Below are 115343 nucleotides of genomic sequence, written 5' to 3' on the forward strand. Positions count from 1 at the left end.
CTTTAGTCTTGGTGAGTTTGGCCAAGCTGCTCTCGAAAGCGACTGACAGGGTATTGTCAGCCCCAAACTGGCAAGTGACGGTTTCGTAGTGAGCCGTTTCGATGAAGCGCCACGTCATTACGAAGGTGTTGGCATCCTGCCAGCCGCCGGTGCCCGCCACGCGTGTTTTGGTTTCGCCGGGCACGGGCGTCTCGACCAGTTTCAGCGGCATGGCCGAAAAGGTGGAGTCGCTGGTGGCCCAGCGGTTGATACCGCACAGCACCTGATGATCGCCCCGGTCGTCGTGAAGTTTGAAAATGACGCCATCCTTGCCAAACGTCAGCGAGGCCGATTGGGCCTTCAGGCTATTGTCGGCGAAGGCGTAGGTTTGCCCGCTGATGGTCGATGCCAGCGACGAACGGCCTTCCTGCACGGGCAGGAGTACCGCGAGTTGGCTCAGCGTCTGGGTCAATGGTTTGGCATCGGCCGAACCGGCGCCGTCCATAGCGGGTAGAATGTGATCCCAAACGGCATCGAGCACCGCCTGCATATCGCCGGTTTCGGAGGTGATGGCAATGACGGCGTCCTGCTTGGGCATCACAATGCAATACTGGCCGTAGGCGCCGTCGCCCCGGTAGGCATCGTGGCGGCAGCGCCAGAATTGGTAGCCGTAGCCCTGTAGCCAGTCGTTTTCCTCGGCTTTGCGCTTGCCCCCGGCCGACATTACTTCGTAGCGGGTAGCGTCGTTGATCCAGGCTTCGGGCAGGAGGCGCTTGCCATTCCAGACGCCCTTTTGCAGGTACAACTGGCCAAACTTGGCAATGTCTTCCGTCTTCACCCGCAGGCCCCAGCCCCCCACGTTGACGCCCTTCGGATCGACTTCCCAGTCGGCACCTTCGATGCCCAACGGGGCAAACAGTCGTGGTTTCAGGTACGTGAGCACGGGTTGGCCAGTCAGCTTCTGCACAATGGCCGAGAGCATGTAGGTCGCCCCGCTATTATAGACGAAATGCGTGCCCGGCTTATGCTCGACGGGGTGCGCCAGAAAGGCTTTGGGCCAGTTGGTGTTGCCGTCGGTGCGCATCTTGCCCGTTGGTTCGGTATCGTGGCCCGTCGACATGGTGAGCAGGTCTTTGACGCGCATGGCGGCCAGGTTCTCGCTCACCGTTGCGGGCAGATCGTCTTTAAAAAACGAAATCACCTTGTCGTCGACCGTCAGTTTACCTTCGGCAACGGCCATCCCGACCGCCGTCGACGTGAAACTTTTGCTAAGCGAATAGAGCGTGTGCTTGAGTTCGGGCGCGTAGGGGGCCCACCAGCCTTCGGACACCACTTTTCCATGCCGCAGCACCATGACACTGTGCAGGTTCAGGTTGGCCGATTCGACCGCCTTCACGAAGTCGAGCAGTTTGGCCGCGTTGACGCCATTGGCGCCGGGCAGACCACGGGGGAGCTTAAGCGCGCGCGCTGGCGAGAACAGGCTGTACAGCCCAGAAGAGGCGTTGGCCAGTCCGGAGGTGGCTGCACCAAGCGTAAGGGCGCCAACGCCCAGTTGCTGTAGAAAATGTCGGCGGTTGAGGTGCATCGGATTGAGAACGATTAGGGTTTGCTGGTCAAAGGGGACGTTCCCTTGTTTTTTACTAGTCTGGGAGTGATTACAACTTGCCGGGTGGGGCCTGCATGGCTTTCTTGAAATAGCGTCCCTGCCGGGTTGGGGTGTAGTTCCAGTCGCTGAAGAGCATGGGAGCCCATTGCGGATCGAACACCCAGACCACATAGGAGATACCATTGGTGGCGCAATATTGCGTAATCGCGTCGCCGTATGACTCATCGCTGATCACGGGTACGTGTGCGCCCCGGTCGTCGGCACCGCAAAACCCAATTTCGGTCAGGATGAGCGGGTATTTTTCGGCCACGAAGCCCCAGTCGGCGGTCCATTGGGGCTCCCAGGGTTTCGGGCGCTTCATGGGGTAGGGGTGGCTAACGTACCCAATGCCCTCGGCGTTGATCGGGTTTTGGGCTACCTCTTTCAGGTCATACGCCCAGTTGAAACCCGCCACGAGCGGTATGGCGGTGCTGCCATTGGCCCGGATGATGGTGATGGTTTCTTCCATCAACGTTTTCCACTCCGTCCAGCTACAGGTGCCCAGCTTCCCGCCCATAACGGTCGGTTCGTTGAACAGTTCGAAGAAGGCAACCGTCGTGTTGCCTTTGTAGTGATCCGACAGGGTGCGCCAGAACTCAAACGACTCTTTGCGCGTGGTTTCGTAGTTCGGACTCTGGTACATCTCGTTCTTCAGGTTACCGATGCTGTGCCAGTCGATGATGACGTACATGCCCAAGTCGCCCGCCCAGGCCACGCCCTTGTCGAGCAGGTCGAGGTACTGCTTGGCCCCCCGACTTCGCCAGGCCGCCGGGTGTACCGGAAAGCGAACCAGCGTGGCGCCCCAGCGTTTCATTTCCTCGAAATACGACTTATCCCAATGACCACTCCGCTCCAGCTTATCGGGGTCGCTGGCGTTGAGGCCCCGGAACACCATCGACCGGCCCTCGGCCGTGACAAACTGATTGCCCTGAACCCGTAACTGGCTCATCGGCGTGGATTGGGCCAACAATTGACCGGCTTGCCACAAGAGCAAAACAATAACTTGACTGACGACTGCTTTCATTGACGGAGAACGACGTTTACGCAGCGAAATGCCCCAACACGGGCTTTCGCCTACATTGGGGCATTTCGGAAACTTACGCGGTTGGGGTGCGCTGCTGATTCATTAGACCGCGTTGCCGATTTTCATCTTGACGGGATCCCAGCTCACGACTTTCTTCTGGAAATAGCTCATGTTGCCACACTGAGTGGGGCCACAGGCGCGCAGGCCAAACGTGGCGTCTTCGATGTTGGGCTTCTTGTCGCGCACCGAACTGAAGAAATTGACGAAGTGCTCATAGCGGTCGCCCTTGTAATCTTTCGGCACCTGGTATTTAAACTCCTTCGGCCCTTCCATTTCGGGCTTGCTGGGGTACATCTTGTTATACTCGGCCACGAACAGTTCTTTCTGATCTTTCGGGAAATTGTCGATCGACATGCCCGGTGCTTTCGGGAATTTGTTGCGGTGTATCGTCAGGCTATCCCAGCCGATCGACAGGTCACCTTCGGTGCCCACGAGCCGCACAAGGTAGTTGCCGCCGCCGCCATCCACGAAGTTGGAGCGCGTGGTGAGGTTGAACTCGGGGTGCTGATCGGTTTTGGGGTAGTCGTAGATACTCAATTGAATATCAGGTACATCGCGGCCATCTTTCCAGTAACGCGTGCCGCCGCTCGAATACACCCGATTGGGGCCGAGCGAGCCGGTGATGGTGTGCAGCGTAGTGAGCAGGTGGACATACAGATCGCCGGCGATGCCCGTGCCGTAGTCCTGATAATTGCGCCAGCGGAAGAACCGCAGCGGGTCCCAGGGGCGTTTGGGGGCGCTGCCCAGGTACGTATCCCAGTCGACGGTTTGGGGCGAGGCATCGGGCGGAATCGAATATTGCCAGGCGCCCATGGCACTATGGCGGTCGTAGATGGCCTCCACGAAGACCAACTCGCCGATGTCGCCCGCCTTCAGCAGTTCTTTGGCTTTGCTGATGATGATCGACGACGCAAACTGGCTACCCACCTGAAACACCTTACCCGTTTCGTTCGAGACTTTAATCAGCGTGTGGCCGTCGTCGACTTTCTGGACCATTGGTTTCTCGCAGTAGACATGCTTGCCCTTGCGCATGGCGTCGCTTGAAATTTTCTCGTGCCAATGGTCGGTCGTGGCGTTGATGACGGCGTCGATATCCGGGCGGTCGAGCAGGGTGCGGTAATCTTTGGTGACGGTGAGGCCGTCGCCCCACAGTTCTTTGGCCCGGCGCAGGCGACCGTCGTACAGATCGCAGGCCGCGACCATCTCGACCCCGTCGACCATCAGGGCCGTTTGCATATCGCCGATGCCCATGCCACCGGTGCCGATCAGCGCCATCCGCACTTTGCTGTTGGCGGCCGTGCTCGCGTGGCTCTTTACCAGGTTGAGGTATTGGGTGGTGGGGGCGGCCGCGGCGGTGCCCGACAGGGCGGCGGGTGCGGTCGCTGCCGCCGCGCCGAGGGTTTTCAGAAACGTCCGGCGGGAGTTGGCTGATTGGGAGTTGTCTTCGTTTTTCATGAGGTTTTCGCTGGCTTGACCCCACCCCCCGGCCCCTCCCCTGATTTTCAGGGGAGGGGAGATGCGCTACCGTAGCTTCGCTGCTCAGTGTAGCGCCTCCCCTCTTTTTGTGTAAAAGGGATGCGCTGCAATGGCCTGCCGCTCGGCGGAGCAATACCCCCCTCCCCTTAAAAAAGGGGAGGGGCTGGGGGAGAGGTCTTACTATACTAAGGCTTGTTATGCCTCATTTCTAACCCTACACACGAGCGGGGTTTGAAACCTTTCCACGGTTTTTCATTGGCTTCCTGCGGAACGTCGAGAAAAGAGGCGTAATCGAGTTGTTTCAGGTGCATGCCCAGAAAGGCCGTGACGAAGTGTTGATTGATGTTGTTGATGCGCCGTTCGTTCCAGGCGGGTTCGGCGTAGCGGTAATACTCGTCGAAATGCAGGCCAGGTTTCAGCGAGGCGGCGGGCGGCGGGTTGGGGGCCACGTTGTGCCGGGCATTCAGGTACGTGAGCAGGTAGCGGTCGGCGTTGACGGCCCCGTCGTAAATGGCTTTGATGCCTTTTTCGTAGCCTGAGACGTCGTCTTTACTACCCGCGACAAAAAAAGTGGGGGTCCTGAGGCCCGCCAGTCCGTCGGCATCCCAGACGCCGCGCTCCATGCCCCAGGGGGCAAACGCCACGACGGCCCGGATGCGCGGATCGATGGTTGCTTTGTAGTCGGGGGAGGCCATGGTGCGGCTATCAAGGGCCGTGCTGCCGCCCGATAGCTGAGTAAACAGTTTGGCCGCCTGCGCGCTGTAGCCCGCCCCGGCTACGTTGAGAGCCCCGTAGCCGCCCATTGAGTATCCAATCAGGCCCGTATTATTGGCGTCGAGCAGGCCCGACAGGAAGGACTTACTGCCTTTGGCACTCAGGCGGGCCATTTCGTTCAGCACAAACAGGTCGTCGAGGGAGCGGTTGAGCAGCGTGCTCGGAAACCCGCCCGCATCCCGAAACGTCGATTCGGCATGGTCGATGGCGACCACCACGTAGCCTTTGGAAGCGAGGTTTTCGGTCAGGTACGTCAGCAACAGCCGCGACCCCAGGTAGCCGTGCGACACGATCACGAGCGGGTAGGCCTTATCCCCCCGATCAACCTCGGCGTCGCGCAGGGCCCGGCCGTCGAACGTAAAGGGAATGAGCGGACGTTTTGGATCGTTGGAACTGCCCATCACCTGGTCATAAACAACGCGCTCGGTTTTTCTCGCCGGAATCCGGGCCGGGTACCAGATTTCGACAGGTAGCACGCGGTTGTAGCGCGGCGTTTGGCCGTCTTTGGTGTGTAATACGTCGAGTTGATCGGCGTGGGTGAGCGTCAGGGAGCGAACGCCCACGCTATGCGGCCCCCGGGCGGCGAGTTCGGGCGCGTCGGGCAGGAGATCGCCGACGACAAATGAATCGGCGCCCGTCTGTGACCAGCCGACAGTGGGGGTAAGGCAAGCGAGAAGAAACAGGTAAACAAGGAAACGAGTGCAGTGCATGCAGGCGGTTGGTTTAGGCGGTTGTTGACCACCCGCAAAATAGTGTAAATTCCGCCCCGACCTTATGCTCGTTTATAGACGCTCTGCACAAAACCGTTTGGGTACGTTGTCGTCCGCAGGTGTTGGAGCGCAATATCGGGGCCGGTATTCCCGAATAACGGAATGCCTTCGCCCAGCAGAACGGGGACGCGCGTGAGGGTCAGTTCATCGACCAGCCCCTCGCGCAAAAACTGCTGGATGGTCTGCCCGCCGTCGAGGTAGATGTGCCGATAGCCGCGCCCGGCCAGGTACGTTACCAGCTCCCGCGGCGAGAGCGACAGCAGTTCGACTTTGTCGACTAGGGCGTCGGGTACGTTGGTGAGTGTGTGGCTCAGCACGAATACGCGCTTTGGGTACGGCCATTCGGGGAAGGTCGCCACTTTCTCGTAGGTGCCACGCCCCATCACCAGCGCGTCGATGCTGTCGATAAACGACTGATAGCCAAAATCTTCGTCCGGGATCGTAAACGCCGGATCGGTCAGCCAGTCGATGGCGCCGTTGGGCCGGGCAATGAACCCATCGAGGCTGGTAGCGATGTAAACGGATAGTGTAAGCGCGGGCATGTATATAGTGGATGCTGTCAGTTTTTCTGTGCAAACTTGCTGGCTCTTACACGAATTTACAACGTTCGTCGTCGGCGAATCACGCGTTATGGGCCACCCGCGCAACTCTTTTGCACGCAGCGGCCTTTATCTGGTTTAGCCGTCTCATTCCCAATTTACACACATGGCCGAAGAAGCACCGTTGGGCAATCCGCAGGTATTAGTCGATTTACTGACGTACCAGATGCCGTTTGGCAAATACAAAGGGCAGCGGCTGCGGGAGTTACCGATGGCGTATCTGGAATGGTTTGCCCAGAAAGGCTTTCCGCCGGGCAAGCTGGGTACGTTGCTACAAACGCTCTACGAAATCCGGCTGAACGGACTCGATTACCTGCTGACCGAACTGGAACGGATTCGGCGGTAAGTCCATCCGTCGGGCTGGTTAGCCCTGTAGGGCGCGCCGCACCTTTTCGTAGAAGACCGGCACTTTCTGGCGGGGATCGCCTTTGCCGAGCGTCTCGATGGGCAGATAGCCCCGATAGCCCGATTCGCGCACAATACGGACGATACGGGTCAGGTCGGTTTCGACTTCCCGGCCATCGACAAACAGGTTTTCTTTCAGCTGCCACGTCACGGCGAACGGGGCTACCTGCGCAATCTGCGCGTAAGGGTCGCCAATCTTGAAGCTGCCGATGTCGAGGTTGACGGCCAGCCAGTCAGATTGCACCTGCTTCAAAATGTCGAGCAGTTGATCGGCGGTTTCGATGAAGTCGGCGTGGTTTTGCAGCACGAGCATCACCCCCTCCTGCGCCGCATAGCGGCAGCATTCGCCAATGGCATCGACGACCCAGCGGGCCACCTCGGGGCGGCTGTGGCCTTCAGGTACGTTCTTCCCCGAAAAAATGCGGAGTACGGGCGCCCCCAGCTTCGCCGCGAAGCCAATCCAGCGCCTGACGAGGTCGATTTCAGCCTTGCGGCGGGTGGGGTCGGGTAGCGTGAAATCGTTTCGCACGCCCGTGCCGCTGATGTCGAGTCCCAGCCGGAATGCCTTTCGTTTGATCAGGTACGTATAGCTGTCGTCGGGCAGGGCCGGGTAGCCGGGAAAATAATAGCCTGTTGGGTCGACCGCCGCAAAGCCCGTCTCGGCACAGAACGTCAGCACCTGTTCGAGCGTCATGGTTTTGTTGACCAGCGGTTCGTTAAACGAATACAGGTTGCAACTGAGCCGAACCGGGTCGGGTTTGGGTGCCGCTACCGGATGGATGCCCGCCGTCGTGACCAACGGGATGCTGGCCGAAACCGTTTTGAGAAACGAACGCCGGGAAGCAGGAAGCTGGCTCATGAGGGGCTGGCAGACAACGGAGGAGAAATTGTGGTACTGTGTCTTGCTTTATTTGAAAATAAGAATAAGCTCTTTGAGCATTTCGTATTCAGGCTTATCTAAAATATCGAGTTCATTGTTAGTAACTAATTTTATTCCATCTCTGCATTTTTTGATGCGATTTAACATAGGTATTATCATGCTATTTCCATGATTAATAAAATTATACAAGTCTTCTGCACAACTTGGGAGCTTGTATCCTTTTCTTTGCCCTGAACTATTACTAGCTATAATAATACCACCATCACGAAGTTTCGCCACAACGCTTGTTCTAAAGTATTGATCTTGCATTGGCTCGTTACGAAAATTATTAAGATGGTTAATTATTTCTCTTGCAGAGATGTACTTGTTGTAGCCAAAGGCTCTGAAGTAAAGTAGTAATAATTTGACACAGTTTACTTGATCTATTTCTTGTGTACTCAATTTTCCATTCTTTTTGTCTATGAAGATGTTGGCCAAATTTATAGAATAGTTAGCTATGACTGGATCATACGACGTGTCACTTTGATCAGGTAAATAGGCTAAAGGATTCGCTTCGTCAGGAAATGACCTTATTGAAATGAGATTATGCTTAAGAATTTCTAAGAAGGTTTTAGAGTTATCTGATAGTTTGGTCTCGTCGAAACATCTACCTAAGGTCCCTGATACAAAATCAGCTAATTGTATTAAGACATTGTCTGGACTGCCCGAAAAAAAGAAGTCAGAGCCGGAGAACAGATCAGGCATATGATATTCTATGACATATTTTTTAAATCCTCTCATAAAATCATTACTGCCATGTTCATCGACTGTAATTTTTAAATCTGGAAAAGTTTTATATAATTCGTTGTAAATTAGCCCATTCAAAAATTTGTAAAAAGATTTTTTGTATCCAAACCCCTGTCCAGTTAATTTTCTTTTGTCTACTGATATTGCGTATACCTTAAAATTACTTTTAACCATATCCGACAAGATAGTAATGCGCCTTTTGTCATTGTTAGCAACTTTGCTTGATTTTATTTCTCCAGTTTGAAAATATTTTTTACGAATAATTTCTATTTCTTCTTCTATTTTGCTTTTATCGCTCTCTTCAACAAGTATCGCAGATATAATGAAGTGAGTGCCTTGTGTTGAGAAATCAAAAGAGTTATTACCATATTCATCGATAAAAGCAAAGAAATTTCTCATATATGAAGTTTGAGGATTTGTGATGTGTCAAAATTTAAATCTTTTGTTCGACACATAATCATGTATTTATTAAGGGGGTAGTAAGACGATACCTGTAAGCCGCAAACGACCGAACCTACTTACGGACGCCGAGGAGGAGCCGGGTGCGGCGGAGGTGACGGGCCGCTTTGCGCCGCAGGCGTTCGTTATACAGCATCCAGCCGCCAATACCCCCGATGAGGCTGCCCAGCACGATGTCGATGAAGCGGGCGGCGATGAGCGTGGTGGGGTCGACGGTGAGCGAGCTGCCCGACTCGGCCAGAAAAATGGTGAGCACGGTCACGAAAATGACCGCCAGGCCGTAGTTTCGAACGATCAGGAATTCGACGATCAGTTGCAGCCCGATGATGCTCAGGCAGAGGATCAGCGCCGGGGGATGCAACAGCAGGATGAGCCACGTCAGGCCCAAGCCGATAAACGTCCCGACGATGCGCTGTACGCTGCGTTGCCAGATGTGGCGGGTGCTGACGCCCTGCATCACGGCGGCGCACGACATGGGCACCCAGTAGGGGTTAGGCAGCTTCAGCAGGTTGGCCGCGAGCAGCGATAGCCCGACCATGCTCCCAAACGTGACCGACTCCACCAGGTTGACATACTTGCTTTTGGGCATGGTGAGGGTTTCGCTCAGGCGCGGCTGATTCTTGAGGACGAGCAGGCTGTAGAGCAGCGTCAGCCCGAACGAGATCATGGTGCCGATGCCGACGAAGCCGATGTTTGTGGGAATCGCCTCCAGCCTGAACGGCATGCAAATGGCGATCGAGGCAATCATGATGAAAAAGAAATTGCCGGGCGGGCGCGTCATTTTCAGGTAATACACCGCGATGTGCACGCAGAACGCCAGTAGTCCGAGCAGTAACGGCGCGATAAGCGGGTTGAAGCTGAAGAGGCTACCCAGCGAGAAACAGACCATCATCCCGAACGAGCAGGCCATCAGCGTGATGAGCCGCCTGACGGTGCCCGCCCCGACCGACGGAATGTACAGAATGACCAGCCCGGCCATTGAAGCGAGTTTGCCGCCCGGCAGTGCGTTGGTAAAATAGCCTACCAAAATGGGGATGCCGACGCTCAGCCCGGCCAACACCGGAATCGGCCAGGTTCGGTCGGACTGTTTAAATTCCAGAAGCTGCTTCAGCATGGTCGTGTGTGGTTCGTAGTCTAAAGACAAATCTGCCCACGAAGAGGTTTACCACAACCGACAAAGCAGTACGGCCCCACTAGAAGCGGAGCCGTACACAATAGACGAAATGAAGTTGAGGCGACGACTACAGCGCTTTCCGTTTTAGTTCGCTCACGGCGTGGTTGGCGGCGCGGGCCGTGAGGGCCATAAACGTGAGCGAGGGGTTTTGCGTGCTGGTCGAGGTCATGCAGGCGCCGTCGGTGACGAAGACGTTCTTACAGCTATGGAATTGATTCCACTTGTTGAGCAGTGACGTTTTGGGGTCTTTACCCATACGTACGCCGCCCATTTCGTGGATGTCGAGGCCCGGCGCTTTGTCGGGTTTGTCGTGCGTCTGAATGTTCTTGAAGCCTGATACGGTCAGCATTTCGGTCATCTGCTCGTGGAAATCCCGAATCATCTTCTCGTCGTTATCGTCGTAGGCCACCGAGACGCGCAGTTGGGGAATGCCCCAGGCGTCGGTGAGGGCCGAGTCGAGCGCCACGTAGTTGGTTTCTTTCGGGATAGTCTCGCCCATCATGTGCGAGCTGACCCGCCAGTTGCCGTATTTAGGCTGCATCAGGCTGTTTTTCAGGTCGTCGCCCAGACCCGAGGTGTCGATGTCCATGGCGCGCGACGAGCCGAAACCGGCGGCGTAACCGCGCAAAAAGTCGGTCTCCTGCTTCTGCACGTTGCGGAAGCGGGGAATGTAGCTGCCATTGGGCCGGATGCCGTCGGTGGTAGTGTCGCGGAAGCCTTCGTGCTCGGCCGAGATCGTCGTGCGGAAGTTGTGAAACGCCATGTACTTGCCCAGCAGGCCGTTGTCGTTGCCGAGGCCATTGGGGAACCGGCGCGACTTGGAGTTGAGCAGAATCAGGTTGCTGTTGAGGCAGGCGGCATTCACGAAGATGATTTTGGCGTAATACTCCGTCATCTGCTTCGTGGTGGCGTCGATCACGCGCACGCCCGTTGCCTTGTTTTTGGTGTCGTCGAAAATAATCGAGTGCACCACCGAATCGGGTTGAAGCGTGAGCCGACCGGTTTTGGCAGCCCAGGGCAGCGTCGACGAGTTACTGCTGAAATAACCGCCGTAGGGGCAACCCCGCTGGCAGAGCGATCGGTTCTGACATTGGCCCCGGCCCTGCGCCAGGTGAATCGCCTTGGGCTGGGTCAGGTGCGCGCAACGGCCGATGATGACCGGGCGCGTGCCGTTGTAGTGCTGCGCCATCTGATCGCTAAAGTGCTTCTCCACGCACGACTGCTCGTGGGGCGGCAGAAACTCACCATCGGGCAGTTGGGGCAGGCCGTCTTTGTTTCCCGAAATACCGGCAAACTTCTCGACGTGGCTGTACCAGGGAGCCAGGTCAGCGTAGCCAATGGGCCATTCGACGGCAAAACCATCGCGGGCAGGCCCTTCGAAATCGTACTGCGACCAGCGTTGCGTCCCCCGCGCCCACATCAGCGATTTACCACCGACCTGATAGCCGCGAATCCAGTCGAAGGGTTTCTCCTGAATGTAGGGGTGGTCGGCGTCTTTCACGAAGAAATGGCTGGCGTCTTCCCGGTTGGCGTAGCAGCGGCTGGCGACGGGGTTGGCGTCGCGATAGGCTTTGGAGAGTTGGCCCGCGTGCTGAAACTCCCACGGCTGCATCATCGTGGTGGGGTAGTCGGTGACGTGCTTCACGTCGCGGCCCCGTTCCAGCACGAGCGTGCGTAACCCTTTTTCGGTCAGTTCTTTAGCGGCCCAGCCACCGCTGATGCCGGAGCCGATCACGATGGCGTCGAAGGTGCGCGCCTTGATGGAGTCGATGGTTAAGAAAGACATAGTCGAGTTGAGTCAGGAGGAAGAAAAGCGTTAGCGACTACCGGCCGCGGCGAGGCTGGCCACGGGCACACAGCCGTGGTAATAGCCTGGTGCCATGTTGAAGTGCTGCACGTTGACCAGGTAAAACTCCGAATTGGTGTAGCCCTGAATGGTTAGTCGCTTGATGAGATCAACGAACGCTTTTCCAGCGGGGTCGGTTGCGGTGGTCAGGCTCATCAGCACGGCTTTGCGTTGTGTGGCGTCGAGCGCGGCAAAGGCTTTACCATGAGTTTGTTGCGCCGTGGTTTCGGTGAGGGCCAGCCCTTGAGTCAGGGTGGCCTGCGCCGTTTCGTCGTAACAATCACGAATCATCCGCATGGCAAACTGATGCACGTTCAGTGACTTGGCACCGGGCGTGGTAGTTTGGGGGATGATCGTATCGACGATATCACCCAGCAGCGTTTCGTCGTCGGCCGACCCAAAGGCAACCGGGCCGAGTGATTGAGTAGTCCAGCCCGTTGCCCAGGCAGGGAGGGCGACCAGGCCACCCACCGTAAGGGCCAGGCCTTTAAGAAGCGAACGTCGTTGCATAGGAAAAAAGAAAAGCGAAGACTAGTAAGCCGATTGACAGGCTAACCCACTCTTATAGAATCACTACAGCCTGCTGACTTACTCTATTCTTAACGAGAAATGCCTTACTGATCGCATCAGCGCCGATCAGTTGTTATGCATGAATCAGTGTCAGGCCAGCTACCCGATCAAAGTGTTTCACGTTTAGGGTTGCCATAGGTACGTTATATGCCTGAGCTGTAGCCGCAATTAACAGATCCGGAAAGGCAATTTGCCGATTTCCTCGTTTTAGCTGTTCGTTGATCCGTAAAGCCTCGTTGATAATTGACGAGTCCAACGGAACAATGGTGAACATAGCGAATAAGCTATCCCAAAAGGGATAATGCGCTGATTTGCTACCAACATAAACTTCAAATTGCGTAATCACTGAGACGGCAAACGTGTCGTATTGATCTGCCAGCGTCGCAAAGAAGCTTGTTTCTTTCCGGGTTTTACGGAAATAGTCGATGAGCACGGATGAATCAAGCAACGCTATTCGGTCCGCCATGTATTCATCCAGTTTCTATGTTGCTGGTAAGCGGCATATTCATCCTCTGACATAACAGGGCCAGTGGACAAAAGCGCCCGAAGCCGCTCGTTCTTCGTTGCGGTTGGCCCTGACGGTTCCTCCGAAGAGGCTGCTTCGTTGCCATGTAGCAGACGAATGAGTTGTAAGGCTTCGAGGTCGCGAAGGAGGTCCATCGCTTTCGGATTAGTCAGCTCGATCAATACAGTGCTCATATGGGCTTTTCTTACCAAGATACAACATCTTCAGGCCCGTTACAACCGAACGACTTCGCCCGTCTTGACCGACTCGTCGCAGGCGAACGCGATGCGCAGGCTGTTGACGGCATCGGCGAGGTGGTCGGTCAGGTCGAGGTTGTCGCGGACGGCACTCAGGAAATACCGTTGCTCGCGGTTGCAAAGCTCTTGATGGTCGGGCTCGTCGGTGAGGTCAATCCAGGTGTCGGGCTGGGCGAAGGCGTCGCCATCGGTGAGTTGGGCATGGTGCACCCGTAGTGATTCGGTCTTGGTGTGGGCATCCACGTTGTCGGATTGTCCAGTGGCACCGGCGTTTTTGGCCGTGATCGACACGCAGCCTTTGGGGCCAATCACGTCCTTCACGAAGAAAGCGGTTTCGCTCATCATCGGCCCCCAACCGGCTTCATACCAGCCCACCGATCCATCGTCGAAGCGGATCTGCAACTGGCCGTAATTGTAATTATCAGCCGGAATGTCGTCGGTCAGCCGGGCGCCGATGGCACTCACCCAAACGGGTTTCGAGCGGGTCATCTGGCACATCACGTCGATGTAATGCACGCCGCAGTCGACGATCGGGCTGAGCGATTTCATGAGGTTGCGGTGGACCGTCCACATGTAGCCGTGGCTTTGCTGGTTGAGGTTCATGCGCATCACCAGCGGTTTGCCCAGCTGCTGCGCTTCGTCGATAAACCGCATCCACGACGGGTGAACACGCAGAATATAGCCCACGACCACTTTTTTGCCCGCTTTTTGGGCCGCCGCTACCACGCGCTCAGCGCCTTCGATGGTGTCGGCCAGGGGTTTTTCGATGAAGACGTGGCAGCCCGCTTCCAGTGCCATGATGGCGTAAGCTTCGTGGGTGTCTGGGTACGTTGAGATGCAGACGGCGTCGGGCTGGGTACGTTGCAGTGCGGTAGCGTAGTCGTCGAAAAGGGGGTAGCTGCCGCCGAGTTTCTCGTTCAGTACGTGCTTGCTTTGGCCGGTCGAAACGAGGCCGACGATCTCGAAGCCGTCGAGGGTATGATAAGCGGTGGCGTGCGAAGCGCCCATGTTGCCGCAGCCGACAACCAGTACGCGAAGGGAAGAAGGAGTCATAATGACAAAAGTAACGGGATTTTCAATGGCGCGCGGCTGGGGGAAGGGACTCGTCGGATGGCACGCGGATGAAACGGATTGACTGGATGACCGCAGATCTCATGACGATAAACGTCTAGCTGAACGAATACAAGCTCAAATCCGCGACCATCCGCTAAATCCGTGTCACCCGCGTGCCATTGCAAGCCGCAGGCTTTCGACCACGTCGGCCACATGACGAATGGCCAGGTCGATGTCGTCTTCGGTGGTGAAACGGCCCAGGCTAAACCGAACGGACGCGTAAGCGAGGTCGTCGGGCAGGCCCATCGCTTTCAGGACGTGCGAGGGGTCAGTTGAGGCGGCATTGCAGGCCGAGCCATTGGATACGGCAATCTGGTTGAGACTCATCAGCAATAGCTCGCCGTCGGTGTCGGGAAAGGCCAGATTGAGTGTATTAGGCAATCGTTGCTGCGGGTGACCGTTGAGGCGCAAGTTGGTAGCGCCCGTGTGGGTACGTATACCCTCCTCAAGCCGGTCGCGCAGCAACGCCAGTCGTTGGGCTTCGGCATCCAGCATGGAACCGGCGAGTTCGGCGGCGGCTCCCAGTGCCACAATGCCAGGTACGTTCAGCGTGCCCGACCGCCGGCCCCGCTCGTGCCGGCCCCCATCCTGCTGGGCCGTTAGGGACGTTTTCCGGCGTACATACAGCGCGCCAATGCCTTTGGGTGCGTAGAGCTTATGGCCCGACAGGCTTAATAAATCAATGGGCAGCGTCGACAAATCGATGGGCAGTTTACCCACGGCCTGCGTGGCGTCGGTATGAAACAGCGCGCCGTGCTCGTGCGTCAGCTGGGCGAGTTCAGCGATAGGCTGGATAACGCCGGTTTCATTGTTAGCCCACATTACCGAGACCAGTACTGTTTGCGGCGTAAGTGCGGCGATGAGCTGTTGGGGTGAAATCAGGCCGGTTTCGTCGGGCTGCAGGTACGTTACCTCGGCCCCCAGTTGGGTCAGGTGTTCGCAGGTATCGAGAACGGCTTTGTGCTCGGTCTGTACCGTAATGATGTGGTTGCCCCGGTGCTGATTCGCCTCAAAAACCCCTTTCAGCGCCAGGTTGATCGACTCCGTAGCCCCGCTCGTAAACACGATTTCGACGGGATGCGCACCCAGCAAATCGGCCAGCTGTCGACGGGCCTGATCGACCGCTTCCTCGGCTTTCAGGCCGTAGACGTGTGTCCGCGAGGCCGCGTTGCCAAAGTGCGTGGTCAGGTAGGGCAGCATCGCGTCGAGCACCCGCTCATCGACGGGTGTCGTGGCGTTATAGTCGAGGTACGTTGGGTAATTCATAACTGTTTGGTTTCACCGGCTGGCATCCGGTGCAAGTGAGGGCTTCGCCTAACTAGCTGTTGACACCAAATTGGCTTTAGTCTGGTTGACGTGCGTTTGTCTTTGAGATGAGATTGCTTTTGGCAAGTTCCACCTTAGCAGAACCTTCACTTGCACCGGATACCATCCGCGATTTAGTCCCGTTCGTGAATGGGTGCCTGCCGCAGCCGCAGAAATGAGCCGTTGCGTCCCGATAGCGTAGCCCGGATTTCGGCCATGACCGAGAGCGCAATTTCTTCGGGCGAAACAGCCCCAATGTCGAGGCCGATGGGCGCATGTAGCCGGTCTGTTTCGGGAACGACGATGCCTTCATCGGCCAATTCGTCTATCATGCGTTCGGTGCGCACACGCGGACCCAGGACGCCGACAAACGGGGCGCCCGTAGCCAGTGCACGGGGCAGGTTGGCTTTGTCGGTGTTGAAGTCGTGGGCCATCAGCACAAAGGCCGTTTGGTCGTCGACCGTGATATTATCAAAGTCGGCAGGGGCAACGAGCGCATTGGCTGAGCCGAACAGTGCCCGCGTCACCTTCTGCGGGTTGGCGACGACGGTGGTTTGCCAGCCGAGTTCGTTCACCAGCCGCACCATCGGGTAGACATCGTATTGCTGACCCAGCAGTACCACATGCGGCACGGGCAACATCACCTCCACAAACACCTCAAGCACGCCACTGGGTACGTTCACCGAAACTGGGGCTGATTTTCCTTTTTTCACGAAGGCCCGAATGGTCTGCTCCAGTTCGTTGGCCGACTGGCCAAACAGGGTGAGACTATCGGCGCCGTCGTACCGCAGCATGGTGCCGATGGGCAGGTTGCTGTCGGCGGGCGCTTTCAGGATGGTGAGCAGTACGTTGGTCTGGCGGGGGCCATTGGCGCAGGCGCTCAGCAGGTCAATGGGTGTCGGGGCCTCGGGGTCAATGGGGGCGAGCAAGACGCTGATGACGCCGTTGCAACCCAGCCCTACGCCAATCTGGTAATCGTCTTCGTTGGTGGTATCGTAGGTGACCATGCCGGGTTTTCCCTGCGCAATAGCCAAGCGGGCGCGCTTCAGCGCATCGCCTTCCAGACAACCGCCGCTGATGCCACCCACCCAGGTACCGTTGTCGAGGATGAGCATCCGGGCGCCCGTCCGCCGGTACGACGACCCTTCGACGTGTACGACGGTGGCTAGAGCGGCACCCACACCGGGGGCTTTGTGCTGGTAGGTGTCAAGAATGGCTCTGATCTCTTTCATGTGCGTAAGCAGGCAGGTTACCCAGAAGAACAACGCGGTTGGGTAGCTGTTCGGTGCCTCACAAAAAAAGCAAAGTTTTCCGGGGAAACGTGCCAGACAAACGGCTGATTTTGCTCAGAAGGATGCCTGAAAAACGAATCACTTTTTAGGGCAGAAGCCGATGTAGCAAACGTCCGTGGTATTGTCGACTTGCCACTGTCAGGTTGGACCACAAATTGCTGTAGTCAAAAGCACTAATTATATACTTATCGGTAACCTCTCCTTAACCGTTTATGGCACGATTTACGGCGCTGCTCTGCCTTTTTCTTTTCTGTAGCTTTCACATACCAAGTTCGGCGCTGGCCAACCCAATACCGACCAGCGCTGACCAATACACCCTATCGACATCGAACATTGCGGCCAATTCGGTCATGCTCAACTGGTCGGGTTCGGGTGCCGTTTTATTTGATGTGCGCTGGCGCAAGCAGGGCGACAATCAGTGGATGACGACGTCGGCGATCAGAGCCAACAGCTTTCTGCTGACCGACCTGGAATCCGGGCAATTGTATGAGTGGCAACTGCTGCCAGCGGGGGCTACGGACTGGCTGGGGGCACCCACTCGGTTCACAACGATCTATTCGTGCTATGAACCCTATTTAAACAGCGTCTATTCACTATCGGCAACGGGGGCCATGCTAAGCTGGTCGCCGTCGAACAACGCAGCCAGCCGCGTGTTCGTCGAAATACGACTGAGCGGAACGTCCAGCTGGACAACCGTAGCGGCGTTGCCGGCCAGTGTGACGAACTATACGCTCACTGATCTTCTGCCGGCCACTACCTACGAGTGGCGGGCTCGGTACGACTGCTCGCCGTATTCCAGCCTGTCGACGTTTAAGACAGCGACGTGTGAACCTGCAAGCCTGTCCAGTTTCCCTACGTCTACCCAGACGCTGCTACGCTGGAATGCAGGTAGCAACGTGGTATACACCCTGCTCTGGCGACCCCAGGGAGGAAGCTGGACAACCGTCCCCAACTTAATGGGAAGCCCCACTATTGATCATTATCTAGCCAACCTAACGCCAAGTACGGGCTACGACTGGCAGGTACAGTGGACCTGCGGAACAACGTCGGCCAGTTCGCCCATACAAACGTTTAAGACCATCTGTAGCCCGCCCACATCGGTATCGGTCAAAGCCACGACGGCCAACCAGATTACGCTGGGCTGGAGCACCCCTTATCCATATGGTATCAATGGAACGGCTACGCAGGTACGCTACCGGTTGCAGTCGCCCGCCAACAGTCCCTGGAGTACCCCAACCGTTATCAGTCTATCGCAGCAATATCCGGGCACAGCCACGCAGGTGTATGGCACACTGTACGACATGCCAGCGGCTACGAGCTACGAGTTACAGTTGCGATCGGCTTGCTCTGATTATACCAGTTCATCCTTTACAGATCCGCCGGTGAGCGCCACAACCAGCCCGTGCGTCAACACGGCCCGTGCTTTGTACACAAGCTCGGTGAGTATGGCTACCGCCTCACTATCCTGGTACGGCGATTATGATGTTTATTACGCCACGCAATACCGGGTTACAGGTACGTCGTCGTGGAGCCAGGTTGGGCCAGGTACGTACAGGGGGAATACGTCGACGTACCTGACTGGTTTGCAGGCAGGTACAGCCTATGACTGGCGTGTGATTACGTACTGTACCACCTCGTTGAGCGCCACCACGCCCAGCGACATCCAGACGTTCACGACCGTCGCCTGCCAGACCGACCAGATCACCTACACGGCGACGTCCAGCGTCGACTATACATCGGCAGTGCTGAGCTGGTCCGAACCCTATCCGCGGCAGGTCGGGCGTTACAGCGTTCGCTACAGGCCCGCTGGCAGTAGCACCTACACCACGTTGCCTTTCACGACCGATACGAGAGCCAGCCTGACGGGACTAACCGGGAATACAGCCTACGAATGGCAGGTGGCTCCTGTCTGCGAGGTAGGGGCTACGTCGTTTTCCTATTCGACTCCTAGCACCTTCACGACCAATTGTCCACAGACGGCGCAGTCGTTGAACGTCACCAATCGGATCACGTCGGTCGATCTGTCATGGTATCAGTCTGACTACCAGTATGGTGTGTCGAAAACGTATCAGGTACGTTACCGGCAGGCGGGTGGCGACTGGGCAACGCAGACCATTACCAGCAGCGACTATTCGTTCGCGACGATCGTGACGGGATTAACCCCTGACAGAGCCTACGAGTGGGGGGTGGCCCGGGTTTGCGCAACGGGTATAACCAGCGCCTATACAGCTGGTGCGTCGTTCACAACCAGTTGCCAAAACCAGTTGTACTCGATCAGTACCAGCTACATAACTGCCACCAAAGCTACCCTGAACTTCAGCTATCAGACCTACACATCTGCCTTTCAGCTGCGATACCGGCCGGTGGGGGTAGCCAACTGGACTACACTGACCGTCAACGGCAGCAATTATACCCTGTCGAGTCTGTCGCCTTACACCGCCTACGAGTGGCAGGTGGCCGCCCAGTGCACGGGTACGTACCAGACCGACTTCTCGCCGGTTCAGACGTTTACCACCAACTGCTACATCCCGGCCGGTACGGGAGCCTATCCAACCGAAACATCAGCTCAACTGATATGGGATTCTAATCCGAACGTTGACGGGTATAACCTGCAATACAGACCACAGGGTAGCAATAGCTGGACGACAGTTCGGCTGGGCTATGCTCCCAGTAGCTACGAGTGGAAAGGTACCCCCGGTGTTTATGAATGGCGCATTCAGGCCGACTGCATCAATGGGCTTACCTCCGACTTTTCGCCGATTCAGTCCTTTTCTACCAGTTGCAATACCCCCACTAATCTGGCAATCGCCGATCTGAGTTCGTACGGGGCTAACGCTACGTGGACCAACGCCAACTGGTCATTCAGCCCGACGTATAACGTGCAATGGCGACCAGCCGGGAGTACGAGCTGGACCACCAAAACGGGCGGCACCCAGCCCGCCTATACCCTGACCGGACTGGCGAGCGGAACGGTCTACGAAACGCGGGTACAGGCACAGTGCGGCACGGCGCAGTCGGCATATAGTGCCTCTGTATCGTTCGGTGCGGTCTGTTCGGCACCGACGGCCCTGTCGTCGGCCAGCACTTACTATTTTGCCGAGCCGGGGCGTACGTTTTTCTGGAAGCAAACGCCGGGTATCAACTACACGGTTCGCTGGCGTCGATTGGCCGAAGCGGGGCAACTTGCGTCTGATTGGGCCGTTCGGGCGGGGGTAAATGGCCCACTAATTATTACGCAGTTTTTGCCGGGTGCGTATGAGTGGCAGGTGCAGGGCGTATGTGCCGATGGGGGCACATCGGCCTTTATCGGTGGCACCTCGTTTGTGATTCCCGCCTGCCCGGACTACCCGATTAGCCGGTATACAACCCAGATAGAGAATACGTCGGCTACTTTGTCGTTTACCAGCGGCGCCGTGACCGAACTGCGCTGGCGTCGCGCCGGTGCGGTGAGTTGGAACGTGGTATCTCAGCTAACAGCAGCCTATTACTCGCTGACGGGACTGGCCGAAAATACCAGCTATGACTGGCAGGTGCGGGTGCTTTGCCCAACTGGCCAATCAAACGACTTTGGGGTGTTGCAGCGGTTCACGACATCGTGTGGGCAACCGACCAACCTGGTTCTGCTTTGCAATATGGGCAGCCAAGCAACCGTCGGCTGGACAGGCTCCGCAAATAGCACCTATGAGGTACAGTGGCGCTTGGGAGGTACATCGACCTGGAGCACCAGCGTGGTCAGCGGCACAACGGCTACGCTGACGAACCTGATCAGTGCCGGTGGTATTTACGAGTGGCGCGTCCGGCCGGCCTGTTCGCCGCAGTCGAGCACGGTCTACAGCGGGATAAGTTCATTTTACTCGCAGTGTAGTGCCCCGGCCTCGCTGACGCTTATCCAGAACAATGACTGCACCTTTAACCTGAGCTGGCAACAGGGCTGTGCCGGTAGTGTCAACTACGCAGTGCGATGGCGCTTCAATTACGGCGCCTGGAGCGGGTATGTGTTCACTCGTTCGCCCACGTTTTATTTGGGTGCACTTACTAGTGGTACGTACGTAGAAGCCGAAGTTAGCACCGTTTGTCCAGGCAGTGATTCATACGCCGCCTACTATTCAACTACCGTACCCGCCTGCCCACTGCCTGTCATTAGCAACCTAGCTCAGTTCGTTGATGGAACCAGGGCATCACTTAGCTGGCAGACTACCTGTGGACCGTCTGAACTGCGCTGGCGCCCACAGGGTGGGAACTGGACAACCGTGTCTGTCGGAAATAATACGTACTATGACTTGACGGGTCTGGCCCTCGATGCCATTTATGAGTGGCAGGTACGTAGCACCTGTTCGACCTCCCCGACCGATTTTAGCACAACGTCTTTCTTACGTACGCGCTGTAGTCAGCCATCGGCGGAGATTTACGGGATAGCGGCGGGTGCTGATAACATTCGTTTTTATTACTACAATGGGCCAACGACGTATGAGCTACGCTACCGGCCCGTTGGTGGCGACTGGGTTACCATTCCGGCAACTGCATCGCCCATTCTGGTGTCGGGGTTAATGGCCAATACAAATTACGAGCTTCAGTTACGGCAAAAATGCACCCCGGAGGTCTGGTCCGACTGGTCGCCCTCCCGGTACGCAACGACGGCCTGCCCCCAGCCTGTGAATCTGTTTGCTGATCAGTTAACCGAAACGTCGGCGCGAGTCAACTGGGGGTATAGGTCGGCTGAGGTGGGGCAGAACTACGGCCGAACGCTTCGCTACCGGCCTCTTGGGGCCTCGGCGTGGTCAACGATAAATCTGGACGCTTTGCCCGTAACCCCGTCGCTGACGTACACGCTGACCGGCCTCAGCCAGCAGACAACCTATGAGTGGCAAATCATGTCTGACTGCGGTAGTGGTGGAATGTCGCGCCTGCCGAATCAGCCGATCACATTCCGCACCAGCGGGGTTGCCGGACCATGCTCGCAAATGGCGACTGTATTACCCGGCACTTGGGATGACCCGGCCACCTGGTCGTGTGGGCGCGTGCCGCTGGTGACCGACGCCGTGACGATTCGGCATGTGGTGCAGATGCCAGCAGGCACAACGGCGCCGGTGCTGCGAATTAGTTTTGAAGCGGGTGGGCAGCTTCGTTACGGCGTGGGAGCCAGGCTGTTGCCAAGAAAATGAAAAAGCGGAAGGGCTACTGAATCATCGTCAGTGGCCCTTCCGCTTCTGAAAGATTAGTTGCTTACTCCCGATCGACTTCGAAGTGGCTCATGCCGCCGTCGTAACGGATGCTGATTTTCTTAGTCGAGGCGTTGTAACCCGGGCTCAGGTACGTGTTGTTCCCCACGCGCTCAAAATCGTCGTCGATGTCGGTGGCGTTCAGCCCGCCATCGGTGGTGATTTTGACACCGACATTCTTCGGCACCCGAATCTTCACCGCCGCCATGCCCGACGAAATCGTGACGTCGCTCTGCGTTGCCTTGTCGCCGAGCCGGAGTTCAAGGCCTGCTGCACCGGCTTCGATTTTCAGTTTCCGCACGGCGTAGCGGCGTAGATCAAATTCGGCCGCACCGGCGCCAAAGTCCATCTCCATGTCCCAAACGGGGGCTTCGTTCAGTTTAACCGCCACTTCACCAAAATCAACGTCACGGTCGCCGGAGAGGTCAATGTTGACACCATCGCCCCGGCTATTCTTTACCGGCTGTAACCGGATGGTGGGGGCGCTGCCGTTGGCGTTGCGGTCAATGCTCATCGAATAGGGCGTGATGGCTTCGCTGCGGGCGTCGATGAGGCGCGAGGTGCCGTCGGTCATTTTGAAGGCGGCGGCTCCGCCTTCCAGCACAAACCGGGCTTCGGTGGGGGCGGGGGTTGGCATATCTTCCGCGAACGTACCCACGGTCTTGCGCCGATTGCTGCCCCGGTCGTTGTCATCATCATCGTCGTCGTCATCGAAATCGGGGGCATCAGGCGCATCCGGGGCGTCGGGCGCATCCGGTGGATCAGGCGGGTCGATACGGAACGAATAGTCGTCGCGGTCGCGCCATTGGCGATCCCGGGTAGAGAAGCTGAACAGCCAGAATGGAATGGCAACAGCCAGCGCGGTGGTCGCGACCATCGACGCCGCCGAGCTTCCCCGGCTTGCCCCGTAATGGTTCAGCATGAGGGCAATACCACCCAGGATGAGCAGCACTGGCCACAGCCCCCGCACGAAGTGCCAGTCGGGCATGGCGAAGAGCCCCCAGTTTCGGGCCAGAAACAACACGCCCAGCGTGATGAAAAAGAGGCCCCAGAAAAGTTTTCGTTGGGATGTCATAGGAAAAGGAGTTTCCAGTTTGGCGTTTGGCAGTTTGAGGTCTCGGTTTAGGGAAACGGCAAACTGCCAAATGCCAAACTGTTTAAACCTGGTTGATGGGCCGGTTAGGGTCGTAAGGGTCGTGGTTCGGAGGTGACGACGGCCGATCATCGTTGTCGAAGGGGTTGCCACCGCGGCGGTCGCGCAGGATGAGCCAGGCTCCGAATCCGATCAACAGCAACGGCCAGATGTCGCGGAAATTGATGTCGGTGTAGCGTTCGAGCAGGGCGATTACGCCAAGCACAATCAGAACGGCACCGCCAATAAGGCTGCCATTGCGGCGTTGGTCAGGAGAAGCCATAGAAAAAGCAGGATTAGAAAAGATGGTTGATTGCGATTCGGGCGAAAAGCTCGTGCGGTGTTCGGGCAGAACAATCCACAAGATAACGTATGGGATGATGGCCGGAAAGTGAGGAATAAACAATCCGGCTACGAACAACACCCGTACCAGCGTTCGGTCGATGTTAAAATAGTGGGCTAAGCCAGCCGCAACGCCCCCGATCTGTGCTTCGTCGAGGTAGCGTTCCAATCGTTTTTCCATGTCATAGCGGCCCTACAGGGGCGTTTGATTGGATCAAACCTACGGTAGCTATGATGAACGGCAAATGGAGTTGGTAAGAGCGGATAGGGATTCGGATAAAGGGGCTTTTTTATCGTTAGTTGGTAATACATAGTAGCGGGTAATGAGTAGTTAGCGCCCGCTAACTTCCCCGACCACTGCCCGAACTGCCCGTTCACTCGTGGCTACCCGCTCATATTCACCCAAAACGGCCGTTGCCATCGGCACACCGTCGCGCCGGAAATGCATGGGGCTATCCGTCGACACACTGCCGCTGAGGTGCAACGCGGCCACACCGGCTTCGGCCAGCTGCCGGGCATTGCCAGCATTGACGCCCGACCCCGCCATCAGCGCAATACGCCCCGTTGCCTGCCCGGCCAGCGCCCGCAATAGGTCGATGCCGTCGATAGCCCGGGCCTGCTGCCCGGACGTCAGGATGGTCTGTACGCCTAATCCGATCAGCGTATCGAGCGCTTCGTGCGGGTCGCGCGTCAGGTCGAAGGCACGGTGAAAGGTGATTGGTAGCCCCGCAGCCTGCCCAATCAGCTGCCGGGTACGTTCGGTATCGACTTGGCCATCGGGCAGCAACGTACCCAGCACAAGGCCATCGGCACCCGCCTCACGGGCCGCGTCGATGTCGGCGAGCATGACCGCCAGCTCATCGTCAGTATAGACAAAATCGCCACCCCGTGGCCGGATCATCACGTAGATGGGCAGCGTTACCGCCGCCCGGACTTGCCGAATTAGCCCGATGCTGGGCGTAATACCCCCTTCGGCGCGCCCGCCGCAGAGTTCAATCCGGCTGGCGCCGGCCTGTTGGGCAGCCAGGCAGTCAGCTACCGAATACGCACACACTTCAATAAGCATACTTATTTGAATCAGGAAACGACTTCACGAATGTTAATACCGTAGGCGCACCGGAAATGACCCAGTGGGCAGGCTTTGCGGCCGTGCAGGTTGCAGGGGCGGCAATCCAGGGGTTCGTGGGCTTCCACCACCCGCGCCTGATCGGCCAGCGGCCCAAACCCGAAGGCGGGCACCGTTGAGCAGAACACGGCGGTGGTGGGCGCATTGACCGCCGAACACAGATGTAGCGGAGCCGAGTCGTTGACGTAGTTCATGCGAGCCCCCTGCATAAGCGCCGCCGACTGAAGCAGCGACAACGTACCTGAGAGGTTGATGACCCGATCGTCGCCCACGGCGGTACGGATCGCTTCGCAGGCGGCGCCGTCTGATGGCGCGCCGAGCAGGTAAACGCGCCGGTCGGGAGGCATGAGCCGGATGGCCTCGATCCAGCCCTGCGCCGGAAATTGCTTGGTAAACCAGACCGACGTGGGCGCGATGCAAACGTAGGGCTGTGCCTGATACGTACGGATGGCGGCGTAGTCGGCGGGAGTAGGGTAGAGATTGGGGCGGGTGCGTTCCGTTCCGAAATGGCCCAGTGGCGTCAGCAACTGCGCATTGCGGTCAACCTCGTGTAGGCCGGACCCAAACTGATGGGGTATTCGATGGGTAAACCAGCGCGAGAAAGGATTTTTGTCGAAACCGATGGTTGTCTTTGCCCCCGACAGTGCCGTGAGCAGGCCCGTGGCTCCGAAGCGCTGCAGGTTGATGATGACATCGTACTGGGCCTCCCGGATTTGCTGACCCAACTGCCAAAGGCTACTGTATTTTCCGGTCTTCTTCTCCCAGATGAGCAACTTGTTCAGAAAAGGGTGATTGGCCAGCAACGACTCGTTGCCCCGCCGCACCAACATGTCGAGTTGGGCATCGGGGTAATGGTCGTGCAACCGCTCCAGCAACGCAGTCGCCAGAATGACGTCGCCAATAAACGCGGTTTGGATAAGTAGGAACCGACCCGGCATGGAAGGGGTTAACTTGATTAACGTTTTTAGTGTAGCGTTTTCAGCGTTCAGTTAGCCAATAATCGCCCACCAGTTGTACATACATAGTCAAAGGTTGGTGAACAAATTGAGAACTGAAAACTATAAACTGAAAACTGAAAACTTCATGTAGTTTGGAAGAATACCAGATGCACCGGCTGCCCAACGGCATCCGCATTGCCCATAAACAAGTTCCGTACACGCAGATTGCCCACGTGGGCCTTATGCTCGACATTGGAAGCCGCGACGAACAGCCTTTGCAACAGGGCCTTGCTCACTTTTGGGAGCACATGGCCTTCAAAGGAACCGCCCGTCGGCAGGCGCACCATATTATTAACCGGCTCGAAAATGTGGGTGGCGAACTCAACGCCTATACCACGAAAGAAAAGGTTTGCTTTCATGCGTCGGTCTTAGGAATCCACGCTGAAAAAGCCATCGAACTGCTGGCCGACATTGCTTTTTATTCCACCTTCCCGGAAAAGCAGATTGAACGCGAACGCGGGGTAATTCTGGAAGAGATGTCAATGTATTACGACTCGCCCGAAGATGCCATTCAAGATGATTTTGACGAGCTTGTCTTTCCGGGTCACTCATTAGGTAATAATATCCTGGGGACGGCCGAAACGGTGCGGTCGTTTACCAAAGAAGCGCTGCAAACCTTTATCGACGAAAACCTTGATACCGAACGGGTTGTGTTCGGATCGGTGAGCAATATGCCGTTTGCCAAGGTGATCAAGATGGTTAGTAAGTATTTGGCTCCGATTCCCGCCAAATCGTCGGCCCGGCAACGTATAGCCCCGGCCGTTTACGCGCCCCGGCACGATCGGGTCAAGCGGCCAATTACCCAGGCGCAGGTGGCTATTGGCCGGCCCGCCTACAGCCTCACTGATCCGGAGCGGCTGCCGTTTTTCATGCTGGTGAACCTGCTGGGTGGCCCCGGCATGAATTCGCGCCTCAACATGAACCTGCGCGAGCGGTATGGGCTTGTCTACTCCATCGATGCCAGCTACACGCCTTACCTCGACACGGGTTATCTGGGTATCTATTTTGGCACTGATCCGAAGCAGGTCGAGCGCAGCCTGGCGCTGATTCATCGCGAGTTTAAACTGGTACGCGAAAAGCCGTTGACCACCAGTCAGTTGCATAACACAAAGGAGCAGCTGATGGGGCAGCTGGCGATGGCTGAGGAAGGCAACAACAGCTTCATGTTGATGATGGCCAAAAGCCTGCTAGACATCGACCGGGTGGAGCCACTGACCGACATTTTTCGGGACATTCAGGCCATTACGGCCACTCAATTGCAGGATGTGGCCGTAGCTATGCTCGACGAGCATCAGTTCAGCTCGCTGGTGTTTGAGCCGGAAGCTGCCTAGTAAGTTGTGGGCCGGCTAACCGAAGCGTTTACTCCGCTGCCGTCATGCATATCACCCCGTATAGGGTTGATCAACGTATAGCCTTTGACCGTGCGATGTAGCCGCTGGTCGAAGCCCTTACGTATGATCAACCCTATATTGTTTAACCGGTAGGCCCTTTTCTACAAATAATCCAAACAGAACGACCGAAACGGCAGTTGTATACGCGTAGCGTTGCTTCAGAAACAACGACCTATGCACTTAACGTTAATTGAACTGCTGCCATGATGACTGACTCGACTACTCCTTCCCTTTGGAAAGCCAAACCCAAAAACGTAGCCTTCATTGGCGATTACCTGCCTCGTCAGTGCGGCATCGCTACCTTCACGGCTGATCTGTATCAATCCTACGCCCGGTTTGTGCCGGAAGCCAAACCCTGGGTGGTTTCGGTCAACGATACACCCGAAGGCTACCAATATCCCGACGAAGTGCGGTACGAATTTTACCAGCACGACTTGGAATCGTACAAAAAAGCCGCCGAATTCTTAAATTCTAAAAATGTCGATGTTGTTTGCCTGCAGCATGAGTACGGCATTTACGGCGGCCCGGCGGGCAACTACATCCTGACGCTGATGCGCGGGTTGTCGATGCCCATCGTGTCGACCTTCCATACCATTCTGAAAACCCCCGATCAGGATCAGCTGCTGACCCTGAAAGCGATCGCCGATCTGTCGGCCCGAGTGGTGTGTATGTCGGAAAAAGGGCGGCAGTTCCTGACCGATATCTACGAGATTCCCGACGAGAAAATTGACGTGATTGCGCACGGTATTCCGGATATGCCGTTTGTCGATCCGCATTTTTACAAAGATCGGTTTGGGCTGGAAGGCAAGCAGGTGTTGCTCACCTTCGGCCTGCTGTCGCCCAACAAAGGCATCGAGAACGTGATCAACGCGCTGCCGCGCATCGTGGAGAAATTCCCGAATGTGGTGTACATGGTGCTGGGGGCTACTCACCCGCATCTGGTACGGCACGAAGGCGAGACCTACCGCGACAGCCTGAAAAAACTGGCCGAAGACAACGGCGTGCGCGAGCATGTGCAATTCTACAATCAATTTGTCGAGCTCGACGATCTGCTCGAATTCCTGGGTGCAGCCGACATCTACATCACGCCCTACCTGAACCCCGCCCAAATTACCTCAGGTACGTTGGCGTATTCATTTGGCGTGGGCAAAGCGGTGGTTTCGACGCCGTATTGGCATGCCGAAGAACTGCTGGCCGAGAACCGGGGCCGACTGGTGCCGTTTGGTGATGCCGATGCCATTGCCGATCAGATCATCGATTTGCTGACCGACGAGCCAACCCGCCACGCCATGCGGAAGCGGGGGTACCTGATGGGGCGCGAGATGATCTGGGAAAACGTAATCAATCAATACGCCGATTCGTTTGGGCAGGCTCGTCAGGAGCGCATGGTGGGCATTGCTCCGGGTAGCCTCTACGCGGGGGGCAATGGCCTGCAACTGCCGACGATCAAGCTCGACCATCTGCTGCGCCTGACCGACTCGACTGGTATTATTCAGCACGCCCGCTATCACCTGCCTTTCTACGAAGAAGGGTACTGCACCGACGACAACGCCCGGGCATTGATTTTGAGCATGTTGCTGAAAGAAACCGGCCACTACGACCGGCAGATTGAGCAACTGGCCGATACCTACATGGCGTTCCTGAACTACGCTTATTCTGAAGAGCACAAGCAGTTCCGTAACTTCATGAGCTACGACCGCCGCTGGCTCGAAGAGGTTGGTTCAGAAGACAGCACCGGCCGCACCATCTGGGCGCTGGGTACGTGCATTGGCCGGGCCGACGACACCAACTCGCTGACGTGGGCCATGAGCCTGATGGAGAAAGTGTTGCCGAGCACCGTGACCATGCGGTCGCCGCGGGCCTGGGCGTTTGCCCTGCTGGGTATCCACGAGTACCTCAAACGCTTCTCCGATGATCGGCTGGCGAAGACGATCCGGCAACGGCTGGTTGAGAAACTGCTGTTCTGCTTTAACGAAACCGCCACCGCCGATTGGGTCTGGTTTGAAAACACATTGGCCTACGACAACGCCGTGTTGCCGCACGCCCTGCTGACCTCGGACGACCCCGAAGCGGTGGATACGGGCCTGCGGGCGCTGCACTGGCTGATGGACATTCAGACCGCTGTGGTGCCAGGCGACGGCTCGCAACGTAACCAACGCGGGCATTTCCAGCCTATTGGCTCGAACGGTTTCTACGTGAAAGGGCAGCACCGCGCTTACTTCGATCAGCAACCGCTCGAAGCCCAGAGTTCAGTCAGCGCCTCGCTGGCGGCCTGGCGCCTCACGGGCAACCCCGAATGGCAACGGCGGGCGATGCGGGTGTTCCGCTGGTTTATGGGCCAGAATGACCTGGGCCTACCGCTGTATGACTCCACAACGGGCGGTTGCCGCGATGGCCTGCACATCGACCGGGTCAATCAAAATCAGGGGGCGGAGTCGACACTTTCGTACCTGCTGGCCCTCACCGATTTGCAGTTGACGCTGCAGCCAACCCCCGAAAAAAGCTTTGTCCGGACAACGCCGGTTGCGCTATCTTAGTGAGGTTAACTGACGAAAAAAAGAGGTCAAAGGCCAACGTTCAGGGTTCAATGATGTACCAATCGGAACGTTTGAACGTTGAACCTTGGACTTTGAACTAATTTATGAGCGTGAAAGCCACCCGTACGGGTATTGTTCTTCGGCCCGACCCGGCCCGCGTGTTGTTCCGACCATTTGAGCTGGGTAATAGCAGCCGCGTCCTGAAAATTATCGCCCGTGTCAACTCGCTGACCGAAGACGAAGTACAACAAAAACTCGATGAAGTGATCCGGGAGTTTGGTAGCCGACATTATCGGCTCAACAACTTTTTCCTGAAACGCTTCGATCAGGTCAAAGAGCAGCTGCTGACGGATGAGCCACTCACCGACGAGCGCAAGTTGCTACTGGGGGCTTATTTCACGATGGAATACTCGCTTGAGTCGGCGGCCTTGTTTAACCCGTCGATGATCTGGCACCCCGATCAAAGCAACCTCCCGGAAGGCTATAAACGGTTTATTCTAAGCCTTCGGGCCACGGGGGAAGGGCATATCTCGTCGATCTCGTTCCGCACTGGGTACGTTGATGGCGAAGGGAAGATTGTGCTGCAAAAGCCGTCGCGCTACGTAACCTCGCCCGAAGCGATCGTGAGTCAGCAGTTCGACAAGGCGCAGTTTGTGCGCAAGCTATATGAACTCCGGCTTATCAACAGCATTTCGGAAAATATCCTGGCCGGTCTGCCCGATGAGTTTACCCTGCCGAATATCGAAGCGCAGGTGAAGCGGGTAATGAGTCAGTTTCGGCACAATGCCGAGTATGAAGCCGTCACAAGCGGGTTGCTGGCGCTGGCCCGGTCGAACTACGAAATGCACTTCGACGACGATCAGAACCTGGACGAACGCTGTATTTTTCCATACTCACCCAACGAAACCAACGGGATCGAAGACGCCCGTTTCGTTGAATTTCGGGATGACGATGGTGAGGTAACGTATTACGCGACCTATACGGCTTACAACGGCCGCGTAACGTTTCCGCAGCTTCTTGAAACGAAAGATTTCACTCACTTTGCCGTGAGTACCCTCAACGGAGCCGAAGTCCAGAACAAGGGCATGGCGCTGTTTCCGCGTAAGATCAACGGTCGATACGCCACCCTGTCCCGGCAGGATGGCGAGAATATCTACTTAATGTATTCCGACGATCTGTACTTCTGGCAAACCAAAGAAATATTGGCCAAACCGACGTTTCCCTGGGAGTATGTTCAGTTAGGTAACTGTGGCTCGCCGATCGAAACAGAAGCGGGCTGGTTGGTGCTTAGTCACGGCGTTGGACCCATGCGGAAGTACGCTATCGGCGCGTTTCTGCTCGACTTGAATGATCCCTCGAAAGTGATCGGCCGTACGAAGGAACCGCTCCTCAGCCCCGATCAGAATGAACGAGAGGGATACGTACCCAATGTGGTCTATAGTTGTGGTGGACAAATTCACGGCAACACGCTCATCATTCCCTATGCCATGTCGGACTATGCCAGCAGTTTTGCCACCGTCAATGTCGACGAATTACTGGCCGAACTAACGGGCAAAGAACTAGTTCGTCAGCCGGTCGCCGTTGTGTAGGTACGTTGCTTGTCTCATAAGTACTAGTACTCATATATGTGCCAGCCCTGAATTAAGGCTGGCATTTTTTATTCTGAGTATTACTCAATATTGAGATTAAAACAGAATAAAAGGTAGGTAAACTAGCTTATAGGCCGAATGAAATTCTAAAAATTGTTAAAATTTAGTTGCTTGCCCTGCTAACGATTTTTTAACTTTGAGTTAAGTTTTTGCCATTTTTTATAGCTCACTTAATCTAATTACTTCATTCACAATGAAAAAACTTCTAATGCTGGTGCCGCTTTTGCTGTGCCTGATTAGTGTGCCTTTGCTGGCGCAGGATCGGGCCCTCACTGGTCGCGTAACGTCCGGCGAAGATGGCTCAGCCCTACCAGGGGTTAGTGTTTCCCTGCGTGGCACTACGCGCGGTACAACGACTGATGCCGAGGGGCGCTATCGCCTGAATGTGCCTGCTACCAATCCAGTGGTTGTTTTCTCGTACATCGGGTTTACCTCACAGGAAATTCAGGTTGGTAATCGGACGAACGTCGACGTCACATTGGCGCCTGATCAGGCAACACTCAACGAGGTAGTCGTGACGGCCTTTGGTATTCAACGCAATGCCCGCGAGGTGGGTACGTCGGTTACGCGCGTTAACAACGAGCAGATCGTACAGGCTGCTCCTGTTAATATCGCCAACGGGTTGACGGGTAAAGTGGCTGGGTTGCAGGTTAACTTGACCAACAACGGCGTTGGTTCGAACCCTCGTTTGACGATCCGTGGGAACCGCTCCTTCTTAGGTAACAACCAGGCGCTGCTTGTCGTTGACGGTGTCCTGACTGATATCTCCTTTCTGCAATCGGTAAACCCCAATGATGTTGCCAATATCACGGTCTTAAAAGGACCTAGCGCCGCTGCCCTCTATGGTTCTGATGCATCGAACGGTGTAATGGTCGTTACTACCAAGCGCGGTGCCGACAAGGGTGAGCAAGCACAAATCTCGTATACCAACAACACGCAGTTTGAGAGTGTATCGTACCTGCCCGGTTTGCAACGTACCTACAGCTCAAACGGTGGCGAAGGCGCTCCTTTCATAACGGCTGACGGACGTCGGCTCTACGTTCCTTTTGAAAATCAGCAGTTTGGCCCAGCTTACGATGGCTCTATTCAGCCGCTGGGTTACGGCGTACAGGTCACCAACCCCGATGGGTCAATTCGTATCGATACGCTGAAAGTGCCGTTCTCATCGACGGGCACCGATCCGCGTAAAGCGTTCTTCAACACGGGCGTTACCTCACAACACGATCTATCCTACAACGTAGGTAATGGCGAGAGTTATTTCCGGCTTGGTTTGCAACGTGTAGATCAGAGTGGTATCGTGCCCAATGACAAATATCAGCGGACCAATATTTTGGTAAGCGGTGGCCGTACCGTAAACAAGTTCAGCGCCAACGGGAAAGTGAACTTCACCTACCAAAACTACGACCAGGAAAATGGTGACTTTGGTCAGAGCCGTCCGGTCTACTGGAACCTGCTGAACCAGCCTGCGCATGCCCCGTTGCGTGATCCCCGGATTATGGATATCAACAGCCCATATGGTAACGTAAACGGCTACTTCAACGCCTATTATCCAAACCCCTGGTGGCAGGTATCGAATGAGAACTCACGGAATCGTCGCGATATCTACACGGTTCAGGGCTTCACCGACGTAAGCTATGCGGCTAAACCCTGGCTAAACGTGCTGTACCGGATTGGTGGTCAAGCGTCGTTCACATCGCAGAAGGCCTTTAAGGCAGCGGTTTCATTCAGCGATTACGCTAAATCGGATCCCTGGAATGCCGGTAACATTGCTTCGTCGGTTCGCCAGTACAACGGTACGGTGTATGATGCAACGGCGCTGACAACCCGCTTCACCGGCGACCTACTCGTTACGTTGTCGCCCACATTCGGCGCTTTCACGACCAAGTTGATCCTGGGTCAGCAGACGCGTTTCGACAACTATCGGACGACCTCTGACGAAGCGACCCAATTGGTGGTACCGGGGGTATACAACGTAGCGAATCGGCTGGGTAACCCTAACGTATCGCAATATCAGCAAGCCAGCCGCCTAATCGGCGTATTTGGCGACCTGACCTTGGGCTTCCGCGATTTCCTGTACCTGAACATTACGGGCCGGAACGACTGGACGTCCTTGCTGGCTGCCAATAATCGTTCGTTCTTCTATCCGAGCGTGTCGGTATCGGCTGTGCTGACGGAAGCCATTCCGGCGCTGAAGAGCAACAACGCCATCACGTACCTGAAACTGCGCGGTGGTGTGGCTCAGGCGGGTAACGTAAACGTGACCCCCTATCAGTTGCAGAACACGTTTAACCCCGGTCAGACATCGGGCGCTTTCTTCCCCTTCGGCAGCCAGCCGGGTTTCGAGTTGAGCAACCGCCTGAACTCGCCTGACCTGAAGCCGGAGTTTACGACCAACTACGAAGGAGGTATCGAGATTGGTCTGTTCAACCGCGTCAATGCTGAGTTGGTGTATTATGTGACCAACACAACCAACCAGACGGTGCCCATTCAGGTGTCGCGCACGACGGGTTACACCAGTGCACTCGTAAACACCGGTGCTATGCGTAACCAGGGCTTCGAAGTTGAACTGAAGACACTGCGGCCGATTGTCAATGTAGGTGGCTTTACCTGGAATCTGAATGCCAACTATGCGTACAACAAAAACACAGTAACCAGTGTATATCAGGGGCTTGATCGGATCAACATCCCTACCGCCAATAATGTCACGTCGGATCAATATGCTGTGGCGGGTTTGCCCTACCCGGCGCTGCTCGTGACCGACATTGCCCGCGTGCAGAATACGGATGCCAACGCGCCTTACTACGATGCCACGGGACAGTTTGTCGGTCGGCCCATCGTGAACCCGCTGACGGGTTACCCCATCCTCGATCCAACGTTGCGTTATCAGGGTGCTACGCAGCCCCTGCATCGTGTTGGTCTGGGTACGTCGTTTGGCTATAAAGGCCTGACGCTGTCGGCGGTAGCTGAATACCGGGGTGGCGCTGTGATCTACAATCAGCTGGGTAACGCCCTTGAGTTTACGGGAGCCGGTATCCGCACCACGTATAACAATCGCGAAAACTTCGTTTTCCCGAATTCGGTACTCCAAAATGCAGATGGTACGTTTACGAACAACACCAACGTGTCGACGCGTGATGGTAACCTGGAGTTCTGGACGAATTCTGGCTTCCACAATGCCGGTGCCAGCTACGTAACCAGCGCGGCCTTCTGGAAACTGCGTGAACTGGCGCTGAGCTACAACGTACCTGCCTCTATCCTGGGCTTTACGAAAGTGGTGAAAACCCTGAACGTGGCCCTGACGGGTCGTAACCTGCTGATGTTCCGCCCCAAAACGAACGTCTTCTCTGATCCCGAATTTTCGCTGGATAACAGTAACGCTCAGGGAACAACCAACGAATTACAGACGCCGCCAACCCGTTTTTATGGTTTCCGGGTGAGTGTCGGTTTCTAAGCTCCTCTCAACAACAATGAAGATCAAATCACTCGCAATCGGGTCGCTGGCTGTACTGCTGGCTATTAGCTCAGGTTGCCGCCAGGAATTCCTGGATATCAATAACAACCCCAACCAGGTAACGGCGGCCACGCCTGAACTGGTGCTGCCCAATGCGCTGGCCAACTCAGCACGCTACTTCTCAGGGGTGAGCAGTGCGGGCGGGCCGCAATTTGCGTTCCTCAACCTCTGGATGGGCTACTGGAACTGGAGCGGTAACTATTCGATCAATACGTCGGATAAAAACTACCAGTTTACCAACGCTTTCAACCAGAGCATCTGGAACGACGCGTATACCAACCTGAAGAACTACGTATACATCGAACAACAGGGCGCTGCTCAACAGCAACCCTTGCTGCAAGGCATGGCCAAGATCATGACGGCCCTGCACTTTCAGTACCTGGTCGATACCTACGGCGACATTCCTTATTTCGCTGCGCTACAGGGCCTGACATCGCCACAACCAACGTATGATTCAGACGTGGCTATCTACGAAGACCTGTTCAAGCAGATCGACGCGGCGCTTACGCTGTTCAACGATGCGGATCGGCTGGCGGCCCAGGGGGCTACCATTCGTAACCCGGGTGCCAACGACATCATGTTCCAGGGCAACATCAACAAATGGCGTCGGTTTGCCAACACACTCAAACTGCGCATGATCCTGCGGCAGTCGGAAAAGGCTGACCGGCAAACATTTGTTCAACAGGCCCTGAATACCATCAAGGCGTCGGGTTACGGCTTCCTTGGCGGCCTGACGGGTACCACGTATGAAGCGGCAACGGTTAACCCTGGGTATACCAACTCGGCCAACCAGCAGAACCCATTCTTTGGCACATTCGGCCAGCAGGTGAATGGGCAGCCAACGGAGCAGTTCAACATTTACCGGGCTAACCGCTACGCGCTGGATTTCTATGAGAACACCAACGACTCGCGGATTTTCTTCTTCTACAATCCGGTATCGGGCTCGACGTTCGATGGCACATTCTTCGGTACAACATCGCCGCTGCCGAATGGCGAAACATCGAGCATCGGATCGGGGGTGTTGCAGGCCGTGAACCAGCCCGCAGTCATCCTGTCTGCGCACGAAGCGCTGTTCCTACAGGCCGAGGCAGCGCAACGCGGCTATATCACGGGTAACGCTCAGCAGCTATACGAAGCGGCCATTACGGCGTCGTTTACGTACCTGGGCGTGGCCGATGCCGATGGCACCGCCGCTGATTACGCTCAAGAGTACTATTCGCAGGCAACTGCAAACGTGGGCTGGGCCGCATCGACCAACAAAATTCAGGCGATCATCACCCAGAAATGGGCGTCGCTAAATGGACTGTCGCCGTTTGAGGCCTGGGCCGATTACCGCCGCCTAGGTATTCCGAACGTACCTATTTCGCAGGACCCCAGCACGTCGATTAAGCAGATTCCGTCGCGGCTATTCTATCCGCAGACTGAATACAGCTACAATGAGGCTAATGTAAAGGCTCAGGGGACCGACAATCAGTTTGACCGGACCCGGATTTTCTGGACACGATAAGACACAACCGAGTTTTCAATCGCTGGTCGGCCGGGCTTTGTTCCGGCGACCAGCGATTGAGACAGCAAACAATTACTCCAATGAAAAGACTATTAACCATGCTGGTTGTGGGCGGGGTAGCATGCAGTATGACTGCCTGCCTCAACGACGACGCGCATTTTGTTGATTTCACCAACACGCCTGCCATCGTCGATGTTCCATCGTCGGCGTTTTATGGCGCTGTTGAAAACCGGGGCTTTCCCATCCAGACGACTCCCAACAGCTACACCTTCAACGTGAACCTGTCTGGCCCTAATACGCTGTCGGAAGATGTCACGGTGACGATGGCAGTAGACCCGGCGCTTCTGACGCAGTACAACGCTAATAACGGCACGGATTATCAGTTGCTGCCGGCGGCATTGTATCAGGCGTCGGGCCTTACGGCTACGATCAAGGCAGGACAGCGGTTGGCTGGCCCCATTACTGTGAATTTGTATACAGACGCAACGCGTGTACCTGACCCGGCTACGTACAATGATGCCGGCTATGCTTTGCCCCTACGGATCACGGCCGTGAGCAACAGCAATGTGGCCGTCAGCAGCAATTATGGCTATAAGATTCTGGTGTCGAAGATCAAGAACCAGTACGATGGGACGTACCAGGCGACAGGTACGTTCACGCACCCGGTAGCGACCAGTTCACGGGCAATCAACAAGGAGAAAACGCTGGTAACTGTGAATACGACCACCATTGAAACGGAGTTCGCCGATTTGGGCGCTAGTGATTGGCGGATGCAGTTGACCGTGAATGCTGACAACACCGTCACGCTGAAACCAGTTGGCGCGTCGAATACCAGCACGACGCAGTTTGGCGTGAACAAATATGACCCGGCAACACGGACGTATACCCTCAACTACAAGTACCCTGGTTCGGGCGGCGATCGTGTTATTAACGAAACGCTCAAGTTTGAGCAGTAGGTACGTGTCAGAGTAGTACAGTATCATTTAACACACAAATGCCCCGGCTGGAAATAGGCGGGGCGTTTTTGTGTTTGCTAAGGAAGAGCTCAAGCTGTCACCATCCTACGCTACGAGGGCTACAGCTATGACCGATTTAACTGCCTGATTGGGACTACACGCTATCGTACTACGCTGGAACGAGGTCTGCCTGCTACCGTGTGTCAGGCTGATAGTTATTGGGAGCTGGTATGTGCCAACTACGTGCTGCAATAGCTGGTAATGTACCCAGCCAGCCACCGCCGATTTATCAACAAAACGATCGGGACCATGCTGCGCGAACGACCTGAGCGTACAGTCGATTACGTACCCAAGTCTAAATGGGATTAGGACTCTGTTTCGTCACCCGTTCCCAAGCGGCAGCGCCACTATGTGCTGGAGCGCTTCAACACTTGGAATGTGTTGTTTCATCGCTACAAAGCTCCTGCGATTCGGATTGGGGTTTAACCAAAAAGCAAAGGCCCCCGACCAGTACTGGTCGGGGGCCTTTGCTTTACTCAGGTACGTTGCCGTACTACTTCTTTTTAATCGTTTCGTTGATAACCCGGTCGCCACCTGCACCATTGTACTTATAGTTCAGCGTAAACGTCTTGGTTGACGGGTCATACTTGTTCACACCAAATTGAACCGTGCCTGTGCTGGCCGTTCCGCCTGGCGTTAGCGTAACGGTGTTGTCGGCATTCACTTTCAACTGCATAGTTGCTGCTGACCCCAAGTCCGCAAACTCTGTTTCGCTCGTGCTTGCATCGATGGTTGACAGCGTTTTGGGGCGGTCAATTTTACGATCACCTGCCGTGGGGTGGCTAAACAGGCCCGTCGATTGGTACGAACCAGCGTAGATGTTGTTTACCTTGATGGCATACACACCTGTGTTCAGGTTCGAGGCAATGATAGCACCCGTTGCCGCCGTGATCTTCAACGGCAGGGCATACGTCTTTTTCAGATCGATCTTCGACGTGGTGAGGTTCACGACAAAAGGCACATCGCGCTGACCAGCCTTGATCGTTACCTGCGTACTCGGGATCGTGTACGTATCGGCTGGTAGTAGTTCGTAGCCCGTGCCCGTGAGCAAACTAGGGTCGACGCTTACGGTGGCTGTTACGTCGGTTGTCAGCAACTCAGGTGAGGCCATATTTACCTGGAACAGGGTCGTTGGCACTGCACTGGTCGAATAATCAACGCCTAGCACTTTGTTGCCGCCGCCGCCGCCGAAAATGCTCACGATGGGTTGCCCCCCAACGCCGTTAATGATGTCGGTATATCCTTTTTCCTTCAAGCAGCTGCTGGTGGTTACCAGTAGACTCAATGCGGAAAGGCCCGTCAGAATGTATTTTTTCATGGTTATTGATACGGTTGATGAGGAATTACTTCATCCAGAAAATCTTGGTGTCAAATTGACTGATGGTTCCTTGGGCCAGTACGTTTGCTTGGTTTGTGCCCTGTTCCTGCTGAGGATAGAGCAACCGTGCCACCGGCTTAGTACCTACGGCCCGCGTCGACAGCGGCACTTTGGGGAAGCCGGTGCGGCGGTATTCCGTCCAGGCTTCAAAGCCACCAAAGGCACCCAGTGCTACCCATTTCTGCGTAATAATTGCCTCCAGTTTGTTGGTCGAGGCTGCATAGTTACGGCCCGATACGGGGTCACTATAATATGTAGCCGCTGTTTTAGCTGCATCCGTAACACCCAGGAATTTGAATGACTCGGTAATGCCGTTCTCAAATAGGGTTTGGGCATTGCCCGACGTATACCCCCGGAAAGCCGCTTCGGCTTGCAGGAAGAAGCTTTCTGCCGATTGCATCAGCACTTGAGGCTGATCGAATCCTTTCAGGATAGCTGGGCCGAACCCAGCCGTTTTCGCATACAGATACGGATCGCTGCCTTCGCCAAACGGTACACCCCGGTACTGACCCCGATATTGGGCATCGGTGGCTGGCGTAGCAAAACGCGACAGCCGAGGGTCGTTGTTGCTCACCAGGTACGTGATGAAGAAGTCGGCGTTAGTATAGAAGTCGTGGTTACCTGACAGTGTGTTCGATACCGTAAAACCGTAGTTCTCCCAGAACGGGTTTTGCTTACCCGTCGACTTCAGGTAGCCGGGTGTCGACAGGGCATTTTCGTCAGCACCGAGAAAACCACCGTCCGAAACCGCTTTGGCGATGCCCGATTTGATCGCTGATTCTTTCGACGCAATGTTGGTCTGGCGGAGCAGCAGACGCAGTTTCAGCGTGTTGGCGAAACGTAACCACTTACTCATATTGCCGGCAAACACGATGTCGGCCCCACCCGGCGACGGGTTGTCTGAGGCGATCGGCGTCTTCAGGTTAGTAACGGCCACGTCGAGGTCGGCTACCAGTGCGTCGTAGATCGACTGGGCGTCGTCATACTTCGGGCGCAGGATAGCTGTACCTTTCAGGGCTTCCGTATAGGGCACGTTACCATACGTATCAACCAAGCGCTGAAAGACATAGGCTTTCATCACCTTGGCAATACCGATAAAGGCAGGCTGCTTGCTGGTCGTAGCGGCTTTTTCGATATAATCGTAATCGGCCAGGTTGTCATACGACGACGTCCAGATGCCCGTGCTGAAGTTCGAGGGCAAGTCGTAGGTCTTCTCTGGGTTAAAGCCCGATACAGAACCCGACGGTGACCAGTGACCAGCCCAGAAGTGGCCAACCTGGTTATGAGTCAACAACCCCGCCGTAGCATTCAGCGCTGCTGACAAGACCAACTCGGGGGTTGAGCTTACGGCATCGTTGGGGTTTTTGTTGATGTCTAGGTAGTCAGAGCCACAACTGTTCAGCGTCAGAACGGCGGTCAGTGCGGCTATGTATTTGAGTTTTCGTAGCATAATTGTCAATGAGTTAGAAGCCAACCTGAACCGTGAAACCATACGTACGTGTCGGCGGCGTGATGCCAGTTGCATTAACCCCTACGGCGTTGCTCGTCGTGTTGTTGAATTCGGGGTCTGTGTAGATGTTGTCTTTCGGCAGCAGGGTAACCAGGTTACGACCAACTAGACCAAGTGAGGCACTTTTCAGAAAGCGAGTCCGTTGCAGGAGTGTCTGGGGCAGTTCGTATGTCAGCGACAGTTCGCGCAGTTTCCAGAAGGCTCCGCTTGTTACGAAGTTCTCGCCGAAATTCCGCAGGTTGCTGTCCCAGGTACCTAGACCACCATCCCGTACGGCAATGCTCGTGTTGGGCGTGTACGTACCATCGGCATTCTTCGTCACCGAGTTGGGGAACACAAACCGCTCACGGCCATAAACCGTTGTAGCGTAGGCTGAGCCCGTAAACCACATCGTTTCGGCCAAACCGTGACCAATCACGTTGCCACCGCGGTATTCGGCGGTTCCTGCCAGCGTGAAGCCTTTGAACTTGAAGGCTGTGTTGATACCCAAACGATCAGGTGGGTTCGTTTGACCCATGTTGATCAGTTCGCCAGCTTTCAGAGGATAGCCCGACGCCGGGTCAACAACTACACGACCACCGGGGATAAGAGCCCCTTTGCTGTCACGCTCACGCTCGTAACCAACCACTTTGATAACCGGGAAGGGCTGCCCTTTCACAGCAAAAATTTGGTAGAGCGATGAGTTTACCGCGCCATAATACGAGCTGAGGTTGATCTCATCCAAACCTTCCGCGATGTCGACTACTTGTGTGTTGATGCGTGAGTAGTTGACATTCAAGTCCCAGCGGAAACCATTCGACAACCGCACAGGCGTCGTTTTCAGGTCAACTTCAAAACCGCTGTTGTCCAGACGGCCCGTGTTGATGGTTGCTCCATTGTAACCTGTTGCCGTCGATACGTCGATCCGCACCGTTTGGTTGGTATTGCGCTGCGTATAGTACGACAGGTCAAGGCCAACCCGATCATTTAGGAACGAAAATTCACCACCGATCTCGTACGAGGTTACGAACTCAGGCTGAATGTTGGGGTTGTTGGCCGTGTTGCCCAGCGTGTAACCAGCCAGACCGCCATACGGGAAGCCACCACCCGGCGAGAAGATCGTCTCCAACTGATAAGCACCGATACCGAATGGACCGCCCAGGCTGATCTGTCCTACTTTCGTAGCTGATGCCCGGATCTTGGCGCTGCTCAGGAAGTTGCCATTCTTGATTGAGGGAATAGCATCACTTACTACAAACGAGATATCGGCACCCGGATAGAAGAACGAGCGGCTCTGCGGAGCCAATACTGAACTCCAGTCGTTACGGCCCGTTACGTGCACGAAGAGGTAGTCTTTGAAGCCCAGCGTCAGGTCACCATAGGCACCCAACAGGCGCGTTTTGGCGTTCTGCTGTGATACGCCCGGCTCACCGACACGGTTGCTGACGTTGTACAACTCCGGGATTACCAGCGCGCTGGCAGATGTTTGAATGAAACGGCCATCACGCTCCTGCAGGTTAACACCGGCAATCAGGTTAGCCGAGATCGGGCCAAGATTTTTCTTCGCGTTCAGGAAGAAATCTTGGTTAAGGCGCCGGAACGAACCCATGAAGTCGGTTACACCGCCCGGGATGTCTTTGGCCCGGTATACGTGCTGTTTAGCATATTCGCTGAACGAATATTTACCGCCAAATGCTTTGCTCTCGTAGCTCTGGTTGTTGATACCGGCCCGGTACGTAAAGTTGATCCAGGGGGCAGCCTGATAATCGAGTTGGAAGTTACCCGTCAGGTAATAGTCAAGGCGATTCTGGCGGTTGTTGTCCTTCTCGAAATAGGGGTTCTGGAAGTAGTCGTTAAAGTAGTTGTTGGGGTTAGCCGGATTGAGCGTCCCATCAGCTAGTTTCAGCGGCTGCCAATTGCGGAAATTCGTCAGCGGAATATTAGCCGCCGTGTTCAGCACGTTGTTGTAGAAGCCACTAGTCGTTCCTTCGAAATTACCCACGCGGTAATCGATGTTGAACGCACCCCGGAACTTACCATACTGGCGAGTCGCGTTGAAACGGCCACCCGTCCGGCTGTAGGAGTCGCCCGGTACGATACCCTTCGTTTTTAGGTTTTGCAGCGAGATGTAGAACGTACCCCGCTCATCACCCGACGATAGCGACAGGTCGGTCTGGGTCGTGCCACCTACGTCGTAGGCGTTGCGTTTGCTATTGGGCGAGTTGCTGTACAGGGCTTTCTGGATTGTGCCATCTTCCAGCGTCTGACCGATATCATACGTCTGACCGTTAAACTCGGGCCCGTAGCTCTGGTTCTCGAAGGGGATGTATACCCGGCTGTAGGCTTCCGTACCGGCGCCGAACCGTTCGTTGAGCTTAGGCATGAAGCTGATGCTTTCAGCCCATGTCGTGTTTTGCAACGAAATTTTAGGCGCGCCAGCAGAGCCTTTTTTGGTCGTAATGATCAAGGCACCGTTTGAGGCTTCAGAACCATAAAGCGCTGCGGCGTTAGCCCCCTTCAGAATCGATACGTTTTCAATATCGTTGGGGTTCAGAAAGTTAAGGGCGTCAGAGGGCGCCTGCGTACCGTCGATAACGATCAACGCCTGGTTATTACCCAGCAAAGACCGGTTACCACGCAAAACGACCCGGTTGGCTGGGTTTACCCCGTTGTTTACCGTGTTGATCTGCAGACCAGCTACTTTACCCGACAGTGCCTGCGAAATGTTTACAGCTTTTGCCTGCACAAGCTTGTCGGATTTAACCACGTCGGTTGCTGAACCCAACTCTTTTTGCTGACGAGCGACACCCAGGGCCGTGACAACGACCTCATTAAGGGTAGAAGCATCAACGCCGAGTGTGATATTCAGCACGCTACGATTGCCGATTACCACCGTTTGGGGTTGGTATCCGACGTAAGAAAAGGTAACCGATGCGTTGTCATTGGCCGAAATCTGATAGCTGCCATTGGCATCGGTTGTGGTGCCGCGCGTAGTGCCTTTAATCACTACACTTACACCAGGAATGGGTGATCCGTCGTCTGATGAAGTCACCTTGCCTGTTATGGTACGGCTTTGCGCCAATGCTGACGCAGAAACCATCATGAACAGACAGAGTTTTAGTAATAATCTCATCATGTTGTTGTGAGGTTTTTGTTAAAAAATACTCCGGCAACTCTACCGGTTGAGGACAAAGTTCGCCAATGTTTCGCATATAATTGCCAAAACATTGATTTTAGAAATAAAAGAGTGTCTATTCTCTTAATATCAGAATATTATACCGGCTATGATGATGCGAATGGGCGTCTTTCGATGATATATAGGATAGAAAACAGAGTAGATTGTACATGCACAGGGTATTGTAAACACAAAAAAGCGAGTCGATAGCATCGACTCGCTTTTCAATTACGCTTTATCCAACTATTAAGGTCTTAATCTAATATCAAAAACAATGCCGTTTGCACGAAGTTACTAAGTAGAACGCACTATGTAGGTTGTACAAGATGACAACACCAAAGATTTGCCACAAAGATGCATTCTTTTGTCAATCAGTAGTTACCTGTCCAAGTAAAATTTATTGAAAGGAAGCGCTAACCCGTTCACGTAAAGCCGATAACCTTTTGGCACTCTGTAGCGTTTTATAACCAAAAATCAACGTTATGGAACCTGAAGAAAAAACCGTTTTGCGCGACGGTACGCAGATCAACGGGCAAACGGAAGGCCCCAAAGGGAGCGATAACACAAACCCCGATGCCCGGGCTGCCGATAACCTGCACACACCCCTGCAGGAAGATTCAGCCAATGGCTTAGATAGCCAGGACGTACGGGGCGGGCAGGATGGTCGCAATAATCGGGGAATAGGCAGTACCGATATGGACAGTAAGAACGGAGTCTTGCGGCTTGGCGATCAGGACAGCAGCACCATGGAGGTTACCGAAGAAGGAGCTGCAAATGCCGCTGCCAGCGCTAACAAGACTAACACGTCGACCGTCAGCGTGACCACCGCTGGTCCTGACGATTACGCATCTGACCCGGAAGTGGGCGTGCCGAACGCGCAGGAAGAAGCAAAAAAACAAGACAGCGACGATGTACCTGAGGAGGCCGATGAAGCAGCGGCCAATTCGGATGATGAGAATGAAGACATCGCTGAGACAGGTACGTCCCTTACGCATCAGCCTACCTACTAGGCTATTAGCCTTACCGAATACCCTAACAACAAAACAACTAACGTTATGAGCCTTACCAGCAAAACCCGCAAAGAGAACTCCAATTCACATGCTGATCAGCAAATACACGGTCCTATGGGCCTTGCACCGGAGCTTTCACAACTATACGATCGTGATCTAACGAGCGAACTACCGTCTAAGCTAGAAGCTGAGGCCGAGCAGCCGTCGGCGGTTGATGCCCTGGAAGATGCTCGCGAAACTATCGCGGAGACCGACGGGGATGGACCATCGCAGGCCGATATTGACGAAAATAAACGTGCCTCGTGGGGACAGGCTCCCGTTGATCCATCGGCGCCCACTCATGTAGCTGATGCCGACTGGAACCGGAGTACGGAAGAGTAGCAGCCAGGCAAAGACTGGTGGTAATGGCAAAGGAGCCGCTAGTTAGCGGCTCCTTTGCCATTACCACCAGTCTTTGCCTGGCTCTATGAACACTCTGGTACGCTGGGAGTGCCGACGGTTACGCGAAAACCACACGTACTTGCGGCCTGCTGCTCAGCTCCTGCACACGCTGCCCCTTGCGAACGATTAGTCTATCAAGACAAAAAAGCCCTGTTCACGGTTGGATCGGAACAGGGCCTAAAGGATGGTCGTACAAAGTTGATCCTATCGTCTCCGTAGTTTAGCTTCGATGGTCTGCTGCGTGTGCGGAACAGCACGCAGGCGTTCTTTGGGGATCAACTTGCCAGAATCGATGCAAATGCCGTAGGTACCGTTTTTGATACGGACCATCGCAAGCTCAAGCTGATTCATGAACTTCTGAAGGCGGGCGGCCAACTGGCTCAGGTTTTCGCGCTCACTGGTATCGGCGCCGTCTTCCAGCAACTTTGAGTTGCCTGAGGTATTGTCGGTGCCGCTATCGTTTCGTTTACTGAGCGCTTCCTTAATATAATTCAATTCAGAGCGAGTGGCTTCGAGTTTCTGTGAAATCAGCTCCTCGAATTCTTTTAACTCTTCTTCTGAATACCGCTTTTTCTCTTCCTGCACCATTATTAGGTTGTCTAAGTGGGAATCCCGGGTGATCGTACAACAAAAATACAATCAGGATGGGGTCTTTTTCAATAAGTAGGCCCTCTGTCACAAATTTTTTATAAAATTAGCAAACTGACCTTTCGCGTAACAGCAAGGTAATCTTTCGTATATCCGGCCAGTCTCTGGGTGAGTATTTGGCTAAACTCGTCTACCGGAATACAATATACGCCTTTCTTTTATTTAACGATTTATAGATAAAATAGGCTTTTATCTTTATCTCTTGCAGAATTGTTATGTTTACGGCAAAGTCAGCAAACCGATTCTGCTTCAGATAAATTCACATGGTAATGGGATACATCGAACCCGCTCCAATAAAAGACAAAGAGAATCCGCTCGAATCAATGATGTCGCGTTTCGACGCCGCCGCCAAACTGGTGGGCATCAGTGACGAGATGTACGATATTCTGAAAGTACCGGCCCGTCAGGTTATCGTGGGCCTGCCCGTAACGATGGACAATGGCTCGATCCGGGTGTTTGAAGGGTACCGCGTTATTCATTCCAACATTCTTGGCCCCGCGAAAGGTGGTATCCGCCTCGATCCCGCGGTGCACCTCGACGAGGTACGTGCGCTGGCAGCCTGGATGACCTGGAAATGCGCCGTCGTCGACATACCCTACGGTGGGGCTAAAGGCGGCATTGCCTGCAACCCCCGCGAGATGTCGGCGGGCGAAATCGAACGGCTCATCCGGGCCTACACAGTGCAGATGCTGGACGTCTTTGGCCCCGATCGCGACATTCCGGCTCCCGATATGGGCACCGGTCCGCGTGAAATGGCCTGGATCGTGGATGAGTACTCGAAAGCCAAGGGCATGACCGTCAATGGCGTGGTAACCGGTAAGCCACTCGTGCTGGGTGGGTCGCTGGGCCGCACCGAAGCGACGGGTCGTGGCGTAACGGTAGCTGCCCTAAGCGCGATGGATAAACTGCGCATGAATCCATACCGGGCTTCGGCTGCCATCCAGGGCTTTGGCAACGTGGGGTCATACGCTGCGGAGTTACTTCACGAACGGGGCGTGACCGTGCAGGCCGTCAGCGATATTTCGGGTGGTTATTACAACGAGCGGGGTATCGATATTGTCGCGGCCATGAATTACCGCAACACCAACAAAGGCACGCTCGAAGGCTTCACGGGTGCCGAGAAGATCAGCAATGAAGACCTGCTGGCCCTGCCGGTGGATGTGCTGGTCCCGGCGGCGAAAGAGGATGTGATCACCGACGAAAATGCCCATACCATTCAGGCACGCATGATCGTCGAAGGCGCCAATGGCCCAACGTCGGCTTCGGCGGATGAGATCATCAACAGCAAAGGAATCATGGTGGTGCCTGATATTCTGGCCAACGCCGGGGGCGTAACCGTATCGTATTTTGAATGGGTGCAGAACCGCATTGGCTACAAATGGACACTCGACCGGATCAACCGCCGCGCCGACCGGGCCATGAAAGATGCTTTCGATCGCGTGTTCGAAACTTCGCAAAAATACAAGGTCCCCATGCGCCTGGCCGCCTATATGGTAGCCATCGAAAAAGTGGCCAGCACTTACAAGTTCCGGGGCGGATATTAAGGGTTTTTTGATTTACGACTTATGAATGACGATTTTTAACCCCTAATTCAACGTTCATTCGTAAATCGTAAATCAAATCGTACATCTCAACATGCGCTTTCATCGCGAAGGAAATACCATCATGCTTGTAACGGCACTGATTCTGCTGGGGCTGAATCTGCTTGCCTATTACTTTTTATTCCGGGGGAATCAGACGGCGGTGATCGCGCTGGCGGTCGTGAGCCTGATTGCCTTTGGGTTGGTGGTTCAGTTCTTCCGCATTCCCAAACGCGAACATACCCTCGACGAAAAACTGGTCATTGCCCCGGCCGACGGTACGGTGGTGGTGATCGAGGAAACCGAAGAGTTGGAGTATTTCAAGGCCAAACGCAAGCAGGTCTCGATCTTTATGTCGCCGCTCAACGTCCACGTCAACCGGAATCCGTTATCGGGGGTAGTGAGCTATTTTCGCTATTACCCGGGCAAATACCTGGTGGCCTGGCACCCCAAATCGAGCACCGAGAACGAACGCACGACGGTCGTGATCAAGCAGGAAAACGGGATCGAGGTACTGATGCGGCAGATTGCCGGTGCGCTGGCCCGGCGGATCGTCTGGTATGTGCGCGAGGGCGAGCCCGTAAAGCAAACCGAAGAAATGGGCTTCATCAAATTTGGCTCCCGTGTTGATTTGTATCTGCCACTCGACGCGAAAATCAACGTGACGATGGGCCAGAAAACCAAAGGTGGTGTAACGGTCGTTGCCGAATTAGCCTAGGCATTCCCAACAGGCTCTGTTGCTGTGGTCTGGTCGTTTTAACGACGGATGCGGTGGCGGAGCCTGTTTGCTTTTGCGCCCTCGTCAGCTGGTTTTGCCCGATAGACCTAGCGAGCCGGGTAGCTTTGTCTCTGAGTAAAGCAACCTGTTATGCGAAAACTGTTCTTCCTGCCCCTTTGCCTGATGACCTTCATCAGCCACGCGCAAGTTAGTCCGTCAACACCGGCTCTGAATGACTCTCTTCGGTCAGGCCGGTCGGCTACGGACACTCAACGGGCGCCACAGGCGGCCGACCAGACGACTAAAAAGCCAGTACCTGATAAAACTGAGTTGAGAGCATGGACGTACCTGTGTTTGCGCAGGCCACCGTCGACCAGACCGACGAGTTTTCACGGAAGCTCAGTGTATACGCCCGCGGTCAGGTGGGGCCGATTGACTACCGGGTGGTCGTCAGCGATCCGTTTCCTATCCAGACCAACGGCACTGCGCCACCCGCGCTTGGGCCCACCGCCAGTTTTGCGCTCAAAGGCCATCATAAGCAATATCAGGGCTTTCTGATGTACCAGTTCTTCGACAAAGAGTCGAATCAAACGCCCGGGTATATGACGGGGACGTACCTGGGCAAGAAGAAGGTACTTACGCTGGAAGCGGGGTTCATCACGCAGCGAAACGCCACCTGGACCCGCGACAACTCAACAGCTGATACGGTCTACCACACCATGAACCTGTGGTCTGTGGCCTCCTTTCTGGATATGCCGCTCAACGCCAGCACGGGTACGGCGATCAATGCCTATCTGGGTTATTTCCGTACCGACTACGGCCCCAACTACCTGCGCTTCAACGGCATTATGAACCCAGCAACGGGGATCAGCAACGGCACTGCGCCGGGTGGAGGCAGCCTTGGCGGGACGCAGGGCAACGCTTTCCCGATATTCGGGACGGGAAGCGTGGTATATGGGCAGGCTAGTTACCTGATGAAACGAGATCTGTTCGGCTCCGGTAATGGTACGCTGATGCCCTATGTACAAGCCCAATTGGCTACTTACCAGCGCGTCGCTCAGGCGTTGGGTGTGTATACCGTCGGCATTAACTACCTGATCAACGGGCACAGCGGCAAATTGACGCTCGATTACCAGAACCGACCTTACTACCGGAGCGCACTCGATAACAACCGGCTGGTGCCCGCTGGGCGTTTAGGCCAGGTGACCCTCCAGTATCAGGTTTTTATCTAATGAGCGAGCAACGGCTACGTATAATCAAATGCGTGAGGCACCAACGGACCACTTGACGAGCAGAACAATTTTCTGACGATATTGAAGGAGCGCTTGGCTAATTGTTTAACGAATTAGTTATAAACTCGTGGTCTAAATCGTTTTTTAACTAGTAGTTTTTACCAAAGTGCATTAATTTGGTAGGCTTAAATCCTTTTGTGCGTGTAATTAGAGTTAGCATTTACTGCAATTCAGGTAACCTTTCAGTCAATTCAACCAGCCGGTTGGGCGTTTCAGCCTACTGGTCAACCTCGTCGACTCTGTCCGCATCATACATTTGTAAGAGTGATTAACGAATCTATGCGCCAACTTTACCTTCCTCGAGTTCTTTTTCTCTTCGTCTGCTTAATGATTGCCAGTAGCTGGGCTAAAGCGCAGACAACGAGCTATGTAGTAAGCGGAACGGTAGTCGACGCAAAGTCGGGGCAGGTGATTCCGTTTGCGAGCGTAGCCCTGGTGGGGCGCAATGTGGGGGTGACAACCGACGAAAACGGCCTTTTTACCCTTAAAACTACCCGCCTCACCGACTCGCTGTACGTGAGTTCGATTGGCTTTGGAGTAAAGCGCTTTGCCATCAACAAAACGAAACTACAGCAGAGCCTGCTGTTGCAACTGCCCGCTGCGGGGAAGGTATTGCAGGAGGTGATTGTGCGGGCGGGCGAAAACCCGGCCTGGGGTATTCTGCGTAACGTGCGTAAAAATCTAGATAAGAACGACCGCAGCCGAATTCGGGCGTATGAATACGATAGTTACTCAAAAACCAGCCTGTCGCTGACGCACATTTCGGACAAGCTCCGTAGCAACCCGCTCATCAAGAAAGTCCTTAGTGAACTGAATCAGAAAGATTCCGTTACCGACGACCTGGGCCGGCGGATTCTGCCGTTGATGATGACCGAGTCCATTAGCCGGTTTTTCTACCGCGAGTCGCCCGAGCGCAAACACGAAGACATTGTGAAAACGCGCATGAAGGGAATCGAGATTGTCGAGCCAGAAGTGCTCGCCCAGTTTGTGGGGGGGAATTCGCTCAGCTATAACTTCTACCAGAACTACATCCGCGTGCTGGGTAAAGACTTTGCCTCGCCCGTGGGCGCCGACTGGAAAGGCTGGTATTCGATGTATCTGGCCGACACCACCAAGATTGGTAATTTCGTTTGCTACGAAATTCAGTTCGACCCCAAAAACAAGCAGGACCTGCTGTTTACGGGTAAAATGTTTATCGACACGACCACCTTTGCGCTCACCATGATCGAGGCCAAAGTGGGTGCCGAGGCCAACCTGAACTACGTGCGGCGGCTGGAAATTGAGCAGGAGCTCGAACCGGCCCGCGATTCGCTGGGAAACAACATTGGCTGGATGCCCGTGGCAATGCGTACCAACGCTGAACTGTATGGGGTCGGTAAAAATTCGATTGGGGCGCTGGCGCAGCAGATCACCCGCAACAGCAACTTCCTGCTCAACAAGCCTAAGCCACTCGCGTACTACGACCGAACGGTGGCCGTTTCCGATACGGCTAAAACGAATACCACACCGCTGGAAGAACTGGAGGGCGACGATGAGGAAGAAGCCCGCAAAGACAATGCGTATTGGGAGCAGAAACGCCGTGAACTGGGCGGGGCGGATTCGCTCAGTGTAAACGACCGAAAGATTCAGAGCCAGATCGATACCATTCGAAACGTACCCACGATCCGAACCGTCGAGCTGCTGACGCGTATTGCCACGACGGGCTGGTATCGGAAAGGCCGTATCGACTGGGGGCCGTATCCGTACGCGCTGGCGTTCAACGATATCGAAGGCCTTCGGCTGCGGCTGGGCTTCCGCACCAACGGGAACTTCAGCAAGAGCGTGGTCCTGCGGGCTTACGGGGCCTATGGCACATACGATGGCAAATTCAAATGGGGCGTTGAGAGTGATTTTATCCTGTCGCGGCAGAAGTGGACCATCATGGGCCTTAAGGCGGGCTATGACCTCGAACGACTAGGGTTTACGCCCGAGTTGATCAACGGCAATAAAGTGTTTTATGCCTTCAGCCGTTTTGGCCGCTACCGGGGCGGGTATTATACCAGTTCGCAGGAGGTGTTTATCCGGCACGAACCGCTCAAAGGAATTATGCTGACCGCCGCGATTGGTGACCGGACTTTTACGCCGACGTTTGACTATGAATACCTGATCGACCCGGATCGCGGCGATCAGTCGCCCCGGAGCCGGACCTACAATGACGCCTACTGGTCGGCCGAAATTCGGCTGGCGCGCAAGGAAACGTACATCATGGATGGCAACGAGCGTATTCCGATCGCCACCAAGCGCACGCCGGTACTCTGGCTGAAATACACCCGGGGTGGCCATATGTTCGGGGGTACGTTCGCCTACGAGCGCTATTCGTTCCGGGCGTTCCAGACGTTGAAATTTGGCAAATTGGGCCGGTCGTCCTACGTGCTACAGGCGGGCTATACCCCCACGCGCCTGCCCGCCGTGCTTCAATTTACACACCTGGGCAATCCAACGGCTTTCTACGCGCCCAACACGTTCAACCGCCTCGACTTTTTCGAGTTTGTCAGCGACCGTTTCCTGACGGTACACTGGGCACACGGGTTCGACGGCCTGCTGTTCAACCGGATTCCGCTGATTAAGAAACTGAACTGGCGTCTCTGGACCAACGCCGATGTGCTCTGGGGCGCCCGTGGCGACCAAAGCCGCCGCTACGAAAGTATGCCGCGCCCCACACCCCCGCCCGGCAGTGATGGGCAGTATATCAACTTCGGCCACCTCGATCCCGCTGTGCCTTACGTAGAAGTGGGTTACGGCATCAGCAACATCTTCAAGATTTTGCGCCTACAGGCCATTCATCGCCTCAACTACCTCAAGCCCGGCACCGATCGGTTCGTGCTGAAATTTGGCATAGAAGTAAGCTTCTAAGGTCATTTGGCTTCGCCGTCATTGGTTGTCAAAAACAATTAATGACAACGAATGACTACCAATGACGGCGAAGCCAAATGACGATAGATAACCATAAATGCCGTTTTTTGCGGCTATGTTTTCTCTCAAATACCCACTTGTGCTGGCATCGGGCTCGCCCCGGCGGCGCCAACTTATGACCGATGCTGGGTTTGCCTTTTCAATCGAAACGCGCCCAACCGATGAGGCTTTCCCGGCCGACATGCCCGTCGACGACGTCGCCGAATACCTGGCCCGCCAAAAAGCAGCTGAATTCAAACCCGATCTGGGTGAGCGACTTATTCTCTGCGCCGATACTGTGGTGATTGTCGATGACCAGATCCTGAATAAACCAGCCGACGTACCTGAGGCTCAGCGCATGCTCCGCCGCCTGAGTGGCCGGGCGCACCGCGTTCGCACGGGCGTCTGTCTGCTGTCACCCGATGGGCTTGTCTCGTTTACCGATGAAACGACGGTCCATTTTGCCCAGTTAACCGACGAGGAAATCGACTATTACATCCGCGTTTGTCAGCCATTCGACAAAGCCGGGGCCTACGGAGCGCAGGACTTTGTTGGGCTGGTGGGCATCGACCGCCTCGAAGGATCGTTTTATACGGTTATGGGCCTGCCCACACACCGGGTGTATCAGGCCTTGAAAGCCTTTGCTGCCTGATCAGCAATACGACTGAGTTGATCTGGCCTACGCCGACGGTGGCGTCCAGCCCAGCTTTTGCTTCAGGTCGAACGTATGGCCGGCGAAGAGCATCAGGATGTGGTGTTTATCGAAAGCAGTCTTCAACGCCTTCATGGCCTCGCTCAGCGCCACCGCGTGCGGCGTGGTGGTTGGGTTTATCCAGAACGATAGCGAGAATTGGATGCTGTCGCCGAAACTCCGGTAGTTGAACTCGGGCTTGGGGGAGGGCAAGACAAACGGCAACGTACCTACAGCCGTCAGCGCCACCTGCTGAGCCGTATTCAGGTCGTCGAGGTATGATACGTTGGCCACTAGCTCGACCCGGCGCTGTCCCAGCCGCGAATAGTTGATGATTGGCTTCTGAAACACATCCTTGCTGGGCAGTTCCACCGTTTGCCCCTGCCCGTTGTCGAGCACCACCGACCGGAGCTTGATAGCGAGAACCTTACCCAAAAAACCGTTGGTTTCGACGGTGTCACCCACCTGAATGGGGCGCGCCAGGGCAATCATGGTGCCCGAAATAAAGTTGGCCGTCAGATCCTGAAAGGCGAAGCCCACGGCCAGCGCAATCACGCCAGCCCCTGCCAGCAGCGACGTTACGGTTTTGTCGAGCCCCAGCACACCCAGGGCAATGAACAGGCCGGCCGACACGATCAGCACCCGCACCACGGCCCCCGTGAGGTTCACCAGCGATAGGTTGTCGCTGACACGGGTTAGGCCGCGCACACTCCAGCGGCTGACCCAGCGCGAGAGCATGGCGAAAAAGAGCAGGAGCAATATGGCCACGGCAAGCTTAGGCACCAGCCGGGCCGCTTGCAGAAACCAACTGAGCAGTTCAGCGTAGATGAGCGAGGCCGCTTTTTGTAGATTCATAAGGTGGTGTGTCTGTTACCCCGTCAGATTGGCTGCTCAAGAGCCATCAGAGAGGTAAACATACCTTATGTCAACGGGACTACGGAGCCTGATGTTTGGGGCACTGCCCGCTCAACCGGCCCGCTAACGTACCCGTGCCCGCAGGGCGTCGCGGTAGCCGGGGCTGAGCGGCACCGGCAGTTTGTCGCCCATCAGCACCTGCTCGTGCTCAATTTTATGGATGTGCGCCAGATTGATGGCATACGATTTATGAATGCGCATGAACTGCTCGGCCGGGAGCAGCGGCAGCACGTCGGCAAAGCGCATGCGGGCCACTACACGCCGGTCAGCTTCATAAAAAACGGCCGATTTTCCCTCCGATTCCACAAACAGCACCGCGTCGAGGTCAAGACCAACGGTTTCGTTCTGGGTATTGGTTACAACGAGTTGGTGGGGTTGCTGTCCGTCGGGAAGGGGCATGGGGATTACGCTTGCTTGCGCCGTTTTCGGGCAAAATAGGTGGTGAGAAGGCCCGCCGTAACGCCGCCGGTGATAGCGGGAGAGGCTTCGTAACCGCCAAAGTAATGTAAAGCGGCGAAAATAAGTTGTAGGCCCAGCACGAAGCCAAGCAGCTTGATTAGGTCAGTACGGATCATAGCCTGAAAGAGGAAAGTCTACTAATATACAAGATTTCTCCGTGTATAGGTTTCCTCGAGGGCAATAATCAGTAACTCGAATTGTCGCATTGGGGCGTGTTAGGCTCTTACGCGTTGTCTTTAACCCGGCGCAGGGTACGGCCCCCCAGCGCCAGACCCAGCAGCGCCAGCACGATCAGATACCAGGTCAGTGTGCCGGTCGCCACATAATCGACGATCGCTTTCAGGGCCGAAAAAACGCCTACCAGCAGAAACAGCGTAGCCAGTAACAACTGAGGGCGTGACGGCAGGGGAGAAGGGGCTGGTTTCTTTGGCACAGCAACTGAGATTGGGATAGCTTAACAACCCCAAAATTGGTTGAGCCGGTTCAATCGGGCAAGACCAGACTGGGGGTCTGGTACACGGCGTACAGTGCCTGGGTGGATACCGTTCGGGTCACATGCGCTACCGGCGAACGCGGCGTCAGGTTGCGCCGGATCAGGGCTACTACGGATAGGGAGCCCAGGAAGATCACGATCCAGGCGAAGGTTCTGATAATCGATGCAGGCTGCATAAAGGAAAGTTGAGTGTGTGGTCATTGACTGACGGCTCAAACCTACAGCATGACCCCACACCGGGCAAAGCAGTTGGGATAAAGTGCCCAAAGAATGGGAGGAACTGCCCCTTTTTGGGGATATATTGCTTCCCTTCCTAGTCCTCGTCATGCATCGTATCACCAGTATCGACATTACCCGTGGGTTAGTCATGGTCATTATGGCCCTCGATCACGTCCGCGATCTGCTCCATTTGCCCGCGCTGACACAAAACCCAACCGACCTGGCCACCACCACGCCCGCGCTCTTTTTTACCCGCTGGATCACGCACCTTTGCGCGCCCACCTTCGTCTTTCTGTCGGGTACGTCGGCTTACCTGTCGTTGCAGCGGCGCAGTGGTGCGTCGGCGCGGGGCGCTGCGCGGCAGTTTCTGCTGAAGCGGGGGCTGGTGTTGCTCCTGCTCGAACTAACGCTGATCAACTTCGCCTTTTGGTTCGATATTCAGTTTCGTACCATCATGTTGCAGGTCATCTTTGCTATTGGCGGCGGCTTGATGGTATTGTCGCTGTTGGCCCGGCTACCCGTCCGCTGGGTCGGGGCGCTGGGTGCGCTGATCGTCGTCGGTCATTTGCTACTGCCGGGTTTACCGCCCACTACGCCGCAGGGGCTGCAAGTGCTCTGGTCGGTGTTGTTCCGGCCTAACCTCTTCACCGTCAGTCCGGCATTCTCGCTGCTGGTGGCCTATCCGCTGGTGCCCTGGCTGGGGCTGATGCTGATCGGTTATGCCACGGGGCCCCTGTTTGAGCGACCCCTCGCCCAGCGCAAGGCGCTATGGTGGCGGCTAGGGTTAGGTACGTTGGCGGTCTTTGGGTTGCTCCGGTTTCTCAACGGTTACGGCGACCCGGCGCCCTGGGCGGTGCAACCAACCAGCGTCTTTACGCTGCTGTCCTTTCTGAACGTAAGCAAGTACCCGCCCTCGTTGCTGTATGGGCTGCTGATGATTGGTCTGATGCTGCTCATCCTGGCGCTGGCCGAAGGTGCCGACAACGCCTTCACGCGCTGGTTGCAGGTTTACGGCTCGGTGCCCATGTTTTACTACATCCTGCACTGGTATCTGGTGCACATCAGCATGGTGGTAATGGTGCTGTTACAGGGCTACTCGCTGGGTCAGCTGCCCATTGGCACGCTTAGCTTTGGCCGGCCACCCGGCGCTGGCGTATCGCTGCCGGTGGTGTATGGCGTCTGGATCGGGCTGGTGTTGGCCTTGTATCCTCTGTGTCGTTGGTACAGCCGCTATAAAGCCGCCCACCCTGAATTGGGTTGGTTGCGGTACATATAAAGACGATTCCCGTTGGCTATTGTATGTGTAATAGCCAACGGGAATCGCAAAACGGGAAACTCAAAACTGATAAAATACCCGGGCACGCAGGCCAGCCGAGGCGGCGTTGACACCGCTGCGTTGACCCATGATCGGCGCCGAGGCGATGGGGCTAAGCTGTGCCACGAATGGGCCGAACTGCCGTTCCAGCCCAGCGCCGAACGTCCAGCTGCTGTAGAGACCCACGGGCCGCGAATACGTCAGATTTCGTTGCTCGTAATCGCGCGGGATGCGTTCATAGGCAAAGCTTACGGTCTCGCTCGGGTCCAGGCCAATCGTTGCGCCAACAAAGGGGGTCAGGAAAAATTTCCGACCGATATCCAGCCGGTAGCCCACCTGAACGGGCATTAGCACGGCCGAGGCTGTCCGATTGATATCGAAGAATTTGCGAATCACCGGAAACGGGTTGCCCGGCCCCATGTTGCCCGCCCCGACCTCGTTGGGGTATTCCCGCCGGAAATCGTGTTTGGTCCGTTCGCTGAACTGAATTTCGGTTTGGTACGAATCGCCCGACCAGGTTGCCTGCCCAAAGCCCGCGCTAATCGTCAGTCGATTGTTGACCACCAGTTCGCCGTAAACGCCGTAGGTGGTCATCGCGGTCGTCGCATCGCCGCCCACGCCCAGCCGCCAGCGGAGGTTCGTGGGGTTGGTGTGTTTTTCGGGGATGGCCGCGGCTACCTCAGCCGGAGCCAGTGCGTAGGGTGATCGATAGCGCACTCGCCGTAGTCGTCGTTGCCAGCTATCGACCCACTCGTCTGACTGGGCCAGGCTGGCAATTCGATCGACCGATTTAATGTTCGCCAAAAACGACGCCCCCGTTGGCTGCGTCGGTGGGGCGGTTGGTGAGGTGGCACCGGGTGCGTTCGTTACCCGATCGACCGGATTGGCATTTGAGTAGACAGGTGTTTCATGCAGACGTGGCGATGAGGAACGCGTTGGAGAAGTGGGCACTGATGAATTGAACGTACCTGATGGCTGATTGCCACCGCTGGTATTGGGCGCGGCGCGTTGCGATAACAACGTTCGCCGGTTGCCCTTCCGCGACCCGACCCGGTTGGCTACCGACCGATCTGCTGATCCGGTACCGGCGCTGACTTCGGCGCGCCCGTTGGTCGTCGGCATGCCATTGCCGCTGGCCTCGGGCGTTGCGGCATCTGGTTCAGGCGGTGAGGTAGGCGCGGCTACGACCCGTTCGTCCGTTGCGCGGGGCAAGGCACCTTGCGGCTGAGCCGTTCGGGTCGACCAGCGTTCGGCAGGCAACGTACCTGGTGCATCGGCGGCGTTGGGTTCAGCTACCGGCACTGGCACTGAATTGGGTACAACCCGTGGCGGAACGGCCGAGCGCGACAGCGACGTACCCGGCGCCACACCCGCCGGCGCGAACGTACCTGACCCGGCACCCGGCTCCAGTGGCGACGGCATAGCCACCGGCACGCGCTGCACCACATACACCGTATCGGGGCGGGGTTGGCTGGCAATGTCCGTAACGGTCTTTTGCAGGCTCGTCTGCACCTGTTCCAGCTTCGATACCGTGGTGGTCAGCGTCTGAATCCGGTCGTTCAGCGTTTGGTTGGTCCGGTATTGCCAGATCGACACCACCAGCAGGCTGGCGGCTGCCGCGGCCGTGAAAGCTGGTTGCAGCCAATGCACGGGTGCGTGCCAGATCGAAGGCGGAAAGCCCCGGCCAGCCATAAACCGCCGCAATTGCGTCCAATTTTTTTCTTGAAATGGCGGATTGACCTCCTCCAGTTTTCGCCGGAGCGCGTCGTCAAAACGGTCATTAGTCATAGTAGCGGGAAGAAGACTGTGGATGAGATGACCGGTGGGCCATCGTAACTAATTCCTGAAGCCGAAGCCGGGCGCGCAAGAAATGGGAGCGAACCGTCGCCTCGTTGGCATTAAGGCTATCGGCTACCTCGCGCAGGCTGTAGCCGTCGACCACATGCATCATAAACACGGTGCGGGGCACAGGCGGCAGCTGTTGCACCAGACTCAGAATCTCGTCGGCCGAGAGCCGGTCGACCACCGTCTCGTCGGTGTTGGCCACGTCGGGTGGCGTATGCGCCGGATTGGCCGGGGTTGCGGAGATCGTGTCGAGCTTGTGGTATTTACGGTGGTAGCTGATGGCCGTATTCACCACGATGGTGCGGAGCCAGGCCTTAAACGGCAGGGCCGAATCGTAGGAGCCGAGGTGCTGGAATACCTTCAGGAAGCTTTCGTTCAGCACATCGTCGGCCTCATCGACATTCGCCATGTAGCGCAGGCATATGCTCTTGGCATAGCTATAGTATTGCCGAAACAGCGTTCGTTGCGCGCGAACGTCGTTGCCTCGGCAAGCCTCGATAACACTCAGCAAATCGTTATCGGTAAACGTAGATTTTCGGCGAAACAGCAAGCCCGTTAGTAGCTAAGGTCCATAATTAGAAGTCAGTTTTTCTTACGCCACACGGCGTGAAAGTGTTGCAGTGGCAGGCCATACCGGGTCAAAAAAAAGCGCAATAATTCGTTGAGTGTCTGGTGCAACGCTCCATTCATCGGCCGCGTAAAGAAGGGCAAATGACCGACAGGATAATGAATATACTTATACTGGGTGGAATGCAAGCCTATGGGCCGGGCCTGCCTGGCGGCAAGAGCTACGTGAGTCAGCTAATCAGGCGGCTTCGGGCCGATGGATACGCGGTGCAGGTCGACCAATATGGACCGCTGACGCTACCAGAAGCGGCTACGTTGCTGTCGCGGCTGAAACTGTACGACTACGACTACCTGCTTCTGCAACTGGGCGATGCAGAACTGGCCCAACCCTACCGGTGGCCTGTTCGCCACCCCGCCACCCACCTCAACCCAAGCCTGGGTACGTGGCTGCGACGGCGGGTCAGTCAGCTGCATTTGTGGGCGCGGCGCCATCAGACCGCTCCGATGCGCGTGCTGCGGCATCAGCTGGCCACGGTGCTGATGCTGGTACAACCCTACCGTAACCGCACGCTGATGGTGCCGCCCCTGCCCCAGCGCCGGGCGGGGGCAGCGTTGCAACAAGCGCTGACCCAATCGCTTTTCCTCGACGAGTCACGGCTGTGGGGTGTTCCCTGCTACGACGTGGCAACGTTGCTCGACCACGATAGCCTGCTGTTTCAGACCGACACGACCGATGACCTGAACGAGTTGGCGCACGAACTGCTGGGCAGCACCCTGCACACCCAACTGATTGAACACGATCCCGTGCCACCTGAGCGCCCCCGCTGGCGTCGCCCGTCTACGTCTTAATCGCCTTACCCCGTACGCGTTCCATAGTCCAATTCCCAATTCACGAAAACCACTATGCTCCAAAAACTCTTATTCGGGCTGGCGCTGCTCGTCGCCGTGGCGGCCTGCACCCAGCAAAACAACTCGCTCGATCCGCAGCAGGACGACGAAGCCACGGCGGTGATCAACTCGCTGGCCCGGCTGGGCAACCCCAACAACGCCACCGGCGTTACCGGCAAGCCCTGTAGCGAAACCCTGATCGACAAAGCGCAGGTGCCGCAGGCCATTTTCGACTACCTGGCCAAAACCTACCCGACCTACGCCTTTGTGCAGGCCGAGCAGGGCACCGATCCCAAAGGCGCGACCTTCTACGAAATCCAGTTTACGCTCGATGGCAAGAAGCGGCAACTCCATTTCGACGCGGCTGGCACCGTACTGGCTGGCCCCGGCAACGGCCCGAAAGGCCCCGGCCCCGGTGGCCCCAAGGGCTTCACGGCAACGCCACCCGTCCGGACCGACATTACTATCGATAAACTGCCGAAGCCGGTACTCGATTACATGGCGGTCAATTTTACCGGGTATACGTTCGTAAAGGCTGAAGTCGTCACCGACCCCACCACCGGCGCCGTGCTGTTTTATGATGTACGTTACACGCTGAACGGGAAGACCCGCGACGCTCACTTCGACGTAAACGGTAATCTGCAGGCGCCGAAACGCGGACCTGGTGGCCCCGGTGGCGGTCCCGGTGGTCCGGGCGGTGGCCCCGGTAATGGCGGTTGATTAACGAACTAACCTATGATGATGGCCCCTACCTGCGCAGGTAGGGGCTTTTTTTGTGTGGGCGTGTTTCTGGTGCGCTCGCTAAAGCGCAGGTGGATCAGGGGTAAAATGGCTGCGTTGCGACTTACGCTAGTAGAGCCCTCGCTAACGATCACCAAACGGTTTGATAGCGGTTGGGCAGCTTCCTAAAATCAACGTTCGCTATGCTACGTACCCTTGCCTTTTCCCTATCGGTTTGCCTAAGTGCCGGGTTTGTCCAGGCCCAGTCTTTGCGCCCACCGGCCTATCCGCTCATCACGCACGACCCCTATTTCAGTGTCTGGAGCACGACCGACAAACTCACCGAATCGCCCACCCGCCATTGGACGGGCAAGGCGCAGTCGCTGGAAGGCGTAATTCGGGTGGATGGCAAAGCCTATCAGTTTCTCGGTGCTATCCCAACCAACTACCGGACAATCCTGGCAACGGGCGAACTAAAGCCCTATCCGGCCCAATACACCTTCGCAAAACCCGCCGCCGGTTGGGAAACGCCCGATTTCAACGCGACGGGCTGGCAGTCGGGCATGGGGCCCTTTGGCGATACGCCCGAAGCCAAAACCCGCTGGCGGAATGTCCGCACTAATCCCGACGGGATCTACTACCGCCGTGAGTTTGATTACGACGGCAAAAGCGACCCCTCGGCCATGCTGCTGTCGATCAACCACGACGACGATGTTAAGGTGTACCTCAACGGCACGCTCATCCTCGAAAAGGCCGATTACATCAGCGAGTACGTGAACCTGCCTCTCTCGGCGGCGGGCCAGAAAGCGCTGCGCACGGGCCGGAACGTGCTGGCGGTGCATTGCGTGAGCCCACGGGGCGGGTCGTTCATCGACGTGGGCCTGATCGTACCGGCGCCTACCTCGGCTGGGGTTAGCCCCGCCACCCAAACCGACGTCACGGTGTCGGCCACGCAAACGGAGTATACGTTTCTGGCGGGTCCGGTGTCGCTGACGGCCAATTTCCTGTCCCCGTTACTGCTCAATAACATTGACCTGGCGGCGCGTCCCGTAACGTACCTGACCTTCACGACCCGTTCCACGGATGGCAAACCGCATACCGTACAACTCTACGTCAGCGCGGCCGGTACGCTGGCGTCACACTCGGCGGGGCAGGATGTCGCTGCCAGGACGGGCAAAGCAACGGGTGGCGTGCAGTGGCTACAGGTCGGTACGCAGCAGCAACCGGTTTTGCAGCGAAAGGGCGACAACGTGCGCATCGACTGGGGGTACGCTTATCTGGCTGCACCCGCATCCACCAACGCCCAACTGGCGCCCGGCTCGCTGACGGCTCTGAAAAACACGTTTGTGACGGAGGGCGCACTGGCCCCGGCTACGGGTGAAGAAACCGTTGGGTCGGCCGGGGAGGTAGGTCTGGCTGTGAGTGTACCGGTTGGTTCGGTGGGTACGTCGCCCGTGCAAAAACACCTTATGCTGGCCTATGACGATGAGTATTCGGTGCAGTATTTCGGGCAGAACCTGCGGCCCTGGTGGCGGCGCGACAACAAAACCGACATGCCCGCTCTGCTGCGCACGGCCGAAGCCGACTACAGCCAACTGGTGAAACAGAGCACTGCCTTCGACAAAAAACTGTATGCCGATGCGCTGAAAGCCGGTGGCAAACAGTACGCCGATCTGTGCGCACTGGCCTATCGGCAGGCGATTGCGGCGCACAAAATTGTAGCAGGTCCGAAAGGGGAGGTGTTCTTCTTCTCGAAAGAAAATTTCAGCAACGGGTCTATCGGCACCGTCGACGTGACCTACCCGTCGGCGCCGCTGTTTCTGCTGTATAACCCCACGCTGCTGACGGGCATGACCGAGCCTATTTTTCAGTATTCGGAAAGTGGCCGCTGGACCAAACCCTTCGCTGCACACGACGTGGGAACGTATCCACAGGCCAACGGGCAAACTTACGGTGAAGACATGCCCGTGGAGGAGTGCGGTAACATGCTCCTGCTGACGGCGGCGATTGTGAAAGCGCAGGGCAATGCAGCCTACGCCAAGAAGCACTGGCCCGTGCTGACGACCTGGGTAAACTACCTGCGTGACAACGGCTTCGACCCGGCTAATCAACTCTGCACCGACGATTTTGCCGGGCATCTGGCTCGCAACGCCAACCTGTCGCTCAAAGCGATTCTGGGTATCGCGGCCTATGGGCAGATGGCCGCTATGCAGGGCGACCGCAAAACCGCCGACACGTACCTGGCTATTGCCCGTGACATGGCTACGCGCTGGCAACGACTCGCCGCCGACAACCGGCACTACGACCTGACGTTTGAGAATAAAGCCGATACCTGGAGCCAGAAATACAATTTGGTTTGGGACAAGTTGCTGGGGCTGAACATCTTCCCCAAAACGGTGGCGCAGGAAGAAATCGCTTACTACCTGACCAAACAGCAACCCTACGGCCTGCCGCTCGACAGCCGCAAGACCTACACCAAATCGGACTGGATTATGTGGACGGCAACGATGGCTGATTCAGAGCGGGATTTTCAGGCGTTCATCGCGCCTGTCTGGAAGTTTGCCAACGAAACGCCCTCGCGCGTTCCCCTGACCGACTGGCACGAAACCACCGATGCCAAACAGGTGGGTTTCCAGGCGCGCTCGGTAGTGGGCGGCTATTACATCAAGCTATTGGAAAAAGCATTCAAGGCGAAGAAATAAGAGTCGTTTCTTCTTGTTGCTGATTGGGTAAATGCTCTGATTATTAGGAATTTATAATTTTCTTGTCATCCCGGCCGGGATGACAAGAAAGACCGTACACTCCCTTCAATTCAATCGCGGGTCGATGGGCTGGGTGAGCCAGACCCGGAAGCGGGATTGGTCGTCGAGCGTATTGCCGGCTGACGCGTAGTCGCAGAGCCTGAGCGGCACGGGTTTATTGTCGCCTTCCTTGTGCGATTCGAGCCGGAACAGGGCGTCAAACTGCATCCAGAGTCCGGTTTTCGCCGCCGAAACCGGCTTTAGCTCAACGTACCCGTCTTGCCCGACTACGGGGCTGATGGTTTCATCGACGCTGGGACCGCCCAGCCGGGCATCGCGGGTGAGCACGACGGGTCCGCGCACAATGGCCAGATGCTGCGGCATATCGCCCAGCCGGACCACCCGCCCGCGCATATCCAGCGTTAGGCTAAGCTGATCACCGGTCTGCCAGGTACGTTTAATGGCTACATATTCACCCGCCACAACTGTCGGCACTGCCTGCCCGTTGACTGTTACGGTCGACTGAACGCTCCAGGCCGGGATACGTACCCGGACGGTAAACGATTCGGTCTTGGGCAGCGACAGGTGCAGCGTACTTTGCCCAGAAACCGGATAGTCGGTTTGCTGGCGCAGGCTGACCGACTGCCCGCCCGGCGTGTTGGCCAGGTACGTTCCTTCGGCGTAGAAATTAACCTGGACGCCATCCGCTCGGCTCATCACGACTGTCTGTGGGAGGGTGAACAACCCCCGCGGGCCACTGGCTACGCAGCAGTTGAGGCCCATACCGCACTGCTCGCCGCCTTCCAAACGCTGCCCGCTCAGGGGCGTGTATTTGGTCCAGTCGGAGCCGTCGGCTTTCATCGACCCGAGCAGCGCGTTGTAATACGTTTGCTCGATGGCATCGGCATACCGGGCGTCGCCGGTGAGGCGCAGCAGTTGCTGACTCAGCTTGATCCAGGTGGCTGTCACGCAGGTTTCCTGGTAGTGGTTGATCGACAGCGTTTGCAGCGCTTTCCCGCCAAACCAGCATTCCACGCTCGAGCCCGACCCCGCCAGATTGATCTCGGTATCCCGGATGTTCTGCCACGTTTTCTCGACGGCGGCTTTGTAGGCGGGCTTGCCCGTCAGCCGGTATAGTTCGAGCAGACCCTCGTAGCACGACATCATCTCGTAGGCTTTCTGCCCCTGTTCCCAGCCAAACCAGTTTTTGGGCTTTGGGAATCGGTTGGCCACATCCACGTCAGCTTTGGCAATCAGTTGCGGCCCCTCGGGCGACTCCCACTGTTGCACAATGGTTTCGGCAAACGCCAGATACCGCTTGTCGGCGGTGCGGCTGTAGAGCAGGCAGACTGGTTCGAGCACCGAGGTCGCGGCCATGCCCCGGTGATTACCCTGTTTCACCAGCAGCGCTTTCCGCGCCGACAGTTCGTTGATCAGGTGATCGGTTACTTTGCTGGCAGCGTTTAGACTGCGTTTGTCATTCGTCAGGTCATAGTAGGCCAGCAGCCCCAGCAGGCAATATTTGCGGCCCCAGATGTCCCATTGTTGCAGGTGGCTGGTATCGGCGTAGTTGCCGATGTAGCCGTCGGGCGTTTGGGTGGCGAGCAGGTCGGCAACGGCTTTGTCCAGCACGTTTTTGAGTTGGGGTTCGGGCCGGTAGCGGTAGGCCAACACGGCCGAGGTAAACCATTTTCCCCAGAATTCGCTCTGCCAGCAACGAGTTTCGGTGCGGTCGCGAAACGGGGCCACCAGCCGATCAACGTTTTGCGCCAGGATACGGTGCTGATACGATGCATCCAGTCGGTCGCCCACAAAACCCGTCAGCCGGGCCGATTGGGCGGGTTGTAGCTGGTCAGCCACGGCCGGTTTAACCACAACCTGCGCCAGACCATGCGGAACGGCAATCAGCCAACCGGCCAACGCGATCAAACTCAGAGGAAACAGACGCATACCAGTAGGGTTTTCGGGGGTCTGCATCAGAGAGGCGCCAGCCAGCTGTACTTACTGATGTTGGTACGAAAAGCGATGCATCGTGGACGTGTCGCTCATACGAGCGACATTCCAACGGTTGAACGTACCTGGCGGTCTAGTGCGAAAAAGCTTTCTCTGATGCGCTACGTTGTCTGTTTACTGACCCTCTTCGTAATGGCGTGTAGTACGCCTGCCGACATGACGCCCGATTTGCTTTATCGGACCTATACCTACGTGCAGAAGAATCCCGGCGGCACGGATCAAACGGTTATCGTCACGTTGACGCGGCAAAACGAGGTCCGTTTCGGGGTGGATAAACAACTAGCTATCTGTTGCGCGCCCACCCGCTTCCGGGCGACTACTACCACGATTGAGTTTCTGGGTCCAGAGGTGCCGAATCCCGTTTGTGCCGCGGTCGATTGCCGTATGTCGGAGTTGGTTGCCAGCACGCCCTGGCAAATTGAGCGGCTAAACGCCATCGAGCTAGTGATCACAACCAATCAGCAGCGGCTCGTGCTAACCGCCCAGTAAACCGATTCAGCCTGTTTTTCACCGATGCTATCGTTTGTGTGGAAAACAGGCTGAGTAGTTAATAATTAGGCTAGTTAAGTAGTGTTTTTGTCATCCCGACGTTAGGAGGGGTCTTGACGTATCCTCACTTGAGACTAATGACGCATCAAGATCCCTCCTAACATCGGGATGACAAAAATGTCGCCCACTGCTCACTGTTCACGACGCTTCACTTCTTCAGCAACTCGGCCCGCTGATCGTCGCGGAGGGTTGGGTACGTGATGCCCAGTTGCTCCAGGTACGTCTTGTATTTCGACGGATCGTAGTAATAGGGCTTGAGCTTCGGTTTGAAATCGGTCATGATCTTCTGGTTGAGGTACACCGCCGGGAATTCCTTGTTGGAAATCAGCGGCGTATACTTCTGCTCTTTCGTCTGCTCGTTGACGTAGTAGTCTTTCGCCTGCTGGATCAGGTCGGGTTTCAGGAGCAGATCGAGCAGGGTCATGGCCTCGGCTTTGGCCCCGGCCACAATGCCTTTGTGGGCAATGGGCGTGGCCATCGAAATGGCGTTGCTCCAGTGATGGCCTGGCAAATCGGGAATGTTGCTCGGGTAGCGCAGTACGATCGTCGGCACCGACCAGGCGATGTCGGCGATATCGTCGGAGCCGCCCGTGAGTGGCACAAAATTCTGGCCACCCATCATCACGGTTGGGGCGGTGTTGGCGGGCAGGCCAAGACTGTCGAGTTTCACGGCCAGCCCTTCCGTCTTGCGCGATTGCAGCTCTTTCTGCGTCGCTTTCGCCAGTAGCTGATCGTCCGCCGACCAGGTGGGCAAGCCTACCTTTTTAATGTTCTGATAAGCAGCTTCGGCAATGGGCTTGTTGAAATGCCCCGGCCAGGCTGAGCCCAGAATTTCGTAAGAAACCTTTGTCTCGGTCATTTTGGCGGCACCCTCGGCGATAGCCAGCCCCGTCTCGAACAGCTTACGGATTTTGGGGTAGCTGCGTTCGCGGAAATAATACCAGACCGACGCTTTCGACGGCACCACGTTAGGCTGATCGCCCCCGTCGGAGATTACGTAGTGCGAGCGCTGCGTGAGTTCGAGGTGTTCGCGGCGGTAGTTCCAGCCGATATTCATCAGTTCTACCGCATCGAGCGCCGACCGACCCCGCCACGGTGCGCCGGCTGCGTGCGCCGCCGACCCTTCAAACGTAAACCGCACCGACACCAGCCCGTTGTTGCCCGCGTCGCCGTAGGACGTCACGAGGTTATCGCCGACGTGGGTGAAAATGCAGGCGTCGACATCCTTGAAATAGCCATCGCGGATGTAGAAGGCTTTGGCCCCAACCAGCTCTTCGGCCACGCCGGGCCACAGCATCAACGTACCCGGAATCTTGTCGCGCTCCATCAGCTTTTTCACCGACAGCGCTGCCACAATGTTGAGCGCCTGCCCTGAGTTATGCCCCTCACCGTGGCCCGGTGCGCCGTCGACAATCGGGTCTTTGTAGGCCACGCCGGGTTTCTGACTCGCTTTCGGAATGCAGTCGACATCGGAGCCGATGGCGATGACGGGCTTGCCGTTGCCCCAGGTGGCGATCCAGGCAGTGGGCATACCCGAAATGTTTTTCTGGATGGTGAAGCCCTCTTTTTCGAGCAACGTAGTCAGGTACGTGTACGTCTCGACTTCCTGAAAGCCCAATTCCGAGAAGCTGAACAGCATGTCATTGATCTGCTGTGCCTGGTCTTTGCGGGCCTCCACGGCGGCAATGGCTTCGGCTTTGAGCTTGTCGAGCGGGGTAGCGGCGGCTTGCTTTGCGCCTTTTTTGGACTGCCCCAGCGCCAGTATCGGCAGTAGCAGCAGGACTAGGTATGTGTGTTTCATGAGGTTATGCGAGGTTGATTCATTGACTTAATTCATCTCATCTATCAGGTACGTTCATTTGCGGTAATCGAGGGGTGGTTTCCGGTCGCCCGCCAGGGATTTGTAGGTGAACGATGCCCCGCCCCGCGCGTTGTCGAGCTCGGTTTTCGCCGTTTTGATCAGATCCGGTTTTTGAAAAAGCGAAATAGCGGTCATCGAGAGCGTCTTGGCCGCTACCAGCATACCTTTGAAGCCGATCGACATGCCATCGCAGGCCACGGCCTGCCAGCTGTGGGCCGGTACGCCGGGTACCCAGGTCGCCGTGGATAGCCCGGCCGTTGGAACGACCCAACTGACGTCGCCCACGTCGGTCGAGGCGGGCGTGATGCCCCCCAGCGCATAGGGCAGAATCTCGCCCGCGCTGCCGACTGGTGGCAGCGTCTGGGTGACGAGTGTCTGCCGGAGTTTGTTGGCAAAATCGACTTCACTTGGCGTGAGCTGCACGCCACCTACCGCTTGCAGGCTGGTTTGCATCACCTGCGCCAGCGTTTCGTTGGGCAGCAGGTTGTACAGCCCGGCCATCACCTCGTAGCTCATGGTGGTTTCGGTGCCTAGCGCCGCGGCCTGTGCCGTTTTCATGATGCGCGCCCAGACGTCTTCCAGCCCCTGCGCCGAGGGGTGCCGGATGGTGTACTCGACTTCGGCATAGTCCGGCACGATGTTGGACGTGAGCCCGCCCTGTTTGATGACGTAGTGAATCCGCGTTTCGGGCGTGACGTGTTCGCGCATGAGGTTCACCATGTAGTCCATCGCCTCGACGGCGTCGAGCGCCGACCGGCCTTTTTCGGGAGCCGCTGCGGCGTGCGCCGCTCGCCCACTAAACCGGAACAGGGCCACCCGGTAGGCCAGCGACGACGCCGGACTGGCGCTGTTGCGGTCGCCCGGGTGCCAGTGCAACACGGCGTCGACGGGTTTGAACACGCCCGCCTGCACCAGGTACGTTTTGCCGCCGCCCGCGCCCTCTTCGGCGGGCGTTCCGATGAGTTGAATCGTGCCCGGTCGGCCCGTCTGTTTAAGCCAGTCTTTCGTGGCAACTGCCGCCGCCACCGACCCTACGCCAAAAAGGTTATGCCCACAGGCATGCCCGTAGGCATTGGGAACGAGCGGCTTGCGCGTCGGTACCGAATCCTGTGATAAACCCGGCAGCGCATCCATTTCGGCGAGTAGGCTAATGACGGGCGCGCCCTGTCCGTAGCTTGCCACGAAGGCGGTGGGGATGCCTGCGATGCCGGGTGTAATGGTGAAGCCTTGCTGCCGGAGTTCGTCCTGCAACAGGCGGCTTGTCTTTTCTTCCAGGTAACCCGGTTCGGCCAGTTTCCAGATCTGGCCCGCCAGTGCGGCATAGTGTGGGTACTGCCGGTCGAGTTGAGCGATGATCGTTTTTTCGGGCTGCGCACGGAGGGGGAGGCTCGCTAGTAGGCTGAGCCAGAGCAGGTAGGTATGTTTCATGGAGGATGCAGGTTGCTTTTGTAAAGTAGCACCGGATTGCATCCGGTGCAAGTGAGGCTTCGCGGGGGAAGTGCCCACTTCCGGTTAGATAAGCACCACGAGCGCCTTGTTAGCCTATCACGAACAAGCTGACCCGGCGAAGCGCCACGTACACCGGATTTTATTCCGGCGTTACATGCTACCTTTGCGGCCAAATTTTGTAGTGTTTATTCTCGTATCTAATCATAACACAATGGCAAAGATTAAGGTGGCGAATCCGGTTGTCGAACTGGACGGCGACGAAATGACCCGCATCATCTGGAAATTCATCAAAGACAAGCTGATTCTGCCCTACGTTGACGTCGACATCAAATACTATGACCTCGGTATCGAATACCGCGACGAAACCAACGATCAGGTAACCATCGATGCGGCCAACGCCATCAAAGAATACGGCGTGGGTATCAAGTGCGCAACCATCACGCCCGACGAAGACCGCGTGAAGGAGTTCAACCTGAAGCAGATGTGGAAGTCGCCCAACGGTACGATCCGGAACATTCTGGACGGCACCGTATTCCGCGAGCCCATCGTCATGAAGAACGTACCCCGCCTCGTTACCAACTGGACGGCCCCTATCATCATTGGCCGGCATGCCTTTGGCGATCAGTACCGCGCTACGGATTTCGTGGTGCCCGGCCCCGGTAAGCTGACGATGAAGTTTGAAGGCGAAGACGGCAGCGTGCAGGAGTTCGACGTGTATCAGTTCAAAGGCGGTGGCGTAGCCATGGGGATGTACAACGTTGATGAGTCGATCCGTGGGTTTGCCCGCGCTTGCTTCAACGTGGCCCTCGACAAAGGCTGGCCGCTGTACCTGTCGACCAAAAACACGATCCTGAAAAAATATGACGGTCGTTTCAAAGATATTTTCCAGGAGATTTATGACGCCGAATATGCGGGCAAAGTGCATTATGAGCACCGCCTCATCGACGACATGGTGGCCTCGGCCCTGAAATGGGAAGGCAACTTTGTATGGGCCTGCAAAAACTATGATGGCGACGTACAGTCGGATACGGTAGCGCAGGGCTTCGGTTCACTGGGTCTGATGACCTCGGTACTGGTGACGCCCGATGGCAAAACGATGGAAGCGGAAGCCGCCCACGGCACCGTGACGCGTCACTATCGCGAGTACCAGAAAGGCAACAAAACGAGCACCAACCCGATCGCCTCGATCTATGCCTGGACGCGTGGGCTGGCCTTCCGGGGTAAACTCGATAACAACCAGGAACTGATCGATTTCGCCAACGCCCTCGAAGCAGTTTGCGTAGAAACGGTAGAAAGCGGAAAAATGACCAAAGACCTGGCGCTGTCGGCCTACCCGGCCGGTACGAAACTGGTGGCGGGTGAGCATTACCTCAACACCGAAGATTTCCTTGAGGCGCTCGATGAGGCACTGAAAGCTAAGCTGGCGTAAGGTATCGCCCTGATTCACACGGAGTGTACGAATGCCTGTACAAAACTGTCCCTGCTGACGGTTCTGTGCAGGCATTTGTCGTTATGCAACGTAGGGGAGAAAGAGGGGGCAGTCGCTAACCAAAAGGGGCTACGGTAGTTTCTAGTGAAGCGGTACTACGGGTCGTACGCCTGAACCGACATACCACCATGGCAGCACACACTCCCCGGCGCTACGACGCTATCATCATCGGCGTTGGTCAGGCCGGTAAACCACTGGCCATGGCGCTTGCCAAAGCGGGCCGTTCGGTAGCCGTTATTGAACGGAAATGGGTGGGCGGCACCTGCATTAATTACGGCTGTACGCCCACCAAAACCCTACTAGCGTCGGCGCAGGCCGCTTACGAGGCACGCCGTCTGAGCGAATACGGTGTTCGAGCCGGTAAGGTGGCGGTCGACTTTGCGGCGGTGATCGCCCGGAAGAATGCGATGGTGGACCAATTCCGGGGCGGTATCGAAGCGTCGTTTGCGAAAACCAAACACCTGACCCTGGTCTATGGGGAGGCCTATTTTGCCGATACTAAAACCGTAGTGGTGCATGATAAGAATGGCAAGGAGCAGCGGCTAACGGCCGACCAGATCTTTATCAACTGCGGTACGCGCCCCGCCACCCCACCCATACCGGGGCTGGACACGGTCGACTGGCTGACGTCGACCACGCTGATGGACGTACCTGAGCTGCCCAGGCACCTGGTGATTATTGGCGGCGGCTACATTGGCGTCGAGTTCAGCCAGATGTTCCGTCGGTTTGGGAGCAAGGTTACGATCCTGGTCCGGGACGGGCATCTGCTGCCCCATGAGGATCCGGATATCAGCGAGGCACTCGCCCAGATTCTGACTTACGAAGGCATAAATATTCGGTACAACACGGCGGTCACGCAGGTACGTCAACCCGGCGCAACAACGATCAAGCTGACTTTGACTACCGATGAGCAGCGCCATACGCTGACGGGTTCGCATCTGCTGGTGGCGGTGGGGACAACGCCCAACTCTGATACGCTCAACCTGGAAGCGGCAGGCGTGAAAACCGACGAGAAAGGGTTCATTCAGGTTAACGATCGGCTCGAAACGACGCAGCCTGGCATTTACGCGCTGGGCGACATCAAAGGCGGCCCGGCCTTCACCCACATTGCCTACGACGACTACCGGGTTGTTAAACAGAACTTGCTCGATGGCGGCAAGGCCAGCATTGCCAACCGCCCGGTGCCCTATACGGTCTTCACTGATCCGCAGTTGGGGCGGATCGGCCTGACAGAACAGGAAGCCAAAAAACAGGGAAAACAGGTACGGGTGGCGAGCATGCCCATGAGCCAGGTGGCGCGGGCCATCGAAACGAGTCATACCAACGGCCTGATGAAAGTGCTGGTCGATGCCGATACCGACCAACTGCTTGGTGCCGCCATACTTGGCATGGAAGGCGGCGAGCTGATGACGATGCTTCAACTGGCTATGATGGGGCAACTGCCCTACCAGCGGTTGCGCGATGCCATTTTCGCTCATCCAACCCTGGCCGAATCGTTCAATAATCTCTTCACGACGCTCGATTGAGTCCTCGCCAATCTATGGTGATAGCGTCAGCTTGTCTAGACTAACGCAGCGTAACCTGTCTACAGCATGCAACGCTAGTGGTTGCCGCCTACCTCTGTTACAGCATGTTGTAACAGAGGTAGGCGACGCTTGCTTCATGCAGTTATGTAGTGTGAAAAATATGTTGAGAATTTTTACTTAATAAGTTACAGTAGTTGTTACTATGGGCAGGTTCGTACGATAAGATTTAAAAATTCGGCTATTTTGTTAAACTATATTTGGAATGTAAAACGGGGGTTACACCACCAGACTACTCGACGCTATGAATGAAGATGTACCTCGCCGCCGCTGGGACCGGCTTTTCCTGTCTATTCTCTTTAGTCTAGTCTTATATTGCCCGGGCCTGTTGGCGCAGTCGGGCGACCGGACCATTTCGGGTACCGTGCGCGACGAAAAAGGGCAGGGGCTACCAGGTGTTAATGTGGTCATTAAAGGGTCGCAGAAAGGTGCCAGCACCGATGTCGACGGCAACTACCGCATCACCGTCGCTGACCGTACCGACGGGCAGACTACGATCCTCCAGTTCTCGTTCATTGGGTACGTTAGCCAGGAGGTACCCATCGGCTCGCAGTCGACCGTCGACGTACAACTGAAGGAAGAGGCGCAATCATTGACAGAAGTAGTGGTGGTTGGCTACGGCGCCCAGAAAAAATCGGACCTCACGGGGGCTGTTTCGACGGTGAGTGCCAAAGAGATCAGCCGGTTGCCACTGATTGGCGTCGATCAGGCCTTGCAGGGGAAAGCACCGGGGGTACGGGTTACGCAGAACACCGGCGCACCCGGCGAGGGTGTATCCGTCCGGATTCGTGGTACGGGCAGCATCAACGACAACAACCCGCTGTACATCGTCGACGGCATCCCGACCAAAGATGCGTTCAGTATCCTGACGCCCAGCGACATCGAAAGCATCACGATCCTGAAAGATGCTTCATCGTCGGCGATCTACGGCGCACGGGCCGCCAACGGTGTCGTGCTGATTACGACCAAAAAGGGAGCCGTCGGTTCGACCCGGATCAGCTTCAACGCCTACACGGGTCTGCAACAGCATGGCCGCCTGATTCCGATGGCCAATACGGATGAGTACGTTCGGATTTACAACGAAGCCGCCAACAACGACAACGCCGAGTTTACCAATCCCAGCCTGTTCCGAAAACTCATCACGCCCGAGATTCAAGCCACGCTACCCAACACCGACTGGCAGAAGGAGATTTTCCGCGTAGCCCCCATCAACAACTACCAACTGTCGTTCAGTGGGGGGACGGCATCGTCGCGCTACCTCATCAGCGGGTCGTATTTTGATCAGCAGGGGATTGTGCTCAACTCGGGCTACCGGCGCTATTCGCTCAAAGCCAACATCGACGCCGACGTCGCCGGTTTTATCAAAATCGGCACGAACCTGAACCTGACCTACGGCGAGCGCGACATCGTCCCGTCGTCGGGCGATGGCTACGGCGGTAACGGTGGGAGCGTGGTGCGGTATGCGTTGTTTCGCACGCCCGCCATCCCGGTGTACGATCCCACGACGGGCAATTTCTCGGATCTGCCCGCCCGCACCGATCTGTTTGGCGATGGCTACAATCCCGTTGGGCTGGCCTTGAAACAAGACAACAAGGAACGGCAATACCGGGCGTTTGGTAACCTCTACGGCCAGTTTCAGCTAGGCAAGAACCTCATCTTCCGTACCGACGGTGGGCTCGATCTGGGCATACTCAACCGGAAGCGATTCAACGAAAACTGGGGCACCAACGGGCGCATCAACAGCCCCGCCACCCTCACCGAAAACATCGGTACCTCGACCAACCTGACCTGGAACAACACGCTTAACTACCTGAAACAGTTTGGCGATGGGCACGATCTGTCGGTGTTGGTGGGTACGGAAGCCATTCGCAACGTGGGCCGCGACCTGACGGGCTCCGACCGCGCCTTTATCGACCAGGACCCGAACCTGCGCTACCTCGGCCGCGGTGCCGATCCAACGGGCCGAAACACCTACGCGGGCGATTCGCGCTGGAAGCTGTTTTCGCTGTTTGGGCGGGTCAACTACAACTACAAAGGCAAATACCTGGCCTCAGCCAACTTCCGCCGCGATGGGTCAAGCCGATTCCCGGCCGATAACCGCTACGCCAATTTCTATTCGGGCTCACTGGGCTGGAACATCGACCAGGAAGACTTCTTCCGGGCGCTGCAACCCACCATGTCGATCCTGAAACTGCGGGCGAGCATTGGGCAACTGGGCAACCAAGAGATTGGCAATTACCCCTACGCGAGCATCGTCACGCAGGGCTTTAATTACCCGTTTGGCGAAAGCCCGGCGCAGCAACCCGGCTACACCGTCACCTCACGCGGCAACACCAACGTGAAGTGGGAAACCTCGACGCAGACCGACGTGGGCCTCGATATGGGCTTTCTCAACAACCGCCTGCAAGCCACCATCGACTACTTCCTGAAACAAACCTCCGATATCCTGCTGCCGGTGCCGGTGCCGCGCTCGGGGGGGACGGCGGGTGCGCCCTACGTCAACGCAGGCCGGGTGCAGAACCAGGGCGTCGAACTGGAAATCACGTACCGCAACCGGGTACGTGAACTGAACTACGACATCAACGCCAACGTCTCGTACATCAAAAACAAGGTGCTCTCGCTGGGCAATGGCCAACCCATTCCGGGCGGGCGCATCGACAACGGCGTCTTCGCAACCCTAACCGAACAGGGCTACCCCATTGGCTCGTTTTACCTGCTGACGCAGGACGGTATTTTTCAGAATCAGGCCGATATTTTCACCAGCGCCTTTCAGGGAAATGACATTCGCCCCGGCGACGTGAAATTCCGCGACCTGAACAACGACGGCGTGATTAACCAACTGGACCGGTCGCACGTGGGTAGCCCCATTCCGCCGCTCGTGTACGGGGCCACGGCCAACCTGCAATGGCGCAACATCGACCTGTCAGTGTTTGTGCAGGGCGTATCGGGCAATCAGGTTTATTACCAGGTCGCCACCGACATCGAAGGCTTTTACCGGTCGTTCAACGTCACGAAGCGGGTTGTTGACGAGCATTGGACGGGCGAAGGCACCAGCAACACGCAGCCGCGGGTGTCGTGGCGGGGGGCTACTAACAACAAGTTACCCTCGACGCGCTTCCTGGAAGACGGCTCGTTTACCCGAATCAAAAACGTGCAGATCGGCTACTCGCTGCCGGCCAGTCTGGTCCGTAAATGGCGTATGACTAGCGCCCGGATTTACCTGAGTGGGCAAAACCTGCTGACGTTCACGAAGTACCCCGGCATGGACCCCGAACAGCAGTCGAGCGATAACCTCAACAACGAACAGTTTCGGGGCGACGTGGCCGTGGGTATCGACTGGGGAACGTACCCAATCTCAAGAATCTATACCCTCGGTATCAATGTGAACTTTTAACACCGAACAGAGTCCGGTGCAAGTCAGGCCCCGCATGGGGGCAAGTCAATAAAGGTGACGCTGTAGCCAGTCAGTTTTGAGAAACAAGAGGACCCACGCGGAGCCTCACTTGCACCGGATACCATCCGGTGAAACCGAATAGCGTTATGAAAAAATATGTGCTCTTACTGCTGCTCCTGTCGGGTTGCCGCGATTACCTTAACGAGGAATTGCGCGGCGACTACTCGGAGGAGTCGTTTTACCAGAATGAACGGCAGGCAGTGCTGGCCGTCAACGCCGCCTACCAGCCCCTGTCATTTTCATCGGACAACAATCGGCTGTGGGTGTTCGGCGACGTGGCCTCCGACGATGCTGCCAAAGGGGGCGACCCCGGCGACCAGGCCGATATTGGGCTGGTCGACGACTTTCAGGTGTTTCCGAACAACGGCCCTGTGGAGACGCAGTGGGCGCAATTCTACGAAGGTGTAGCCCGGACCAACCGGATTCTGGCGCGTATTCCGCAGATCCCGACGGCTAATATTACGCCCGCCGTTCGCGACCGGCTGCTGGGAGAAGCCCGGTTTCTACGCGCGCTCTATTATTTCTACCTGGTCAATATCTACGGGCCGATCCCGGTGTCGCTGGAGCCGCGCAATCCCGATCAGTTGCAGATTACGCAGTCGCCCGTAGCCGATGTATATGCCAACGCCATCGAGCCCGACCTGCGCGAAGCCGTCCGGCTGTTGCCCGTTACGCTCGCCGGGGCCGATCTGGGCCGGGCTACCAAAGGGGCCGCCAATGCATTGCTGGCGCGGGCGTCGCTCTATCAGGGCAAATGGCAGCAGGCGTTCGATGCCGCGCAGGCCGTGATCAGCAGTGGGCAGTATGACCTGTTGCCGCTCTACGCCCAGAATTTTCAGATCACGGGCCGCAACAGCCGCGAATCGGTGTTCTCGGTGCAACACCTGACCGGGCAGGTTCCGTTTCAGGGCAACCGGCTCAACCAGTGGTTTGCCCCCCGCTCCGGCGAAAATGGCTATTTCTTCGACGCACCTACGACCGCCTTCGTCAACGAATTTGAGAAAAACACCGCGGGCGTGGTCGACCCGCGCCTCGACTACACGGTGGGGCGGCAGGGTGGCCGGTGGGTCAACGGTGAAGCCTTCGATCCGTCGTGGTCGCCAACGGGTTACCTGAACAAAAAGCACGTGCAGCCGCTAGCCGAAGTGCCGGTTAGCCTCAAGGGCGATGGCAACCTGAACTACGTGCTGATTCGCTACGCCGACGTGCTGCTGATGGCGGCGGAGGCGCTCAACGAACTGAATCGCCCGGCCGAGGCCATTCCGCTGGTGAACCGGGTGCGCAAACGGGCCCGCGAAAGTTACCTCAACGACCCGACCCTGCGCCCCACGACCGGTACGGCGGCCGTACCCACAGGCCTGCTGCCGGATCTGGGCAGTATCAGCCAGGGCAACCTGCGCGAGGCCATCCGCCACGAACGGCGTGTGGAGCTTGGCTTCGAGTTTCACCGCTGGTTTGATCTGATGCGCTACGGCAAAGACTACGCCCAGAATGCCCTGCGCGACAAACCCAATTTCAACTACGACCGCAACCGCTACTTCCCGATTCCGCAGAGCGAGCGCGACACCAATAAGGCGCTGAAGTTCTGACCGGCGCGGGTAGCTGTGGCTAACCACCGCCCCACGTCTGGTACGCAGTGCGCCTATGTTTTTACCCTAATTATTCGTTTTAACTTAATCACAATCCCCAATGAGAAACTCATCGTTTATGACTTCACTGAAAGTCCTGATGGCTTTTGTGCTGCTGTTCAGCGTGTTTCAGGCCTGTAAGAAAGACGACGGCCCCACGGTTGATCCCGTCAATACAACGGCCCTGCGGGCTCGCATCGACAGCGCCAACACGCTGTATAATGGCGCAAAAGAAGGTACGGCTGTCGGCAGCTACGAGGTTGGCTCACGCGCTACGTATAAAACAGCGATCGACGCGGCGACGTCGGTGCTGAACAACACGGCCTCGACGCAAACGCAGGTTAACAATGCCTACGTAAACCTGGGACAGGCAACCACCACGTTCCGGAGCAAGCAGGTAGCGGAAATCGCCCCCGACAAACTGGTGCTGTTCCTGAAGCTTGACGGCAACGCCAACGATGCCTCGGGCAAGGGCCTGAGCGGCTCACTGGTAGCGGGCGCTTCAGGCGTAGGCAGCGACACCGCCAACGTCGGTGGGGGCATGGCCACACTAACGACCGACCGCCTGGGGCAGGCCAACCTAGCGTATATGTTTGACAAAGGCGGCCACATTGAGATTCCGTACAACAGCGCTCTCAACCCCGCTAAGGAACTTACGATCTCGATGTGGGTGAAACCTACCGTTATCCGGGCCGATAACTATCTGGTGTCGATGGGCCGTTGGAACGGTTATAAACTGCAACTGCAGTCGGCCAACAAGGTGTTCCTGACCGTAAAAACGGCGCCTGGTAAATACAGCGAGCATGACAATGAATCGCCCACGCTTGATCTGAACAAGTGGTATCACATTGCGGCTACGTATAAATCAGGCGAGATGGTCTTCTACATCGACGGTACGGCGGTGAAAACCTGGACCGACGTAACGGGTGACCCAATTGGCATAAAAAATACGATCGGCATGAGCATTGGTCAGGATTTACCCAATGCCAATTACACCAACGTAGCCACTGATGAGGCCGACGGTACTAACTTCTATCGTGGGTACGGCGGTTACTTTACGGGCGCCATGGACGAAATTCGGATTTACAACGCCGTGCTGAGCGGTACGCAGATTCGGTCGATCTATAACGCCGAGAAGAGCCTGTAACGAATGAATACTGCACAATGTACAATGCACAATGAATTGGCCTCCCAGCTACGTAGCTGGTTTAGGAAAGTGAACCCATTGTACATTGTACATTGTGCAGTATTCATTTCGTTTGCAGCCTGCCGCCCCCAAAACACGGATACCAGCCGACCGCTGGTGTTCTGGTGCTCCAACAACGCCGCCGAAATCACGCTGGCGAAAGAGTTTACCGAGCAATGGCAACGTACCCAGCCGGCGGTGCCGCTGCGGTATCAACCCATTCCGGAGGGGCGGTCGAGTGAAGAAATCATTCTGGCGTCGGTGGTGGGCAAAACAACGCCCGACATCTACGCCAACATGTGGCAGGGTAGCGTCGAGATGTATGCCAAAGCCGGGGTGTTGGTGCCGCTAGACACCATCCCCGGCTTTCTGGCGTTCATCCGGGAGCGCTGCGACAGCCTCGCCATCCAGGAGATTACGTCGGGCGACGGGCACATCTATCAGGTGCCCTGGAAGGTGAACCCCATCATGACGCTGTGCAATACCGGCATCCTGGCTGGTCTGCTACCCAACGCCGGGAGTTACCGGTACAACGCGTTTCTGAAAGCCGGACAGGCCGTGCAGAAAGATGCCGACCACGATGGGTACGTCGATCAATGGCTGGGTTACACCGAGGTGCGGCCCATCTGGTATGAGCGGCTGTTCAATTTTTACCCGCTCTATCTGGCGGCGTCGGGCGGGGCTCCGTTGCTCACGCAGCAGCCAGGCCAGAAGGCGAAGGCGGCCTTCAACAATGCGGCGGCTGTGGGCGTGTTTCGCTTTTTGCAGACGCTCTACCGCAACAACTATTTCGCCAAGGAACGGCTGTCGGCCACCCGCGACCCGTTTATTGCGCAACGCATCGCTACGCTGTTTACGGGCCCCTGGCAGGTGGGGTTTCTCGAAAAATATGGTGACGCCGACCTGCGTTACCAGTTTTACTCGTTGCCCGTTCCCGACGCGCATCAGGGACCGGTGTACACTTACGCCGACCCCAAAAACATTGTCATTTTCAACACCTGCCCTAATCCGGCGGCGGCCTGGTCGTTCGTGAAAACGCTGATCGATCGCCCCGGCGACCTCCGTCTGCTGGAGCTGACCGGGCAATTACCCCGCCGCAAAAGCCTGACGGCCGACCCGTATTTTGCTCCTTTTCTGTCCCAACACCCACGCCTGAAGCCCTTTGCCGAACAGGCCCGCTACCTCAAAGGCGTGGATAACCACGAGTTGATCGTGGAGGTCTTCGACATTATCTCGCAGGAATATGAAGCCTGCGTTGTGTATAACCGTAAACCCCCCGAAACCGCCATCAGCGATGCCGCCAAAGCCGTCGATGTGCTGTTAGGAAATTAAAGAGCGAAAGAATGAATGAGTGAGGCTTCGCGCGCACTCTTTCGCTCTTTTACTCTTTCACTCTTTATGAAACGCCTCGTTCCCTACACCCTGATTGCCCCTTATGTGCTGCATTTGGCGGTGTTTGTGCTGTTTCCGGTGGTGTTCTCGGTGGTGCTGACGTTCCATAGCTGGAACATTATCTCGCCGATGCAGTATGTGGGGTTCGACAACTACGCGCACCTGTTGAAGGACCGGCTATTCTGGCAGGCGCTCTGGAATACCATTCGTTTTTTGCTGCTGCACATTCCGCTTCAGATCGTGGTGGCGCTGGCGCTGGCCGAAATGCTCAACGGCCCCATTCGGGGGCGGGCGTTTTTTCGGGGAGCTTTTTTCCTGCCCGTGATCGTGTCGGGCGTGGTGGTTACGATTCTGTGGCAACAACTGCTGGGGTTCAACGCGGGCATGATCAACCGGCTGCTCACGGGCATCGGCATCCCGAAAGTGCCGTGGCTCGAAAGCCCCGACGTTGCCATGTACTCCATCGCGCTGATGGCGACCTGGAAGAACGTGGGCCTGTATGTGATCCTGTTTTTGGTAGGGCTGCAAACCGTACCGACGCAGTATTATGAAGCCGCCGATCTGGAAGGGGCAACGCCCTGGCAGAAGTTTCGCTACATCACCCTGCCGATGATCAACCCGACGCTGTTTATGGTGGTGGTGCTCTCGACGATCGGTGGGTTTTCGCTCTTCATCGAACCCTACATCATGACCGAGGGCGGGCCGCTCAACAGCACGCTGTCGGCGGTCATGTACATTTACCGGCAGGCGTTTCAGTATTACCACATGGGCTACTCGGCTACGCTCGGCTTCTGCTTCGCCCTGCTGATTCTGGCCGTCGTCGCCATCCAGAAACGCTATGTCGAAACCACCGATTGACCTCGACGATGAATAAAGTCCTTACCTACGTTCTACTGGCTCTGGCGGCGGCTTCGTTTCTGTATCCGTTTGTCTGGATGATCAGCGCATCGCTGTCGTCGGAGGCGGGGCTGGGCGATTTGCGGCTGCTGCCCGTCGAGCCAACGCTGGCCAACTACCGCACCGTGCTGGAGCGGATTCCGCTGGGCCGGGCGTTTCTCAATAGTGTTTTCGTCGTGACGGTCACCACCACGCTCGTGCTGATTCTGGGCGCGATGGTCGGTTATGCGCTGGCCCGGCTGGAATTTCGCGGAAAACAGTTGCTGTTTTTTGCCATCATCTTCACCATGACGCTACCCTTTCAGATTACCCTGATCCCCAATTACATCACGATGGTGCGGCTGGGCTGGGTGGATACGTACCTGGCGTTGATTGTCCCGTTCGTGATGAATTCGTTCGCCATTCTGCTGTTTAGGCAGGCGTTCATGGGCTTGCCGCAGGCGCTGATCGACGCGGCGCGCATGGATGGGGCGGGCGAACTACGCATCATTTTTCAGATTCTCGTTCCCAACATTCTGCCAACGGTCGTGACCATCACCATCCTGACGTTTATGGGCATCTGGAACGACGCCCTATGGCCACTCATCGTGGTGCGCGACGAATCGACCATGACGATGCCACAACTCGTTACGCTGTTTTCGGTAGGGGGGCGGGCCGATTCCCAACTAGCCGTCAAGATCGCCGCGGCGGTTATGCTGGCTGTGCCCGTGATTATTCTCTACCTATTTTTTCAGAAACATTTCATCCGCAGTATGGCCTCCTCCGGCCTCAAAGATTAGACAGGTCATAGGCTGCGCCGTCATTGATAGTCATTGGTGGTCATTTGCTGCGCGTCATTCATTGTCATTCGTGGTCATTGATAGTCATGCGTTGTAAAAAGCAATTAATGACAACTAATGACAATGAATGACGCCGAAGGCAAATGACCATCAATGACGCACAGCAAATGACCCGCAGCGGCGGACCGCACCCATGTTATGAAACAACTCCCGATCTTATTTGCGACCCTGATTCTGCTGGCACCGTCCTGCAAGAAATCGGTCGATCCCAACGGTGGCAACGTACCCCCGGCCACGCGCCTGGTCAACACCGATCACCTGCTGGGTACGTTGTATCAGCCCGCCAAAGTGACCGCGTCGGGTGCCGAGGTCGGTACCATCTGGATCTATGCCGAACCGCAGGCCAACGGCGCTTACAAACTCGTCGACGACGATGATGAAGGGTTTACCTGTGTGGACGACGTAACGCGGGCGGGCCTGTTTCTGCTGCGCGAGCCTGATCTGGCCACCAATACCGACAAGCAAACCAAACTCAAAAAGCTGGTGTCGTTTGTGCTCGACATGCAATCAGCGTCGGGCTATTTCTACAACTTTCTCTGGCCCGATGGCCGGATCAATACCACGTTTCGTACCAGTCAGAACGTGGCCGACTGGTGGTCGTGGCGGGCGCTGTGGCTGCTGAGCGAAGCTGGTCCGTATTATCAGTCGACTGATGCGGCATTGGCCAGTCGGATTCAGACGAGCGTAAACCGGCTGGTAACGCTGATGATCAGTGACTTTGGCCCCCGCCCCACCGATGCCAATTTTGTCGAGGGCGTGGCGGTGCCGAAGTGGCTACCCTACGGCTCGGGCTCCGATCAGGCGGCAATCATGCTACTGGGACTAAATAACGTCTACAAACAAACGCCAACTCCGGCCGTCTTGAGCCTGATGGAGAAGCTGGCGTCGGGCATCCTGCTCATGCAGAAGGGCGATGCCGGGCAATACCCCTACGGCGCGTTTTTGAGCTTCGATAACGGCTGGCATGCCTACGGCAACGATCAAGCCTACGCGCTGCTGACGGTCGGGAAGGCGCTCAACAAACCCGAATGGATCGCGGCGGGGCGGCGCGAGGTCGAGAACTTTTACCCCTACATCCTAAACGAAGGCTTTCTGGAGTCGTTTTCGGTGCGGCAATCGGGCCAATCGTTCACCGAGCTGAAGCGGTCTAAATTTTCGCAAATTGCCTATGGCGTCCGGCCGATGGTCTGGGCGACGCTGGCCTTGTACGAACAAACCAACGACGCCAAATGGCTGACGCAGGCTGAGAAACTGACGCGCTGGTTTTTCGGCAGCAACCCCGCCAACGCTACGATGTATGACCGCGCCACGGGCCGGGGTTATGATGGCATTTCGTCGGCAACGAGTGTCAGTCGTAACGCCGGTGCTGAATCCACCATCGAAGCACTACTGGCCATTCAGATGGCCGAGAAATACGGATTTAAAGAGTGAGAGAGCACTGAGTGAACGAGCGATCCGCCGCGGTGAAAGCTCGTTCACTCAGTCGCTCTCTCACCATTCTTCGCTTATGGCTCAAATTTCTCTTTCGCATATTGCCAAAGCTTACCCCAATGGCCCACGCGTGATCCGTGACGTCAGCCTGACGGTCAACGACCGCGAGTTTGTGGTGTTCGTCGGGCCGAGTGGCTGCGGCAAATCGACGCTCTTGCGCATGATTGCGGGGCTGGAAGACATCACCGATGGCGACCTGCTGCTCGACGGGCAGCGCATCAACGATCTGCCGCCCAAAGACCGCGACATTGCGATGGTGTTTCAGAACTACGCGCTCTACCCGCACATGACCGTGTTCGACAACATGGCCTTTGGGCTGAAACTGCGCAACTTCAGTAAAGCTGATATCCGGCAGCGTGTCGAGAAGGCCGCGACCATTCTGGATATTCAGAACCTGCTCGACCGCAAGCCGAAAGACATGTCGGGTGGGCAGCGGCAGCGGGTGGCGATTGGGCGGGCGATCGTGCGCGACCCGAAGGTGTTTCTGTTTGATGAACCGCTCAGCAACCTCGACGCCAAGCTACGCGGCCAAACGCGCATCGAGTTGCAGAAACTCCATCGGGAACTGCAAGCAACGATCATCTACGTCACGCACGATCAGGTAGAGGCCATGACGCTCGGCAACCGGATCTGCGTGCTGCGGGGCGGCGACGTGATGCAGTTCGATACGCCCATGACGCTGTACAATCAGCCCGCCAACCTGTTTGTAGCGGGGTTTATCGGCTCGCCCCCCATGAATTTCCTGCGAGGTACCCTGACTGAGCAGGCCGGTACGGTACAGTTTGTAAGTGATGGGGGCGAGGTACGCATCGACCTGAGCACGCACCCCCACCGGCAGGCTTTTGCGGTACAGGCAGGCCGCCCGGTGGTATTAGGCATTCGGGCCGAGCACCTCACCGATCAACCCAATCCGGCTTACCACGTTCAGCCAATGGCGGTCGATGCGCTCGAACAACTGGGCAACGAATTGTTTGCCTACGGTATGTTGGCCGGTAATCGGTTTGTGGCGCGGCTCCCCGCCGATTCGACACTACAACTGAATGAACCCGCTACGCTGTACTGGCAAACCGAAAAGTGCCACCTGTTCGACGCCGAAACGGAACAGCGCTTGTAGGCCAGGTACGTCCATCATAACCCATAAAAAAAGCCCCGCAGCGTTTACGCTGCGGGGCTTTTTTCGGTCAGGTACGTTCCGATCACTTCGGCAGGAACGGACCGGCAATTGCCAGTACTTGCTCCTTCGTCAGCGGCTCGTCGAACGATTCGAAGACAACCTGCGCTTTTTCAGCTACGCGCGGCGTCGCACGCGGGATGATTTTGGCGTCGGCTACCTGCAGCAGATCCACACCCGCTTGGTTGTACTGGCTTTCGTTTTGGTAAACGGCCGTCGGTACACCCATCGGGAATACATCGGATGAGTATACGTAATCGATGCCGCGCAGACGACGGATACCTGCCACGTGGCGGGCTTCTACTGAGTGGATCCGCAGAGCGGCCGTCAGCACGTCTTTGTTGCTCATCAGGTTGGCCGCCTGGCCTTTGTAGGCACGAACACCCGTATCTTCCAGGGCGTTAGCCACCGTCAGGAAGGTTTGGTAATTCGTCAATACTGTCGGGAAGGCACCACCCGCCGTGAAGTCGTACTTCGCAGGCTTGGGGATTGCGGCGCTGCCCAGGGCGGCGTTTAAGAAGTCAACGTGTTGGGCTTCGTGCTTGGTGATCGTGACGATACCGTCGCGGTCGGCGCCCGGTACGATACCTGAGAACAGGCCAGCCCGGTAGAAGTCGCGCTCGAGGTATTCGAGCGTTAGGGCGAAATTCAGTACGTCGACGATGATGTTCGACTGACCGAATGCCTTGTTCATCGATGCGGCCAGGAGCGTGGGGGTACCAACCGCGGCGGCAGCAAACGTTTTCTTTAGCAGGTTCCGGCGTGAGTGTTGGAGCCGCTCGTTAGCCTCGGCATCGACTTTTTCGATGTCAGAGAAAAGTTGAAATAGGTTCATGTCTGTTGCGTTGAGGGGTTACATCACGGGCACGCTGTTGGCCGTGAGTTTTTCTTTGATATAGCGCTGCGCAATTGGTAACACCTCACCAGGTGTACGTACCACATCCAGTCCGTTGTTGTTAACGACGTCGTCACCAGCAAAGAAGCCCGTGCTCGGAGAAAGCGTCAAGGTACGGAGTAGACCAGCGTGCCGTGCCTCAACTGACACGATTTTACCAGCAACCAGCAACAGCGATGCATCCGTCAGGAGGCGACCTGCACCGTTGTAAGCCGAAACGCCCACATCTTCAAACTGACGAGCCTGGTTCAGGACGAACAGACGGTCGGTGAAATCGATGCTGCTAAAGTCGGGCGTCAGCGCCGGCAGACCAGCGGCACCCAGAGCGGCTTTGAAGAATTCAGCGTGCACGATCTCGTGGTTGCGGATTTCTTTCAACAGTTCAAACTCACGAGTGGTAATGTCTTTGTAAGGGGTTTTGATCACTTGATCGTAGAACGCAGCCTCCAATTGCTCCAGCGCATAGGCGTAGTTCAGGATGGCAATGTTACCAGACCCCAGGTCAATCGTGTCACCAGCGGCCCGGGCACCCCGATCGGCGCCAGGAGCAACCGCGCTGTCTTTATTTTCGCACGCCGCCAGAATTGCTGACGTCATGGCTACCGAAAAGCCTGCATAACGCAGGAATCGACGCCGGCCAACCTGCTCCACAAACTCACCCGGAGTGGTTGGGGTAGGGGTCTTTTTCGTACCGATTTCCATAGTACCTGAAAAGAAATTGTTGATTAGTAAATCCGCCCGACCTTCGGACAATTCAGCGTTATGAACGGGATTGGTAGCCGAATGGATTTGAGGAATCGAGCGAAAAATCGAAAAATCGTTCCATTCTGAGGGAACGGGACAATTATCCCCCGATATGACTATTTTTAGCCAATGTTTACTTATACGTATGTCGAAAATGGTTTTCTAAAATCGGCGTAAACAGTATGTTCACAAAGCCGGTGTCTTCACCTTGTGATGACTTCTTTTACCAATACGTTTCGTTCATGAATCAGATTCTCTGCTCGCTCTGCGCCGTCCTGCTGTTCGCCACGACGGCACTGGCTGATCCTCCCAAAAAGCAAGCCCCCAAAGCCATGCTCCAACACATCGTGCTGTTTAAGTTCAAACCAGAAACGACACCCGAGAAAGTAACCGAGATCATAGCGGCCTTCGAAGCGCTACCGTCGAAGATCAAAGAGATCAAAAGTTTCCAGTGGGGCACCAACAATAGCCCCGAAAAACTGGATAAAGGCCTGACGCACGCCTTTATCCTGACGTTTGACAGTGCCAAAGACCGCGACACGTACCTGCCGCATCCGGCCCACAAACAATTTGGCTCAGTGGTTGGCCCTTGGCTCGCCGACGTCACCGTGGTTGACTTCGTCAATCAGGCCAAATAGCCTGGGGTTAAACAAAAAAAGCCAACCGGTCAAGGTTGGCTTTTTTTGTTTAACCCCAGGCTATTTCTCCCGGTATTGCTGAATGATCTTGTACAGGGCTTTTTGTTTTTCGAGTTCGGGGAAGAACTCAAACAACTGTACATGGCTGTCGTAATCGAGCGTAAGAGCCGTTTCCAGATTCAGCAGCGCGTCGCGGTAGTTGCCGGCGTAGATCTGATACACCACAGCCCGGTAATACAAGTCGGCCTCCTGCGGCAGTTCGCTAAGCCCCGCCTGAATGGTTTGGTACGCCTGCGCAAAGTCGCCCTGATCAAACGGAATCAGTGACCATAGCAGGTACACGTCGGCATTGGTCGGGTCGATCTCCGCGGCTTTTTCAAACGCATCGACGCTGGCAATGACATTCCCGATTTTGTACTCGGTTTCGGCCAGGATGATATGGTAGTCGGCGTTGTTGTCGTTAAGCTTGATCGCCTTTTGCAGAAAGGGCACAGCTTCGTACCATTTGCCCAACTCACTCATGCACGCGCCGATGCCATACCAGGCTTCGTCCCAGAGCGGATCGAGCTTAACGGCTTCGCGGTACTCCTTAATCGCCTCCGGGAGTCGGTCCTGCCGTTCGAGGCTGGCGCCGAGGTGGCAATAGGTGTCGGCGGTGGCTTCTTCGTATTTAAGCGTTTCGCGGTAAGCGGCTTCGGCCTTTTCAAACAACCCCAGGTTCATGTAGGTGTTGCCGAGGTTGAAGTGAGCCGACGCAAAATCATCCTTGATGATAATGGCATAGTCGTAGGCTTCGGCGGCTTCCACAAAGCGGCTTAGCTTACTATAGGCGATGCCGAGGTTATACCAGGCATTGTACGAATACGGATCCTTGTCGATCAGCGACTCGTAATAAGGCAGGTGCTCTTCCAGATTGCCCGCCACGTCGAGGCAGAACGACAGCTCGTAGAGCGCCCCCTCGTTGGCCGGGTTCAGGTCGATCGCCTTTTTGTAGAACGTAACCGCCTCGTCAAACTTACCCCAGTTCTGATAGCTCTGCGCCATCTGGAAATACACATCGTCTTTATCGTCGGTACGATCGAGCATCTCCTGAAGCGTTTCGATGGATTCTTCGAACCGCCCGGCCATGTTCAGCACCGACCCACGCATGTATTGCACGTCGAGGTCGCCGGGGTTAAACAACCCCGCTTTATCCAGTTGATCGAGACTTTCGTCAAATCGTTGGTAGTTGGCCAGAATCTGTGCCCGATCAAGCATCAGTTCCAGCGCGTAAGGAAAGTGATCCAGGCCAGCCTCGGCCGCTTTGAATGCCCGGTCGAGGTCAGCTTCGTTGAGATAATGTTCAACCAGACGTTCGTAGACGTCGAGGTCGAAATAAAAATTTTCTTCACTGGCGAGCATTTGCTCAAAGCGTTGGATGCTCTCTTTGATGTCGCCAGCTCGTTCGTCAAATTCTTGCTCCATGTAGCTGTGTCGATTCACAACCACCACCTGCGATTTGCCGAAAAGCGGAATACGCCGGTCGAAAGTTGTACCGCACGGGATAGGGGACGCACCACCGGCGCGATTTATCCGATGTTGTTAAGAAATATACGTAGAAAAACGGAAATCCCGACAAACGCGTTCAAATACTTTTTATAGGACGGAAGCGGAGCAAGAGTAGCAGTCGGGTTCAAAAGGCAGCAGGATAAGGCGATAAGGAGTAACGGATTGCTGGTCAGCGACAAGTAAGTCAACGACTTGGGCCAAACACTGCTCTTTTGACCTTGATTGGCCCGGTCGTCACCCAGGCGATCCTTATTTTATGGCTTGCGCAATGCGGCTCAGCGTGTCGGCCAGCGGGCGGTAGCGAAAGTCGATCGCTTTGGTGATCTGATCGCCGGGGTACGTATACCGATGGCTGGCGCTGAGGGCGGTTTCGCGCGTGATAAGCGGGGCGCGGCCCGTCAGCCACGATCGCACCGCTTCCACGCGCCAGAGCACGTTGGCCAGCCCCGGTGGCACCCGGCGGGTGGGAGGGCGTTTGCCCAGTGCCTGCGCCAGTTGGGTGAGGAAATCGTGGTACGGCATGGTGCCGGCGTTCAGGATAAACCGCTGATCCGTTAGCTCGCTATGCAGCAGCTTCACGAGGGCTTCGGCCACGTCGAGCACGTCGACGTAGTTGATGGTGCCGTCGGTATAGAACGGTGTTTCGTCGTAAGCGTATTTGATGAGTTGGGTGCTACTGCGGGTCCAGTCGCCCGCGCCCAGTACTACGCTGGGGTTGACGATCACCACGGGCAACCCTTCGGCGCTGCCCCGCCACACCTGCAATTCGGCCCGGTATTTAGTTTTGGCATAGGCCGAGTTGAGGGGCGATTCCTGCCATTTCTGCTCTTCGGTAATGACGATAGCTGACTCGCCGGTAGTAGTGACATCCGACTCACCTCCTTTCACCTCAGGCCGCCCGAGAGCCGCTACCGAACTCAGGTAAGCCAGCTTACGGACCCCCGCTTTTAAACAGACATTGACGACGTTGGCTGTGCCTTCTTCGTTCACCTGCTCCATGCGGGCACGGTCTTTCGGCACGAACGACACAATGGCGGCGCAATGCACCACGTCGGCACCGGCCGTAATCGCCGCTTCGAGGGAGGGAATGTCGAGTATGTCGCCCTCCTGCCAAGTTAGTTGGTCGGCTACGTCGGCGAGCAGCCCGTAGCCGTTGTCGGGCCGATACAGCGCCGCTACGGGGCGACCCAGCTTCAGCAAATAACGGACAATGTGTGAGCCAATCAGGCCCGTAGCACCGGTGACGAGGGTAGAGTTACGCGGTAACGATGAGGTCATTCAGCATGTATTCGATAGTAAGCAAACCTGTTGCCCGCCGAAGGTACGGCGGCTGGCTGAATGTACGAATACTGACCACGTAGCGCCGCCATCGTACTTACTCCAATACCACCCGTTTGGAGGCTACGCGCCCGGCTGATCGCGTTCTGAGCACATCCAGACCGGCCGGCACCACGTAGGCATCGAACGCAACAAGGTTGCTGCCCATGCGGAGCGAACGTACCTGCCGACGTACCTGACTAGTGCTTGGTTGCACATCAGACAGACAGGCGCAAAGCCAGCCTGAGCCAGGGTATTGACTCTCAGGCGGAGGGTATCGGTCCAGGTACGTCCCTGTGATGGTTTAGGGAAGGTCCGTAAATGCCGACATCATAGCTTGCTGCACCTGGACGTTGAACTCATTGAGCAACACATCAGTGAGGACAGATTGTGGCGGGGCGAACTTCATTTTAGCTGGGTGCTCAAGGTAAATTTGGCCTAAGTGATGGTACGTTTTCGCGTCGCTGGATCAACCGTTTTTTAGCGTCCAGCATCCGCAACCTCCTAACCAATGAATCACATTCTTTGGTGGCAAGAAGACGGGTCGCTAGAAACTCGTCACCTCAAAAGCGTCTTTGCCGTAGCTTTGGCCCATGATTTCATTAGACGTTACGTCGCTCGTTAAAACTATCGTTGCTGTTTTGTTGGCTGGCGCGGTGCTACTCGTGTGGTGGCAACGAAACCAGCTGATTCCGCTGCTCACGCCGCATGAACGCGCTGTTCGCTGGCTAAGTCTGGTCGGAACGCGTCTGCTGCCCTTCCTGATCATTTACGTGATTCTCGATCAGGAACCCCGCTCCGACGTCGCTTTTTTCTACGAACGGGCCGTTCCTGCGCTGGAGGGAAAGATGGTGTACCGCGATTTTCTGTCGTTTCACGCCCCGCTGTTTACATACCTCACCGTATTGCCACTGCTGATCTGGAACAACGCCCGGTCGATCATCCTGCTAATGGCAATTATGGAGTTCATTATCCTGAATGCGACGTTCCAGTATGCCCGCCGCCGCGCCAAATATGACACAGGCAAGGCATTGCTGCGCTACGTACTCTATTACCTGCTGCCTATTCCGTTCATTGCCATTGTGCTGAGCAGCGAGGAAGATATCTGGTTCTGGGGCTTCGGGCTGCTGTCGCTGGGGTTACTGGCGGGTGGTCTGAAAGCCGAAACGCGGGCGTTTGCTTACCGGGCGGGGCTTTTGTGGGGGCTGTCGATGATCGTAATCAAGTTTATGCTCATCGTGCTCATCATCCCGCTGTTTTTTCTCATCCGTCAGCGGCTGTGGTTCGTGCTGGGGCTGCTCACCATTGGCCTGCCCACCATCCTGATTCTGTATGGCCTGATGGGTGACAAATTCCTGATGCCGATTCAGCACTCGTCGTACCCGATGGCCCCCAATTTCGCCAGCGTATTGCGTCCCGTACTGAACAGCCTCTTTGGCACTACCACCCTCACCAGCCTCAACTGGCTGGGGTTGCTGGGTACCATCGGCGGGGGCTCGTGGGTGGCGTGGCGGGCGCGGCACATCGGTTACGAGCGGGCCTTCGTCCCTTTTTTCTGCTTCCTGTTTACGCTATTCATGCTGCTGTTGCCCTCGTCGCCGGGCTATTACATCTTCGTACAGCTAGCCGCGCTTACGTTCTTTATACTCGATGATCAGCCCGACCACTGGCTGCGGATGGCGTTCCTGAACGTGCTGCTGACGGTGCAGCCAATCATCATGATCGTCTATGCCAACAACGCCCAGTACACGAATCTGTCGATGCTGAGCAACCCCGTTTTTCTGGCCGATTATGTCATTCAGGTGATTGAGGTAATCCTGCTTGTCTGGCTGACGCGCTTGAGCTACAACCGGCTGATGGCTCTACAATGACAACCCGGCGTCGCCTTCTGGGACCCATCGACCAAGGCAACCTGTTTACTTCATCGTCACCACAACTTTACCCTTGGCCCGGCCGCTTTCCACGTAGGCGAGGGCCTCGTTGGTCTGCGCAAACGGAAATACCTTGTCGACCACCGGTTTGAGGATTCCGGCTTCTACCAGTTTGCCGAGTTCGGCCAGTTGCGTTCCGTCGGCTCGCATAAACAGGAATGAATAGTCGACACCAAGGTTGCGGGCTTTTCGGCGAATGCCGCTGCTGATCAGGGTTAACAAGAGCTTGACATACCAGGGGGCGCCCGTTTGTTTTGCCAGGTCAGCCGTTGGCGGGCCGGAGATGGAAACGACCTTACCCCCTCTTTTCAGAATGGTCAGCGATTTCTCGAGGGTGGGTTGGTCCTGGCTGTTCAGTACGGCATCGTAGCCCTGTAGAATCGTGTCGAAAGACTGGGTCTTGTAGTCGATGAGCACGTCGGCGCCCAGGTTTTTGAGCATTGCGAAACTGCCAGCTCCGGCGGTAGTGGCAACAGTGGCACCCAGATGAGTCGCCAGTTGAATCGCGATGGTGCCAACACCACCCGAACCGGCCTGAATAAACACCTTCTGCCCTTTTCTCACCTGTAGCTGTTCCACCAAAGCCTGCCAAGCCGTCAGGGCTACCAGCGGTAACGAGGCCGCTTCGTCCATCGAGATGCTTTTGGGTTTGAGCGCCACATCCTTCTCGTCGATGGCGATCCGTTCGGCAAACGCTCCGATACGGCCATCCGACGGCCGGGAAAATACCTCATCGCCAACCTTGACTTTGGTTACGTTCGTTCCCACCTGGGTCACGATGCCCGCCACATCGTGACCCAGAATCAGGGGGAGTTTGTAGGGTAAAAGCTGCTTGAACTCGCCTGATTTTACTTTCGAATCCAGCAGATTCAGACCGGCGGCGTGGATCTCGACCAGCACGTCGTGGTCACGTAACGTTGGTTCAGGTACGTCGGTCAGCTGTAGGATTGCTTTCTTATCGTATTTGTTCAGAATGAAGGCCTTCATCGTGATGATTGGTTGGTTGGCGGAAAGTGGTCAGGCGGCAGGATCAGGCAGCGTAAAAGGCTAAGGCCCTTTTCACGAAGTCGTCGTGGTACTGAAAAATGCCGCCATGTCCGGCTTCCTCATAGATGTGCAATTGTGCGTTGGGAAACCGCTTGGCCAGGTCGTACGAATTTGGCGTCGGTACCATCCGGTCGTTATCACCATTGATCACCAACACGGGTTGGTCGAATACCGACAGATCGGCCGGCGACTCGTGCCCCCAGCGTTTAATCGCGTGCAGTTGCGCCTGCAAGGTCCCCAGCCCGACCGCACGATCACGATTGGCTGTTCGCTCCTTCAAGCGCGCTAAAAACTGGCGGGCGGCCAGTTTGCCGGTTTCTGTTGACGTAAAAAACAGGTAAAATTTCGGGTCGACGAACGTAACCAGCGCTTTGGCCATATCCCGGTAGGTCAGGCCAGGGACATTGCTTATGCCCTCGCCCCCTCGGGGGCCGGTTCCGGCCAGAATAAGCCTACGCACCAGCGTGGGGTTCATGGCCATCAATTCCTGACTAATGAAACCACCCAGCGAAAACGCCATGATGTCCACTTTTGTATACCCTAACGCCTTGATAAATGCCAATCCATCGGTCGCCATATCGGCAATAGATTGGGCATCTTTACCCGATGATGTCCCTACGCCCCGATAATCGAACGAAATGATCTCGTGTTGGGTAGCCATACCATCCATGATTCGAGGGTCGGCGTTGTCCAGATTAGAGGCTAGGTGGCCAAAGTAGATAATCGGTATAGCCCGTTTGGGCCCGAGCCGGCGATAAGCGTACGTGACGCCATTATCAGCGGTAATAAACTGGGTGGGAACCGTTGCGTAGGTTGGCTGGTGTGCCATCAGGGTCGTGTTTTGTCAGCCTTTGTCGGCTGGGTGAATGATAGGTAATTTGTGTAGGTTAGTGGCTGGCGGTTGAAAGCTGCTCGATTGCCTGATGAATCCGCTTCGTCTCACCAACCGGAACCTCGACCTGATCTTTCGCCAGCGCCCAAAACAGTTCGTCGGCGACTTCCGAAGCCGGAATCCCGTTGGCACCACCTATTTCGGCCGAGAAGTCGGTATTGACCAGTGGAGGATACACCTCGTAGATGGTTAGCTTGTCGTTGTCGGCAAACGTATCGCGCAGGCCCTGTGTGTAGCTGTGCAACGCGGCTTTACTGGCCGAATACGTCGGCAGGAATTTGTTGCCCCGAAACGCCGCGATCGAGCTTATGTTCACGATAGCCGCCTCCGCCTGGTTCAGCAACTGAGGCAATACCAGCGCGGTGAAGTGAATGACGCTCAGGTAGTTCGTGTTCATCTCCTGATAGGCTTTTCCGGCAGCATCGTTTGTGCTGTCGCTGAGGTCATTCATAAACGCCGCCCCTGCATTGTTAATAACGATGTTGACGTCCGGGTGCTGGGCGGCCAGTTGCTGCGCGATGCGAATACGATCGGCTTCCAGAGAAAGGTCGCCTTGAATGGCTACCGCGTTTTGGATTTCCCCGAGGGCCTTTTGCAGCCGTTCTGCGCTGCGCCCGTTGATAATGACGCTGTTGCCGGCTTCGCTTAGTCTTTTGGCAATCGCCAGGCCGATGCCGGCGCTACCTCCGCTGATAAATACGGTATTTCCTGAGGTTTTCATTGGTTGGTTTGAGTTAAAATTAGTGATATGAACAGGGTGATTTAGAGTTGATCGCCCCAAAAAGCATCTTATTTTATACCATTTAGTCTATTTTGAGTCAATTTAAAATAGACTAAATGGTCTATTTCAGGGCAAAAAAAATTAGGTTTTGTATTGGTCGAGTTCGTCTTTCAGGCTTTTGATCAGGGTGTGCATCGGTTTGATGGTGTCCATCGTTCGGCACATCATCAAGCCACCTTCAATGGCTGCAACCAGTTTAAAGGCCATCACCGGCGCATTCAGCCTGCTCGAAAATTCGCCATTTCGGATGCCCTCTTCGAACAGATAGGTCAGTTCCTGTTGGCCAGCCCGCATAACAGCCGCCACTTTTTCTTTGACGGCCGGGTAATGATCGTCTGCTTCGACGGCCGTGTTGAAAATAGGGCATCCGCCTGGAATATGCGTGTGAATGGGGTCTTTGTAAAAATCCAGAAAGGCAAAGAGCTTTGCTCTGACCGTCTTGCCACCGGCCACGGCCACTCGCATTTTGTCGGTGATCTTTTGGAGCGAAAGGGCAATAACCTGTTCAGAAAGATCCTCTTTACTCTGGAAGTGCCCGTACAGGCAACCCTTTGTCAGTTTGGTAGCCGCCAGCACGTCATCGATACTAACACCCGCTATCCCTTTTGTATTGTAAAGGGGAACAGCCGTTTCCAGAATGAATTGCTTGGTCTTTTCTGCCTTCGTTAGCATCGCCTTGTAGATCGTGCTGCAAATGTACTAAAAGGTATATTTTTCAAGCAAGAGAAATCGCTTATTTTTTTGTCGACCCATTTGAGGGCCTATACCAAGCGTATCTGAGTCGACTAGTCACGCGCTGCTTGCGACGCAGGAACGGGTAGGCCGGGCAACGGGCCTACCCGTTCATGAGCGTTCATCCGCGCCTGGCGTTGCTGGTACACCAAACTTAGGCCTGATAACCCTTCTCGACCACGCGCTTGACAAGGCCATGAAACCACCTGAGTGGCAACACCCGGCGCATGAACAGCAGGGCGCGGGTCTGGCTGTTGCCGCTTACGTAACGCAGCCGGTCCGATGGGTCGTTGGCGGCGTCGAACAGCGTTTTGGCGACCACCTCCGGGCCGGGGGCATCGGCGCCCGCCTGCTGGGAGTTGGCCATCGTGACGGCAACGTACCTGTCGTAATCGGTGAGGCCCGGTTGGGTCAGCACGTCCTGCGAGCGGTCGTAGAAATCGGTTTTGATGGCGCCCGGCTCAATATTCTTCACCCGAATGTTAAAGGGTTTCAGCTCAAATGACAGCGCTTCGGTAAAGCCTTCTACCGCCCATTTTGTGCCATGGTAGATACTATAGATCGGAAACGTAATCAACCCCCCCATCGACGTGACGGTCAGAATACTACCCCCGCGCCGTTCCCGGAAATAAGGCAGTATCTCCCGAATGACGTTCATAACACCGAACACGTTGGTGTCGAACTGCTGCTGAATCTGAGCGGGGGTAGCCGCCTCAAACGGCCCGACGGCCCCGTACCCCGCGTTATTGATGATGACATCGATGCCACCAAACGCCGCGCGTGCATCGGCAATTGCCTGCCGGATCGAGGCTGTGTCCTGCACATCGAGCCGGAAAAGCTGTACGTTGGGCAACGTACCCAGCGAGTCGGCGCCCCGGTTCGCTTCTTTTTCGGGCGAGCGCATGGTAGCCGCTACATTCCAGCCTTGTTGCGCAAAATATCGGACGCTTGCCCGGCCGATGCCCGACGACGTACCCGTGATCAATACGGTCTTTTTCATGATGTATACTGATTATTTATTCATTTTTAGGAGTAAAAAATAGGCCGACTTATCGACCCTAAGCACTAGCTGATTACTGTTTTATACCGTCCCAGAGCACCGAAAAAGTGGCGTCCCAGTCGGCGTCAGTAAACGGTTTGCCTGTGTAAAGTGGTTGCTTGGCGGCTTCGTTGAGCAGCCCACAAACCAGCGTAACGAGCAGATCGGGGTCGAGGTCTTTGATGACCGTTTCGGCCTGCCCGCGTCGGATGACGTCGTAGATCGGTTGCAAAGCAGTCGTCTCGGCGGTTTGGGTCTGATCGGTCTCTACATAAAAAGGCGACCGATAATACTGCTCAAAAAAGGCGTTAAACTCTGGTCGATTTATGTTCTCATTCAAATAGTTGCGGGCTATTTTCTGCACTTGAATCCGGACTGGGTCCGATTCGGTGACCCCGGCGGTAAGGTCGCGCCACGCCAATCGAACGAGATATACGTACAGGCGACTGATCAGCGCGGGCTTATCGGCAAAGTAGATATAGACCGTGCCCGTAGCTACCCCGGCTTCCCGAGCCAGGTCCGCCATTTTAAGGCCCGCCAAACCCGTTTGGGCAATTAGCCGCAAGGCCGTTTCCAGAATTAGAATCTCTTTCGCCTCGTCTTTCGTACGCATCGCTTTATGAACTTGACAGGGCAAAATTGAGTGAATAAAAATTCACTTACGAGTAAAAATGAAAAAATAATCAGCTTAGGTTCTGCCAACTTATGGCGTAGAACCCATTTCGTCAAAGTGGCTATCTGGCTTCCAGACGAATTTGTGGCTTGTCCAGACAAGTCCCAGCCGTTCATAGAACGCGTGGGTACGTTGCCGCTTTCGGTTCGAGGTCACTTCGAGGTGAACCCAGCCTGCCTGCCGGGCTTCATCCATAAACCACTCGATCAGCTGCTGACCAACGCCCTGGCTGCGGTAGTCGGGCCGGACGTACAGCTCCTGAATCTCGGCTACCGGCCCGGCGTGGTGAAGCAGCAACTGCACATGGCAACTGGCAAACCCCACCGGTACGTTGTCCGCTTCGGCAAGCACGTACCTGACGGCCGAGTTGCTCAGGTTAGCGTGGTAAATACGCTCGAAGGCCGGGTAGGGGAGGGTGGTTTCCTCCAGGTCACACAGGCTTTCATACACGAAGGGCAGGTCGTCGGAGGTTGCGGGGCGGAGCATGGTAAACGATAAAATGGGCGCTGTCAACTCACCCGTTGGTGCCTTAACAACACCCATTTTATCGTATTCTTTTCTGATCGTCGCTACCAGTTTTTGTCTTTCAGGAGTTTGTCGAGATCGGCGCGGGGCATCGGTACCTTGTCGGGGTTAGCGTCGATCCACTTAACGAACGCCTGCTTGATGTCGGCTGTCCAGGTTTGATCGATCTGACCGGGCGTGAACTTACCCTCGCGCAACATTTGATGCCCGAAGCCGTCCTGTAGCGAGATGAACTCCGAATTCAGAATGACTTTTTCGGCCAGATGCGCTGGGATGAACACCACGCCTTCTTTTTTGGCCAGCACGACGTCGCCCGGCAGCACAATCGCCCGGCCAATACGGATGGGGCAGTTGACGCAGGTCATGGTCATATCCTGAATGTAGCTGGGGTCAAAACCACGTACCCAGCCGTTGAAACCCTCAATGGCCTCCAGCCCTTCGAGGTCGCGCACGCTGCCGTCGAAGATGATGCCCGTTTTCGATTTGGCAAAAATGGAGTTACCGAGGTTATCGCCGATGAGCGTACCCCAGACAATTTTACCCATGCCATCGGCCACATACACGTCGCCATTCTGAAGCATGTCGATGGGCCACGAGTTGGTATTTCCCTTGCGGCCCTGCGTCTTGCCCAGTTCTTTAATCGGCTTCTCCATGTCGGGGCGGCTGGGCATGTACTGGGCCGTGAGTACGCGCCCCACCATCGGCTCGCTGGGGCGGATGATCTGCCAGTTGCCATCGAACTGATTGTTGTAGCCCTCGTTGCGCAGGATGCCCCAAGCTTCTTCGAGCGACACATTTTTCAGCCGTTTCAACAGGGCATCGGATACCCGCGGGCGGCCGTCGGGCGTGCGTTCGCCTTTCCAACTGGCGGTGTAAAACTGGAGTTGGTCTTTGGGGAGTTCAATCTGGGCAACAGCCGGGAGCAGAGCGGCCGAGAACAAGGTGGTTAGGAATAGATTTTTCATCAAGCCAGTAGGCGTTTGGTATTTTACCAGTAAAAGATTGGGTATTAAGTAAAATACTGGCAGTAACGGGTTTTGAGAGAAATGCGTCGCCCCTCCTTGGCAGGCGCTCATTCCCAGTCCCTTACTATGAAGAAAGCCATACTCGACCTACTCCGACATGCCCCCGACCGACCAGCCATCGCGTCGACACCACCGGTCATTTCGTCTGCCACGCCTCCCTCACGCCGCGATTTTCTTCAGAAGTCGGCCTTGGGTGGTTTGTCGGTAGGCCTGGTGTTCGACCGCCTAAAAAGCCCGTTTGCAGTTGATCAGGAATTGGAATTTACCACGCAACGTGTCAACCGGCTGGCGGCGCCATCGGACCTGAAAATTACCGATCTGCGCATTGCCCACCTGGCGGGCGTGCCGTTCACCAGCCCGATCATCCGCATCGACACCAATCAGGGGCTGGTTGGTTGGGGCGAAGTGCGCGACGGCGCCAGCCCCAATTACGCACTCATGCTGAAATCGAGGCTGCTGGGTAAAAACCCCTGCAACGTGGAGCAGTTGTTCAAGCTCATTAAGCCTTTTGGTGGTCATGGCCGGGCGGCTGGCGGCGTCTGCGGCGTCGAGATGGCGCTGTGGGATTTGGCCGGTAAAGCCTACAACGTACCTGTGTACCAGATGCTTGGCGGTAAATATCGCGACTACGTGCGCGTGTATGCCGATACGCCCGAGGGCAAAACCTACGACGATTTTGCCGTCAATATGAAGAAGCGGGCCGATCAGGGTTTCACGTTTTTGAAGATGGACTTCGGCATCGGGATGCTGGCCGGGCAGAAAGGCATGCTCGTGGGCGGCGATGTCTGGGACGTGGCCAACCAATACGGCAACAGCCAGACCAGCAAAGTGGGCAACTACGGCATGACCCGCCACCCCTTTACCCGCATTCAGGTCACGAAGAAAGGCATCGATAAACTGGCTGAACACGTCGGGCGGGTGCGCGACATTGTGGGCTACGATACGCCGCTGGCCGCTGACCATTTTGGCCATTTCGACGTCAATACGGCGATTCAGATGGGCAAGGCGATGGAACCGTTCCGGCTGGCCTGGCTCGAAGACCTCGTGCCCTGGTTCTACGGCGATCAGTGGAAACAGATTACCGATGCCATTGATACCCCAACGCTGACGGGCGAAGATATTTTCCTGAAAGAGGAGTTCATCAAGCTCATCGACAAGCGCGCCGTCGACATGATTCACCCGGATCTGGCGTCGTCGGGCGGGATTCTGGAAACGAAAAAAATCGGCGATTACGCCGAGGAGTCGGGTATTCCGATGGCGATGCACTTTGCCGGTTCGCCCATTTGTATGATGGCCAACGTGCATTGCGCCGCCGCCACCGAAAACTTCGTGGCACTCGAACACCACGGTGTCGACGTCGACGGCTGGGAGGACATCGTTACGGGCCTGAAACCCATCGTGGAAAAAGGCTTCGTGAAGGTCCCCGACAAGCCTGGCCTAGGCGTGGAATTGAACGAAGACGTTGCGAAAAAATTCCTCAAGAAAGGCTCAACCTGGTTTGCGCCCACCGACGTCTGGAACACGAAAGATTCGTGGGATCGGGAGTGGAGCTAGATTAGTAAAGAGCGAAAGAGACAAAGAGTGAATGGTTGAAGCCAGATAATAGATGCGTCAGCCATTCACTCTTTGTCTCTTTCGCTCTTTATTCCTTCTCGCAGTCCAGCCAATCGTAGCCGGGGTCGATGGGCGCGCCATCGGGGGCGGCGAGTGGGGTATTGGCAACGGCGGGTTGCTGCGGGTTGCGTTCGTACTGCTGAATGAGCCAGAGTAACTGGTTAGGCGACGTATCGCTCACGACGTAGTTGAACGGCGCATCGGTAGACCGTTGCGTGAGGTATTTGTATCGGATGTGCTGGATGGCGTCGTGCGCCACGGAACGTACCCGGCCATCGGCTTCTTTGTCGGAGGCCAGCGCAATCAGGCTTTCGAGCAGGCGGCGGCTCGTCAGTTGCTGAATGGCCTCGTCGTAGGTACGTGCCTCGCCCGCGTTGCGACGCATCGGTTCAAACGTTACGTTGATGAGGCTCGTCAGCAGGTCGCTGAAGCCGGGCATGGCCGAATCCATCGCTTTTTGGTTGAGCAGCCGGGCGCAGCGCTCAGGGTTGAGCAACAGCCGGAGCGTCAGGTTGGCGGCGGCTTCGGGCGGGCCCATCGGGTCGAATGTCAGGCCCGTATGGCGTTTGAACACCTCCCGCGGGTTGGCATCAATGCCAAACGCCCGCGGCGGAATCAGGGACAGAATGCCCTTGGGAAGCGCCAGAATGCGCGGTTGCAGCGTGGCAACCAGCGCGTCGATGGCTTTGCGTTGCCGGGCGGCCGGTACCGGCTCGGCCACCACCTGCCCGTCGCCGCGCAGGGCGTAACTGTAGAGCACGCCACCGACCACTTTGCTGGCGGCTTCGGTCTGGTAGCGGTGAAACATGTACATCGGCACCAGCACTTCTTCCAGCGTAGCCATCGGCATCCCCACCGGAATCTTGCGCGCGTCAAACTGATCCAGCGCGATCCGGCGAATGGCCAGCGTGCGCGCCAGTTCGTCAGTAGCGTCAGCCTGACCGTCCCACAGGTGCGTGTCGGGGTGGGCGCTGCCTTCGGGGCGGGCATCCTGGTCACTCAGGAATTTCAGTCCCTTCTTCACGTAATCATCGATCAGTTTGTCGAGCGCGGCTTTCTCATTTGTGCCTTTTGGGAAATCCTGGTAGCCGTACGTAATGGCCACTTTATCCCAGGCCCCGATACCAGTGGCGTAGGCGCTGTCGAGCGTGAGTTTATTATTGGCCAGAATGCCCACCAGCGGGTGCGGGTAGTCCATCACCGACGACCGGTTGACCGTGCTGGCAATGTAGTTGTGGGGCAGGCCGAGCGTGTGGCCCACTTCATGCGCCGCCAACTGCCGCAGCCGGGCCAGGGCCATCGGCATCAGAGCGGCGGTATCGGCGCTGTTGTTCTCAAACCGGGCGGTGAGCCCCTGCGCGATGAGGTAATCCTGACGTACCCGGAGCGAACCCAGCGTCACTTTTCCTTTCAAAATCTCGCCCGTACGCGGGTCGACAATGCTCATGCCGTACGACCAGCCGCGCGTGGAGCGATGTACCCACTGAATCAGGTTGTACCGAATGTCCATTGGGTCGGCGTCGGCGGGCAGCAGTTTTACCTGAAACGCATTGCGGTACCCCGCCGCCTCGAAGGCCTGATTCCACCAGCTCGTCCCCTCGATCAGTGCCTGCCGGATGGGCTCGGGCGCGCCGGGATCCATGTAGTAGATGATGGGTTTCACGGGGTCGCTGATGGCCGCCGTGGGGTCTTTCTTCGCCAACCGGTGCCGAACAATGTAGCGCTTAATGATGGGCTGGCTGACGGGCGTGGCGTAATCGAAAAACTCGATGTTGTTCAGGCCCGCGCGCGGGTCAAACAGGCGGGGCTGGTAGGAACCATCGAGTGGGGGCAGTTCCACAAACGAGTGGTGTTGCCGCATGGTCACGGCGGTGGGCGTTGGCACCACCTGCCGGAGGTACTGGCCCGGTGAGTCGCCCGTCAGCGTAATGGTCGTTTCAAACTCTGTATTCTGCGGAAAGGCCTTTGTATGGGGCAAATACATGGCGCAACGGCTCGCATCGACCCGAAACGATCCCTGTCGGGTCTGGGCGATGGCCTGCACGGCGCCCACGGCATCCTGCATCAGAAACGGCGTCAGATCGACCAGTACTCTCTGGCCATCTTCAGCGGCGATCTCAAAGCCCGCGTGCACCGACTGCGCAAAGGATTCGGCAACGGCCCGCCGTTCGAGTGAATCGCGGCTCAGCGCGCGGTAACCGTAGTTTGGCTCGATCAGCAGCACCTTGTTGCCACTCCGTTCAAACTTGACCACGTGTTCGGCACCCAATCGGCCCCGGTCGAGGCCGATGTCGTTAGAGCCAACGCCCTGCGCCAGTGTAGGGTAGTAGAGCATTTCCTGCCCGAATCGGTCGATTTCGAGCCAGATTTTGCCTTTCTTGGCGTCCCAGTAAAAAGTCAGAAAGCCCGCCCGTTTGTCCATATCCTTCGTGAAGGAGGCGATGGTTGGGGAGGCAGCAGGCGCATTGGGCTGGGCGAAAAGCGAAGTCGTCAGCAGCCAAAGCAGAGCCGAGTAACAGAAGCGCATGGTAAAGAAGTCGGTTAAGTAGGCAAAATACGCCCAAAACAGACGCTCCGCGCCGATTAGCTGCCTTTTATGACCCGCCTATCTACCTGAAAAGACTCGTTTTCGACGATGTTTACCGCATCGACAAAGGCGGAATGCAGGGCATGAATCAGTTAGTTAATCGATCCGCTTTTTTAAACCCATAAGGGCTGGGCGCCCCCGTCTAAAACCTTATAAGTTTGTAGTTAAGTACTTACTCCGCCAGGTTGAAACGTACCTGAACGCCGCCCGCCGTGGTGGCCCGGATGAAGTTGTTCGACACCAGCGGGTCGTTGAACGTGCGGTCGAAGTAGAAGTTGACGTTGAGGCGGCGGTTCACCACGTAGCTCAATTGCGGGCGCAACTGGAAGTTGACGTTACCCGCCACGATCGTCTGCTCGGCGTCGAGTTTGCGCTGAATCGTGCGGGTGTCGCGCAGGGTCAGGGCGAGGTTAAACGTCAGGTCATTTTTGAGGCGACGCACGGCCCCGTTGATGCGGAACGGCAGGCGCACATTCTGCTTGGTGAAACCGAGTGAGGCCGTTACGTCTTTGGTCGTTACTTCGGCCACCTGCGCGTTCGAGAGGTTCAGCGCGGCATCACGCGAGCGGTTGTATTCGAGCGCGCCATTCCAGCGGCTGCGGGTCTGGAAACGTACCCCCACGAACGGCGCAAATCGCTCGGTCATGCTGATCTGACTCATCACAAACACGGGGATGAAGTTGCCCGCCGTAGTGGGGTTGATCGGGTCGCCGCTGTTGATGTAGCGCGACAACGGGTAGCCCGACACGGCCAGGTTCACGTACTGCGCCTCGTAGCTGAGCGACGACGTAAAGTTGCCCACGCTGTAGTTCGACACGTACCGGTGCACGAGGTTGAAGGAACTGAACAGCTTGTTGAACGGCTTGGCGCGGTTCAGGCCGCTGAAGTTCAGGTCCCAGTTGGGGAACGGAATGCTGTAGAACGGCGAGTATTTCACCGACTGCGGATTCTGCCCGCTGTAGGCCGCGAAAAAGGCCGGAATTAGCACGTCCTGCGAGTTTTTGTTATAAGCGCTGGGGTTTTCGCGCACGGCCGGGTTGTCGGCTTGCAGGCGGCGTAGGATGATGTCGCGGTAGCTCTCGAACCGGTCGAAAATGGGTGAGGTATTGTCGGGGCGGAGGTTCACGAACGTGGTGCCAAACGACAGGTACGACATACTGTAGCTGCCATTGCGCAACGGTGCCTGACTACTAAACTGCGCGCCTTGCAGGGCCGGCCGGTAAAACTCCTGATAACTATCCGAGCGGTTGTAATTGGCGTTTACGTTCAGGCGGAAATCGCGGAAAGGCTCCAGCGTGGTGTTGGCCGTGAACTTCCGGGTGATAGACTGCGTAAACGGCGCGTTCTGCACAATACTCGGCGACAGCAGCCCCTTCCGCGCCAGCCGGGCGGCAATGTCGTGGTTCTGATCACCCAGCACAAACGGCAGCCCCGGCTCGCCGCTTTTATCGAGCCCAAACAAACTCGGTGACGACAGGAAGCCCGGCAACACCGTGTTTTCCTGAATGCTGTAGTTGACGTTGATGCCCCGCACCGTGAGCAGCGCGCGCACGAAGGCTTTGGCCAGTCGGTTACCGCCGGGGTTGATCTCCTGAATACTACCGGGGTTCCGGGCAAAGTTCAGCTTCGGCGCATTGGGCGTATTGGCCCAGCGCAACGACTTGATCTTGTTGTAGAGCAACACCAGATCGACCCGCCCGTTGATGCCGATTTCACGGTTGTTACGGATCGTGTTCCCAAACGGAATGTCCAGCGAATCTCTGATGCCAAACGAATTGGCCTGATACTGATACCCGATGTTGTAGGCCAGATCGGCCTGTATCCAGTTCACGATCGGGAACTTGTCGAACGGCACCCGGTAGGTGGTATTGATCGTCTGCTGGTAGTTTTTCATCCGCCCCAACCCCTGCACACTCCGCCACACCGAGTCGCGCTTGGCTTCAGTATTGATATCGCCCTGCGGTTCGTCGATGATGGCGTTGGCCGCCGCCCGGTAGCTCACCACCAGGTTCTTGGTCAAGTTCCAGGTGATGTCGTAGTACCGGTTGAAGAGGAAGTATTTCTCAAACTGCGCCGGAATACCATTGGTCGTCAGGTCGCTGTTACGAAGCTGCGTTTTGATAAAGCTCCGGTCCATATCGGCCCGTATGGAGACCACCGTCGGCAAGAGCGTCAGGTTAAAATCGCGCAGCCAATAGAGGTATTTACGCTCCAGACTCTTCACATTGCGGAACGGCTCGAACGCTCGCGGCTGACTCGTGAAGTTGTACGTAAACCCACCCCGATACTGCTCCTGTAGGTATTCGCCGGTCAGGATGTTGCTACGGCGAATGTCGTTGAAGGCGTAGTTGAACCCGAAGTTTTCGATGTCCCAGGGGCGGGCTTTCGCGTCGGGGTTGAGCCGGATCTTCCGCACATTCGAGAAGTTGATGCCGCGTCGGATGGTGTTGTCCTGCACTAGCTTCCGGTACTCGGCCGGGCTGGGTACGTTGCCTTCGGGCAGGCTGGCCAACGACTGCTCCAGCGGGGTGTCGGGGTCGAGCGGATTGAACTGCGGCGTTATGAGGCGGGCGTCGTAGTTGACGTAAACGGGAATCTTCAGCCCCCAGTTGGCGGGCAGAAACTTGTCGATCGACAACGCCGCTGATAGCCCATACTCGGTCGTTTCTTCGCGGGTCCGGTCGGTGGGCTTGGTTTGTACGCCGCCAAAACCCGCGCTCGAATACCGCCCCGAGGCCGTAATTGTGGCCACGTCGGCCATGCGCAAATTCAGCGCGCCAATGGCCGCCCGGCCCGATTTCTGCGTGATGCCAAAGGCCCGCAGTTCGTCTACCCAGATCGTGAAGGTCTTCGCCTGTTCGTCGCCGCCAGCCACGCGCGGGTTCCGTACCCCGATCATGATGCTTTGCACCGAACTCAGGTCGGGGTTACCCACCACGGTGAGTTGGTAGCGTTGCCCGGCCGGCCCCGGAAACTGCGACGGCTGTGTGAAGGGCAGTCGGGTCTGGCGCGTCAGGGCTTTGTTCCGGGCCGCTTTCAGGTCGGTGAGTTCACTGAAGGCGATGTCCAATTCGTTCTGATAGGGCCAGATCTGATCCGACGGAATATCCCCAATCGGCGATGATTTCAGGTTGGGTACCTCAATCTCGTAGTAGTTCTCCGTGTAGTCGGTCCCGATTCGGATAAAAGCCGACACCTGCCCGTCGATCTGCGGATCGGGGCTGTGCATGTGCACGAACATCTTCAGCCGTTCGCGGAACAGAAAGTCGAAGTTGGTGTTGCGGAACGCGCCCCGCGAGTCGCCGTCGCGCAGGTTAGTTACGCTCAGGGCCATCGACTGCTCGTTGAGCTGCACGTTGTTGTTAGGCTGCGTGTAGTCGACGTCGCGGATGAAGCCCGGTGGCACGTCGTACTTGTATTTGGTCGTGCCCCCCTGACTGTTTTCTTCCACGTTGACCGCCGACACTTTAAACTGGGCGTCGTAGGGCTCGGGTACTTCCTGCAAGCCCACCTGCGTGAGGTCGCCGTTGTACTTGCGGTACTGGTTGGCTTCCATCTGCAACTGCGCGAACCGCAGCACTACGGGCTGCTCGAAGTTGGTCAGGTACATCCGGAAAAAGCGGATCGACTTAAATCCGTTGATGTTGCCCACCCGGCGGTTGAACTCGCGCACCGGAATGCGGAACAGGTACCAGTCGGCCCCGGAGGCACTCACTTTGTCGATGATGTAGCGGTTCCCAACCTGAAACGAGTTTTCGTTGATGTCGATCTGGTAATCGTAATAGGCCTCGTTTTCGTTGATGGTGTTATCGGTATTGAGGTCTTCAATATCGGGTAGAATCGACGAGGCGGGCGTGGTCAGGTTGTTGAGGTCGTTGGCACTCTCGGGTGAGTTGTTCTCCATACCCATGTACTGCTTGTAGCGGGCCACGATGTACTTCAGCGAGTCGGCCTGTTGGCCCAGGTAGAACTGGAAATCGTCGCCCGAGGGGTCGGCCAGAATACGCCGTTGCGCCTCCTGGTTGGTTACGTTAGCTCGTACCGCATCCAGAAACGGTTTGAATTTGGCCTGCTCCTCGGCGTTGCTCAGCCCATCGAGGCCAACGTCCTGCTTGGGCCGTGCCCCCGCCTGATTGGTAAACGCCTGCGTGACGAACTGCTGCCGGGGCGCTTTCCCCCAAACCGTTTCGACCGTACCACCACCCAGCCGGATATTGCTGCTATCGATGGGAATCCCATTTTCGAAGTTGTAGCGACCGTCTTTGACGACGTCTTCCGAAATGTCGCCGAGGTTGAAATGCAACGTACCTGAGCCGGGCCGCTGGTTCGGGAACGTGTTGTCGGGGTTGCCGCGCACCAGGTTGTTCTGCCCGCTAAAGGGGTTCATCATCCAGAACGTGATGTTCTCGACGTTGGCGTTGTCGAAATCGGCATCCGACGTGATGGCCCGCGTGATGGCCCCAAAATTCTGCCGCGGGTTTTTCAGCGTACCGTTGGGGGTCAGGTCGGGGTTGTAGTTGTACATGCCCCGTTCGGCCGGGAAATAGGCAATGTCGAGGATGTTTTCGGGCAACTGAATCTGCCGGATCGACCGGCCCGGAAACAGCTCGTTGGGCAGAAACGGCTTCTCAAAAATATTGTCGTCGTTGGGCACAGTACCCACGTCGACACCACCGGTTGCGTTGGCGCCCAGATAGAGCGTCTGGTCGATGCTGTAGGCCGAAATGCGCGCCCGCCGGTACCCCGATTCGAGCGAGTTGGTGCTGCCCTGCGGGAAGTCCTGCGGCGTTGACCCCAGGCGCCAGCGGTTGGGTTGCCGGGTGAGGTCGAAGATGGTGCGGGTGGCTTCAAAATCGTCGATGAAGGCGTTGTTATTCACCTGCTTCGACACGCCGGGAATGAACTCGGCGACCTCACCCGTAAATTGAATCGCCGACAATTCTTTGGTCTGAATCAGTGGCAGCCGGTCGAGCAGGCGGGTCAGGCCAGGTGAGTCGCGGCGCAGGTTCACGTCGAACCCAAGCATAGTGTTGTTGACCGGCTCGTTGCCGATGGCCACGCGCGTCAGGAAGCCCGCGGGCGTTTCGCGCATGTTCATGGCCGTCACGCCAAAGTTGATTTCGGGTGTCAGCCGGTAATCGAGGCGCGTGCCGATGAGGGTACGTACCTGATTCTGAAACAGGTCGGGCAGTTCGTAGCTGATCCGAATCTCGCGACCCGAATTGTTCACGCTCTCGTTGAGGATACGTACCCGTTGCGCATCAACCACGTAATCCTGCCCCGGCACCAGCGGCACCCCACCGGCCGAAACCTGCACCGATTCGGGCTTGACGCCGTAAGGCAAATCCTGACCCTGCCCCTGCGCCGACTGGAACGACCCTTTCAGGAAAAACTTGTTTTTGACGGCAACCTGCTGGGCATCGGCCAGCGTGGTCCGGTAGAGCTCGCTGAATACGTATTTACTCTGCAATTGCGCCGCGTTGCCGCCGTTGTCGGGTGCCTGCGCAATCTTTTGCGCGAGGTAGTTGCCGAATGGCTCCAGCACGGGGAAGTAAATCTTACCGTTGCGGCTGTCGATGGTGAACCCTTCCACGTAGTCGAAGTTGCCATCGGGCTGGTTGTCGAGTTGCTGATTGAGCCGGTCGAGGTTAAACACCTGCACCAGCGGCACACCTACCAGTACGTCCTGCAAGGTCGGGTTGTCGATGCCCGTCTGATCGTCTTTGTAGATCACCCGAAACTGGAAGCCCTGCCGCGCCACGTTATTCGTATTCAACGAATAGACGTTTTTCATCATCAGGTTCCACATCGGGTTTTGCAGGTTGTTCCGAATGGTTGACGATTTCAGGAGCTTCAGGAAAATCACCCGGTCTTCGCTTTCGCTCTGGTAGTCTTCGGTGAGTTCGCCCACCTGATAGCGTTTGCCCTGGTAGGTGTATTCATACGAAACCGCCAGCACTTCGTCGTTCCGTAGCGCCGTCACGAGCGAGATGTAACCTAGCTCGGGATTGAAGCGATACTCGCGCTCGGTCAGACGTTTGGCCCCGCGAAGCAGGTCGTAATCGGTGCCTTTCTGAAGCCGGAGCGTGTTGTCGAGCACATCGGTCGTCTGGTCGACCTGCCGGGCAGTAGGGTTGTTGCGTAGGGACGTGAATAACGCATTGGCCCCGTTGCTGGCGGGCGAACCACCCCCGAGTCCATTGCCGATGGCCGGGTTGCTGCTGTTAAACGGGGCGGGTTCGGCCAGATCGGCAAACCCGACAATGTTGCGGAGCTGATCGGTGGTGTTGGTGCGGTTGGTTACGTACACTTCAAGGCGCGTCACCGTCACGCCGGAGGTCGGCACTGGCAGGCTCTTAAGCGAGCGTTCGTAGTTGGATCGGAAAAACTGCGACAGAAAGAAATGCCGGTTTTCGTCGTACTGGTCGGCCCTGATTTCAAACTGACGGTTAGCAATGCCGCCGCGCAGGACAATCTCCTGCCGCCTCGACCGCTGCTGCGAGAGCACCGTGGTGGCGTTCAGCTTGCCGAAGCGCGTTTGCAGCTTGATCCCGAACAGGTTTTGCACGCCGGGAATGAGCTGGCTGTTGAGGTTCCAACTCAGGTTACCAACCTCCACGTTTTGCAGAATGCTCTCGTTTTGGGGCGTAAACGGTAACTGCTGATTAGGCTGCACACTGCCGAAGCTGGGCAGATTGGGCAGGCCAGGCACCTGCGGCAGGTTAGGCAGGCCGTTGGCCCCAATGCCCGGAATCAGACCCTGCGGACGGTAATTAACCTTTAACGCATTCTCGAAGTTGAAACTGGCTTTCGTGTCGAAGTTGGCCAGCAGCCCCAGCCGCTCACCCACCTGCCCGTTGAAGTTGATGCTGATCTGCTCGTTGAAAATGATGTTTCCCTGGCTCCGTAGCCGCACCGGAATGGCCGGATTGTCGATAAACTGATGCAGGTAGCCCAGGTCGAGCGAGACGAAGCCGTTGGGTTTGAAGTCGATGTTGTTCCCGCCAAAGATCCGGTCCAGAATGGGCGGCATCTCCAGTTTCGGGATCAAGCCCCGGCCGCTGACGGCACTCTGCCCATCGCGGCGGGCGGCATATTCGCGGAAGAGGCGATCTTCGATGCGCTCGTTTTGCAACCGGTTGAACTCCGAATACGGAATGACCTCGCCGGGGCGGTAGGGTAGGCCTATCGGGCGCGAGGGACTGCCGGTCAGGCTGTTGGACGGCGTGGTAATGGGAGCGGCAATGATCGGGCTGGGTGCCGCAGGTACGTTGCCACGCGAATCGCCGGGTACGTTGCCAACGCCGGGACGAGGAGCAAGCCGTTCGTTGATGGTCATCGACTTGTCGGGCAGCAGGCGGAAGTCCGTATTCAGCGAGCGGGGGTCGCGCAGTTGGTAGGGCGAGCGGGGCAGCCGTTCCGAAAAGCGGGTGGCGTAGCGGTCGCTCCACCGGAGGGTTGGGCGGCGGTTGGCGTTTTTGACAGCCCGCAGGCTATCCTGCCGTTCCTGGGCGATGGCTCTGGCAGCGGCCCGCGCCGAATCATTAGCGGCTCTGATCTGCTCAGGGGTGCGCGTCGGGGCGGTCGGTGTGTTGCGTCCCCGCCGGGGCGTTTGCTGCGCCCGGCCTTGTTGGCTACCGATCGTCAGCAACAAAGTAAGCGATACCACCAGGCAAAAGGTATACTGCCAACGCCCGTCGCGGTGTCTGACAGGCGCGTAACTTGCTGGAAAAGAAAAGGGTTGGCCGGTAAAACGCTTCACCATGTCTGGTGTATAATCAAAAGAATAAACAAGGCAGTAGATTTAGCCGTTAACACAACGGCTAAAACCGGGCCAATCGTATCAGATATTAGCTAAGAATTAAAAGTTAGGCCGAAGGGGTTGACTTACGGCCCAGAATCAGTAGCTGTCGATCGGTTAACGCCAAAACTAGCGCAGCGCTTTTCGGATAATGTCTTCTACACTTAATTCGGGTTCGGCCCGGATAATATCGTCGACGCTCTTTTCGGCCGACGGGCGGGGGAAGCCCAGGGCCACCAACGCCGCCAGGGCCTCTTCGCGAACGGGGTTACCTGCCTGCTGACGGTACGTGGGAACATCGGGGAGCAAGCCTGCTTTTTTCATCCGATCTTTCAATTCCAGAATAATACGCTGCGCCGTTTTGGCTCCGATACCCTTAATGGCCTGCACCGCCCGCACGTTCTCGCTCATAATGGCCAGACGCAGGTCTTGCGGCGACATGGCCGACAGCATACCCAGCGCCGTATTTGGCCCAACGCCGCTGACGCTGATCAGCTCACGGAACAGGGTTTTCTCGTCGGCGTTGGCGAAACCAAATAAGGTCTGGTTGTCTTCGCGAAAATGGTGGTGAATAAATAGCTTTACCTTATCCCCGCCGCCGGGTAGCGTCGAGTAGGTCTGCAAAGAGATAAATACTTCGTAGCCAACGCCCTTTACATCGATGATGGTATAGGCGGGCTCTTTATACGACAAGGTGCCGTCGAGATAAGCGATCATAACTTAATGTACAATGTATAATGAACGATGTACAATGGGCTGACGCAGTTGTACAGTAGCCATGGCCAGTATACATCGTTCATTGTACATTATCAATTACCCCACCAGCAGTTTCATACCAGGTTTGACGCTGTTGCCCTTGATGTGGTTCATCTTTTTGAGCTTGTCAATCGGGATGCCGCCGTAGCGTTGCGAGATATTCCAGAGGGTATCGCCGCTCTGCACGCGGTGGTATTTGGCTTTGACCCGGCCGCTACGCTCCGTAGAAGCCGCCGCTTTTCGATGGTCTTTGGGATCGGAGCCTTGCTGAGCCATGCGCTCGGTATGCGTCTCGCCCGCTTCCCGCAGAATCAGCAGCTTCTGACCCACGCGTACTTTCGTGGAACGCAGGTGATTCCACTGCTTCAGGTCATACAACTCGACGTGGTAACGATCGGCAATATCGCCCAGGTTATCGCCGCGCTTCACCGTGTGCGTCAGCTTGCGGGGCTTTTTGAGCACGACCGCTTCCAGGTCATCGGCTTCGGGAATGTCGTTTTCAGCCACAACGGCGGCTGCTACGTTCGTACTGGCCGTCAGGACGGGGTCGCTCCAGCGGCTGGCAACGCGCCAATTGGCCGGGTCGTTGACCGAGTCGCGTGTGGGGCCAAACTCTTCGCTATGCGCCAGTAACATATTGGCCATCATAACGGGCATTTTCGTGGCCGAATCCATAATGGCCTGGCGCTGCGTGGCAAACTGATGGAATCGCTCGCTCGGTAGCCGCAGCACATGGCCCCGCGTGTATTCGGGCAGGACACCGGTTACGATGGCTGGGTTGAGCTTCTGAATCGCTGGCAGCGACATGTTGCTCAGATCGGCCAGCGTTTTCAGGTTCAGGTAGCTGTTGACCTGAATGGTATCGAAAGCCAGCGGATAATCGGGTCGTTCGGGATGAATGCCGTGGTCGGGGCCGAAGTTCATCATATAGGTCATGGCGATGAACTGCGGCACATAGGAGCGGGTCTCTTTCGGCAGGCCTTCGTAGCAGGTCCAGAACGTAGTGCCGCCCGTGCGGCGCATGGCCCGGCGCACGGCTCCCGGTCCGCAGTTGTAGGCCGCCATCGACAGTTCCCAATCGCCAAAGATGCGGTACAGGTCTTTGAGGTACCGGCAAGCAGCCTCGGTCGCTTTCACGGGGTCCATCCGGTCATCGACATAGTCGTCGATGTTCAGGTTGAAATCACGACCCGTGTAGGGCATAAACTGCCAAAGGCCGCCCGCGCCCACCCGCGACATGGCTCGTGGATTCAGGGCCGACTCGACGATCGAGAGGTACTTCAGCTCGTCGGGCATGTTGTACTTGGCGAGCGTCTTTTCGTAGAGCGGAAAATAGAACGGCATCCGCTCCATCACCATACGCGTGTAGCTGGGCTTCCGGTAGGTGAAGTAATCAATGAAATTATGAACGACCCGGTTGTAAGGCAGCGGAATCTGACGTTGCAGCCGTGGTAGCCGTTCCCGCAGCAGCGCTTCCGGTACCGAAGGCAGGTTGAGCACTTCTTCAACCACAAACGCAGAGTCGATCTGCATGGTGTCGGCGATGGCCTCCTGAACGGTCACTTTCGGCGTGGGCCGGTTGGCCTGTGCCGCTACCATCTGGGGGAGCAGGGCCGTGAAGCCCAGCAGAAAGCCGAAACCAAGTGGGTACAGTCGTTTCGTCATGTCGGTCATTTACGTATTACGAGTTCGTTGGAGGAAGGAGGCACGCGCACTGGTAGGTAAAGTCAATCGTCCGGATGGGTTAATCATCAGGCCGCGACGGGAGCCTCCAGGGCGTTGGCCGTTGCCACCAGCAAACCCTCCTGAAACGGCGGCGCCAGCAGTTGCAGGCCAATGGGCAAGCCCTCAAGGTCGGTACCATTGGGAACAGAAATGGCCGGATACCCCGTCACATTAGCTTGAACGGTGAAAATATCGGCTAAGTATGCCGCGACCGGATCGTCGTTTTCTTCGCCCAGCCGGAAAGCCGTTGTGGGTGTCGTGGGCATCAGCAACAGATCATAGTCGGCGAAGATGCGATCTGTCTCGTCGCGGACCAGCCGACGTACCTGCTGCGCTTTGGTGTAATAAGCGTCGTAATAGCTGGCACTCAGCGCGAACGTACCCAGCAGGATCCGCCGACGTACCTCGGGGCCAAACCCTTCGGTACGGCTCTGTTTGTACATGGCCACGAGATCGGCCACGGGCGCCTGAGTCCGGTGGCCATACCGCACGCCATCAAAGCGCGACAGGTTCGACGAGGCCTCGGCGGTGGTCAGGATATAATACGTGGGTAACAGGTGCTTCAGCAAGGAGAGCGACACCGGTTCGACCCTGTGGCCCTGGCTGCGCAGGCGCTCGATAGCCGCCTCTGTCGCCTGGCGGATGGCCGGGGCTACTCCCTCACTGTCTACGCCATCGGCCAGATAAGCGATGCGGAGCGGGCGATCGGGTAAAGTTGCCGTGCTGTAGGAGTCAACTGACCGCTGCGATACGGTGTTGTCGAACGCATCAGGCCCGGCCATGACCTCCAGCAGCAGCGCCGCATCATAGGCGTCGTTGGCAATGGGACCAATGCAATCAAACGAGGAGGCGTAGGCGATCAGGCCCCAGCGGCTAATGCGGCCGTAGGTGGGTTTCAGGCCAACGACCCCACAGAACGCCGCCGGTTGCCGCACCGAGCCACCCGTATCGGAGCCAATACTGGCCAGACAGAGGCCTGCCTGCACTGCTACCGCCGACCCGCCACTGCTGCCACCTGGTACCCGGTCGGGGTTGGCGGCATTACGTACAGGACCAAACGCCGACGTCTCGTTGGCCGATCCCATCGCAAACTCGTCGCAGTTTTGCCGACCAATGATAATGGCGCCGGCAGCCAGCAACCGCTCCACAGCCGTTGCCGTAAACTGAGCCTCGAAACCGTCGAGAATATGGCTGCCTGCCCGGAGGCCGTGCCCGGCGTAACTCAGCACGTCTTTAATGCCGATCACCATGCCGTGCAGTCGCCCAATGGAGGCCGGGTCGGCGAGGCGGCGGGCGTCAAGCTCGTCGGCGCGCTGCCGGGCTTCGTCGGCGTAGACCTCCGTAAAGGCGTTGAGGTGCTGATGATCGGTAATGCGGGTAAGGTACTGCTCGACCAATTGGCGGCAGGTGAGGGCACCCGTGGCCAGATCGGCCCGAACAGAACGGAAGGAACGGTACAGTGAAGGCATGAAAAGAGGGTCCGTTTACCGGGATAAGCCCCCCATTAGTGAGGGGCGGCCCGAAAACGCTGAGACGAAAGACGCCGGACTAATGTAAAAACAGACAACCGGGCGTCCTGGGGGCGTCCGGTTGTGAGCATATGGCTATGTGAGCAGTTACTTCGTTTCCTTAAGGCCGTCTTCGATGTTCTCGCGGACGTCTTTGGTAGCATCCTTAAATTCACGGATACCTTTACCAAGACCACGGGCCAGTTCAGGCAGTTTCTTGGCACCAAAGAACAACAATAGCGCTAAGAAAATGAGCAGCATCTCTTGACCGCCCAGACCCATAATTGCATAAATGGATGCTGTAATCATGATTGAGTTTGTTTTAACACGTTGACAAAAATACGAAAATGTTTTGGGTATGGATTCTTTCTCAGATTAAACTGAAAAAACGGTTGCCCCTACTCAAGGTCAATAACTTTCCCCGATACCCGCGCCTGTTCGCGTTCCCAACTGCGGAAGTTGATCAGTTCGTTCTGCAACGAGTTGAAGAGCCAGACCATCAGCGCGATGTCGTCGGCGAAGCCAACAAAGGGCAGCACGTCGGGGATCACGTCAAGGGGCGATACGAAATAAATCAACGACGCCAGCACTGATACGATGGTTTTGGTCGAAACCTGGCGGTACTCACCGGATGCGTAAGCTTTTACCAGGCGGCTCAGCAAGCCAATCTGTTCTCGAAAACCAACGCCGTCATCGCCCGATACGGTTTTGCTTTTGTTGAGTGCCTCCCGAATCAACGCCAGCATGCCGAGGCCATTTTTAGCGTAACGGCCCGCCCGGTGGGTTGAACGGCGAAAGAAAATTGAACTGAGTACCTTGGCAATAAGACTACTTTTGGCCATTGAGTTAGATGTTGTTCGAGTGAATGTGCGCTGTCACCAACGACAGAACAGACGTATAACAAGTTTGCGCCCGAAAAAGTGTTCTGAAAAACACCTAGTGATAGCCTTTTCGATCAAGCCGCCCACCGGCGAACTCAAATTCCCGCCGGTAGTGAGGCTACGCTCGACACGCAACGGGCTGTCTTTTGCAACTTGTTCTGGCAACGTACCCAGACAGCAGTCTGCAGGCAGAAATCGCCAGGCAACAGGGCTGAGCGCGATTTAGGCCCAGGCTGAACGAACGATACCCAACAGTTCGGCGTAAAGAAAGTGAGTTGGCGGACGGGGGGGACGAGCAGGTGATGATAACTCGATGGGCCAGTATCCTGCTGACCCAAGCGCAAGAAGCCAACCTACCTACCGGTCGACCCGCGCGGCCTGCATCCATCGGCTGCCTTCCATTAGTTTAACTATACGTTAAATAGTGAACAAAGGGCAGGTGGTGTACTAATTAACATATCTATAGTGCAAGTTTTTGTCATTCAATGGTTTTTACTAAGTATTTTAACTCTAACTTTGTAGTTACCTGGATTGGGGCTTGAGCTTGCCGTAACGCTGAACAACTACATGCTTTCCCACTTGTCATCTGGTCAACTGCAAATTGGCATCATTGGCCTTGGGTATGTCGGCTTGCCCCTTGCCATCGAGTTTGGTAAAGAATGGCCCACTATCGGGTTTGACATCAATCAGGTTCGCGTCGATGCGCTCAGGAAGGGAATCGATCACACCCGGGAAGTGTCGGAACAGGCCTTCGGTGCCAGTCAGCACGTTCGGTTTACGGGCAACATGGCCGATCTGGCGGCGTGTACGGTCTACATCG

The 115343-nt window shown here is 56.4% G+C and carries 86 protein-coding genes (2 of these 86 running past the window's edge); 34 read left to right on the forward strand and 52 right to left on the reverse strand.

Annotation, left to right across the window (positions count from 1 at the left end):
• The 5 genes from FAES_RS07515 to FAES_RS07535 all read right to left on the reverse strand — a co-directional run.
• On the reverse strand, positions 1-1564 hold the 5' portion of the coding sequence (locus tag FAES_RS07515) for a serine hydrolase domain-containing protein (protein ID WP_041257643.1). It extends 59 nt beyond the left edge of the window; the window shows 1564 of its 1623 coding nt (coding positions 1-1564); the start codon lies at positions 1562-1564; its stop codon lies off the left edge, out of view.
• 70 nt (positions 1565-1634) lie between these two features.
• Entirely contained in the window at positions 1635-2573 is a 939-nt protein-coding gene (locus tag FAES_RS07520) for a glycoside hydrolase family 5 protein (RefSeq protein WP_229364440.1), read from the reverse strand.
• 177 nt (positions 2574-2750) lie between these two features.
• The gene (locus FAES_RS07525; RefSeq protein WP_015330606.1) at positions 2751-4163 is read right to left on the reverse strand and encodes a Gfo/Idh/MocA family protein; all 1413 of its coding nucleotides are present in this window, start codon (positions 4161-4163) and stop codon (positions 2751-2753) included.
• Positions 4164-4369: 206 nt separating this feature from the next.
• Positions 4370-5668, reverse strand: a complete 1299-nt coding sequence (locus FAES_RS07530; protein WP_015330607.1) for an alpha/beta hydrolase family protein — start codon at positions 5666-5668, stop codon at positions 4370-4372.
• A gap of 62 nt (positions 5669-5730) precedes the next feature.
• Positions 5731-6270 (reverse strand): dihydrofolate reductase family protein, encoded by a 540-nt coding sequence (locus tag FAES_RS07535; protein WP_015330608.1) that lies wholly within the window; start codon positions 6268-6270, stop codon positions 5731-5733.
• 163 nt (positions 6271-6433) lie between these two features.
• On the opposite strand from FAES_RS07535, the gene FAES_RS07540 reads away from it, so the two are divergent.
• Positions 6434-6673: a DUF3820 family protein gene (locus FAES_RS07540; protein WP_015330609.1), complete on the forward strand. Its 240-nt coding sequence runs from the start codon at positions 6434-6436 to the stop codon at positions 6671-6673.
• Positions 6674-6691: 18 nt separating this feature from the next.
• Here the strand turns inward: FAES_RS07540 and FAES_RS07545 are convergent, their stop codons facing one another.
• The 9 genes from FAES_RS07545 to FAES_RS07590 form a co-directional block, all read right to left on the reverse strand.
• Positions 6692-7591, reverse strand: coding sequence for a sugar phosphate isomerase/epimerase family protein (locus tag FAES_RS07545; protein WP_015330610.1), 900 nt, complete (start codon positions 7589-7591; stop codon positions 6692-6694).
• A gap of 48 nt (positions 7592-7639) precedes the next feature.
• Complete coding sequence (locus FAES_RS07550; RefSeq protein WP_015330611.1) at positions 7640-8797, reverse strand: DUF3800 domain-containing protein; 1158 nt, start codon at positions 8795-8797, stop codon at positions 7640-7642.
• Between the two features lie 115 nt (positions 8798-8912).
• On the reverse strand, positions 8913-9971 hold the full coding sequence (locus FAES_RS07555) for an FUSC family protein (protein WP_015330612.1): 1059 nt from the start codon (positions 9969-9971) through the stop codon (positions 8913-8915).
• Between the two features lie 127 nt (positions 9972-10098).
• Positions 10099-11817 (reverse strand): FAD-dependent oxidoreductase, encoded by a 1719-nt coding sequence (locus tag FAES_RS07560; RefSeq protein ID WP_015330613.1) that lies wholly within the window; start codon positions 11815-11817, stop codon positions 10099-10101.
• Between the two features lie 30 nt (positions 11818-11847).
• The gene (locus FAES_RS07565) at positions 11848-12387 is read right to left on the reverse strand and encodes a gluconate 2-dehydrogenase subunit 3 family protein (RefSeq protein WP_015330614.1); all 540 of its coding nucleotides are present in this window, start codon (positions 12385-12387) and stop codon (positions 11848-11850) included.
• Between the two features lie 133 nt (positions 12388-12520).
• Positions 12521-12913 (reverse strand): type II toxin-antitoxin system VapC family toxin, encoded by a 393-nt coding sequence (locus tag FAES_RS07570; protein WP_041257644.1) that lies wholly within the window; start codon positions 12911-12913, stop codon positions 12521-12523.
• Positions 12914-13185: 272 nt separating this feature from the next.
• Positions 13186-14262, reverse strand: a complete 1077-nt coding sequence (locus FAES_RS07580; protein ID WP_015330615.1) for a Gfo/Idh/MocA family protein — start codon at positions 14260-14262, stop codon at positions 13186-13188.
• 165 nt (positions 14263-14427) lie between these two features.
• Positions 14428-15588 carry a cysteine desulfurase family protein gene (locus tag FAES_RS07585; protein ID WP_015330616.1) on the reverse strand — a complete coding sequence of 387 codons (1161 nt, stop codon included), beginning with the start codon at positions 15586-15588 and terminating at the stop codon, positions 14428-14430.
• Between the two features lie 173 nt (positions 15589-15761).
• Positions 15762-16859, reverse strand: a complete 1098-nt coding sequence (locus tag FAES_RS07590) for an XdhC family protein (protein ID WP_015330617.1) — start codon at positions 16857-16859, stop codon at positions 15762-15764.
• Positions 16860-17131: 272 nt separating this feature from the next.
• On the opposite strand from FAES_RS07590, the gene FAES_RS07595 reads away from it, so the two are divergent.
• Positions 17132-22081, forward strand: a complete 4950-nt coding sequence (locus FAES_RS07595; protein ID WP_015330618.1) for a fibronectin type III domain-containing protein — start codon at positions 17132-17134, stop codon at positions 22079-22081.
• Positions 22082-22142: 61 nt separating this feature from the next.
• Here the strand turns inward: FAES_RS07595 and FAES_RS30310 are convergent, their stop codons facing one another.
• The 4 genes from FAES_RS30310 to FAES_RS07615 form a co-directional block, all read right to left on the reverse strand.
• A complete protein-coding gene (locus FAES_RS30310) occupies positions 22143-23213 on the reverse strand; it encodes a toast rack family protein (RefSeq protein ID WP_041257648.1) in 1071 nt (356 codons plus the stop codon).
• An 82-nt stretch (positions 23214-23295) separates the two neighbouring features.
• A complete protein-coding gene (locus tag FAES_RS07605; protein ID WP_015330620.1) occupies positions 23296-23793 on the reverse strand; it encodes a PspC domain-containing protein in 498 nt (165 codons plus the stop codon).
• Between the two features lie 150 nt (positions 23794-23943).
• Positions 23944-24678 carry a copper homeostasis protein CutC gene (locus tag FAES_RS07610; protein ID WP_015330621.1) on the reverse strand — a complete coding sequence of 245 codons (735 nt, stop codon included), beginning with the start codon at positions 24676-24678 and terminating at the stop codon, positions 23944-23946.
• An 11-nt stretch (positions 24679-24689) separates the two neighbouring features.
• Positions 24690-25676, reverse strand: coding sequence for a glycosyltransferase family 9 protein (locus FAES_RS07615; protein ID WP_015330622.1), 987 nt, complete (start codon positions 25674-25676; stop codon positions 24690-24692).
• Positions 25677-25843: 167 nt separating this feature from the next.
• Between FAES_RS07615 and FAES_RS07620 the strand changes: the two genes are divergently transcribed.
• The 6 genes from FAES_RS07620 to FAES_RS07645 all read left to right on the forward strand — a co-directional run bounded on the left by FAES_RS07620 (position 25844) and on the right by FAES_RS07645 (position 37287).
• Positions 25844-27067, forward strand: coding sequence for a M16 family metallopeptidase (locus tag FAES_RS07620; protein WP_015330623.1), 1224 nt, complete (start codon positions 25844-25846; stop codon positions 27065-27067).
• A 263-nt stretch (positions 27068-27330) separates the two neighbouring features.
• Positions 27331-29664, forward strand: coding sequence for a glycosyltransferase family 4 protein (locus tag FAES_RS07625; protein WP_015330624.1), 2334 nt, complete (start codon positions 27331-27333; stop codon positions 29662-29664).
• Between the two features lie 104 nt (positions 29665-29768).
• The gene (locus tag FAES_RS07630) at positions 29769-31253 is read left to right on the forward strand and encodes a glycoside hydrolase family 130 protein (RefSeq protein ID WP_015330625.1); all 1485 of its coding nucleotides are present in this window, start codon (positions 29769-29771) and stop codon (positions 31251-31253) included.
• A 253-nt stretch (positions 31254-31506) separates the two neighbouring features.
• On the forward strand, positions 31507-34764 hold the full coding sequence (locus FAES_RS07635; protein ID WP_015330626.1) for a SusC/RagA family TonB-linked outer membrane protein: 3258 nt from the start codon (positions 31507-31509) through the stop codon (positions 34762-34764).
• A gap of 16 nt (positions 34765-34780) precedes the next feature.
• Positions 34781-36331, forward strand: coding sequence for a SusD/RagB family nutrient-binding outer membrane lipoprotein (locus tag FAES_RS07640; protein WP_015330627.1), 1551 nt, complete (start codon positions 34781-34783; stop codon positions 36329-36331).
• Positions 36332-36411: 80 nt separating this feature from the next.
• Positions 36412-37287 carry a BT_3044 domain-containing protein gene (locus FAES_RS07645; RefSeq protein WP_148289307.1) on the forward strand — a complete coding sequence of 292 codons (876 nt, stop codon included), beginning with the start codon at positions 36412-36414 and terminating at the stop codon, positions 37285-37287.
• A gap of 553 nt (positions 37288-37840) precedes the next feature.
• Here FAES_RS07645 and FAES_RS07650 read toward each other — a convergent pair.
• From FAES_RS07650 to FAES_RS07660, 3 genes are read right to left on the reverse strand one after another with little or no spacing between them, the layout of a single operon-like run.
• Positions 37841-38665 carry a BT_3044 domain-containing protein gene (locus FAES_RS07650; RefSeq protein WP_015330630.1) on the reverse strand — a complete coding sequence of 275 codons (825 nt, stop codon included), beginning with the start codon at positions 38663-38665 and terminating at the stop codon, positions 37841-37843.
• 25 nt (positions 38666-38690) lie between these two features.
• The gene (locus tag FAES_RS07655) at positions 38691-40175 is read right to left on the reverse strand and encodes a SusD/RagB family nutrient-binding outer membrane lipoprotein (protein WP_041257651.1); all 1485 of its coding nucleotides are present in this window, start codon (positions 40173-40175) and stop codon (positions 38691-38693) included.
• Positions 40176-40188: 13 nt separating this feature from the next.
• A complete protein-coding gene (locus FAES_RS07660) occupies positions 40189-43347 on the reverse strand; it encodes a SusC/RagA family TonB-linked outer membrane protein (protein WP_229364441.1) in 3159 nt (1052 codons plus the stop codon).
• Between the two features lie 524 nt (positions 43348-43871).
• Between FAES_RS07660 and FAES_RS07665 the strand changes: the two genes are divergently transcribed.
• Together FAES_RS07665 and FAES_RS07670 are read left to right on the forward strand one after the other, a co-directional pair.
• Complete coding sequence (locus tag FAES_RS07665) at positions 43872-44399, forward strand: hypothetical protein (protein WP_015330633.1); 528 nt, start codon at positions 43872-43874, stop codon at positions 44397-44399.
• Between the two features lie 114 nt (positions 44400-44513).
• Positions 44514-44780, forward strand: coding sequence for a hypothetical protein (locus tag FAES_RS07670; protein WP_148289308.1), 267 nt, complete (start codon positions 44514-44516; stop codon positions 44778-44780).
• Positions 44781-45044: 264 nt separating this feature from the next.
• Here the strand turns inward: FAES_RS07670 and FAES_RS07675 are convergent, their stop codons facing one another.
• Positions 45045-45428, reverse strand: coding sequence for a TraR/DksA family transcriptional regulator (locus FAES_RS07675; protein ID WP_015330634.1), 384 nt, complete (start codon positions 45426-45428; stop codon positions 45045-45047).
• Positions 45429-45757: 329 nt separating this feature from the next.
• On the opposite strand from FAES_RS07675, the gene FAES_RS07680 reads away from it, so the two are divergent.
• The 5 genes from FAES_RS07680 (at position 45758) to FAES_RS07700 (ending at position 52661) form a co-directional block, all read left to right on the forward strand.
• Entirely contained in the window at positions 45758-47032 is a 1275-nt protein-coding gene (locus FAES_RS07680; protein WP_173401275.1) for a Glu/Leu/Phe/Val family dehydrogenase, read from the forward strand.
• A gap of 91 nt (positions 47033-47123) precedes the next feature.
• The gene (locus FAES_RS07685) at positions 47124-47786 is read left to right on the forward strand and encodes a phosphatidylserine decarboxylase family protein (protein ID WP_015330636.1); all 663 of its coding nucleotides are present in this window, start codon (positions 47124-47126) and stop codon (positions 47784-47786) included.
• A gap of 338 nt (positions 47787-48124) precedes the next feature.
• Positions 48125-49018 (forward strand): hypothetical protein, encoded by an 894-nt coding sequence (locus FAES_RS07690; protein ID WP_015330637.1) that lies wholly within the window; start codon positions 48125-48127, stop codon positions 49016-49018.
• 387 nt (positions 49019-49405) lie between these two features.
• Positions 49406-51970 carry a DUF5686 family protein gene (locus FAES_RS07695; protein ID WP_158408753.1) on the forward strand — a complete coding sequence of 855 codons (2565 nt, stop codon included), beginning with the start codon at positions 49406-49408 and terminating at the stop codon, positions 51968-51970.
• Between the two features lie 115 nt (positions 51971-52085).
• Entirely contained in the window at positions 52086-52661 is a 576-nt protein-coding gene (locus FAES_RS07700) for a Maf family protein (RefSeq protein WP_041258667.1), read from the forward strand.
• 27 nt (positions 52662-52688) lie between these two features.
• On the opposite strand, the gene FAES_RS07705 is transcribed toward FAES_RS07700, so the two are convergent.
• The 5 genes from FAES_RS07705 to FAES_RS07715 form a co-directional block, all read right to left on the reverse strand.
• On the reverse strand, positions 52689-53555 hold the full coding sequence (locus FAES_RS07705) for a mechanosensitive ion channel family protein (RefSeq protein WP_015330640.1): 867 nt from the start codon (positions 53553-53555) through the stop codon (positions 52689-52691).
• A 123-nt stretch (positions 53556-53678) separates the two neighbouring features.
• Positions 53679-54014, reverse strand: coding sequence for a LytR/AlgR family response regulator transcription factor (locus tag FAES_RS07710; protein ID WP_015330641.1), 336 nt, complete (start codon positions 54012-54014; stop codon positions 53679-53681).
• Positions 54015-54019: 5 nt separating this feature from the next.
• The gene (locus tag FAES_RS30315; RefSeq protein ID WP_015330642.1) at positions 54020-54190 is read right to left on the reverse strand and encodes a hypothetical protein; all 171 of its coding nucleotides are present in this window, start codon (positions 54188-54190) and stop codon (positions 54020-54022) included.
• 107 nt (positions 54191-54297) lie between these two features.
• Positions 54298-54507: a hypothetical protein gene (locus FAES_RS29990; protein WP_015330643.1), complete on the reverse strand. Its 210-nt coding sequence runs from the start codon at positions 54505-54507 to the stop codon at positions 54298-54300.
• 50 nt (positions 54508-54557) lie between these two features.
• Positions 54558-54743 carry a hypothetical protein gene (locus FAES_RS07715; RefSeq protein WP_015330644.1) on the reverse strand — a complete coding sequence of 62 codons (186 nt, stop codon included), beginning with the start codon at positions 54741-54743 and terminating at the stop codon, positions 54558-54560.
• Between the two features lie 149 nt (positions 54744-54892).
• Here FAES_RS07715 and FAES_RS07720 point away from each other — a divergent pair, with 149 nt between their 5' ends.
• Complete coding sequence (locus FAES_RS07720; protein WP_015330645.1) at positions 54893-56062, forward strand: acetyltransferase domain-containing protein; 1170 nt, start codon at positions 54893-54895, stop codon at positions 56060-56062.
• A gap of 60 nt (positions 56063-56122) precedes the next feature.
• Here FAES_RS07720 and FAES_RS07725 read toward each other — a convergent pair whose 3' ends face one another.
• Together FAES_RS07725 and FAES_RS07730 are read right to left on the reverse strand one after the other, a co-directional pair.
• Positions 56123-57889, reverse strand: coding sequence for a hypothetical protein (locus tag FAES_RS07725; RefSeq protein WP_015330646.1), 1767 nt, complete (start codon positions 57887-57889; stop codon positions 56123-56125).
• A complete protein-coding gene (locus FAES_RS07730; RefSeq protein WP_015330647.1) occupies positions 57882-58496 on the reverse strand; it encodes an RNA polymerase sigma factor in 615 nt (204 codons plus the stop codon). The genes FAES_RS07725 and FAES_RS07730 overlap by 8 nt, the downstream gene beginning before the upstream one ends.
• Positions 58497-58672: 176 nt before the next feature.
• Here FAES_RS07730 and FAES_RS07735 point away from each other — a divergent pair, with 176 nt between their 5' ends.
• From FAES_RS07735 to FAES_RS07745, 3 genes are all read left to right on the forward strand, one after another.
• Complete coding sequence (locus FAES_RS07735; RefSeq protein WP_148289309.1) at positions 58673-59362, forward strand: SGNH/GDSL hydrolase family protein; 690 nt, start codon at positions 58673-58675, stop codon at positions 59360-59362.
• Positions 59363-59416: 54 nt separating this feature from the next.
• Positions 59417-60121, forward strand: a complete 705-nt coding sequence (locus FAES_RS07740) for a hypothetical protein (RefSeq protein WP_015330649.1) — start codon at positions 59417-59419, stop codon at positions 60119-60121.
• A 203-nt stretch (positions 60122-60324) separates the two neighbouring features.
• The gene (locus FAES_RS07745) at positions 60325-62823 is read left to right on the forward strand and encodes a glutaminase family protein (protein WP_015330650.1); all 2499 of its coding nucleotides are present in this window, start codon (positions 60325-60327) and stop codon (positions 62821-62823) included.
• 105 nt (positions 62824-62928) lie between these two features.
• On the opposite strand, the gene FAES_RS07750 is transcribed toward FAES_RS07745, so the two are convergent.
• A complete protein-coding gene (locus tag FAES_RS07750) occupies positions 62929-64812 on the reverse strand; it encodes a glycoside hydrolase family 127 protein (RefSeq protein ID WP_148289310.1) in 1884 nt (627 codons plus the stop codon).
• A gap of 159 nt (positions 64813-64971) precedes the next feature.
• Between FAES_RS07750 and FAES_RS07755 the strand changes: the two genes are divergently transcribed.
• Positions 64972-65364 (forward strand): hypothetical protein, encoded by a 393-nt coding sequence (locus FAES_RS07755; protein WP_041257653.1) that lies wholly within the window; start codon positions 64972-64974, stop codon positions 65362-65364.
• A gap of 208 nt (positions 65365-65572) precedes the next feature.
• Here the strand turns inward: FAES_RS07755 and FAES_RS07760 are convergent, their stop codons facing one another.
• Positions 65573-67225: an amidohydrolase gene (locus tag FAES_RS07760; RefSeq protein WP_015330653.1), complete on the reverse strand. Its 1653-nt coding sequence runs from the start codon at positions 67223-67225 to the stop codon at positions 65573-65575.
• A 54-nt stretch (positions 67226-67279) separates the two neighbouring features.
• Positions 67280-68713, reverse strand: coding sequence for an amidohydrolase (locus tag FAES_RS07765; protein WP_148289311.1), 1434 nt, complete (start codon positions 68711-68713; stop codon positions 67280-67282).
• Positions 68714-68945: 232 nt separating this feature from the next.
• Between FAES_RS07765 and FAES_RS07770 the strand changes: the two genes are divergently transcribed.
• From FAES_RS07770 to FAES_RS07815, 10 genes are all read left to right on the forward strand, one after another.
• On the forward strand, positions 68946-70163 hold the full coding sequence (locus tag FAES_RS07770) for an NADP-dependent isocitrate dehydrogenase (protein WP_041257654.1): 1218 nt from the start codon (positions 68946-68948) through the stop codon (positions 70161-70163).
• A gap of 188 nt (positions 70164-70351) precedes the next feature.
• Positions 70352-71749 (forward strand): mercuric reductase, encoded by a 1398-nt coding sequence (locus tag FAES_RS07775; protein WP_015330656.1) that lies wholly within the window; start codon positions 70352-70354, stop codon positions 71747-71749.
• Between the two features lie 301 nt (positions 71750-72050).
• The gene (locus tag FAES_RS07780; protein ID WP_015330657.1) at positions 72051-75200 is read left to right on the forward strand and encodes a SusC/RagA family TonB-linked outer membrane protein; all 3150 of its coding nucleotides are present in this window, start codon (positions 72051-72053) and stop codon (positions 75198-75200) included.
• A gap of 146 nt (positions 75201-75346) precedes the next feature.
• Positions 75347-76849 carry a RagB/SusD family nutrient uptake outer membrane protein gene (locus FAES_RS07785; protein WP_015330658.1) on the forward strand — a complete coding sequence of 501 codons (1503 nt, stop codon included), beginning with the start codon at positions 75347-75349 and terminating at the stop codon, positions 76847-76849.
• A gap of 118 nt (positions 76850-76967) precedes the next feature.
• A complete protein-coding gene (locus FAES_RS07790) occupies positions 76968-78035 on the forward strand; it encodes a LamG-like jellyroll fold domain-containing protein (protein WP_041257655.1) in 1068 nt (355 codons plus the stop codon).
• A 69-nt stretch (positions 78036-78104) separates the two neighbouring features.
• On the forward strand, positions 78105-79406 hold the full coding sequence (locus tag FAES_RS07795) for an extracellular solute-binding protein (protein ID WP_374755361.1): 1302 nt from the start codon (positions 78105-78107) through the stop codon (positions 79404-79406).
• Between the two features lie 66 nt (positions 79407-79472).
• Positions 79473-80324: a carbohydrate ABC transporter permease gene (locus FAES_RS07800; RefSeq protein ID WP_148289312.1), complete on the forward strand. Its 852-nt coding sequence runs from the start codon at positions 79473-79475 to the stop codon at positions 80322-80324.
• A gap of 8 nt (positions 80325-80332) precedes the next feature.
• Positions 80333-81142 carry a carbohydrate ABC transporter permease gene (locus FAES_RS07805; RefSeq protein ID WP_015330662.1) on the forward strand — a complete coding sequence of 270 codons (810 nt, stop codon included), beginning with the start codon at positions 80333-80335 and terminating at the stop codon, positions 81140-81142.
• A 198-nt stretch (positions 81143-81340) separates the two neighbouring features.
• Positions 81341-82633: a hypothetical protein gene (locus FAES_RS28880; RefSeq protein WP_015330663.1), complete on the forward strand. Its 1293-nt coding sequence runs from the start codon at positions 81341-81343 to the stop codon at positions 82631-82633.
• 76 nt (positions 82634-82709) lie between these two features.
• Entirely contained in the window at positions 82710-83807 is a 1098-nt protein-coding gene (locus FAES_RS07815; protein WP_041258675.1) for an ABC transporter ATP-binding protein, read from the forward strand.
• A gap of 82 nt (positions 83808-83889) precedes the next feature.
• On the opposite strand, the gene FAES_RS07820 is transcribed toward FAES_RS07815, so the two are convergent.
• The gene (locus FAES_RS07820; RefSeq protein WP_015330665.1) at positions 83890-84699 is read right to left on the reverse strand and encodes a ferritin-like domain-containing protein; all 810 of its coding nucleotides are present in this window, start codon (positions 84697-84699) and stop codon (positions 83890-83892) included.
• A gap of 18 nt (positions 84700-84717) precedes the next feature.
• A complete protein-coding gene (locus tag FAES_RS07825; protein WP_015330666.1) occupies positions 84718-85461 on the reverse strand; it encodes a ferritin-like domain-containing protein in 744 nt (247 codons plus the stop codon).
• A gap of 284 nt (positions 85462-85745) precedes the next feature.
• Here FAES_RS07825 and FAES_RS07830 point away from each other — a divergent pair, with 284 nt between their 5' ends.
• On the forward strand, positions 85746-86141 hold the full coding sequence (locus tag FAES_RS07830) for a Dabb family protein (protein ID WP_041257656.1): 396 nt from the start codon (positions 85746-85748) through the stop codon (positions 86139-86141).
• A gap of 60 nt (positions 86142-86201) precedes the next feature.
• On the opposite strand, the gene FAES_RS07835 is transcribed toward FAES_RS07830, so the two are convergent.
• The 3 genes from FAES_RS07835 to FAES_RS30320 all read right to left on the reverse strand — a co-directional run bounded on the left by FAES_RS07835 (position 86202) and on the right by FAES_RS30320 (position 89223).
• Positions 86202-87605, reverse strand: a complete 1404-nt coding sequence (locus tag FAES_RS07835; protein WP_015330668.1) for a tetratricopeptide repeat protein — start codon at positions 87603-87605, stop codon at positions 86202-86204.
• A gap of 333 nt (positions 87606-87938) precedes the next feature.
• A complete protein-coding gene (locus FAES_RS07840) occupies positions 87939-88967 on the reverse strand; it encodes an NAD-dependent epimerase/dehydratase family protein (protein ID WP_015330669.1) in 1029 nt (342 codons plus the stop codon).
• Positions 88968-89064: 97 nt separating this feature from the next.
• Positions 89065-89223 (reverse strand): hypothetical protein, encoded by a 159-nt coding sequence (locus FAES_RS30320; protein ID WP_015330670.1) that lies wholly within the window; start codon positions 89221-89223, stop codon positions 89065-89067.
• 376 nt (positions 89224-89599) lie between these two features.
• Here FAES_RS30320 and FAES_RS07845 point away from each other — a divergent pair, with 376 nt between their 5' ends.
• Positions 89600-90877: a hypothetical protein gene (locus FAES_RS07845; protein WP_015330671.1), complete on the forward strand. Its 1278-nt coding sequence runs from the start codon at positions 89600-89602 to the stop codon at positions 90875-90877.
• 45 nt (positions 90878-90922) lie between these two features.
• On the opposite strand, the gene FAES_RS07850 is transcribed toward FAES_RS07845, so the two are convergent.
• From FAES_RS07850 to FAES_RS07885, 8 genes are all read right to left on the reverse strand, one after another.
• Positions 90923-91924 (reverse strand): NADP-dependent oxidoreductase, encoded by a 1002-nt coding sequence (locus FAES_RS07850; RefSeq protein ID WP_015330672.1) that lies wholly within the window; start codon positions 91922-91924, stop codon positions 90923-90925.
• Between the two features lie 43 nt (positions 91925-91967).
• Positions 91968-92813 carry an alpha/beta fold hydrolase gene (locus tag FAES_RS07855; protein WP_015330673.1) on the reverse strand — a complete coding sequence of 282 codons (846 nt, stop codon included), beginning with the start codon at positions 92811-92813 and terminating at the stop codon, positions 91968-91970.
• 58 nt (positions 92814-92871) lie between these two features.
• Positions 92872-93597: an SDR family oxidoreductase gene (locus FAES_RS07860; protein WP_015330674.1), complete on the reverse strand. Its 726-nt coding sequence runs from the start codon at positions 93595-93597 to the stop codon at positions 92872-92874.
• A gap of 141 nt (positions 93598-93738) precedes the next feature.
• Complete coding sequence (locus FAES_RS07865; protein WP_015330675.1) at positions 93739-94329, reverse strand: TetR/AcrR family transcriptional regulator; 591 nt, start codon at positions 94327-94329, stop codon at positions 93739-93741.
• A 214-nt stretch (positions 94330-94543) separates the two neighbouring features.
• Complete coding sequence (locus tag FAES_RS07870) at positions 94544-95389, reverse strand: SDR family oxidoreductase (RefSeq protein ID WP_015330676.1); 846 nt, start codon at positions 95387-95389, stop codon at positions 94544-94546.
• Positions 95390-95462: 73 nt separating this feature from the next.
• Positions 95463-96041 (reverse strand): TetR/AcrR family transcriptional regulator, encoded by a 579-nt coding sequence (locus FAES_RS07875; protein ID WP_015330677.1) that lies wholly within the window; start codon positions 96039-96041, stop codon positions 95463-95465.
• Between the two features lie 90 nt (positions 96042-96131).
• Positions 96132-96587: a GNAT family N-acetyltransferase gene (locus FAES_RS07880; RefSeq protein ID WP_085950697.1), complete on the reverse strand. Its 456-nt coding sequence runs from the start codon at positions 96585-96587 to the stop codon at positions 96132-96134.
• 83 nt (positions 96588-96670) lie between these two features.
• Complete coding sequence (locus FAES_RS07885) at positions 96671-97591, reverse strand: RraA family protein (RefSeq protein WP_041257657.1); 921 nt, start codon at positions 97589-97591, stop codon at positions 96671-96673.
• A 126-nt stretch (positions 97592-97717) separates the two neighbouring features.
• Between FAES_RS07885 and FAES_RS07890 the strand changes: the two genes are divergently transcribed.
• Positions 97718-99205, forward strand: a complete 1488-nt coding sequence (locus tag FAES_RS07890) for a mandelate racemase/muconate lactonizing enzyme family protein (RefSeq protein ID WP_083891471.1) — start codon at positions 97718-97720, stop codon at positions 99203-99205.
• 88 nt (positions 99206-99293) lie between these two features.
• Here FAES_RS07890 and FAES_RS07895 read toward each other — a convergent pair whose 3' ends face one another.
• The 7 genes from FAES_RS07895 to FAES_RS07925 all read right to left on the reverse strand — a co-directional run bounded on the left by FAES_RS07895 (position 99294) and on the right by FAES_RS07925 (position 114484).
• Positions 99294-101792, reverse strand: a complete 2499-nt coding sequence (locus tag FAES_RS07895) for a zinc-dependent metalloprotease (protein WP_015330681.1) — start codon at positions 101790-101792, stop codon at positions 99294-99296.
• 232 nt (positions 101793-102024) lie between these two features.
• Entirely contained in the window at positions 102025-109617 is a 7593-nt protein-coding gene (gene sov / locus FAES_RS07900; RefSeq protein ID WP_015330682.1) for a T9SS outer membrane translocon Sov/SprA, read from the reverse strand.
• A 165-nt stretch (positions 109618-109782) separates the two neighbouring features.
• Positions 109783-110370 (reverse strand): Holliday junction branch migration protein RuvA, encoded by a 588-nt coding sequence (gene ruvA, locus FAES_RS07905; RefSeq protein WP_015330683.1) that lies wholly within the window; start codon positions 110368-110370, stop codon positions 109783-109785.
• 96 nt (positions 110371-110466) lie between these two features.
• Positions 110467-112074, reverse strand: coding sequence for a lytic transglycosylase domain-containing protein (locus FAES_RS07910; RefSeq protein ID WP_229364443.1), 1608 nt, complete (start codon positions 112072-112074; stop codon positions 110467-110469).
• 86 nt (positions 112075-112160) lie between these two features.
• On the reverse strand, positions 112161-113603 hold the full coding sequence (gatA, locus tag FAES_RS07915) for an Asp-tRNA(Asn)/Glu-tRNA(Gln) amidotransferase subunit GatA (protein WP_015330685.1): 1443 nt from the start codon (positions 113601-113603) through the stop codon (positions 112161-112163).
• A 147-nt stretch (positions 113604-113750) separates the two neighbouring features.
• Positions 113751-113951 (reverse strand): Sec-independent protein translocase subunit TatA/TatB, encoded by a 201-nt coding sequence (locus FAES_RS07920; RefSeq protein ID WP_015330686.1) that lies wholly within the window; start codon positions 113949-113951, stop codon positions 113751-113753.
• A gap of 89 nt (positions 113952-114040) precedes the next feature.
• The gene (locus FAES_RS07925) at positions 114041-114484 is read right to left on the reverse strand and encodes a YkvA family protein (protein WP_015330687.1); all 444 of its coding nucleotides are present in this window, start codon (positions 114482-114484) and stop codon (positions 114041-114043) included.
• Positions 114485-115090: 606 nt separating this feature from the next.
• Between FAES_RS07925 and FAES_RS07930 the strand changes: the two genes are divergently transcribed.
• On the forward strand, positions 115091-115343 hold the start of the coding sequence (locus tag FAES_RS07930; RefSeq protein ID WP_015330688.1) for a nucleotide sugar dehydrogenase. Its footprint extends 1028 nt past the window's final position; only the first 253 of its 1281 coding nucleotides appear in the window; its start codon is at positions 115091-115093; its stop codon lies off the right edge, out of view.

Origin of the sequence: Fibrella aestuarina BUZ 2, from assembly GCF_000331105.1 — a bacterium.
Taxonomy (GTDB): domain Bacteria; phylum Bacteroidota; class Bacteroidia; order Cytophagales; family Spirosomataceae; genus Fibrella; species Fibrella aestuarina.

Excerpts from the sequence above, each read along its gene's own strand:
- FAES_RS07680 (WP_173401275.1), top strand. The coding sequence starts at position 45,758 with ATGGGATACATCGAACCCGCTCCAATAAAAGACAAAGAGAATCCGCTC.
- FAES_RS07775 (WP_015330656.1), top strand. The coding sequence starts at position 70,352 with ATGGCAGCACACACTCCCCGGCGCTACGACGCTATCATCATCGGCGTT.
- FAES_RS07870 (WP_015330676.1), bottom strand. The coding sequence starts at position 95,389 with ATGAAAAAGACCGTATTGATCACGGGTACGTCGTCGGGCATCGGCCGG.
- gatA (WP_015330685.1), bottom strand. The coding sequence starts at position 113,603 with ATGCCTTCACTGTACCGTTCCTTCCGTTCTGTTCGGGCCGATCTGGCC.
- FAES_RS07910 (WP_229364443.1), bottom strand. The coding sequence starts at position 112,074 with ATGACGAAACGACTGTACCCACTTGGTTTCGGCTTTCTGCTGGGCTTC.
- FAES_RS07890 (WP_083891471.1), top strand. The coding sequence starts at position 97,718 with ATGAAGAAAGCCATACTCGACCTACTCCGACATGCCCCCGACCGACCA.
- FAES_RS07700 (WP_041258667.1), top strand. The coding sequence starts at position 52,086 with ATGTTTTCTCTCAAATACCCACTTGTGCTGGCATCGGGCTCGCCCCGG.
- FAES_RS07850 (WP_015330672.1), bottom strand. The coding sequence starts at position 91,924 with ATGAAGGCCTTCATTCTGAACAAATACGATAAGAAAGCAATCCTACAG.
- FAES_RS07785 (WP_015330658.1), top strand. The coding sequence starts at position 75,347 with ATGAAAAAATATGTGCTCTTACTGCTGCTCCTGTCGGGTTGCCGCGAT.
- FAES_RS07650 (WP_015330630.1), bottom strand. The coding sequence starts at position 38,665 with ATGAAAAAATACATTCTGACGGGCCTTTCCGCATTGAGTCTACTGGTA.
- FAES_RS07780 (WP_015330657.1), top strand. The coding sequence starts at position 72,051 with ATGAATGAAGATGTACCTCGCCGCCGCTGGGACCGGCTTTTCCTGTCT.
- FAES_RS07840 (WP_015330669.1), bottom strand. The coding sequence starts at position 88,967 with ATGACCTCATCGTTACCGCGTAACTCTACCCTCGTCACCGGTGCTACG.
- FAES_RS07820 (WP_015330665.1), bottom strand. The coding sequence starts at position 84,699 with ATGAACCTATTTCAACTTTTCTCTGACATCGAAAAAGTCGATGCCGAG.
- FAES_RS07690 (WP_015330637.1), top strand. The coding sequence starts at position 48,125 with ATGGACGTACCTGTGTTTGCGCAGGCCACCGTCGACCAGACCGACGAG.
- FAES_RS07595 (WP_015330618.1), top strand. The coding sequence starts at position 17,132 with ATGGCACGATTTACGGCGCTGCTCTGCCTTTTTCTTTTCTGTAGCTTT.
- FAES_RS30315 (WP_015330642.1), bottom strand. The coding sequence starts at position 54,190 with ATGATCCGTACTGACCTAATCAAGCTGCTTGGCTTCGTGCTGGGCCTA.
- FAES_RS07875 (WP_015330677.1), bottom strand. The coding sequence starts at position 96,041 with ATGCGTACGAAAGACGAGGCGAAAGAGATTCTAATTCTGGAAACGGCC.
- FAES_RS07605 (WP_015330620.1), bottom strand. The coding sequence starts at position 23,793 with ATGGAAAAACGATTGGAACGCTACCTCGACGAAGCACAGATCGGGGGC.
- FAES_RS07720 (WP_015330645.1), top strand. The coding sequence starts at position 54,893 with ATGCATCGTATCACCAGTATCGACATTACCCGTGGGTTAGTCATGGTC.
- FAES_RS07755 (WP_041257653.1), top strand. The coding sequence starts at position 64,972 with ATGCGCTACGTTGTCTGTTTACTGACCCTCTTCGTAATGGCGTGTAGT.
- FAES_RS07565 (WP_015330614.1), bottom strand. The coding sequence starts at position 12,387 with ATGCAACGACGTTCGCTTCTTAAAGGCCTGGCCCTTACGGTGGGTGGC.
- FAES_RS07830 (WP_041257656.1), top strand. The coding sequence starts at position 85,746 with ATGAATCAGATTCTCTGCTCGCTCTGCGCCGTCCTGCTGTTCGCCACG.
- FAES_RS07670 (WP_148289308.1), top strand. The coding sequence starts at position 44,514 with ATGGGCCTTGCACCGGAGCTTTCACAACTATACGATCGTGATCTAACG.
- ruvA (WP_015330683.1), bottom strand. The coding sequence starts at position 110,370 with ATGATCGCTTATCTCGACGGCACCTTGTCGTATAAAGAGCCCGCCTAT.
- FAES_RS07655 (WP_041257651.1), bottom strand. The coding sequence starts at position 40,175 with ATGCTACGAAAACTCAAATACATAGCCGCACTGACCGCCGTTCTGACG.
- FAES_RS07550 (WP_015330611.1), bottom strand. The coding sequence starts at position 8,797 with ATGAGAAATTTCTTTGCTTTTATCGATGAATATGGTAATAACTCTTTT.
- FAES_RS07885 (WP_041257657.1), bottom strand. The coding sequence starts at position 97,591 with ATGAAAAATCTATTCCTAACCACCTTGTTCTCGGCCGCTCTGCTCCCG.
- FAES_RS07765 (WP_148289311.1), bottom strand. The coding sequence starts at position 68,713 with ATGAAACATACCTACCTGCTCTGGCTCAGCCTACTAGCGAGCCTCCCC.
- FAES_RS07760 (WP_015330653.1), bottom strand. The coding sequence starts at position 67,225 with ATGAAACACACATACCTAGTCCTGCTGCTACTGCCGATACTGGCGCTG.
- FAES_RS07855 (WP_015330673.1), bottom strand. The coding sequence starts at position 92,813 with ATGGCACACCAGCCAACCTACGCAACGGTTCCCACCCAGTTTATTACC.
- FAES_RS30310 (WP_041257648.1), bottom strand. The coding sequence starts at position 23,213 with ATGACATCCCAACGAAAACTTTTCTGGGGCCTCTTTTTCATCACGCTG.
- FAES_RS07665 (WP_015330633.1), top strand. The coding sequence starts at position 43,872 with ATGGAACCTGAAGAAAAAACCGTTTTGCGCGACGGTACGCAGATCAAC.
- FAES_RS07560 (WP_015330613.1), bottom strand. The coding sequence starts at position 11,817 with ATGTCTTTCTTAACCATCGACTCCATCAAGGCGCGCACCTTCGACGCC.
- FAES_RS07710 (WP_015330641.1), bottom strand. The coding sequence starts at position 54,014 with ATGCCCCTTCCCGACGGACAGCAACCCCACCAACTCGTTGTAACCAAT.
- FAES_RS07740 (WP_015330649.1), top strand. The coding sequence starts at position 59,417 with ATGCTCCAAAAACTCTTATTCGGGCTGGCGCTGCTCGTCGCCGTGGCG.
- FAES_RS07580 (WP_015330615.1), bottom strand. The coding sequence starts at position 14,262 with ATGACTCCTTCTTCCCTTCGCGTACTGGTTGTCGGCTGCGGCAACATG.
- FAES_RS07640 (WP_015330627.1), top strand. The coding sequence starts at position 34,781 with ATGAAGATCAAATCACTCGCAATCGGGTCGCTGGCTGTACTGCTGGCT.
- FAES_RS07800 (WP_148289312.1), top strand. The coding sequence starts at position 79,473 with ATGAAACGCCTCGTTCCCTACACCCTGATTGCCCCTTATGTGCTGCAT.
- FAES_RS07880 (WP_085950697.1), bottom strand. The coding sequence starts at position 96,587 with ATGCTCCGCCCCGCAACCTCCGACGACCTGCCCTTCGTGTATGAAAGC.
- FAES_RS07630 (WP_015330625.1), top strand. The coding sequence starts at position 29,769 with ATGAGCGTGAAAGCCACCCGTACGGGTATTGTTCTTCGGCCCGACCCG.
- FAES_RS07725 (WP_015330646.1), bottom strand. The coding sequence starts at position 57,889 with ATGACTAATGACCGTTTTGACGACGCGCTCCGGCGAAAACTGGAGGAG.
- FAES_RS07745 (WP_015330650.1), top strand. The coding sequence starts at position 60,325 with ATGCTACGTACCCTTGCCTTTTCCCTATCGGTTTGCCTAAGTGCCGGG.
- FAES_RS07815 (WP_041258675.1), top strand. The coding sequence starts at position 82,710 with ATGGCTCAAATTTCTCTTTCGCATATTGCCAAAGCTTACCCCAATGGC.
- sov (WP_015330682.1), bottom strand. The coding sequence starts at position 109,617 with ATGGTGAAGCGTTTTACCGGCCAACCCTTTTCTTTTCCAGCAAGTTAC.
- FAES_RS07590 (WP_015330617.1), bottom strand. The coding sequence starts at position 16,859 with ATGAAAGAGATCAGAGCCATTCTTGACACCTACCAGCACAAAGCCCCC.
- FAES_RS07675 (WP_015330634.1), bottom strand. The coding sequence starts at position 45,428 with ATGGTGCAGGAAGAGAAAAAGCGGTATTCAGAAGAAGAGTTAAAAGAA.
- FAES_RS07695 (WP_158408753.1), top strand. The coding sequence starts at position 49,406 with ATGATTGCCAGTAGCTGGGCTAAAGCGCAGACAACGAGCTATGTAGTA.
- FAES_RS07685 (WP_015330636.1), top strand. The coding sequence starts at position 47,124 with ATGCGCTTTCATCGCGAAGGAAATACCATCATGCTTGTAACGGCACTG.
- FAES_RS07750 (WP_148289310.1), bottom strand. The coding sequence starts at position 64,812 with ATGCGTCTGTTTCCTCTGAGTTTGATCGCGTTGGCCGGTTGGCTGATT.
- FAES_RS07920 (WP_015330686.1), bottom strand. The coding sequence starts at position 113,951 with ATGATTACAGCATCCATTTATGCAATTATGGGTCTGGGCGGTCAAGAG.
- FAES_RS07520 (WP_229364440.1), bottom strand. The coding sequence starts at position 2,573 with ATGAGCCAGTTACGGGTTCAGGGCAATCAGTTTGTCACGGCCGAGGGC.
- FAES_RS07525 (WP_015330606.1), bottom strand. The coding sequence starts at position 4,163 with ATGAAAAACGAAGACAACTCCCAATCAGCCAACTCCCGCCGGACGTTT.
- FAES_RS07660 (WP_229364441.1), bottom strand. The coding sequence starts at position 43,347 with ATGAGATTATTACTAAAACTCTGTCTGTTCATGATGGTTTCTGCGTCA.
- FAES_RS07790 (WP_041257655.1), top strand. The coding sequence starts at position 76,968 with ATGACTTCACTGAAAGTCCTGATGGCTTTTGTGCTGCTGTTCAGCGTG.
- FAES_RS28880 (WP_015330663.1), top strand. The coding sequence starts at position 81,341 with ATGAAACAACTCCCGATCTTATTTGCGACCCTGATTCTGCTGGCACCG.
- FAES_RS07615 (WP_015330622.1), bottom strand. The coding sequence starts at position 25,676 with ATGCCGGGTCGGTTCCTACTTATCCAAACCGCGTTTATTGGCGACGTC.
- FAES_RS07895 (WP_015330681.1), bottom strand. The coding sequence starts at position 101,792 with ATGCGCTTCTGTTACTCGGCTCTGCTTTGGCTGCTGACGACTTCGCTT.
- FAES_RS07610 (WP_015330621.1), bottom strand. The coding sequence starts at position 24,678 with ATGCTTATTGAAGTGTGTGCGTATTCGGTAGCTGACTGCCTGGCTGCC.
- FAES_RS07805 (WP_015330662.1), top strand. The coding sequence starts at position 80,333 with ATGAATAAAGTCCTTACCTACGTTCTACTGGCTCTGGCGGCGGCTTCG.
- FAES_RS07540 (WP_015330609.1), top strand. The coding sequence starts at position 6,434 with ATGGCCGAAGAAGCACCGTTGGGCAATCCGCAGGTATTAGTCGATTTA.
- FAES_RS07715 (WP_015330644.1), bottom strand. The coding sequence starts at position 54,743 with ATGCAGCCTGCATCGATTATCAGAACCTTCGCCTGGATCGTGATCTTC.
- FAES_RS07555 (WP_015330612.1), bottom strand. The coding sequence starts at position 9,971 with ATGCTGAAGCAGCTTCTGGAATTTAAACAGTCCGACCGAACCTGGCCG.
- FAES_RS07825 (WP_015330666.1), bottom strand. The coding sequence starts at position 85,461 with ATGGAAATCGGTACGAAAAAGACCCCTACCCCAACCACTCCGGGTGAG.
- FAES_RS07635 (WP_015330626.1), top strand. The coding sequence starts at position 31,507 with ATGAAAAAACTTCTAATGCTGGTGCCGCTTTTGCTGTGCCTGATTAGT.
- FAES_RS07835 (WP_015330668.1), bottom strand. The coding sequence starts at position 87,605 with ATGGAGCAAGAATTTGACGAACGAGCTGGCGACATCAAAGAGAGCATC.
- FAES_RS07705 (WP_015330640.1), bottom strand. The coding sequence starts at position 53,555 with ATGAATCTACAAAAAGCGGCCTCGCTCATCTACGCTGAACTGCTCAGT.
- FAES_RS07645 (WP_148289307.1), top strand. The coding sequence starts at position 36,412 with ATGAAAAGACTATTAACCATGCTGGTTGTGGGCGGGGTAGCATGCAGT.
- FAES_RS07860 (WP_015330674.1), bottom strand. The coding sequence starts at position 93,597 with ATGAAAACCTCAGGAAATACCGTATTTATCAGCGGAGGTAGCGCCGGC.
- FAES_RS07570 (WP_041257644.1), bottom strand. The coding sequence starts at position 12,913 with ATGGCGGACCGAATAGCGTTGCTTGATTCATCCGTGCTCATCGACTAT.
- FAES_RS07625 (WP_015330624.1), top strand. The coding sequence starts at position 27,331 with ATGATGACTGACTCGACTACTCCTTCCCTTTGGAAAGCCAAACCCAAA.
- FAES_RS07845 (WP_015330671.1), top strand. The coding sequence starts at position 89,600 with ATGATTTCATTAGACGTTACGTCGCTCGTTAAAACTATCGTTGCTGTT.
- FAES_RS07535 (WP_015330608.1), bottom strand. The coding sequence starts at position 6,270 with ATGCCCGCGCTTACACTATCCGTTTACATCGCTACCAGCCTCGATGGG.
- FAES_RS07735 (WP_148289309.1), top strand. The coding sequence starts at position 58,673 with ATGAATATACTTATACTGGGTGGAATGCAAGCCTATGGGCCGGGCCTG.
- FAES_RS07770 (WP_041257654.1), top strand. The coding sequence starts at position 68,946 with ATGGCAAAGATTAAGGTGGCGAATCCGGTTGTCGAACTGGACGGCGAC.
- FAES_RS07620 (WP_015330623.1), top strand. The coding sequence starts at position 25,844 with ATGCACCGGCTGCCCAACGGCATCCGCATTGCCCATAAACAAGTTCCG.
- FAES_RS07545 (WP_015330610.1), bottom strand. The coding sequence starts at position 7,591 with ATGAGCCAGCTTCCTGCTTCCCGGCGTTCGTTTCTCAAAACGGTTTCG.
- FAES_RS07865 (WP_015330675.1), bottom strand. The coding sequence starts at position 94,329 with ATGCTAACGAAGGCAGAAAAGACCAAGCAATTCATTCTGGAAACGGCT.
- FAES_RS07530 (WP_015330607.1), bottom strand. The coding sequence starts at position 5,668 with ATGCACTGCACTCGTTTCCTTGTTTACCTGTTTCTTCTCGCTTGCCTT.
- FAES_RS07585 (WP_015330616.1), bottom strand. The coding sequence starts at position 15,588 with ATGAATTACCCAACGTACCTCGACTATAACGCCACGACACCCGTCGAT.
- FAES_RS07925 (WP_015330687.1), bottom strand. The coding sequence starts at position 114,484 with ATGGCCAAAAGTAGTCTTATTGCCAAGGTACTCAGTTCAATTTTCTTT.